Annotated in this window: 107 protein-coding genes, 1 tRNA gene and 4 pseudogenes (1 of these 112 only partly in view); 50 read left to right on the forward strand and 62 right to left on the reverse strand. The window is 63.2% G+C overall.

Annotated features, from left to right (window positions below; genetic code table 11):
• Positions 1-389: 389 nt before the first annotated feature.
• The 3 genes and pseudogenes from AC1DQ3_RS19120 to ltrA form a co-directional block, all read right to left on the reverse strand.
• Positions 390-1,166, reverse strand: coding sequence for an enoyl-CoA hydratase (locus AC1DQ3_RS19120; RefSeq protein WP_477121728.1), 777 nt, complete (start codon positions 1,164-1,166; stop codon positions 390-392).
• A 914-nt stretch (positions 1,167-2,080) separates the two neighbouring features.
• Positions 2,081-3,657, reverse strand: a pseudogene (locus AC1DQ3_RS19125) (IS3 family transposase).
• 102 nt (positions 3,658-3,759) lie between these two features.
• Positions 3,760-5,067, reverse strand: a complete 1,308-nt coding sequence (gene ltrA / locus AC1DQ3_RS19130; protein WP_477121729.1) for a group II intron reverse transcriptase/maturase — start codon at positions 5,065-5,067, stop codon at positions 3,760-3,762.
• 545 nt (positions 5,068-5,612) lie between these two features.
• On the opposite strand from ltrA, the gene AC1DQ3_RS19135 reads away from it, so the two are divergent.
• The 3 genes and pseudogenes from AC1DQ3_RS19135 to tnpC all read left to right on the forward strand — a co-directional run.
• Entirely contained in the window at positions 5,613-6,650 is a 1,038-nt protein-coding gene (locus AC1DQ3_RS19135; RefSeq protein WP_477121730.1) for a tyrosine-type recombinase/integrase, read from the forward strand.
• A gap of 297 nt (positions 6,651-6,947) precedes the next feature.
• A pseudogene (locus AC1DQ3_RS19140) lies at positions 6,948-7,499 on the forward strand (IS5 family transposase); the annotation flags it as partial.
• A 234-nt stretch (positions 7,500-7,733) separates the two neighbouring features.
• Positions 7,734-9,110, forward strand: a pseudogene (gene tnpC / locus AC1DQ3_RS19145) (IS66 family transposase); the annotation flags it as partial.
• Positions 9,111-9,254: 144 nt separating this feature from the next.
• Here tnpC and AC1DQ3_RS19150 read toward each other — a convergent pair.
• From AC1DQ3_RS19150 to AC1DQ3_RS19170, 5 genes are all read right to left on the reverse strand, one after another.
• Positions 9,255-10,418, reverse strand: coding sequence for a porin (locus AC1DQ3_RS19150; protein ID WP_477121731.1), 1,164 nt, complete (start codon positions 10,416-10,418; stop codon positions 9,255-9,257).
• 196 nt (positions 10,419-10,614) lie between these two features.
• Entirely contained in the window at positions 10,615-11,313 is a 699-nt protein-coding gene (locus tag AC1DQ3_RS19155) for a GntR family transcriptional regulator (protein WP_477121732.1), read from the reverse strand.
• A 13-nt stretch (positions 11,314-11,326) separates the two neighbouring features.
• Positions 11,327-11,938: a 3-isopropylmalate dehydratase small subunit gene (gene leuD / locus AC1DQ3_RS19160; protein WP_477121733.1), complete on the reverse strand. Its 612-nt coding sequence runs from the start codon at positions 11,936-11,938 to the stop codon at positions 11,327-11,329.
• A complete protein-coding gene (gene leuC, locus AC1DQ3_RS19165; RefSeq protein ID WP_477121734.1) occupies positions 11,938-13,362 on the reverse strand; it encodes a 3-isopropylmalate dehydratase large subunit in 1,425 nt (474 codons plus the stop codon). The genes leuD and leuC overlap by 1 nt, the downstream gene beginning before the upstream one ends.
• Positions 13,335-14,186: an isocitrate lyase/PEP mutase family protein gene (locus tag AC1DQ3_RS19170; protein WP_477121735.1), complete on the reverse strand. Its 852-nt coding sequence runs from the start codon at positions 14,184-14,186 to the stop codon at positions 13,335-13,337. The genes leuC and AC1DQ3_RS19170 overlap by 28 nt, the downstream gene beginning before the upstream one ends.
• 162 nt (positions 14,187-14,348) lie before the next feature.
• Here AC1DQ3_RS19170 and AC1DQ3_RS19175 point away from each other — a divergent pair, with 162 nt between their 5' ends.
• The 6 genes from AC1DQ3_RS19175 to AC1DQ3_RS19200 all read left to right on the forward strand — a co-directional run bounded on the left by AC1DQ3_RS19175 (position 14,349) and on the right by AC1DQ3_RS19200 (position 19,730).
• Positions 14,349-15,050: a hypothetical protein gene (locus AC1DQ3_RS19175; protein WP_477121736.1), complete on the forward strand. Its 702-nt coding sequence runs from the start codon at positions 14,349-14,351 to the stop codon at positions 15,048-15,050.
• 83 nt (positions 15,051-15,133) lie between these two features.
• Entirely contained in the window at positions 15,134-16,123 is a 990-nt protein-coding gene (locus AC1DQ3_RS19180; protein WP_477121737.1) for a Bug family tripartite tricarboxylate transporter substrate binding protein, read from the forward strand.
• Between the two features lie 25 nt (positions 16,124-16,148).
• A complete protein-coding gene (locus tag AC1DQ3_RS19185) occupies positions 16,149-17,105 on the forward strand; it encodes a PDR/VanB family oxidoreductase (RefSeq protein ID WP_477121738.1) in 957 nt (318 codons plus the stop codon).
• 74 nt (positions 17,106-17,179) lie between these two features.
• Positions 17,180-18,211, forward strand: a complete 1,032-nt coding sequence (locus tag AC1DQ3_RS19190) for a Bug family tripartite tricarboxylate transporter substrate binding protein (RefSeq protein WP_477121739.1) — start codon at positions 17,180-17,182, stop codon at positions 18,209-18,211.
• A gap of 332 nt (positions 18,212-18,543) precedes the next feature.
• Positions 18,544-19,497 carry a D-2-hydroxyacid dehydrogenase gene (locus AC1DQ3_RS19195; protein WP_477121829.1) on the forward strand — a complete coding sequence of 318 codons (954 nt, stop codon included), beginning with the start codon at positions 18,544-18,546 and terminating at the stop codon, positions 19,495-19,497.
• A gap of 32 nt (positions 19,498-19,529) precedes the next feature.
• Positions 19,530-19,730: a pyruvate kinase gene (locus AC1DQ3_RS19200; protein ID WP_477121740.1), complete on the forward strand. Its 201-nt coding sequence runs from the start codon at positions 19,530-19,532 to the stop codon at positions 19,728-19,730.
• Between the two features lie 273 nt (positions 19,731-20,003).
• Here AC1DQ3_RS19200 and AC1DQ3_RS19205 read toward each other — a convergent pair whose 3' ends face one another.
• Positions 20,004-20,600: a hypothetical protein gene (locus AC1DQ3_RS19205; protein ID WP_477121741.1), complete on the reverse strand. Its 597-nt coding sequence runs from the start codon at positions 20,598-20,600 to the stop codon at positions 20,004-20,006.
• 727 nt (positions 20,601-21,327) lie between these two features.
• Positions 21,328-21,858, reverse strand: coding sequence for a hypothetical protein (locus AC1DQ3_RS19210; RefSeq protein ID WP_477121742.1), 531 nt, complete (start codon positions 21,856-21,858; stop codon positions 21,328-21,330).
• Between the two features lie 344 nt (positions 21,859-22,202).
• Between AC1DQ3_RS19210 and AC1DQ3_RS19215 the strand changes: the two genes are divergently transcribed.
• Entirely contained in the window at positions 22,203-23,351 is a 1,149-nt protein-coding gene (locus AC1DQ3_RS19215; RefSeq protein ID WP_477121743.1) for a PIN domain-containing protein, read from the forward strand.
• 264 nt (positions 23,352-23,615) lie between these two features.
• Positions 23,616-25,805, forward strand: a complete 2,190-nt coding sequence (locus AC1DQ3_RS19220; RefSeq protein ID WP_477121744.1) for a KAP family P-loop NTPase fold protein — start codon at positions 23,616-23,618, stop codon at positions 25,803-25,805.
• A gap of 282 nt (positions 25,806-26,087) precedes the next feature.
• Here the strand turns inward: AC1DQ3_RS19220 and AC1DQ3_RS19225 are convergent, their stop codons facing one another.
• The 3 genes from AC1DQ3_RS19225 to AC1DQ3_RS19235 all read right to left on the reverse strand — a co-directional run bounded on the left by AC1DQ3_RS19225 (position 26,088) and on the right by AC1DQ3_RS19235 (position 29,502).
• The gene (locus AC1DQ3_RS19225) at positions 26,088-27,692 is read right to left on the reverse strand and encodes a hypothetical protein (RefSeq protein ID WP_477121745.1); all 1,605 of its coding nucleotides are present in this window, start codon (positions 27,690-27,692) and stop codon (positions 26,088-26,090) included.
• Between the two features lie 170 nt (positions 27,693-27,862).
• Positions 27,863-28,342 carry a hypothetical protein gene (locus tag AC1DQ3_RS19230; RefSeq protein WP_477121746.1) on the reverse strand — a complete coding sequence of 160 codons (480 nt, stop codon included), beginning with the start codon at positions 28,340-28,342 and terminating at the stop codon, positions 27,863-27,865.
• Complete coding sequence (locus AC1DQ3_RS19235) at positions 28,339-29,502, reverse strand: dsDNA nuclease domain-containing protein (protein WP_477121747.1); 1,164 nt, start codon at positions 29,500-29,502, stop codon at positions 28,339-28,341. The genes AC1DQ3_RS19230 and AC1DQ3_RS19235 overlap by 4 nt, the downstream gene beginning before the upstream one ends.
• Before the next feature lie 178 nt (positions 29,503-29,680).
• Between AC1DQ3_RS19235 and AC1DQ3_RS19240 the strand changes: the two genes are divergently transcribed.
• The 4 genes from AC1DQ3_RS19240 to paaK all read left to right on the forward strand — a co-directional run bounded on the left by AC1DQ3_RS19240 (position 29,681) and on the right by paaK (position 33,100).
• Positions 29,681-29,872, forward strand: a complete 192-nt coding sequence (locus AC1DQ3_RS19240) for a hypothetical protein (RefSeq protein ID WP_477121748.1) — start codon at positions 29,681-29,683, stop codon at positions 29,870-29,872.
• Positions 29,873-30,448: 576 nt separating this feature from the next.
• Positions 30,449-31,252 carry a 2-(1,2-epoxy-1,2-dihydrophenyl)acetyl-CoA isomerase PaaG gene (paaG, locus tag AC1DQ3_RS19245; protein ID WP_477121830.1) on the forward strand — a complete coding sequence of 268 codons (804 nt, stop codon included), beginning with the start codon at positions 30,449-30,451 and terminating at the stop codon, positions 31,250-31,252.
• 30 nt (positions 31,253-31,282) lie between these two features.
• Positions 31,283-31,726, forward strand: a complete 444-nt coding sequence (paaI, locus tag AC1DQ3_RS19250) for a hydroxyphenylacetyl-CoA thioesterase PaaI (RefSeq protein WP_477121749.1) — start codon at positions 31,283-31,285, stop codon at positions 31,724-31,726.
• 72 nt (positions 31,727-31,798) lie between these two features.
• On the forward strand, positions 31,799-33,100 hold the full coding sequence (paaK, locus tag AC1DQ3_RS19255) for a phenylacetate--CoA ligase PaaK (RefSeq protein WP_477121750.1): 1,302 nt from the start codon (positions 31,799-31,801) through the stop codon (positions 33,098-33,100).
• A gap of 37 nt (positions 33,101-33,137) precedes the next feature.
• On the opposite strand, the gene mltA is transcribed toward paaK, so the two are convergent.
• Positions 33,138-34,307 carry a murein transglycosylase A gene (mltA, locus tag AC1DQ3_RS19260; RefSeq protein WP_477121751.1) on the reverse strand — a complete coding sequence of 390 codons (1,170 nt, stop codon included), beginning with the start codon at positions 34,305-34,307 and terminating at the stop codon, positions 33,138-33,140.
• 127 nt (positions 34,308-34,434) lie between these two features.
• Between mltA and AC1DQ3_RS19265 the strand changes: the two genes are divergently transcribed.
• Complete coding sequence (locus tag AC1DQ3_RS19265; protein WP_477121752.1) at positions 34,435-34,638, forward strand: hypothetical protein; 204 nt, start codon at positions 34,435-34,437, stop codon at positions 34,636-34,638.
• Between the two features lie 22 nt (positions 34,639-34,660).
• Here AC1DQ3_RS19265 and apaG read toward each other — a convergent pair whose 3' ends face one another.
• Positions 34,661-35,035, reverse strand: coding sequence for a Co2+/Mg2+ efflux protein ApaG (apaG, locus tag AC1DQ3_RS19270; RefSeq protein WP_477121753.1), 375 nt, complete (start codon positions 35,033-35,035; stop codon positions 34,661-34,663).
• A 144-nt stretch (positions 35,036-35,179) separates the two neighbouring features.
• Here apaG and rpe point away from each other — a divergent pair, with 144 nt between their 5' ends.
• The 8 genes from rpe (at position 35,180) to AC1DQ3_RS19310 (ending at position 42,614) form a co-directional block, all read left to right on the forward strand.
• Positions 35,180-35,881: a ribulose-phosphate 3-epimerase gene (rpe, locus tag AC1DQ3_RS19275; RefSeq protein WP_477121754.1), complete on the forward strand. Its 702-nt coding sequence runs from the start codon at positions 35,180-35,182 to the stop codon at positions 35,879-35,881.
• Entirely contained in the window at positions 35,878-36,642 is a 765-nt protein-coding gene (gph, locus tag AC1DQ3_RS19280; protein ID WP_477121755.1) for a phosphoglycolate phosphatase, read from the forward strand. The genes rpe and gph overlap by 4 nt, the downstream gene beginning before the upstream one ends.
• Before the next feature lie 405 nt (positions 36,643-37,047).
• Positions 37,048-38,565, forward strand: coding sequence for an anthranilate synthase component I (trpE, locus tag AC1DQ3_RS19285; protein WP_477121756.1), 1,518 nt, complete (start codon positions 37,048-37,050; stop codon positions 38,563-38,565).
• 23 nt (positions 38,566-38,588) lie between these two features.
• Positions 38,589-39,158, forward strand: coding sequence for an aminodeoxychorismate/anthranilate synthase component II (locus AC1DQ3_RS19290; protein ID WP_477121757.1), 570 nt, complete (start codon positions 38,589-38,591; stop codon positions 39,156-39,158).
• A 56-nt stretch (positions 39,159-39,214) separates the two neighbouring features.
• Positions 39,215-40,252: an anthranilate phosphoribosyltransferase gene (trpD, locus tag AC1DQ3_RS19295; RefSeq protein WP_477121831.1), complete on the forward strand. Its 1,038-nt coding sequence runs from the start codon at positions 39,215-39,217 to the stop codon at positions 40,250-40,252.
• Between the two features lie 47 nt (positions 40,253-40,299).
• Positions 40,300-41,103, forward strand: a complete 804-nt coding sequence (gene trpC, locus AC1DQ3_RS19300) for an indole-3-glycerol phosphate synthase TrpC (protein WP_477121758.1) — start codon at positions 40,300-40,302, stop codon at positions 41,101-41,103.
• 20 nt (positions 41,104-41,123) lie between these two features.
• On the forward strand, positions 41,124-41,765 hold the full coding sequence (locus AC1DQ3_RS19305; protein ID WP_477121759.1) for a CYTH domain-containing protein: 642 nt from the start codon (positions 41,124-41,126) through the stop codon (positions 41,763-41,765).
• Between the two features lie 51 nt (positions 41,766-41,816).
• Positions 41,817-42,614, forward strand: coding sequence for a uracil-DNA glycosylase (locus AC1DQ3_RS19310; protein WP_477121760.1), 798 nt, complete (start codon positions 41,817-41,819; stop codon positions 42,612-42,614).
• Between the two features lie 28 nt (positions 42,615-42,642).
• Here AC1DQ3_RS19310 and AC1DQ3_RS19315 read toward each other — a convergent pair whose 3' ends face one another.
• Positions 42,643-42,915 (reverse strand): acylphosphatase, encoded by a 273-nt coding sequence (locus AC1DQ3_RS19315; RefSeq protein WP_477121761.1) that lies wholly within the window; start codon positions 42,913-42,915, stop codon positions 42,643-42,645.
• A 321-nt stretch (positions 42,916-43,236) separates the two neighbouring features.
• On the opposite strand from AC1DQ3_RS19315, the gene AC1DQ3_RS19320 reads away from it, so the two are divergent.
• A complete protein-coding gene (locus tag AC1DQ3_RS19320) occupies positions 43,237-44,991 on the forward strand; it encodes an ABC transporter permease (protein ID WP_477121762.1) in 1,755 nt (584 codons plus the stop codon).
• Positions 44,992-45,101: 110 nt separating this feature from the next.
• A complete protein-coding gene (locus tag AC1DQ3_RS19325; protein ID WP_477121763.1) occupies positions 45,102-46,448 on the forward strand; it encodes an ABC transporter ATP-binding protein in 1,347 nt (448 codons plus the stop codon).
• 9 nt (positions 46,449-46,457) lie between these two features.
• Here the strand turns inward: AC1DQ3_RS19325 and AC1DQ3_RS19330 are convergent, their stop codons facing one another.
• From AC1DQ3_RS19330 to AC1DQ3_RS19350, 5 genes are all read right to left on the reverse strand, one after another.
• Entirely contained in the window at positions 46,458-48,854 is a 2,397-nt protein-coding gene (locus tag AC1DQ3_RS19330; protein ID WP_477121764.1) for an FUSC family protein, read from the reverse strand.
• A gap of 25 nt (positions 48,855-48,879) precedes the next feature.
• Positions 48,880-50,685: a M61 family metallopeptidase gene (locus AC1DQ3_RS19335; RefSeq protein ID WP_477121765.1), complete on the reverse strand. Its 1,806-nt coding sequence runs from the start codon at positions 50,683-50,685 to the stop codon at positions 48,880-48,882.
• Between the two features lie 64 nt (positions 50,686-50,749).
• Positions 50,750-51,739 carry an acrylyl-CoA reductase (NADPH) gene (acuI, locus tag AC1DQ3_RS19340; protein WP_477121766.1) on the reverse strand — a complete coding sequence of 330 codons (990 nt, stop codon included), beginning with the start codon at positions 51,737-51,739 and terminating at the stop codon, positions 50,750-50,752.
• An 82-nt stretch (positions 51,740-51,821) separates the two neighbouring features.
• Complete coding sequence (locus AC1DQ3_RS19345) at positions 51,822-52,571, reverse strand: DsbC family protein (protein ID WP_477121767.1); 750 nt, start codon at positions 52,569-52,571, stop codon at positions 51,822-51,824.
• A 40-nt stretch (positions 52,572-52,611) separates the two neighbouring features.
• Positions 52,612-53,868 (reverse strand): UbiH/UbiF family hydroxylase, encoded by a 1,257-nt coding sequence (locus AC1DQ3_RS19350; protein ID WP_477121768.1) that lies wholly within the window; start codon positions 53,866-53,868, stop codon positions 52,612-52,614.
• A gap of 290 nt (positions 53,869-54,158) precedes the next feature.
• Between AC1DQ3_RS19350 and ychF the strand changes: the two genes are divergently transcribed.
• The 3 genes from ychF to AC1DQ3_RS19365 all read left to right on the forward strand — a co-directional run bounded on the left by ychF (position 54,159) and on the right by AC1DQ3_RS19365 (position 55,935).
• Positions 54,159-55,250, forward strand: a complete 1,092-nt coding sequence (ychF, locus tag AC1DQ3_RS19355; RefSeq protein WP_477121769.1) for a redox-regulated ATPase YchF — start codon at positions 54,159-54,161, stop codon at positions 55,248-55,250.
• Positions 55,251-55,417: 167 nt separating this feature from the next.
• Positions 55,418-55,678, forward strand: a complete 261-nt coding sequence (locus AC1DQ3_RS19360) for a type II toxin-antitoxin system Phd/YefM family antitoxin (protein WP_477121770.1) — start codon at positions 55,418-55,420, stop codon at positions 55,676-55,678.
• Complete coding sequence (locus tag AC1DQ3_RS19365; RefSeq protein ID WP_477121771.1) at positions 55,675-55,935, forward strand: Txe/YoeB family addiction module toxin; 261 nt, start codon at positions 55,675-55,677, stop codon at positions 55,933-55,935. The genes AC1DQ3_RS19360 and AC1DQ3_RS19365 overlap by 4 nt, the downstream gene beginning before the upstream one ends.
• Before the next feature lie 291 nt (positions 55,936-56,226).
• On the opposite strand, the gene AC1DQ3_RS19370 is transcribed toward AC1DQ3_RS19365, so the two are convergent.
• The 6 genes from AC1DQ3_RS19370 to AC1DQ3_RS19395 form a co-directional block, all read right to left on the reverse strand.
• Positions 56,227-56,883, reverse strand: coding sequence for a DUF799 domain-containing protein (locus tag AC1DQ3_RS19370; protein WP_477121772.1), 657 nt, complete (start codon positions 56,881-56,883; stop codon positions 56,227-56,229).
• Positions 56,880-57,242, reverse strand: a complete 363-nt coding sequence (locus AC1DQ3_RS19375; protein ID WP_477121832.1) for a DUF4810 domain-containing protein — start codon at positions 57,240-57,242, stop codon at positions 56,880-56,882. The genes AC1DQ3_RS19370 and AC1DQ3_RS19375 overlap by 4 nt, the downstream gene beginning before the upstream one ends.
• 41 nt (positions 57,243-57,283) lie before the next feature.
• Positions 57,284-57,925: a CsgG/HfaB family protein gene (locus AC1DQ3_RS19380; RefSeq protein WP_477121833.1), complete on the reverse strand. Its 642-nt coding sequence runs from the start codon at positions 57,923-57,925 to the stop codon at positions 57,284-57,286.
• 398 nt (positions 57,926-58,323) lie between these two features.
• Positions 58,324-58,824 (reverse strand): GDYXXLXY domain-containing protein, encoded by a 501-nt coding sequence (locus tag AC1DQ3_RS19385; RefSeq protein WP_477121773.1) that lies wholly within the window; start codon positions 58,822-58,824, stop codon positions 58,324-58,326.
• Complete coding sequence (locus AC1DQ3_RS19390; protein ID WP_477121774.1) at positions 58,821-59,942, reverse strand: DUF4401 domain-containing protein; 1,122 nt, start codon at positions 59,940-59,942, stop codon at positions 58,821-58,823. Before AC1DQ3_RS19390 ends, AC1DQ3_RS19385 begins: the two co-directional genes overlap by 4 nt.
• A complete protein-coding gene (locus AC1DQ3_RS19395) occupies positions 59,939-60,982 on the reverse strand; it encodes a DUF2157 domain-containing protein (RefSeq protein ID WP_477121775.1) in 1,044 nt (347 codons plus the stop codon). The genes AC1DQ3_RS19390 and AC1DQ3_RS19395 overlap by 4 nt, the downstream gene beginning before the upstream one ends.
• A 193-nt stretch (positions 60,983-61,175) precedes the next feature.
• On the opposite strand from AC1DQ3_RS19395, the gene AC1DQ3_RS19400 reads away from it, so the two are divergent.
• On the forward strand, positions 61,176-61,943 hold the full coding sequence (locus AC1DQ3_RS19400) for a 5'-methylthioadenosine/adenosylhomocysteine nucleosidase (RefSeq protein WP_477121776.1): 768 nt from the start codon (positions 61,176-61,178) through the stop codon (positions 61,941-61,943).
• A 110-nt stretch (positions 61,944-62,053) separates the two neighbouring features.
• Here the strand turns inward: AC1DQ3_RS19400 and AC1DQ3_RS19405 are convergent, their stop codons facing one another.
• A complete protein-coding gene (locus AC1DQ3_RS19405; protein WP_477121777.1) occupies positions 62,054-62,290 on the reverse strand; it encodes a hypothetical protein in 237 nt (78 codons plus the stop codon).
• Positions 62,291-62,553: 263 nt separating this feature from the next.
• Here AC1DQ3_RS19405 and hemA point away from each other — a divergent pair, with 263 nt between their 5' ends.
• From hemA to AC1DQ3_RS19435, 6 genes are all read left to right on the forward strand, one after another.
• A complete protein-coding gene (gene hemA, locus AC1DQ3_RS19410) occupies positions 62,554-63,858 on the forward strand; it encodes a glutamyl-tRNA reductase (protein ID WP_477121778.1) in 1,305 nt (434 codons plus the stop codon).
• Between the two features lie 142 nt (positions 63,859-64,000).
• Positions 64,001-65,083: a peptide chain release factor 1 gene (gene prfA / locus AC1DQ3_RS19415; protein ID WP_477121779.1), complete on the forward strand. Its 1,083-nt coding sequence runs from the start codon at positions 64,001-64,003 to the stop codon at positions 65,081-65,083.
• 234 nt (positions 65,084-65,317) lie between these two features.
• Positions 65,318-65,638 (forward strand): hypothetical protein, encoded by a 321-nt coding sequence (locus AC1DQ3_RS19420; RefSeq protein WP_477121780.1) that lies wholly within the window; start codon positions 65,318-65,320, stop codon positions 65,636-65,638.
• Between the two features lie 160 nt (positions 65,639-65,798).
• Positions 65,799-66,713 carry a peptide chain release factor N(5)-glutamine methyltransferase gene (prmC, locus tag AC1DQ3_RS19425; protein WP_477121781.1) on the forward strand — a complete coding sequence of 305 codons (915 nt, stop codon included), beginning with the start codon at positions 65,799-65,801 and terminating at the stop codon, positions 66,711-66,713.
• 119 nt (positions 66,714-66,832) lie between these two features.
• On the forward strand, positions 66,833-67,144 hold the full coding sequence (grxD, locus tag AC1DQ3_RS19430; protein WP_477121782.1) for a Grx4 family monothiol glutaredoxin: 312 nt from the start codon (positions 66,833-66,835) through the stop codon (positions 67,142-67,144).
• 7 nt (positions 67,145-67,151) lie between these two features.
• On the forward strand, positions 67,152-67,751 hold the full coding sequence (locus AC1DQ3_RS19435) for a UbiX family flavin prenyltransferase (protein ID WP_477121783.1): 600 nt from the start codon (positions 67,152-67,154) through the stop codon (positions 67,749-67,751).
• A gap of 15 nt (positions 67,752-67,766) precedes the next feature.
• Here the strand turns inward: AC1DQ3_RS19435 and AC1DQ3_RS19440 are convergent, their stop codons facing one another.
• The 3 genes from AC1DQ3_RS19440 to AC1DQ3_RS19450 form a co-directional block, all read right to left on the reverse strand.
• Complete coding sequence (locus AC1DQ3_RS19440; RefSeq protein WP_477121784.1) at positions 67,767-67,991, reverse strand: hypothetical protein; 225 nt, start codon at positions 67,989-67,991, stop codon at positions 67,767-67,769.
• Between the two features lie 143 nt (positions 67,992-68,134).
• On the reverse strand, positions 68,135-69,655 hold the full coding sequence (gene amaB / locus AC1DQ3_RS19445) for an L-piperidine-6-carboxylate dehydrogenase (protein WP_477121785.1): 1,521 nt from the start codon (positions 69,653-69,655) through the stop codon (positions 68,135-68,137).
• Positions 69,652-70,893, reverse strand: a complete 1,242-nt coding sequence (locus AC1DQ3_RS19450) for a saccharopine dehydrogenase family protein (protein ID WP_477121786.1) — start codon at positions 70,891-70,893, stop codon at positions 69,652-69,654. The genes amaB and AC1DQ3_RS19450 overlap by 4 nt, the downstream gene beginning before the upstream one ends.
• Positions 70,894-71,096: 203 nt before the next feature.
• On the opposite strand from AC1DQ3_RS19450, the gene AC1DQ3_RS19455 reads away from it, so the two are divergent.
• Positions 71,097-71,558: an Lrp/AsnC family transcriptional regulator gene (locus AC1DQ3_RS19455; RefSeq protein ID WP_477121787.1), complete on the forward strand. Its 462-nt coding sequence runs from the start codon at positions 71,097-71,099 to the stop codon at positions 71,556-71,558.
• Between the two features lie 70 nt (positions 71,559-71,628).
• On the forward strand, positions 71,629-72,438 hold the full coding sequence (dapB, locus tag AC1DQ3_RS19460) for a 4-hydroxy-tetrahydrodipicolinate reductase (protein WP_477121788.1): 810 nt from the start codon (positions 71,629-71,631) through the stop codon (positions 72,436-72,438).
• A gap of 113 nt (positions 72,439-72,551) precedes the next feature.
• On the opposite strand, the gene AC1DQ3_RS19465 is transcribed toward dapB, so the two are convergent.
• The 5 genes from AC1DQ3_RS19465 to AC1DQ3_RS19485 all read right to left on the reverse strand — a co-directional run bounded on the left by AC1DQ3_RS19465 (position 72,552) and on the right by AC1DQ3_RS19485 (position 77,669).
• Complete coding sequence (locus AC1DQ3_RS19465; protein WP_477121789.1) at positions 72,552-73,220, reverse strand: hypothetical protein; 669 nt, start codon at positions 73,218-73,220, stop codon at positions 72,552-72,554.
• A gap of 131 nt (positions 73,221-73,351) precedes the next feature.
• Positions 73,352-74,839, reverse strand: coding sequence for a chloride channel protein (locus AC1DQ3_RS19470; protein ID WP_477121790.1), 1,488 nt, complete (start codon positions 74,837-74,839; stop codon positions 73,352-73,354).
• A 135-nt stretch (positions 74,840-74,974) separates the two neighbouring features.
• Positions 74,975-75,955, reverse strand: a complete 981-nt coding sequence (locus AC1DQ3_RS19475; RefSeq protein ID WP_477121791.1) for a Bug family tripartite tricarboxylate transporter substrate binding protein — start codon at positions 75,953-75,955, stop codon at positions 74,975-74,977.
• A 71-nt stretch (positions 75,956-76,026) separates the two neighbouring features.
• The gene (locus AC1DQ3_RS19480) at positions 76,027-77,532 is read right to left on the reverse strand and encodes an acyl-CoA synthetase (protein ID WP_477121792.1); all 1,506 of its coding nucleotides are present in this window, start codon (positions 77,530-77,532) and stop codon (positions 76,027-76,029) included.
• Complete coding sequence (locus AC1DQ3_RS19485) at positions 77,532-77,669, reverse strand: hypothetical protein (protein ID WP_477121793.1); 138 nt, start codon at positions 77,667-77,669, stop codon at positions 77,532-77,534. The genes AC1DQ3_RS19480 and AC1DQ3_RS19485 overlap by 1 nt, the downstream gene beginning before the upstream one ends.
• 171 nt (positions 77,670-77,840) lie before the next feature.
• Between AC1DQ3_RS19485 and AC1DQ3_RS19490 the strand changes: the two genes are divergently transcribed.
• Positions 77,841-78,767, forward strand: coding sequence for a LysR family transcriptional regulator (locus tag AC1DQ3_RS19490; protein WP_477121794.1), 927 nt, complete (start codon positions 77,841-77,843; stop codon positions 78,765-78,767).
• A 227-nt stretch (positions 78,768-78,994) separates the two neighbouring features.
• Positions 78,995-80,158 carry a metallophosphoesterase gene (locus AC1DQ3_RS19495; RefSeq protein ID WP_477121795.1) on the forward strand — a complete coding sequence of 388 codons (1,164 nt, stop codon included), beginning with the start codon at positions 78,995-78,997 and terminating at the stop codon, positions 80,156-80,158.
• A gap of 48 nt (positions 80,159-80,206) precedes the next feature.
• On the opposite strand, the gene ettA is transcribed toward AC1DQ3_RS19495, so the two are convergent.
• Positions 80,207-81,874 carry an energy-dependent translational throttle protein EttA gene (gene ettA, locus AC1DQ3_RS19500; RefSeq protein WP_477121796.1) on the reverse strand — a complete coding sequence of 556 codons (1,668 nt, stop codon included), beginning with the start codon at positions 81,872-81,874 and terminating at the stop codon, positions 80,207-80,209.
• A 411-nt stretch (positions 81,875-82,285) separates the two neighbouring features.
• On the opposite strand from ettA, the pseudogene AC1DQ3_RS19505 reads away from it, so the two are divergent.
• From AC1DQ3_RS19505 to AC1DQ3_RS19540, 8 genes and pseudogenes are all read left to right on the forward strand, one after another.
• Positions 82,286-82,423, forward strand: a pseudogene (locus AC1DQ3_RS19505) (dihydroxy-acid dehydratase); the annotation flags it as partial.
• Between the two features lie 85 nt (positions 82,424-82,508).
• On the forward strand, positions 82,509-83,681 hold the full coding sequence (locus AC1DQ3_RS19510) for an ABC transporter ATP-binding protein (RefSeq protein WP_477121797.1): 1,173 nt from the start codon (positions 82,509-82,511) through the stop codon (positions 83,679-83,681).
• Entirely contained in the window at positions 83,678-85,000 is a 1,323-nt protein-coding gene (locus tag AC1DQ3_RS19515; protein WP_477121798.1) for an ABC transporter substrate-binding protein, read from the forward strand. Before AC1DQ3_RS19510 ends, AC1DQ3_RS19515 begins: the two co-directional genes overlap by 4 nt.
• A 135-nt stretch (positions 85,001-85,135) precedes the next feature.
• Positions 85,136-86,083, forward strand: a complete 948-nt coding sequence (locus AC1DQ3_RS19520) for a carbohydrate ABC transporter permease (RefSeq protein ID WP_477121834.1) — start codon at positions 85,136-85,138, stop codon at positions 86,081-86,083.
• The gene (locus AC1DQ3_RS19525) at positions 86,080-86,961 is read left to right on the forward strand and encodes a carbohydrate ABC transporter permease (protein WP_477121799.1); all 882 of its coding nucleotides are present in this window, start codon (positions 86,080-86,082) and stop codon (positions 86,959-86,961) included. Before AC1DQ3_RS19520 ends, AC1DQ3_RS19525 begins: the two co-directional genes overlap by 4 nt.
• Before the next feature lie 117 nt (positions 86,962-87,078).
• Complete coding sequence (locus tag AC1DQ3_RS19530) at positions 87,079-87,303, forward strand: hypothetical protein (RefSeq protein WP_441628911.1); 225 nt, start codon at positions 87,079-87,081, stop codon at positions 87,301-87,303.
• A gap of 59 nt (positions 87,304-87,362) precedes the next feature.
• Positions 87,363-87,857, forward strand: coding sequence for a M48 metallopeptidase family protein (locus AC1DQ3_RS19535; RefSeq protein ID WP_477121835.1), 495 nt, complete (start codon positions 87,363-87,365; stop codon positions 87,855-87,857).
• Positions 87,858-88,112: 255 nt separating this feature from the next.
• The gene (locus AC1DQ3_RS19540) at positions 88,113-89,942 is read left to right on the forward strand and encodes a DEAD/DEAH box helicase (protein ID WP_477121800.1); all 1,830 of its coding nucleotides are present in this window, start codon (positions 88,113-88,115) and stop codon (positions 89,940-89,942) included.
• Between the two features lie 15 nt (positions 89,943-89,957).
• Here the strand turns inward: AC1DQ3_RS19540 and AC1DQ3_RS19545 are convergent, their stop codons facing one another.
• The 7 genes from AC1DQ3_RS19545 to petA all read right to left on the reverse strand — a co-directional run bounded on the left by AC1DQ3_RS19545 (position 89,958) and on the right by petA (position 96,017).
• Positions 89,958-91,544 (reverse strand): tetratricopeptide repeat protein, encoded by a 1,587-nt coding sequence (locus AC1DQ3_RS19545; RefSeq protein WP_477121801.1) that lies wholly within the window; start codon positions 91,542-91,544, stop codon positions 89,958-89,960.
• 99 nt (positions 91,545-91,643) lie between these two features.
• Positions 91,644-91,719: transfer RNA gene (locus tag AC1DQ3_RS19550), tRNA-Thr, on the reverse strand.
• Between the two features lie 60 nt (positions 91,720-91,779).
• A complete protein-coding gene (locus AC1DQ3_RS19555; RefSeq protein WP_477121802.1) occupies positions 91,780-92,277 on the reverse strand; it encodes a ClpXP protease specificity-enhancing factor in 498 nt (165 codons plus the stop codon).
• Positions 92,278-92,334: 57 nt separating this feature from the next.
• Positions 92,335-92,946: a glutathione S-transferase N-terminal domain-containing protein gene (locus AC1DQ3_RS19560; protein ID WP_035870642.1), complete on the reverse strand. Its 612-nt coding sequence runs from the start codon at positions 92,944-92,946 to the stop codon at positions 92,335-92,337.
• Positions 92,947-93,203: 257 nt separating this feature from the next.
• The gene (locus tag AC1DQ3_RS19565) at positions 93,204-93,947 is read right to left on the reverse strand and encodes a cytochrome c1 (protein ID WP_477121803.1); all 744 of its coding nucleotides are present in this window, start codon (positions 93,945-93,947) and stop codon (positions 93,204-93,206) included.
• 46 nt (positions 93,948-93,993) lie between these two features.
• Positions 93,994-95,397, reverse strand: a complete 1,404-nt coding sequence (locus tag AC1DQ3_RS19570; RefSeq protein ID WP_477121804.1) for a cytochrome b — start codon at positions 95,395-95,397, stop codon at positions 93,994-93,996.
• Positions 95,398-95,399: 2 nt separating this feature from the next.
• Entirely contained in the window at positions 95,400-96,017 is a 618-nt protein-coding gene (petA, locus tag AC1DQ3_RS19575; RefSeq protein WP_477121805.1) for a ubiquinol-cytochrome c reductase iron-sulfur subunit, read from the reverse strand.
• Between the two features lie 210 nt (positions 96,018-96,227).
• On the opposite strand from petA, the gene mscL reads away from it, so the two are divergent.
• Positions 96,228-96,662 carry a large conductance mechanosensitive channel protein MscL gene (gene mscL / locus AC1DQ3_RS19580; protein WP_477121836.1) on the forward strand — a complete coding sequence of 145 codons (435 nt, stop codon included), beginning with the start codon at positions 96,228-96,230 and terminating at the stop codon, positions 96,660-96,662.
• Positions 96,663-96,693: 31 nt separating this feature from the next.
• Here mscL and AC1DQ3_RS19585 read toward each other — a convergent pair whose 3' ends face one another.
• Entirely contained in the window at positions 96,694-97,440 is a 747-nt protein-coding gene (locus tag AC1DQ3_RS19585; RefSeq protein WP_477121806.1) for a Nif3-like dinuclear metal center hexameric protein, read from the reverse strand.
• Positions 97,441-97,459: 19 nt separating this feature from the next.
• Here AC1DQ3_RS19585 and AC1DQ3_RS19590 point away from each other — a divergent pair, with 19 nt between their 5' ends.
• Positions 97,460-98,653, forward strand: coding sequence for a Do family serine endopeptidase (locus AC1DQ3_RS19590; RefSeq protein ID WP_477121807.1), 1,194 nt, complete (start codon positions 97,460-97,462; stop codon positions 98,651-98,653).
• A 504-nt stretch (positions 98,654-99,157) separates the two neighbouring features.
• Here the strand turns inward: AC1DQ3_RS19590 and AC1DQ3_RS19595 are convergent.
• From AC1DQ3_RS19595 to murA, 17 genes are all read right to left on the reverse strand, one after another.
• Positions 99,158-100,252 (reverse strand): porin, encoded by a 1,095-nt coding sequence (locus tag AC1DQ3_RS19595; RefSeq protein ID WP_477121808.1) that lies wholly within the window; start codon positions 100,250-100,252, stop codon positions 99,158-99,160.
• A 247-nt stretch (positions 100,253-100,499) separates the two neighbouring features.
• Complete coding sequence (gene tatC / locus AC1DQ3_RS19600; protein WP_477121809.1) at positions 100,500-101,297, reverse strand: twin-arginine translocase subunit TatC; 798 nt, start codon at positions 101,295-101,297, stop codon at positions 100,500-100,502.
• Between the two features lie 130 nt (positions 101,298-101,427).
• Complete coding sequence (gene tatB, locus AC1DQ3_RS19605; RefSeq protein ID WP_477121810.1) at positions 101,428-101,937, reverse strand: Sec-independent protein translocase protein TatB; 510 nt, start codon at positions 101,935-101,937, stop codon at positions 101,428-101,430.
• A gap of 175 nt (positions 101,938-102,112) precedes the next feature.
• Positions 102,113-102,355, reverse strand: a complete 243-nt coding sequence (gene tatA, locus AC1DQ3_RS19610) for a Sec-independent protein translocase subunit TatA (RefSeq protein ID WP_477121811.1) — start codon at positions 102,353-102,355, stop codon at positions 102,113-102,115.
• A 150-nt stretch (positions 102,356-102,505) separates the two neighbouring features.
• A complete protein-coding gene (locus AC1DQ3_RS19615) occupies positions 102,506-102,862 on the reverse strand; it encodes a histidine triad nucleotide-binding protein (RefSeq protein ID WP_477121812.1) in 357 nt (118 codons plus the stop codon).
• 146 nt (positions 102,863-103,008) lie between these two features.
• Entirely contained in the window at positions 103,009-103,365 is a 357-nt protein-coding gene (locus tag AC1DQ3_RS19620) for a DUF4870 family protein (RefSeq protein WP_477121813.1), read from the reverse strand.
• 58 nt (positions 103,366-103,423) lie between these two features.
• Complete coding sequence (locus tag AC1DQ3_RS19625) at positions 103,424-103,804, reverse strand: phosphoribosyl-ATP diphosphatase (RefSeq protein WP_477121814.1); 381 nt, start codon at positions 103,802-103,804, stop codon at positions 103,424-103,426.
• On the reverse strand, positions 103,801-104,208 hold the full coding sequence (hisI, locus tag AC1DQ3_RS19630) for a phosphoribosyl-AMP cyclohydrolase (RefSeq protein ID WP_477121815.1): 408 nt from the start codon (positions 104,206-104,208) through the stop codon (positions 103,801-103,803). The genes AC1DQ3_RS19625 and hisI overlap by 4 nt, the downstream gene beginning before the upstream one ends.
• 15 nt (positions 104,209-104,223) lie before the next feature.
• Positions 104,224-104,994, reverse strand: a complete 771-nt coding sequence (hisF, locus tag AC1DQ3_RS19635) for an imidazole glycerol phosphate synthase subunit HisF (RefSeq protein WP_477121816.1) — start codon at positions 104,992-104,994, stop codon at positions 104,224-104,226.
• 76 nt (positions 104,995-105,070) lie between these two features.
• Entirely contained in the window at positions 105,071-105,817 is a 747-nt protein-coding gene (gene hisA, locus AC1DQ3_RS19640) for a 1-(5-phosphoribosyl)-5-[(5-phosphoribosylamino)methylideneamino]imidazole-4-carboxamide isomerase (protein ID WP_477121817.1), read from the reverse strand.
• Positions 105,818-105,906: 89 nt separating this feature from the next.
• A complete protein-coding gene (gene hisH, locus AC1DQ3_RS19645) occupies positions 105,907-106,560 on the reverse strand; it encodes an imidazole glycerol phosphate synthase subunit HisH (protein ID WP_477121818.1) in 654 nt (217 codons plus the stop codon).
• The gene (locus AC1DQ3_RS19650) at positions 106,557-107,180 is read right to left on the reverse strand and encodes a MarC family protein (protein ID WP_477121819.1); all 624 of its coding nucleotides are present in this window, start codon (positions 107,178-107,180) and stop codon (positions 106,557-106,559) included. The genes hisH and AC1DQ3_RS19650 overlap by 4 nt, the downstream gene beginning before the upstream one ends.
• A gap of 136 nt (positions 107,181-107,316) precedes the next feature.
• The gene (gene hisB, locus AC1DQ3_RS19655) at positions 107,317-107,910 is read right to left on the reverse strand and encodes an imidazoleglycerol-phosphate dehydratase HisB (protein ID WP_006159655.1); all 594 of its coding nucleotides are present in this window, start codon (positions 107,908-107,910) and stop codon (positions 107,317-107,319) included.
• 4 nt (positions 107,911-107,914) lie between these two features.
• A complete protein-coding gene (hisC, locus tag AC1DQ3_RS19660; protein WP_477121820.1) occupies positions 107,915-109,015 on the reverse strand; it encodes a histidinol-phosphate transaminase in 1,101 nt (366 codons plus the stop codon).
• An 87-nt stretch (positions 109,016-109,102) separates the two neighbouring features.
• On the reverse strand, positions 109,103-110,440 hold the full coding sequence (gene hisD / locus AC1DQ3_RS19665) for a histidinol dehydrogenase (RefSeq protein ID WP_477121821.1): 1,338 nt from the start codon (positions 110,438-110,440) through the stop codon (positions 109,103-109,105).
• A 32-nt stretch (positions 110,441-110,472) separates the two neighbouring features.
• The gene (gene hisG / locus AC1DQ3_RS19670) at positions 110,473-111,135 is read right to left on the reverse strand and encodes an ATP phosphoribosyltransferase (protein WP_477121822.1); all 663 of its coding nucleotides are present in this window, start codon (positions 111,133-111,135) and stop codon (positions 110,473-110,475) included.
• Between the two features lie 28 nt (positions 111,136-111,163).
• A protein-coding gene (gene murA / locus AC1DQ3_RS19675) for a UDP-N-acetylglucosamine 1-carboxyvinyltransferase (protein WP_477121823.1) crosses the window boundary here: on the reverse strand, positions 111,164-112,395 show its 3' portion. 19 nt of this gene lie beyond the right edge of the window; 1,232 of the gene's 1,251 nt are visible here — the last part of the coding sequence; its start codon lies beyond the right edge, outside the window — the gene reads right to left on this strand; it ends in the stop codon at positions 111,164-111,166.

Consider the following 112,395-nt stretch of genomic DNA (forward strand, 5'->3'; position numbering starts at 1 on the left):
TGTTTGTTTGTTAAAGAACGGCACCCGGTTCGCTTTGCTTACCGCGTCGCTGCGTTGTCCGCAGCAGAGAAACGAGATTATGAAGAGCAATCCGCGTTTCGTCAACAGGTTTTTTGACTTCCGTTCGCCGCGCCTGCGGCGCCGCCAACCACCCTGCCAACCCCCGCAACCCTTGTCCCGTCTGCGTTGCCGCCCGGTGTTCGTGTTGCGAGGGGGCGAACTATAAGGGAGCCATTCCACCTTGGCAATCGTTTTGTCACACGAGTATGCAAGGCCCTTTGGAAGGCGGTCGACCAAGCTATTGATCCATAAAGAAAATATGCCCTTCCCCGCCACCTTTGGATAGAGAATACCCGATGAAGTTACTCGGGTATTTCCCTATCAAGTTTTCAGCGATGCTGGAAATTGGCCGCTCGCTTCTCCACAAATGCCGCCATCCCCTCCTTCTGGTCTTCCGTCGCGAAGGTCGAGTGGAACAGGCGCCGCTCCAGATGCACGCCTTCGGAAAGGCTGGTCTCGTAAGCGGCGTTGATCGACTCCTTGATCATCATGACCACGGGCAGCGAGAAGCCGGCGATGGTCTCGGCGGCGGCCATGGCATCGTCGAGCAGCTTGTCGGCGGCCACCACGCGCGACACCAGCCCGGCGCGCTCGGCTTCGGCCGCATCCATCATGCGGGAAGTCAGGCAGAGGTCCATGGCCTTGGCCTTGGAGACCGCGCGCGGCAGGCGCTGGGTGCCGCCAGCGCCGGGCATGGTGCCCAGCTTGACCTCGGGCTGGCCGAAGCGGGCGGTATCGGCAGCAATGATGATGTCGCACATCATGGCCAGCTCACAGCCGCCGCCGAGCGCGTATCCGGCCACCGCCGCGATCACCGGCTTGCGGATGCGGCGGATCGCTTCCCAGTTCCGGGTGATGTAATCTCCCTTGTACACGTCCATATAGGAGTACTTGGCCATCATGCCGATGTCGGCGCCCGCGGCAAAGGCGCGATCGCTGCCGGTAATCACGATGCTGCCGATGCCCTCGTCGGCGTCAAAGGCGAGCAGCGCGGCGCCCAACTCATCCATCAGCGCGTCGTTGAGCGCGTTCAGCGCCTTGGGGCGATTCAGCGTCACCAGGCCGACGCGGCCACGCGTCTCCACCAGAATGTTCTCGTACGGCATGTGTTCTCCTCTTGGATGTAGATCGATTCGTTACCCAGCGAGACGATACTCGTGTCGCGTGCCACTGAAATCAAGAGTGTGAATCTATAAAAATCAATGACTTACGCTGACCCTGGCCATCTGCCTCGCGGGCTATTCTGCCACCTAATTCGAGAGTTGACGCAATTCGTGCCACATAACTTCAGGGGCACCTTAAGACACTTGCGATCCACCTTGCAATCGATGCCTGCGCACATTGACCGACGGCCGGAGCATCTTATAAGGTTAGATCTAGTAAGACGTTGGATTGGGCGATCCTGTCACGACGAATGATTCATGGGAAGGAAGTTTGTCTTGCACGGCATTGAGTTTCACGAAGGCTTGCACCTCTGGTCCAACCCAAGGCCGCGAGATACATGGGCGGCGATACACATCATCATGGCTCTCCCAACACAGTTTGACATCGTGGAACTGTCCGAGAAATACCCCCGCCGCGAACCGCACAAGCTCAATAAGGCACTTTTTCGACGGCGAGGAGTCTCTTGCCACCGACACGAGGGAACTGAGGGTATTTCGCGCAAAATCGAGGAAGTGGAGCCGAAAGGAACCACCGTTGACTGCAGTCGTTGGAATCACTCCTCCCGCCAGCACCGTTGGAATCCAATAACGAGATACAGGCTAACGCCCCACCATCGCCTATGGCGCTCCAGCAGAAACTAAGACTCCTTTCGACTTGGCTGCCAGCTGGTCTTCCCCAACTTCAGCCACGGGAACGAAACCTACCTTTACCTGGAGGACGTCCCCTATGAGTTTGAGAACATACTTGCGCGCTGGCTGTTGTTGCATCCAGAACTCACCGAGCACGACTCTCCGACGTGCGTCCTGATTGAACACCCGGAAATTTTCAAGCTAGTTGTCGCCTCCGCGAATAAGTTTCAGGCAGCTTTGCGCTCCTGGTTGTGATGCGGTTGGATGCCCCCATGGTGATCGGCCCGATCCGGGTTAAGATGCACGGCATGGATGCGCTTCCAGTTGCGCGTTGGGCCTTTCCAGCGCAGCGGATGACGCCGCCGTGCCGTCTCGTAGAGCATCGCGCGGCGATCCAGAATGTCCTGGTCTAGGTTGGCATGGCGCTGGGCCGGCGTTACGAACCGGATCGCGCTGTGGCGATGTTCGTGGTTATACCAGCGCACCAGTTCTGTGACCCAGGTGCGGGCCGCGAACAGGGTATCGAACGCCTCCAGCGGATAAGCAGGTCGGTACTTCAGGGTTTTGAACAACGATTCAGAAAAAGGGTTGTCGTTGCTCACGCCCGGGCGGCTCAATGACGGCATCACGCCCAGGGCCTGCAAGGTAGCTAGCATCGTGGCCCCCTTCATCGGGCCGCCGTTGTCGGAGTGCAGAACCACCTGGCCGGGCTGTATTGCCTCACGCGCGCAGAGATCCTTGATGACCTCGCTGGCCTGGGCGCTGCTCTCCTCGGCATAGRCCTGCCAGCCGACGATCTTGCGGCTGAACACATCCATAAAGAGATACAGATAAAAGTACTGCCCACGGATCGTTGTTGGCAGGTACGTGATGTCCCAGCTATACAACTGGTTCGGCGCGTCGGCACAGACGGCGCGTGGCTTGCTGCGTGCGTTGACCGGTCGCTCGCTGCGCCGGTGAGCGAGTTGCCTCTCTTCCCGCAGTACTCGGTGGAAAGTCGATTCCGAGGCGATATAGCGTTGCTGGTCAGCCAGTCGAGGCACGATCTGGCTCGGTGGCAAATGACCGAATTCGGCAGAGTTTGCGACCGCCAGCAGCTCGGCGCGTTCAGCGGCGGAAAGCTTGTGAGAGGGCTCATGGTGCCGTAACGAGCGCCCGTCCACCGCGTCAGGCTCGCCGCTCTGCCAGCGCTGCACGGTACGCGAGCTCAACCCAAGCATGTCACACGCGGATGTCTGGCGAGCCCCGGCCAGGGTCGCCTCGCTGATCAGGCCGATCAATGTTTTGCGCTCTTCAAGGGTCGTCATTCGGCCTCGCCCTCGAACAACGCACGATACTTTTTTTGCAGCACCAGCAGAGCCGCGGCTTCAGCCAGCGCCTTCTCCTTGCGGTTCAATTCGCGCTGCAGTTGCACATTGGCCTGCTTCAGGTCCCGGACTTCCTGGACGTTCTCGCGCCGGCTACCGGTCCCGCCGACGGCGCAAAAGTCCACCCGCCACTGTGCGAGATGATGAGCAAAGAGGCCCCGCTCTCGACACCACGCGTTCAGTGCTTCGTCGACCAGCCCGTGGCTCTCCTGCAAGGCCAGCAGCCTTTCTTCCAGCGACCAGTCATCTGGACGTTTAGCATGTTCAGAGCCCGAACTCCGACTCGCAGCGGCGCTATCTCTCATCCACCTCCTTAATGTCAGTACGTTCACATTTAATTCATCTGCCACGGATCCAACGGTACGGCTCCCGCGCTGCAGGACCTTGGACAGCGCCTGCTCCTTGAACTCGACAGAATACGTTTGTTTCGCCTTCAATCTACACCTCTGATTCTTGAAATTAAGAAAATTCAGAGGGTCGAGTGGCCCGAGGGAACTGCCCCCTCAGGCTCTCACAGATCCGTACGTGAATCTCTCGATTCATACGGCTCCTCTTGTCCGCCGTTCTTCGAAACAGAAATCCCAGTGCGCGAATAGCTGAGGAAGACTTTCCCGACAACGCTTGAGCCACGCCCAGGATTGCCGTTTGTGTCCTCTCAACCGCTTGTACTTGTTTCGCGCCCACCTTCCAAGCCGTAAGTCTATTCTGATCAAGAACCGCTTTAGCGGCTCCGGATAGAAGGCACCGTAGTAATTCACCCATCCCCGTACCATCGGGTTTATGCGCTGCGCCAGTTCGGGCAGCGTCAATGAGGTACTTCGATTGAGACTCAAGCTTCTGATGGCCTGAGACATTCGCGTTAGCACCTTTTGACTTACCGCAGGTCCGAATCCGGTGAACAAGTCTCCCGCTCGGTCTTGTACCGTCCGAGCGTGAAAGCTGAATCCAAGGAAGTCGAACTTAGTATGGGTATGTTCCTCCCGACGTCGTCCATCTTTACAGTAAACCAAGCGTGTCTTTTCCGGGTGTAGCAAAAGTCCACAAGCGGTAAGCCGTTCCCTCAAGACCGACAGGAACTTCTCCGCCTGCTGCTTCGTCCTGCAATGACAGACGACATCGTCGGCATACCGTTCAAACGGCACCTCCGGATGCTCAGTCTGGACCCATCGATCAAACGCATAGTGAAGAAAGAGGTTCGCCAACAATCGACTGATCACCCCGCCTTGCGGAGTGCCTCTATCCCGAGCAACCAGTTCCCCGGTTTGCTTCTGCACCGGGCTCTCTAGCCAGCGTCTAATGTAGAGTCGTGCCCATGGCTCCGTGACATGCTTTTCTACCGCACGTCTGAGGAGCTCGTGGTCGATGGTGTCAAAGAAGGATTTCAAATCAATATCGACTACCCAGTCGTAGCGCCAACAGTTCCTTCTCGCTTGCGCCACAGCTTGCTTCGCCGATTTGTTAGGACGATAACCGAACGACGATGAATGAAATATCGCGTCGATTCCCGGCTCAACCATTAACTTGACCGCCATCTGAGCCACTCGGTCCGTGATCGTCGGTATCCCGAGAGGGCGGAACCCATCCCCCTTCGGAACCAGCACCTCTTTGACCGGCTGAGGAAAATAACTCCCCGAACTCATTCGATTCCACAGGGCGTATAGATTTCTCGCCAAGCGATTTCGGAATACTTCAATACTTTCCCTGTCCACGCCCGGCCCTCCTTGATTGGCGGCCACGCGCTTCCAAGCTTCCCAAATCAACCGCTTGGGTATTTCGAACGACTTGACATCAACCCCGGAATCCTCCCGCATCGCGGTTGTTCTGTGATCTCCGCCAGACAAGGTCACGCCTTCGCTCCAGAGGTCATTACAACCCTTTCAACGCTACTACGCATGACTCCGCCCCTGTGCCTCGCATTGGTACTCTGACTCTCACGGGTTCTCCGCTTGAGCTTCTCCCTTAGCATCGAGACGACAGGTTCCCAAGTTCCGTATCCATGCCTGCAGGAAGGTCGCGCCATCTCTATGCCGGATGCCGTCAGACCCACCTCCAGGCTGCCGTCTGACTGATCCCGAGGTGTTGTCGAGCCCTCGGTTTTGACATCGTTGCAATTATCGACACTTCTTCGATGGTTCACTTGCGTTCGCCTCCTTCTAGCCTACCTGACGAGATTCATCCCGCCTTTTCCCTAGACGCTCACCACAACCGCTCTTAACGGAAGCAGCTCTGGGTGGTTTGGTATCACCGCCTGATCGGCGAAACCGAGGGGCCTACCCTCATCACGGATACAGCATGTACGACGACAAACTGTCGCTTTCCTTCTTGGCACACCGACAACTAGTCTGACACCGGGGGCATTCCCTTTCATACGTTGAAGGACGACGATATCGCAATGTATCAGCGCTTTCGTTCACGACATCGATCGCGATGCTCCGAGACGCAACGCCGTGAACGGCACGGCTTGGAGTTGTTGATCCGCTTCCTGCGCGATCAGGGAGTGTGTCCTGCTGGGAAAGCGCGCGCAATTGCCGCTGACCACGTTGCCGAGGAGTTCGCGCAGTCCTTGAGGCGTGATCAGGGATTAGCCGTTGTGACCGTTGAAACCTATGCAAGGCTGACACGCAAATTCCTGGTGTGGCGGTTCGCTCAAGGAGAGATCTGCCTGCATGACGTTCGCGCGACCGACGCCAGCGCTTTCGTTCAGAGCGAGGCAAAGCGCATGGGACCTGCTGCGCTGAAGAATGTCGTCAAGGCATTGAGGTCCTTCTTTCGCTACGCCCAGTTTCGGGGAGAGGTCACCGTGGCACTTGCCGCAAGCGTGCCAGCGGTGGCCAGTTGGGCGAGCACGCCCCCAATCCCCAGAGCCATCTCTCCCGAACACGCACAGCCCGCGATCGATAGTTGCGACCGCCGGACCGGGGTGGGCCGACGCGATCGCGCCGTGCTTCTGCTTCTGGCGCGACTGGGGCTACGAGCCTGCGAGGTCGTCAGGCTGACGCTAGATGACGTCGACTGGGACCGGGGTCAATTGCGCGTGTGTGGCAAGGGCGGCCGGGAGAGTTTCCTGCCATTGACCGCCGACGTAGGCGAGGCAATCGCCGCGTATCTGAGGCGTGGGCGTCCAAGGAGTCCAGACCGGCATCTCTTCCTTCGATCCGTAGCGCCGATACGCGGGCTGATGGAGGGCTCAGACGGAATCGGCACGATCGTGCGCCACGCGCTCAACCGTGCCCGGGTCGCTGCGCCGCACCGCGGCTCTCACCAATTCCGGCATGCTCTCGCTGTTCGCATGTTACAACTCGGCGCGTCGCTGCCCGAGATCGGACGGGTGCTTCGTCATCGTAGCCCGCAGTCCACCAGCCTTTACGCGAAGGTGGACCTCTGTACTCTCCGTACGTTAGCCATGCCGTGGCCGGGAGGTGTGCGATGAACACGCTTCGCGATGCACTCCAGGAGTACCTTGAACTGCGCCGCAGCCTGGGCTTCAAGATGCACGATGCTGGCTTGCAGTTGCCCCGATTCGTCAGCTTCATGGAGACTCGGCAAGCCGAGCACATCAGCACTGGCCTCGCTCTCGAGTGGGCGCAACATCCGTCGGTTCAACCCGCAGAATGGGCCAGACGCCTTTGTTTCGTGCGCGGCTTTGCTCGCCACCGCAGTGCAACCGACAGCCGCACGGAGATTCCGCCAGTCGGCATGTTGCCCCATCGGTCTACTCGAGCCAGACCTCATCATCGAGGCGCCACCGTCGACCAAGAACAAGCAGAAGGGCCGCGACCCGGAGATGCACCAGACCAAGAAAGGTAATGCGTGGCACTTTGGCATGAAGGCCCATCTCGGCGTGGATGCGGCTTCGGGGCTGATACACAGCATGGTGGGCACCGCGGCGAACGAGTCGGATGTGTCGCAGGCGCATGCCTTGCTGCACGGCCACGAAGAGCACGTGTTTGGCGATGCGGGCTACACGGGCGTGGAGAAGCGCGACGAGATGCAAGGCAAGTCCGTTAAGTGGCAAGTGGCCGTCAAGCGCGGCAAGATCAAGGCGATGCGTGACGGCGCCATCAAGGACTTGCTGATCGGCGTCGAGCGAGCCAAGGCCCGGATTCGGGCGCGGGTCGAGCATCCATTCCACGCCATAAAAAATCTGTTTGGTCATCGCAAGGTTCGCTACAAGGGTCTGGTCAAGAACACAGCGCAGTTGTTCAGCCTGTTTGGTCTGGCGAATCTGGTGCTGGCTAAAAAGCAGTTGTTGGCGCTGCGGGGGAGCAGTCCGTCCTGAGCGCGCAAAGCGCGCCAGGAAAGGCGCGAAACGAGAGAAAACCGGCTTGAATCGGCCGATCTCTCTCACATTGCGAAAACCCCGGTCATTGGCTTGTGCAACATCAAGCGAAAACCTCATTGATCAGCACTTCCCTAAGGAGAATAGATGCCCATCAATGGTTAGATGGGCATCTGTGCTCGCTATGGCGACCTCTATCGGACGTACGTTCCGCAACGAACCGCGACGACGCTGCTGGACCGGCAGATCGAGCAACTCGAACTCAAACTCGAGGAACTGCAGACCGACGAGGGCGCGGCGGCGCTACGTGCGCCACGCGTGCGCAGCGCCGGTGCCAACGGTGGGCGCAATCCGCTACCCGCGCACCTCGAGCGCGAAGACGTGGTGCACACCCCAGCCGAGACCACGTGCTGCGCATGTGGCAGCCCCTTCACGGTACTTGGCGAAGACGTGTCGGAGCAACTGGAGCTGGTGCCCGCACGGCTGCGTGTCATCCGGCACCGGCGCGTGAAGCTCGCCTGTACCGGCTGTGATCGCATCGTACAAGCTCCCGCACCGAGCCGGCCTATCGACCGTGGCATCCCCGGCCCGGGACTGCTGGCCAATGTCCTGGTCTCGAAGTTCTGTGACCACCAGCCCCTGTATCGCCAGTGCGCCCGCTGGGAACGCGAAGGCATCGAGTTGCCTGAATCCACGCTGGGTGACTGGGTCGGTGGCTGCTCGGCGTTGCTCACCCCACTGGTGGAAGCCGTGCGGGACCATGTAATGGGTGGCATCAAAGTGCATGGCGACGATACGCCGATCCCGGTGCTGGCGCCAGGTAACGGCAAGACGAAGATCGCGCGGCTGTGGACCTATGTGCGGGACAACCGTCCCGCCGCCGATACCGCACCGCCGGCAGTGTGGTTCGCCTACTCGCCGGACCGCAAGGGAGAGCACCCTCAGCGCCATCTGCAGTCTTTTACTGGCACGCTGCAGGCCGATGCGTACGCTGGCTTCAATGCTGTCTACGAGTCCGGGCGGGTGCAGGAAGCCGCCTGCTGGGCTCACGCCAGACGCAAGTTCCACGAGCTACATGTGGTACGCCCTAACGCCGTCACCGACCAGGCGTTGGCACGAATCGGCGAGCTCTATGACATCGAGCGGGAGATCCGCGGGCAACCGCCAGACCTGCGTCGGAAGATCCGGCAGCGGGAAGCGGCGCCGCGACTGACGGCGTTCAAGACCTGGCTGGAAGAGACGGCGGCCAAGCTCTCGCGCAAATCCGATACCACGGCCGCCATCCTTTATGCGCTCAAGCGCTGGCAGGCGTTCACGCGCTACGCCGAGGATGGGCGTCTGGAGATCGACAACAATAGCGCCGAACGCGCGCTGCGCGCCGTCGCTTTGGGCCGCAAGAATTTTTTATTTGCTGGTGCCGACAGCGGTGGCAAACGGGCTGCCGCGATGTACACGCTCATCGGCACTTGCCGGCTCAATGGCGTCAACCCGGAAGCGTACCTGCGTTATGTGTTGGGCCGCATCGCCGATCACCCCATCAATCGGATCGCCGAACTCCTGCCCTGGGCCGTTGCTGCCGAACTGCCGTCCCTCGACGCGCCCGCTCCCTAGCTCCCTGCTACGCCAACAGTGATTCATCCAGCACCGTCAACGACGGTGCTGACCGGGCCGTTACGCAGTTCACGCGATTCACCAATATCTCGCTCGTCTCGGGTGAATGTAAGACAAAAATTTTTTACTATCCTTGAAAGAATTTCAGAATTTATGCCGGATACCGGTGGCAACGCCAATCATATTGTTTTGACCGTTGCCAAGTGTGTAGCTGTTACCCAATGAAAGGCTGTTGGCATATGCGGTTGCCAACGACTCCATCATTAGGCCCGCATTTTTAGCATATGCAGTACTTAGATATAGATCCGTTCGCTTGGAAAATGAGTAGTTCGCGACGAATGCAATTTGCCAGGGATTCGCGACGTGAGTGTCGCCGAACAAGCTCTTCACGTTGTCGTAGTTGTATTCAAGAGTTAGCCCAATAGACGGGGTGAGTCGATAGTTCGCGCCTACCCAGTAGAAGTCATCGCGCTGAATCAATTGTCCCGCTGTATTTTTGCTCTGGGCCCAGCGATAGCCCCCCATGATCTTAACCGGACCGAAAGCGTAACTCGAACCCACTGCCGCTTTCTTTAGTGTCCCGCTACTAGTACCGATAGTTGGATTCCACTGATCGTAGGCAACGCTGACGCCAAGATCCGCCGCTTGGTATGTCACACCCGCGCCATATGCAGTGTCACGCCGGAACTGGCCTGGTACTTCGCCATTCCCACCAATTGGCGTGGCCACACCCACAGTCTGAGGCAAGGCTACCCCAGTACCAAAGGACCAGTGTGCGACCGCCGATACTGCGCCAAACTGGCCGGAGTACTTGACGGTGTTGTCCTGCCGAAAATTTGGGCCGGTCATCAAGACCCCTGGCTCGTACTGTGCGGCGTATGCCACTGGCACAAAGTTTGCCATCGCATCAAACATTGAATTGTATTGACGACCCATACTAAACTGCCCCATCCCCTCCTTCTGCAAGCCGACAAATGCCTGCCTCCCGAACATGCGGCCGCTTTGCTGAAGCGTTCCGTTGTCGAGTGCAAAACCGTTTTCCAGTACAAATACCGCATTCAGTCCGCTACCAAGGCTTTCCGTTCCACGGATACCCCAACGGGATCCGGAATACCCACCGGAGTTCAATCGGATGACATCATTGGAAGGGCCACGGTTGAACTGGTTAGCGGCAGTAGGAACAACGCCAACATGATTGGCATACTCCACGTTGATATCTACCACGCCATACAGCGTTACGCTCGACTGCGCGATCGCGGCGCTGGAGCAAACGAGGGATGTGGCGACAACCATATAATTTAGCTTCATTTGTCTCCTCCTTATATTTTCGGAAATTTCATTTCCGTAGTTCTTCGCAGTACGTGTGTTCGCTCTGTTGTCCGAGCGTCTGGTCATATAGTCGTGATACGACGGCTCACGTCAAGAAATTCGAGAAAACAATCCACCTCTCCGTACCCGACTAAGGTACAGTTCCGTAGGTAAAGCAGCGTCGCTACTGTCCCGGTTAAGCCTGCTTATCTATGGGTATCGGGGCGTCCTCAACCATCGCCTTGAGCAGCCGTTCGCTCGCATTGGCCAGGTGTTTTTGCATGGCCTGTCGCGCAGAGAACTCGTCTCCAGACAGAACCGCGTGAACAATTGAGCGATGTTCACGGGATGAAGCAAGTCGGTACTCTTCGTTGTTCAGACTGCTTGACATACGGCGTGGAAACGCCTGAAGGCGCATTCGATCGATCAAGTCCGACAACTGTGGATTGTCAGCGAAGGAGACGAGCATCGTATGAACCGTTTCGTTTTCAACCAGAAAGTCCTCGGCAGATTTCTGCTCTCCGAGGCGTCCTTCGCGGCTAAAAGCTTCTAGCCTGCTCCGATGGTCTCCGATATCGATATTTCGCGCCGCTAGTCCGGCCGCCAGCCCCTCAAGCGCTTCGCGAATCGCCATGATGTTTGCGAGATCCCGGCGCCCCATTCGTCGAACAACGGCACCCTTATTGGGTATCAGGTCGACCAGGCCTTCTGCAGAAAGACGAGCGAAAGCTTCCCGAACGGGGCCACGGCTTACTCCGTATTCTTTCCTGAGGTCTGCTTCCACAAGGCGTTGGCCTGGCAACAGCAATCCCTGTTCGATCGAATGACGAAGCTGTGCCACAAGCAGCGCTGTCCTCGACGAGGATTCAGCTTCCCTGGTTGGTTGCTCTTCCATATCCAGATCATTCCTATTTTTGTGACAGCCAGGCCCATGGGCGACACAAACGGTCTTCGGCTTGCCAAGCGGCTATCGACGTTCGTTCCAGCAGTGTTAGTTCAATGGTGTCTCGGCCTTGTAAGAGACAATCCCGACGCCATGGATCAACCTCAAATGGCACCACAGTGTCGCCGGAACGCACTTGCTGCAAGAAAAGGTTAACTTCGAATTGCGCGCCGTCACTCGCTAGCTTCATGAGATAATCCGTTGAGGCGGCGGGCAGCTTTATAGCCAGAACTCCATTCTGGAAACAATTGTCGTAGAAGATTTCTCCGAAGCTTGAGGCGACCACACAGCGAATCCCCGCACCGACTAATGCCCATACGGCTGCTTCACGCGAAGATCCGCAACCAAAATTCGGACCAGTTACCAGGATCGACGCCGTACGCCATGGCGGTCTGTTCAGCACGAAGTCGGGGTTCTCGGTGCCATCTTCGCGATAACGCAATGCCTCGAACGCAAAGTGCCCTAACTCTGATCGCTCCAATTGCGTCAATCGCTCAATGCGAATGATGACATCGGTGTCGACATTCGTGAAAGGCAGCGACGCAGCCAATCCGTTCACGATTGTGAATGACTGCATTAGAGGTACCTCCGCACGTCCACCACGGCGCCTGCCACTGCCGCAGCCGCAGCAGTCTGCGGGCTGGCGAGATGCGTGCGGGCTCGTGGTCCCTGGCGGCCAACAAAGTTGCGGTTGGAAGTCGAAATGCATCGCGCCAACGGTGGCACGCGTTCGCCGTTGGAGGCGGCACACATACTGCATCCTGCATCTCGCCATTCAAATCCAGCGGCACGAAAGATCAGGTCCAAGCCCTCTGCTTCCGCTTGGCGCTGGACCTCTTCAGAGCCGGGAACGACCCACGCCTGCACGTGTTCGGCAACACTTCGTCCCTTGATGATCTCAGCTGCACTACGAAGATCAGAAAGTCGCGAGTTGTTGCACGAGCCAATGAATACCCAGTCCACTTTTTCTCCTAACAGTAGTTGACCGGGCCGAAGCCCCATGTACTCGAATGCCGCAAGCATTGCGGCATGCTGCGCGCCATCTTCAACATCCTCGGGCCGCGGCAATGGCGCATCGATTTGAATCGCCTGCTCGGGACTCGTTCCCCAGGTTATCGTGGGAGAGATGTGGCTGGCATCGAGACAGACCTCCCGATCGAAATCGGCATCCGGATCGCTGAACAAGGCACTCCAAGCTTCGATTGCTTGCCCCCATAACGTGCCGGTCGGAGCAAAGGGACGATGCTTCAGATATTCAAAAGTATTCTGGTCAGGTGCAATGACGCCGAATCGAGCACCCAGTTCGACAGCCATGTTGCAGATGGTCAGACGCCCTTCCACAGACATGTCGCGAATGGTGGAGCCCGAGAACTCGACAGCGTATCCAACGCCGGCGGCCGTACCAAGCGTCTGGATAACGTACAAAATCACGTCCTTCGGCGCAACGCCTTTAGCCAGCCTGCCCTCGATGCGTACTCGCATGTTGCGGGGCCGCTTCAACCGCAACGTCTGGGTGGCTAACACATGAGCCACCTCGGACGTACCAATTCCGATTGCCAGGGCGCCAAGCGCCCCATTGGTGCACGTATGACTATCCCCGCATGCCACCGTGAGACCAGGAAGGACCCATCCAGTTTCCGGCCCAACCACGTGAACGATGCCTTGCGCTCCCGACCCGATATCGAGGAGTTGGATACCATTCTCACGTGCGCCCTGACGAAGCTGGTCGTACAACGGCGCGCCTATCTCCGAGGTACGTCCGCCCCGGCCAGGTTGGGAAGATACAGCATGGTCCGGCGTCGCGACGGCGAGTTCAGGATTCGATGGAAGCAAACCACGCGTCCGAACCGAGCGAAATGCGTCTGGCCCAGACAGGTCATGGATAAGACTTCGGTCGACATGCAGTAGAGACCAGCCGTCTCCGTAATCCCGGATGACGTGCGCATCCCATAGCTTTTCGAATAGGGTCTTGCTCACAACTTCTGCCTTAGTGCGTCCCACTCGTCAGCTCCAAAACGGCGAAACATTTCGCCGATTTTCATGCCGGTGTATGGCGTTGCAGGATAACGCCCTGCCTTGAGTTCGCTTAGTGCGCTATCGCAAGCCTCAATGCTCGCAATGATGAGCAGCCCCGGCACCAAGGCCAAGCGATAGCCCATTTCTTCAGCCTGTTCCACCGTAGGGACAGGACCGCGTCCACCAGGCGCGATATTGATTGCGCATGGCCCCTGAACCCTCTTCGGAATCGACTCGACTTCCTCGAAGGACTCTGGGGCTTCCACAAAGGCCATGTCGGCGCCCTCATCCAGCGCCGCATTTGCCCGGGCGATTGCTTCGTCGACCCCCAGAACTGAGCGAGCGTCGGTACGAGCAATTATCAGGAAATCTTCACTTGCCCTAGCACCAACTGCCGCTCGAATACTTGCCAACCATTCGGCGCGCGGCACTACCTGCTTACCATCCATGTGACCACAACGCTTGGGGGAAACCTGATCTTCCAGGTGCAGCCCCGCGACCCCGCGCCGCTCAAACTCGCGCACCGTTCGAATGACATTCAGTTCATTGCCGTATCCGGTGTCTGCATCGGCGATCACCGGTACATTGACAGTGCGAGCGAGCACACCTGCGTTTTCGGCCATCTCTGTCTGCGTAAGCAGTCCAAGGTCTGGGAATCCGTAGGCAATAGATGTACCACCGCCGGTCATGTAGACCGCAGGAAAGCCGGCCTGCTCTATCAGCTTGGCGGTCATTCCATTAAATGCGCCGGGAGCGACGACGATGCGCGGGCCGGCGAGTAGGGATCGAAGTTCGTGTGTAGGTGCCATGCGCTGTATTGTAGGACAATAAGTTTATCTTCTACAAGTTTCTCTCCATAAAATAGCTAACAAGACGCTTTTTATAGGGGCTTACACCTAGTTGCGCCGCGACAATCATTTTTTTGTCCTACAATTTTATAACCTACGCACCGTTTCAAGGAGGAGACAAGAATGTTCGCAATAGCGCGGCGCGATGCACGAGTGATGAACGAGACATACGAGGACTTCACATTCACTGTCCTAAATTTCATTGGTGCAGCTAAGGATGCCGGGGACGGCGGCCCACAGGCCTACCTCGCAACCGTCCCCCCAGGCAAGTCTGTGCAATCACACTTCCATCCGGTGAATCAGTTCCAAGTGTTCTTCGGCAGTGATGGCACTTACTTCGAGCGCCACTCAATTTCTGGGGTACACGTACAGTACGCTGACGCCTATACACCTTACGGCGCCTTCGGTGCTGGTGACACGCAGTTGAGTTTCTTCACACTGCGCGCGAAGAGCACTTCGGAACATCACACGATGCCCGGAGCCAGGGAGAAGATGCTGCGCCCTCGTGGAAGGTCGCTGCAGTCACCAGTACGCGAGACGGAATCTCCGAACCCCGTAACGATCACCGAAATTTTCGAACCACAGGCAGACGGCCTTGCGGTGTACCAACTGCGGATAGCGGCAGGCGTAGACGGAGTTGCGCCTTCACCCCAGAACTCCGGCGGCCAGTACGTCGTCGTTGTAAAGGGCGCTATGGCATGTCACGCCGGACACTTTCCATATCAGTCGTGCCTGTTCCTCGAGCCCGACGACGGTCCTCTTCACATGTCAGCGACAAGCGAAGAATGTGAGGTACTGATCCTTCAGTTCCCTCGCAGCGCCTAGCAAATAACTCGCTACTTCTCCTGAACCGCGAGCATTGACCGGTTAGGCCCGGCATGCTCCACACTTGACCAAGAGATCGTGTCATGTCCGTTGATCTGTTTTGTCGAATTCAAGCTACGGCAGGAGCGGCACTCATAACCGCCGCCATCGCCTCCGTTGCTAATGCACAAGCTTTTCCTTCGCACGCTGTACGTGTCATCGTGCCAGTCAGCGCAGGAACGACGGGTGATGTGCTCACACGCGCCGTGACAACCAAACTCTCCGAGAAATGGGGACAACCGGTTGTCGTTGATAACAGACCCGGTGCCAATACGGCAATAGGAGCCGAAGCCGTAGCGAAAGCCCCGGCCGATGGATACACCCTGCTGTTTACGACAGAAGCCACATTGGTCGCGAACCCCTCGCTGTACTCAAAATTGCCATATGACCCGGCGCGAGACTTTGAGCCCGTGACCATGCTGTTTTCCGTGCCCTATGCACTTGCAGTGAATAAGACTGTGCATGCAGCGACGTTGCGTGAGTTCATCGAGCTCGCCAAATCAAGATCAGGCGACTTGACTTACGCCTCCCCCGGAAACGGGTCGGCAGCTCATATCAACTTTGAGCTTCTGAACCGAGCCGCCGGTATCGACGTCAGGCATATCCCCTACAAGGGAGCCGGGCCTGCCATCACTGACTTGATCGGCGGCCAAGTGGGAGCAATGCTTCTACCCACCGGTGTCGCTTCCCAGTACGTCAAGGATGGAAAGCTCCGCGTTCTGGCGGTCGACAGGCAAAGTGATTCAACCCTGCTTCAATCGACTCCAAACTACCGCGATGCCGGGCTACCACAGTTTGCCCCGTTGACTGCCTGGGGAGCCCTCGTCGCGCCGACGGGAACGCCGAAAAGCATTGTCGCCAAGATCAACGCCGATGTCGCCAGTGCCTTGGGCATGCCAGAGGTCCGTAGTGTCTATGCCGCCCAGGGCGCAACACCAATCGGTAACAGCTCAACCGACTTCTCGCAGATGCTCAAGACGGATGCCGTCAAATGGGCGAAGGGAATCAAGGACTCTGGGGCGAAGCTGGATTGATCTCACAAACTATCGCAACAACGTGATGACTGAACTAACTGTAAAAGTCCTGCGCAAAAAGCAGGAAGCTGTAGACATTGCAAGCTTTGAACTGGGCCGTGCGGATGGGGGCCACTTGCCGCCATTCAGCGCCGGCTCACACGTCGATGTGCATACCCCCGGTGGCTTCATACGGCAGTACTCCCTGTGTAGCGACGCTGACGAGAAGAATCGGTATCGCATTGCCGTGCTGCGAGATCCGGCAACACGCGGTGGCTCGGTGGCCATGCACGACAAGGTAGCGGAAGGCGATCTCTTGACTATCAGCGAACCGCGCAATCATTTTCCACTCGTACATGCCCAGCGCACCATTCTGTTCGCCGGAGGCATTGGTGTCACCCCCCTACTTTGTATGGCGCAGCGGCTAGCGACCATTGGAGCAGACTTCGTCATGCACTACTGCGCGCGTTCTATTGAGCGCGCGGCTTTTCGTGACGAGATTGCGGCTTCACAGTTCGCTCACAACGTGCATTTCCACTTTGACGACGGCGACAACGCACAAAAGCTGGAATTGGCCGCGGCAATTGGAACGGAGCTTACAGGCACTCACATCTATGTATGCGGTCCCACGGGCTTCATTGATTTTGTATTGGAGGGCGCAAAATCGGTCGGACTTCCCGGCGAGCAGATCCACTCCGAGTACTTCGGTGCGGCTACGCAAGACGCAAGTGATGACAGCCCATTCCAGGTGAAGATCGCTACCAGCGGGAGAGTCCTGACGGTTGAGGCGGGTCAGACAGTCGTAAGGGCACTTGAAGCCGCAGGCATTGACGTACCTACGTCTTGCGAGCAGGGCGTATGCGGCGCCTGTTTGACACGTGTCTTGGAAGGCGAATGCGAGCATCGTGACTTATACCTGACCGCGGAAGAGAAGAGCAGGCATGACCAGTTTACTCCGTGCTGCTCGCGCGCCAAGAGCGCGATGCTAGTGCTAGATATCTAAGGCATGACCTAACGCGTGGCGGCGGACCGCAGCTCGCGCAGGAAGCGACTGCTCCGGATGCCCATGAAAACTCAATGAAATCCAGAACACCGTTCGGAACAGGGGAGAAGGAGACTTATATGTACATGAAGTTAGCAAGCCGACTAGCACTGACACCGGTAATTGCTCTAATCGCCCTCGGTACTACTGCCTTTGCGGCAGACGCTCCGAAGCCAGTTTGGAAGCCTGATCATCCCGTAACAATCATCGTGCCATATACGCCGGGCGGAGGTGCAGACATGACAGCCCGGGCCGTGAGCAAACAGCTCGGCGCGCTCTGGGGGAAACCGGTTGTTGTGGAGAATTTCCCGGGTGCTGACGGGCTGATCGGAACTCGAAAGGTTATGGAGGCAAAACCCGATGGCCACACCCTTCTCATGCAGATTCCCGCACTCGTCGTCACGAAGCATCTCCCGGGCCTAAAGGGGAGCGACCCCATCACGCGCCTCGACCCGGTCAGCGCGGTAGTGCAGTCTCACGTGTTAGTCACCGCGAATCCCGCGGTGCCGGCCAAGTCAATGAAGGAGCTTGTTGCCTACTGCAAGACTGCCCCCGAACCGTGCTCTATCGGTGCGGGCGAGACACTGGCGCGAGTCTGGGCTAAGCAACTGAGGTCGGAGGGTGGTCTGCCTAATCTGATCGTTGTGAACTACAGGGGCTCGAGCGCGGTCGTAGCCGATCTGCTTGCAAGCCACGTGACGATGTCCTTCACAGGAATTACGGCGTCGTTGCCGCACTACAAGGCTGGCAAGCTCAAGATCCTCGCGACGCAGGCACCCAAACGGGCTGCGGCCCTTCCCGAGGTCCCAACAGCCGCCGAGTCCGGTTTTCCACAGTTTCAAGGGGTAACCTGGTTCGGGTTGTTCGCGCCAAAGGGTACGCCTCTCCCAATTCGTGAAGCATGGGTCTCGGCGCTTCGGGAAGTGGTCAAAGATCCCGAGGTGGTCAAAGCAATTACCCTCGCAGGATCAGAGCCACTGGTGAACTCGACTCAGGAGTTCGAAGCACAGGTCCGGCGCGACGCCGAATACTGGGATACGCTCGTCAAGAAGTATCCCCTTGACTAACGCGTTCGCCTCGTCCCGCCCTAAAGCCAGGAAGCCAACCACCTGAAACGCCAGCGTCGGTCGTAGAACCCCGGTGCCAAGCGAGCCGTTGTCGAAGGGCCGACAACCAGGCGCACCAGGTTTTGATGATGAGTTCGCCCAGGATAAGCTGAAGGCGCGGGAGCAGACTAGGCGCGGGTCACGCCCCAACATGTTCCAGCATGTTGAAGACCGAAATGAAAATTGGTCCAAACTCGGGCGGCAATGCTGCCCGATATCCGTACCATCACTTTGCCGAGTCGCAATACGGCCCGCGCAACATTCACCTCTGCTCGTATCCCGGCCCTATTCCCATGAAGATTGTATTCCTGGACCGTTCGACCATCTCCCCGCAGACGACGCTCAAGACGCTGCCCTTCTCGCATGAGCTTATCCTCCACGATGAGACGGCAGATAAACAAGTGACGGAGCGCATCGCTGACGCTGATGTCGTCATTACCAACAAGGTGAAGCTCACAGGCCAGCAGCTAGAGAAAGCGACGAAGCTAAAGCTTGTCGCCGTCGCGGCGACCGGAACGGATATCGTCGACCTCAAGGCGTGCACGGCGCGTGGCATTGTCGTCTCCAACATCCGCAACTACGCCGTCCACACGGTTCCTGAACATACCTTCGCGTTGATTTTCGCGCTGCGCCGCAGCCTGACCGCATATCACGATGCGGTGCGGAAAGGTCGCTGGCAGGAGGCTGGGACGTTCTGCTTCTTCGATTACCCCATCAAAGACCTGCATGGTTCGGTACTAGGCATCATCGGTGATGGTGTGCTGGGCCAGTCCGTTGCTGCGCTGGCTCGTGCGCTGGGCATGCAGCCTCTCTTCTCCGCCTACAAGGGACGCAATGACATGGGTCCTTTGTACACGCCGTTTGAAGAAGTTCTCCGTCGCAGCGACGTTATCACACTGCACTGCCCGCTGACGCCTCAGACGCGCAACCTTATCGACTCCGCGGAGTTCGACATGATGGAAAAGCGTCCCCTGCTCATCAATACGGCACGCGGGGGCCTTGTGAGCGAATCCGCGCTTGTACATGCGTTGAAGGCAGGAAAGGTGTCCGGGGCGGGCTTCGACGTCGCCACTCAGGAGCCCCCGGGCGAAGACCATCCGTTCAATCAGTTGAAGGATGAGCCGAACTTCATCCTGACGCCCCACGTTGCCTGGGCCAGCGATGAGGCGGTGCAAGGTCTGACCGACCAGTTGTTCGGCAACATTGCTGCGTTCGTGGAAGGTAGCCCGCGCAACATAATAATTTGACGAGACCTTGAAGCCCGAAAATGGCGAACACCATGAGGCGCTACCGTAGAGCAAAGATTGTCGAAACGTTGGGGACCGCGACGTCAGCCCAAGACTCCATTCGCTCGCTGTTCGCAGTTGGATCCGATGTATTTCGATTTAACTTCAGCCACGGGGCTCATGATAGCCGTCAGCGGCTACCGAAATCGGCGCTTGTCGATGGGGCAGCCGTTCCCGAAGGAGTTCCGGTATGAGCCGCACCGGATTTCGTGTTCTGGTTGCCCCCGATTCATTCAAGGGTAGCTTGGGCGCGTCAGCTGTGGCGGAACGAATTCGTGCCGGGACTCTGAGGGATGTTTGGTTTGCCGAGCCATCGCCACCGTCGTTGCTCGCGTTCTGAAATATCTGTCGCATGCCGCTGGAAAAAACAGCACTGGGTCGACACTTCGAATCGCAGCGTCTCACCGGCGCTGCACCTGGCCGCGTAGCGGCCCAGGAATCCTCGTCCCTTCAGAGCGAGGAGGAAGTCAAGCCTTGGTAAGGGCGGCCCGGCGCTTCGCGATGCACTGGTCTCGATACTGGCGAGCGAATTGGGCGGCACCGGTCGTGTATTCAACGCCCGCAGCAGCCTGTTCAAGGCAATGCGCAAGTTCGAGCGCCTCCTCACCGCAATCGAGGCCTATCCATCGAGCATACTTGAGCTTGGCGTCGAGGCCCTCGTTCCAGAACTGCGTGCAAATCCACTCCAAGGCGTCCTCAGCAGTCGTTGGGCGCGCCAGCGGCGGCAGGGCCATCAGCATTTCTGCGTTTGCCTCATCGAATGCGCTTCGCTTCAAATACTTCTTGACTTCACGCAACACATTTTGCCCATTCCTGTCGCGTCGCAAAGCAACGGAAGTCCAGGAGGGATATTGTTTCGAAACGGCACTAATCACGGGCTGCAATTGGAAGTCGCGCCAAAATCGCGGAAGCGGCTTGTACGCGTGCTCCAATGCGAATTGGAGCACGCCGGACTCAACGTCGGTATCCTTCAGCCCGCAGTCCACCATATAAGCGACGACGTTGTCGCCGACTTCCTCATAGACGTCTACGGTGATTTGTTGGTTTGATTTTTTAGTATTCATGCTCTGTAACCGGATTGGGCTGCGAGCCATGCCGATCGGCGGCTCGCACAGGCTTGTGTTGCCTGCATAAGAGTGTAGGTTTGGCGAGGAGGCATGATTTGAGCAAAAGGGCTCCGCGCCCTGCTCTGGCGTGTGCGAGAGCGGAATACTTCGAACCAATAGGAGTCGTTCTCGCAGTGGAGCGGCACCAACTTTTTTTGTATTGGGACGATCCGGGTACGCTGATAGCTTCCGCGGCCCGTACGCTCACGACCACGCCGTCCTTGGCTGCCCTTCGTTCACCGGGTTGCGCTATCCCTCACCGGCCTGAAGGCCGGCGCATCCCGCGCAACCTGGTGAAGACCGTTGGCACCCAAACTGGATCATCCATCGACAGCCGATGATCTCCGGCGCGATGCTGGGCCGGCCATCCTTGATATCGGCCTCCTACATCTGCGCATCAAAGTAGGTTTGGATGGGGTCCTCAAATCAATGCTTTAGTTGGTCGTCGCGCTGACGACCGCTCGAGCTATTTCAGCAGCCTGTTAAGGTGTTATGAGGTTGACAAACCACGCACGCATGCGAGAGTTTCCCTTAGCGCGGACTCGCCGGGCCACGGCCGCAGTAACGTGCTCGAAGCTGACCATGTTGACCGACGCAACAACCGGGCTCGCAGGCCTGTTTATAGACACCCCTGTTTTGCAGACAAGGTCTGCCGTTCGGTGGGATGCCATGGACTTGAGGAAATCTAGGCTCTGAAAGGTTCCTGCATGGCAATTAGATACCCTGCTTCTCGCTGCACGTCCGCCCATTTCTCGCGAAGCAGGCACACGCATTCCTCGACGACTTCGTAGATCAGTGCGCAACTATCGATGTCGGTAATACCCATGAATGCGAGGTCCGAGTCGGAGGCGTCTCCACTCCAAATCCGCGCGAACAGGATGTCCACCGTCGCGCCAGCATCGTCTGTTTCACCGCTCAAAATGGCCTCGGCCAACAAACCGGCCATGCCCACGAGCACCTTCCAATTCGCAGGCAGCTCATGAGCAAAGAAGCCCTGCCCTATCGCAATCTTATGCATATTCTCGGGACAGGTCCGAGGACGGAACTGCCCGAGCCAAGTAACCTCCTCTATATTGCCGCTCTGGTTTTTCCAGATGACCGCGTCTCCGGCGCCGCCGAAATGCTCCCAGAGCACCTTGTKACCCGCTTCGTGGTAAGCGGCGTTGCGGAGTTCCTTTGCAGCTATTTGTTCCTCGGCGAATTCAGCCAGCTTCATTGCGTGCCGTCGATGTTTGGACCATAAGATATAGATTGATGAGAGCACCATGACTCCCGGTCAACGGAGGACATTATCTTTGCCAGAGGCGTCCCCGGCGCATTCTTCGCAGAACGATCTGCGTGCAGTAACGATTGGGCGGCCGCGACACCAGGCGCGAAGGTCCTCCCTGTATCGGCGAGAATCGGTGCGTGCTGTTTAATATTGACCGCGGGGCATTTGAGGCGAAAATTTAGGCAGGATAGGTCGCCACGCGGAGCGCGGAGTTTAGCCTCCCCGTCAATCACCTGGATGTGACGTATAGTGTCGAATTCCCGAGAGCGCCCACCGAACGTTGGAACCCCATGGACAAGAGTCAGCTTGAAGAAGCGTTTCAGAACGGAACAATCCGTGCAGTCACCATCGATACCAACATATTCCACCGGCAGCAGCAAAACCTCGAGTCCGAAGCCATGAGCCTGATCCCTCAGCTTGGCGTCGCCAATCTGCGGTTTATTATCTCAGACGTGGTGCTTCGGGAAATTCATAAGTATCTGGACAAGAAGTACACCGACGCTACACAAGAAGACGGCAAAGCCTTGAATCGGATTGCCGGTCTTGTCTCACCCCATCTATCTGAAGCGTTGACGAAAGAAGTTGCAGCCCGGCCTAGGGACGCGCGGGCGGATGTCGGTTCTTTTGTTGAAAGGACAGGTGCTATCGTTATCAAGCCGACCGGCGAAGATACCCTCCAGTCCATGCTGGACAAATACTTCAAGGGTGAACCGCCGTTTGGAGAAAAGAAAAAGACAGAGTTCCCCGATGCGATAGCGCTGCTTAGCATTGAACAATGGGCAAAGGCAGAGAACGCGAAGGTGCTCTGCATCTCGAACGACGGAGACTGGAAGAGCTATTGTGATACTAGCGATCAGCTCATTTGCGTTGATGACCTTGAACTCGTGCTCTCTGCCGCTTCCGCTTGCATTACGGACGAATCGGTCTCGAGGCTAGTAGAAAGCGCTGTTCAGAAGCTTATCGCTTCAGGGGGCTTGGGTGACAAGATTCGAGACGTCTTTCAAGACCAGATCGAGCGCCGAAGTCCTATTATTGAAGCCGATTCACATCTGTCTTTCGAAGAAGAAGATGTTGAAGTCGCTATCGACGGCGACTCGCTTCAAGTGCACTCTACCGACCTTCTTTCGGTCAAAGACGAGACAGCAGTTGTCCGACTAAGGGTCGAAGCCTCGGTAGATTGCAGCGCCACGTTTCAGTTCAGCATCTATGACTCAATGGACAAGGACTACGTCGGACTAGGTGGTTCTCGCCACGAGGCATCGGAGCAAGTCGAAGCGGACATCTTCTTCCATTTCGATATTGAGGAACTTCGGTCGGGCAAGAGTCTTCAACTCAGCGAGGACGATATTGTGGAGGCGAGTGCAAAGGTGGACTCGTACATTGTGGATTTCGGCACTGTCCTACCCGACGACCATGATGACAATGACTGGCGTGAATAGCCACCCATAACGGCCGTCCGCTTCTTGCTCTAGAATGGTCGTCCAGGTTGAGGAGCGTTCAGCCGGTAGAGTAGTCGGAACGGACAATTGCGTCCTTTCGCACTTCGCAGATCAATCCGCAAGACCGCCCCGGGAAGCGGTTGCCCCCTGAATTGTCATCAGCTTAGCTATCAAGCGCGTGCAAGAATACTCGAGTTAGGCACGTATCCGTGCCATCTTCTGTTCATTTGAATGGTAAGAGCCAAAATTGACCAATGAGTGAGCATGACAATGCCAACCTACAGTCCAGACCGTCCCGCCGAACTTGACGCACTCGGACGCACGCAATTTGCGAGACACCTCGCTAAGGCACTCCTCTCAGTTAGCGCAAGTGACGGCTTAGTCGTGGGAATCGAAGGCGGATGGGGAACTGGAAAAAGCACAATAATCGGCTTCGTGAAGACAGAATTGGCCGCGTGCAGCGACGCAGCTACGAAAGCGATTGTCGTTGACTTCAACCCTTGGATGGTCAGCAACACTGGAGCGCTCATCGACGCGCTGGTAACGCAGATCGCCGCCGCGATCAACCTGGATTCAGGCTCCCCAGCGAAAGCAATCAAGGCCGGAGAGAGGCTCCTCGGGTACATCGGACTTATCAGGCATTTCAAGTACCTCAAGTATGTGCCGGGAACCGCGTTTGCGGGGAATATCGCAGAGGACATTGCGGAGATCGCCGATACGGCCGCCGACGCCACGAAGGAAGCGGGCGACGCGCTCAGCGACGTCAAGAAATTGCTTCCGACACTGGATCTCGCAAAAAAGAAGGCGGAGGTCGCCGAAGCCTTGCGCGATCTAAATCGCCCAATAGTGGTAATTGTAGACGACGTCGATCGGCTTCCTGCGGACGAGATCCGTACGCTGGTCCAGGCAATCAAAGCAGTCGCCGACTTTCCGAGGACGACCTACCTTATAGCTTATGATCGTGATGTTGTGGCAGCGGCTCTTGGGAACGGTAATGCCGCTCCAGGCCAGTCGTATCTCGAGAAAATTGTCCAGGTGGCGTACCCGATCCCACCGCTGTTTGAATACCAACTACGGAGTTTCGTAGACAAGCAGCTACAGGCCCTGTTCTTGACTCTTAACATCGAGCTCCGAGACTTCGAAGCATCCGGCTACCCGAAGGCGGTAGGCCTCCTTACGCGACTCGCTCGGCATCCGAGGGATGTCGTCCGGCTTATGAATCGGCTTATGCTAAGCCTTCCGGCTACCAGAAACGAGGTGAACGTCACGGACGTTCTTGTGTTTGAGGCCATCTCACAGCGCTTTCCGCAGATCCGCGAAAGCGTGCACTGCCACCCAACTGACTTCACAGGACATGCGTTCCGCGGCGACTCTGGCTTCGAAGATGAGGACTTTGATTGGGCTCGGTGGGCTCAGCTTGAGGCCGACCGGGAAAGCGATGAACCCGCGTGGGCGAAGTATCTTCCTAAACAGGAGCCCGACCTGACAGTAGCCGCCAAGGCTTGCGAGTTCCTATTTCCTGATGATTTCCGAAAACACGATCGCGTACCCGAGGACGAACTACACATAGCTGATCCCGATCGGCTGGCGCGCTATTTCCGCATGATGTCCCTTGAAAGCGTTCCGGAAGCGAGCGACATTCACAAGAAACTGCAGCAGCCAAAGCTTCTTGCCGAGGCGATTGCGAACATCGAGCTCCCCGAGCTGACTTTCTTGCTCGAGTGGATTCACAATTACCTTCCCTCGTGCGCTGCACCGGATGCGATGGGGTGTTCGGTAGTCCTTGTCGAGCGCGCCACGCTCGCCCAGTCTGCTTTGGGACTGACAAGAGATCTAGCGGAACTCTTTGCCAAGGTCCTAGCGCGGCTCGTGAGGAGGGGGGGTCCAACAACCCAGAACGATATCTTTAAACTGATCATTGCCAAAGCTCCACTATCCATATCGGGGAGCGTGCTGCTCGAAGCAGCCGCCGAGCAAGGAAAATGGATCGTGCGGCCGGATCTGGTCAAGGCCGCGGAGGCCCAACTAGTCGGCGACGGCAGAGTAGTCGACGAGGCGCTCGCATCTTGGTCGGATAGGGTCAGGACTTCCATCTCCTTAGGCACGCTCGCCAAAGAGCCGAGGATGCACGCGATACTCTACCGCTTCGCTCAGTTGAATTTCGCGTTTGAGGAGGTGTACGCCGCAGTGAACAAGATTTGCTCCACCGACGAAGGGTTGCGGAGGTTCCTTTCGCGCCATGTAAAAAACAGCCCGTTCGACGCGCCGGACGAGTATGGTCTCGTGGAAGACGCACAAGCGCTTGCCGACCGAATCAACTCTTCGGCTATAAGGGGTGAGTATTTGTGGCTAACGTCTCACATTACGTCGCCTGAGTTATCGAACGCAATCGGAGCCCAGTCCCTTCGACTAAAAGGATTGAGACGCGCTGGTGATTCACCATCGTCCAAGTAGAAATCATTCGCCTACCTTTTCCGGCGGATGCAGTCGCGGAAGCCAGGATTGAAAACTGCGCATGATCGAATGTCTCATCCTGGCCCGACATCTGCCGTCGCCTAGTCGTAGGCGAACGGCAGAGAATCGGGTCGACTCAGTCATCCAGGGTTAGGAGCAGGATGACTCAAACTGGCTGTGGATTCAACCGGTCAACGTTGGCCCTTCGACGACTACTAAGCAGACAATTGCTGCCAGTCAGACATTGGACTTACAGTCCGGCCAGTCTGACTACTGGCATGCTTAGTTACCGAGGAAATCGGCACTTGTTCCCAGATACATCGGGTGGTCCTGTCCCTTGTACATCGGCAGCCAGCGCATATCTTGCTGTCCGGTCGGATGGTCGTACTCCGTGGACGAAAGGATGAGCTGGGCATCCTTCGCCGCGCAAAGGTTCTCAAGGTGGGTCAGGTACTTGGCGAGATCCTCGGTATGGAGTTCCTGCTGTTTCGGGGTATCCAGAATGAGGAACCTGAATGGTCGGGAAGGCTCGGAGATGTACGCCTCAAATAGCGCGGCGTGGATAGCCAACACTAGGCGGATCTTCGTGCTACCCGAAAAGAGGTCCAGCGACTCGCCGTTGAACTTGAACCGTAGTTCCAAGTCAACTTCGACGTTCCTGGACACGTTCTTCGTGTCCAGGATGTCCATCCACTTGACGGCTAACTCGCGGAGATGGAGACGCAGTTTGTTGAATTCAATGTCGGCGCGCCCGCTGTTGGAGAGGCTGTCGATGCGGTCCTGAATGCGCAATCGCTCCGTTTCGAACTTGAACAGCTTGGAGCGCTCTTCATTGAGCGCTCCAATTCGTCCGACCTCGGACTGAACCTCCACCAGCTGTTTCGTCAGCGCTTGCACTGCGGTCACCAACTGATCGACGCCGGTCGTTGCCGGCGAGTCCAGTTTATCAACCAGCACCTGGCGCTCCGCGCGCAGGTCCTTCAGTACCTCTTCGAGTTGCTCAATTCGCATTTCCGCCCGCACCGCATTTCGGTCAAGGTCTTTGATTTGGTCGCGAAGGTATAGGAGATTTTTGCCATACGACTCAGTGCTGCCGATGAAGAGGCCGCAGTTTGGGGCACCACAAATCTCACCAAACGAGGAGAACACTCGACGGGCCTCCTCATTGAGACCGAGCGTCTTAACCTCGCCTTCAATCTCGGTTCGAATAGCGTCAATTCCCGAAGCGCGACTTTGAAGGTCAGAAAGTTCGATTTGCTTTGACCGTATCTGCTGCTCTTTTTGCCGAAGAATTTCGGTTAGGGTGGAACTCGCGGTGCCCCTTGCATCGACGGAGTCGCGCAGGGCGCCAATTTGAGCGGTTAGGTCCGTTGCACGGCGCTCAAGCACTTCTTGATTGGCAGGGCTATCGTCGACACCCCGAGATTGGTATTCAAATACGCGCTGCGCAGCAACGATCTTTCGGGTCTGTGCCTCCAGCGCCGCCTTTTCTTCAATGAGATTTCTTTTGACGTCGAATGAATGCTTGGGATTCAGGCCAAACACGAAGCGGACCATCTCGACGAACTGGTCCACAATAAACGGGTTGGCCGATTTGTAGGCTGCGGTATAGCCATCACCCTGATTCAGGTAGAAAACAGGCAGGACGGTTGATATATAGGGTTGTACAGCCTCCCCTTTGTTCGATACGAGTCGAGGAGGCTCCAGACCAAGGGCTTCAAAGAGCGCCAGCGAGAACGAGCCCTCGTCGAAGTGCTCGGATTCCTCGCCCCGATAAGTCAAGGTCGCGTAAAAGTCGCGATTGTTGGTTCCAAGAATGCGGTGAATGACGAACGGCTCACCTCCATTCTCAGCCTCCAGTGTTACTGCCGCGCACTTGCTGAACATTTCATCGCGAAACCGTGGCGGGAATCCAAGGCTAGCAGCTAGCGATTGAATGACCGGTGTCTTGCCGCTGCCGTTCCTTGCGAAGATGAGCGTAGTCCGCCGCCCAAATTCGAGTAGCGGGCTTTCCCAGCCGTTCCGTCCGAGCGGCTCAACTTTGAGTGACCTCAACCTCAATTGACTTCCCCCCTGACTCGAGCCTCATCTCTTATGTACTGGTAGCTGAGTTCAATAGTTTCCATGGACATGGCCAACGGGCTCTCGCCAGCAATGGCGCTTTGGTAGACTTTCTTGCCAAGCTCAGTAGCAGAAATACGCCGCGTGCGTTTGTCGACGATGATCTGTCTGGTAGCTTCCAGGAATGTCAGCGCTTTAATGGTCCGGATGCGCAAATTCCCGGACCAGCCGATGTCTTGCGATGACCCCTTAAAGCCGGGCACAGTACGTTCCAGGCACTCGCCGACCAGTTGGCCAATTTCCGGCAGCAGGGGTTTTGCTGCTCCCTTAGTTATTGCCAGAATAGTCATCGCCAAAAGAGGCAACTGAAACAATGCCTCGTTGTTTAACGAATGCGCAGGAACCGACAGCTCGGCCGGAAGGTCCAGTCGGAGATTGAGCCTTGTCGCTTCATCAAAGAATTCGGCGGTATTCATCGCGTGGCCCTTCGAACAATTGACGCACAAAAACCACCGAGCAAAAGGTCAACGCTTAGCGGCGGAAACTTCCCGGCTAAATCTGATTTTAGCATTTCATCGATCGTTGCTCGAAGGTCCCCAAGTATGCTGCCGCTCAAAATCCACGCCTTACATCTGGCGTCGATGTCGCTGAGCAGCAGTTCAAGGTCGAATTCAGCGAACGTGTGACGGGCTGTGCGAAGCCAGACATCCCAAGAAACCTTTGCACGAGATGCAATTTCAATCATGCTATCTGGCGCACCAGCGTCCTTCAGTTGGCGTTGCAATATGGAGGCTGCCTTGATTGCTCCGGGGTCGCCTCCGCTAAGCAAGTTCCTGTAAACCGCAGTGGAGATGCTCAGCACCTCCAGTAGGTCATCAAGTCCAACGCCCGTAACGAGGTCGATTTTGTCTTTGGTGAGGCCGCTGATTGGTGCACAGGATTTCGACTCAACCAGCGAGACGAGACTGTTTGCTATCTCGTCGATCTCGTGCTTATGCAGGTCAATCTCACTATGCTTCCAAATTGCGTTTCGCGCCGCGTCAGCAAACGGTTCGAGCGTTTCACCCAGATGGGAAACCTGCACGAGAGACAGCTTCGACGTTGCGGCCTTTAACTTGTCTTCGGACAGAGGTACGCCAGGCGAGAAAATTTCGCCGAACTTTTTGATGAATTGCGTGATGTACGCACGATTCGACGCTCCGACCTTAAGGTGGTCTTGAACCTCGAAAACGTCATCTTGAAAGTGGACATTGCTAAGAACGGTCACCTCTCGGCACTGCTCCCCAAACTCAATCGTATGCACGAAAAGCTTGCCTGCGATGCTGTCGCGGATCGCCGTCAGCTTTTCCTCGGTGTCGAGTTTTCCTTTCTTCTTCAGCGAGAAAATCTCGTCAACCTTCCACTGTTGATTGGCTCGGCCTTTAGTCTTGACCTGGAAGAAGTGATATTCGATGCAACCGCCGACGTTGTGCCGCACGACAAAATCATCGTGATAATCGCAATAAACGCGCTCCACATCCTTACCGCTAAGGATCTCCAGAGCTGCAAACGCCGCAGCTTGAAATTGCATTCGAAAACGGTTGGTGGTCTCACGGCCGACGGTCTCCCGCGGCGTTTTGTCATGGATTATGTTCAAGGCTTCTTCTCTGGTCTGCCTGCCTGCCGTGGGGGCTACTTTTAACAGATTTGCGTATGTAGCACCATCCCATTCTCCGTGCCGTCGGGACGGAAGGGGGGGCAGGCGTGAGACGACCATGTTCCCTCGCCCCCGCTGGGGGCGAAGAGCCTTCAAGGGGATAACGGGATGAGTTCTCATGACTGTACAAATATACAGTCATTGGACTTTTGTTGCAGTCGAAATTCTGAACAACCTTGTTGCGCGTCAGTGGACCAGTGATGGGCAGCCGCATGGCCGCCGCATGCTGCGGTCGGCGACTGCCGCTCAACTTCCGCAACCCGCCTATGAAGCGGACGTCCAAGTGGCGATCCTGGCGGTCTGCTTCTAGCCGGTTGCCGCCGTCCGATCCGGCGGCCGTTCTGGCCGGTAGCGGCCGGCGACGGCAACGACCGTGGCCGACCCATTCGGCCATTCGACCTCGTCTCCTCAGGTAGCTAACCGATTCATCACCGACCACAACGCGCACTTCAGTAAGGTAGTACCGCTCCCGTAGGGCACGAGCATCAACGTCGATACCCATGATGCGAAGTGTCGGTCGGCCAGCCACATCTTCTACATTGCTTCGGTTGTAACCTCGGGTACCGTCCGCTCCTCGCCACAGCAAACACTCGATTCTTGGGCGAACAATTCCCCTCCACAGGGAGCCGAGACTCCGCTAGATCGTATCCCGAGTAAACCCTGATCGAAAGGGTCTTAATTGGCACAATGCTCTGAAGACGGTGGCAATCCTCTGAGCTAACGTGGCACGCGACAACTCGCGCATGGAAATTAGTGCTACCATTTGCCGACCGACTGGTCGGTTTATTTAAGAGGCGCCACGTATCCTCCCTATATAAGGATGCGGCCACGACGGCGCACCGCCAGACCTGGCTCACCGACATGGCAGGAGAAGAAGATGCCAGAAATGCCCCCACAAGTCAGCCTGACTTCCGGCCCGATACTGCTCGCCTGGCACGGCCAGGTAGCAGTCATCACGCTCAATCGCCCTGACAAACTCAATAGTTTCACCCGCGAGATGCACGCCGCGCTGCAGCAGGCGCTTGACCACGTCGAGGCCGGCGGCGCCAGGTCCGTGCTGCTGACGGGCGCGGGGCGCGGTTTCTGCGCGGGGCAGGATCTGGCCGACCTGGATTTCACGCCCGGTGCGATGACGGACCTGGGCGAACTGATCGACGTGTGGTTCAACCGCCTGATCCGGCGCCTGCAGAAGCTGCCGCTGCCTGTGATCGCCGCCATCAACGGCACGGCGGCCGGCGCGGGCGCCAACCTGGCCCTGGCCTGCGACATGGTGCTGGCGGCGCGTTCGGCCAGCTTTATCCAGGCCTTCGTCAAGATCGGACTGGTTCCGGATTCCGGCGGCACCTGGCTGCTGCCCAAACGCGTCGGCATGGCGCGCGCCATGGGCCTGGCCATGACGGGCGACAAGCTCAGCGCGGAAGACGCCGAAAAATGGGGGCTGATCTGGGAAGCCATGGACGATCCCCTGCTACCTGAGCAGGCGCTGGCAATGGCCACCCACCTGGCGGCCCAGCCAACGCGCGCGCTGGCGGCCATCAAGCAAGCGATGCATGCCGGCGCGAGCCAGGGACTGGACGCCCAGCTGGACCTGGAACGCGACCTGCAGCGCGAACTGGGCGCGTCGCATGACTATGCCGAGGGCGTGAACGCCTTCCTGGAAAAGCGCGCGCCGCGCTTCACCGGCCGTTAAGGCCGGCCCCACCCCCGACAGGAGACCAGCTTGACCCACAATCCCCAGGCCCTCGCCGAAGCGGCCGCCGCCAGCATGTACGAAGCCGATACCTGCAGCCGCTGGCTGGGCATTACCCTCGAGGCAGTACGTCCGGGCTACGCGCGCCTGTCCATGCCGGTACGGCAGGAATTCCTCAACGGCCACGGCATCTGCCACGGCGGCCTGATGTTCACACTGGCCGATTCCACTTTCGCCTTCGCCTGCAACAGCCACAATATCAATACGGTGGCGGCGGGCTGCAGCATTGAATTCCTCAAACCCGTGCACGGCGGCGACTTGCTGACTGCTGAAGCCACCGAACAGGTCCTGTCGGGCAGGCATGGCATCTACGATATCCGGGTAAGCAACCGCGCCGGCGAGGTAGTGGCGATGTTCCGCGGCAAGTCCGCCCAGATCAAGGGGCATGTGGTGGCTCCGCCGGAACCGGCGTGAATCCCGCATCGGCCGGGTTCCGGATTCGACATGGACGCATAACGATATAAGCCCCTACGCGCAGGAGACACTATGACGCGCCTCACAGATCTGCCGCTCGAGCCGATCGAGACCGCCAGCCGCGACGAATTGCAGGCCTTGCAGCTGGAACGCCTGAAATGGTCGCTCAACCACGCCTACCGGAACTCGCCGGTCTACCGTGCCAAGTTCGACGCCGCCGGCGTGCATCCAGACCTGCTCCGGACGCTGGCCGACCTCGCCCGCTTTCCCTTCACCACCAAGCAGGACCTGCGCGACAACTATCCGTTCGGCATGTTCGCCGTGCCGCAGGACCGGGTGGCGCGCATCCATGCCTCGTCGGGCACGACCGGCAAACCCACGGTGGTGGGCTATACACTGAAGGACATCGACACCTGGGCCACGGTAATGGCGCGCTCGATCCGCGCGGCTGGGGCGCGGCGCGGCGACAAGGTGCATATCAGCTATGGCTACGGGCTGTTCACCGGCGGCCTTGGCGCGCACTACGGGGTGGAAAAGGCGGGGCTCACCGCGATTCCCTTCGGTGGCGGCCAGACCGAGAAGCAGGTACAGCTGATCCAGGATTTCAAGCCGGAAGTGATCATGGTCACGCCCAGCTATATGCTGGCCATTGCGGATGAGCTGGAGCGCCAGGGCATCGATCCGGCGTCCACTTCGCTCAAGGTCGGCATCTTCGGCGCCGAGCCCTGGACGCCCGAGATGCGCCTGGCCATCGAGAAGCGCATGGGCATCTCGGCGGTGGATATCTATGGACTGTCGGAAGTCATGGGGCCGGGGGTGGCCAACGAGTGCGCCGAGACCAAGGACGGTCCGACCATCTGGGAAGACCATTTCTATCCGGAAGTGATCGATCCCGTCACCGGCGAAGTCCTGCCCGACGGCGAGTTCGGCGAGCTGGTCTTCACCTCGCTGTCCAAGGAAGCGCTGCCGATCGTGCGCTACCGGACCCGCGACCTCACCCGCCTGCTTCCCGGCAGCGCCCGTCCGGCCTTCCGCCGCATGGAAAAGATCACCGGCCGCTCGGACGACATGATGATCATCCGCGGCGTCAACGTGTTCCCTTCGCAAATCGAGGAGCTGATCCTCAAACACGCGAAGCTGGCGCCGCACTATCAGTGCGTGCTGACCAAGGACGGCCATCTCGACGTGCTGACCGTGCGCGTGGAATGCGCGCGTGGCGTCGATCCGGCTGGCATGCAGCAGGCCAGCGAGCAGCTGACCTACGACATCAAGGCGTATATCGGCGTCACCGTCGGCATCGAGATCCTGCCCTCCGGCGGCGTGGAACGTTCGGTGGGCAAGGCGCGGCGCATCGTCGACCAGCGGCCGCGCTAAAGAAAGCTGGCCGGCCACGATGGCCGGCCTGAGGAGCTTAGCTGCGCGGCATCAGCACCCACATCCGCCCGCCCTGCTTCATGCGGCCGGCGGTCTCCCCGGCAGCATCACCCGCTCCCCAGAAGAAGTCGGCGCGCACGCCGCCCTTGATGGCGGACCCCGTGTCCTGCGCGAACATCAGGCGCTGGATCGGCTCGGTGGAAAGCGGCCGCGTGGTGGAAAGGAAGACCGGCACGCCCAGCGGAATGGTCGCGGGATCGACCGCGATGGAACGCTCCGCGGTCAACGGCACGCCCAGCGCGCCGACCGGGCCGTCATTGTTGGACGGCAGCTCACGGAAAAAGACAAAGCGCGGATTCACGTTGAGCATCTCCTCGACGCGGCCCGGATTGGCCCGCGCCCAGGCCTTGATGCCCTGCATGGTGGCCTGCGCCGGCGTGATCTCGCCACGGTCGAGCAGCCACTTGCCGAAGGAGCGGAACGGCTGGTCGTTGGTGCCGCCGAATCCCACCCGCACGATGCTGCCGTCCTGCAAGCGGATCCGGCCTGAGCCCTGGATCTGCAGGAAAGCGGCTTCCACCGGATCGTCCACCCAGACCAGCTCATGCCCGCGCAGCGCCGGGTTCTGCAGCAGTTCGCCGCGCGCCGGCAGCGGCCGGTTGCCCCATTGGGGCGGCTTGCGATACAGCGGAATCTGGTACTGGCCCTGGCGCGTGCGCGCGCCGTGCAGGATCGGCTCGTAGTAGCCGGTGATCAGCCCGCTGTCGGTGCCATCGCCATTGACCACGCGAAAGGGCTGGAAGTTGGATTCGAAATAGGCGCGCATGGCATCCATGTCGCCGGCATCGACCATCAGGCCGAGCGCGCAGACGCGGTTCCATTCGGCGCGCTTCTTCAAGGCCTGGCAGCTGGCCTGCAGCGCCGGCCAGGCGGCGCGCATATCGTCCTGGCCCCAGCCGCCGATCTCGCCCCAGCTGGCTGCCTGCAGCACGCCCTTCTGGCTCGAAACGGTCGGCGGCGTCACGGGACGCGTGCCGGGGCCCTCGATGCGGGGCGGCGGGCCGCTCATGCAGCCGGCCAGCAGCGTGGCCGCGGCGGCCAGCCCCAGCCAGCCGGGCCGGCGCCCGCCGGTGGCCGTGCGAGCTTGCGCGGGCAAGGGCCGGGAGGAAGAAAAGGGAAAGCGGAAAAACGAATGCAGGTATGCCATCTTGATTGGATGAAAACTCAGCTTGTCGCGGATGTCGCCGGATGTCGCCGGGAGGAGCGCGGCCAGCCGCGGCGGCCAATGGCCTACAATGCCCACCGTTGTCGCCCTGTCGCCCTGTCGCCCTGTCATGAGCAAGTTTTTCGAAGCCCATCCCATGCTGCTGTTCGCCCTCGAGGCCGGACTGGCGCTCTTCCTGCTGATCTTTATCGTGGTCTGGACCATGGGCACGGCCAAGAAAAACCCGCGCCCCAGCCGCGCGCCGGACGATCATCCTTCCCGCGCCGGTCAGGACAGCGCCCAGCAGGATCAGGACCGCGCGCCGGGCCAATAGGTTCCGCGCCGCCGGCGCTCTCTCAGTGCAGCATGCGCGGCAGGACCAGCGCAAACTCCGGAATCGGCACCTCGAAGCGATGGCCGTCCTCGGCCACGCAGAAATACTCTCCCTTCATCGAGCCCACCGGCGTCGAGATCGTGGCCCAGCTCGTGTATTCGAAATGCTCGCCCGGCTTGAGCAGCGGCTGGTGCCCCACCACGCCAAGGCCAGCCACTTCCTGGGTGCCGCTGTCGCTATCGGTAATGACCCAGTGGCGCGAGATCAGCTGCGCCGCCACCTCGCCGGTATTGTGGATCGTGATGGTGTAGGCGAAGGCATGGCGCCCGCGCTCGGAGTCTGACTGGTCGGGCAGGTACTGGGTACGTACGGCCACGGAAAACGCGTATTCGCTCATTGTCGGCACATCGCAGGCGGGATCAGGGTAGCCGCATTGTGCGGCAAGGCTCCGGGGGCGGCAAGCAAAGCCGCCGCGAGTCGCCTCGCGCGGGGAGGGTAAAATACCGGCTTCCCCTTGAAGCACCCTCCTCCGAGCCCCGCCATGAGCACGCCCACCTACCGCATCGCCCCGTCCATCCTGTCCGCCGACTTTGCCCGCCTGGGCGAGGAAGTGCGGCGCGTGACCGCGGACGGTGCCGACTGGATCCATTTCGACGTGATGGACAACCATTACGTGCCGAACCTGACCGTGGGCCCGCTGGTGTGCGAGGCGATCCGCCCGCACGTGACCGCCCCGATCGACGTGCACCTGATGGTGCGCCCGGTGGACCGCATCATCCCTGACTTCGCCAAGGCCGGCGCCAATATCATTACCTTCCACCCGGAGGCCAGCGATCACATCGACCGCTCGCTGGCGCTGATCCGCGAACACGGCTGCCAGGCCGGCCTGGTGTTCAACCCGGCCACGCCGCTGCACCACCTGGACCACGTGATGGACCGCATCGACGTGATCCTGTTGATGTCGGTCAACCCCGGCTTCGGCGGCCAGTCCTTCATTCCCGAGACGCTCAACAAGCTGCGTGCCGCCCGCGCGCGCATCGATGCCTACGCCGAGCGCACCGGACGGCGCATCCTGCTGGAAGTGGACGGCGGCGTGAAGGTGGACAACATCGCGGAGATCGCCGCGGCCGGCGCCGACACCTTCGTCGCCGGATCGGCGGTATTCAGCAAGCCGGACGCGGACGGCGGCTACAAGGGCGTGCTGTCGGCCATGCGCGCCGAACTGGCCAAGGCCGGCCAATGAGCGTGGCGCCGTTGGTACGCACCGACTGGCGCGGCATCCGCGCCGTCATCGTCGACCTCGACGGCACCATGGTGGACACCGCGGGAGATTTCCATGCCGCGGTCAACGCCATGCTGAAGGCGCTGGTCCATCTGCATCCGCAGCTCGGCAGCGCCGCGCCGATGGACAAGGAGCAGATCGTCGGCTTCGTCGGCAAGGGTTCGGAAAACCTGATCCGGCGCGTGCTCGACGCGCGCTTCTCGCCGGCCCGCGCCAACGGGATGTTCGCCGATGCACTGGCCCTGTACGACCGGGAATACCTGCGCATCAACGGCCAGTTCTCGCAGATCTATGCCGGTGTGACCGAGGGGCTGGCGGCGCTGAAGACGGCCGGTCTCCGACTGGCCTGCGTGACCAATAAGCCGCACAACTTCACCGAGCCGCTGCTCGCCAGGACCGGTCTTGGCCGCTTCTTCGAGCTGGTCTACGGCGGCGACGCCTTTGCCCTGCGCAAGCCGGATCCCCTGCCGCTGCTCAAGGTGGCCGAGGCATTCCGGCTGGAACCGGCCGAAATCGCCGCCATCGGCGACTCGGAGAACGATGCCCAGGCAGCCCGCGCGGCCGGCATGGGCGTGCTGCTTGTGCCCTACGGCTACAACCACGGCAATCCTGTACAAGGCGTCGACGCCGATGGTATAGTCGATTCCATTGCCTGCGCCGCCGAGCTGTTTGCAGCACACCGGGCAGGCATCGCAGAACATCCAAACCCATCCAAACCATAAATCGCTGAACACGATTTCATGTTCCTGAACCGCAAACGCATCTCTTCTGGCAGTGATCGGCAGGCCTGGCCCTGGCGTCGCTGGCGCGCCTCCCAACAGGCGTAAAGTGCGTTCGCGAGTCTCCTGACCGCCCCCTTCCCGGCATCCCCGCGATGCATTGTTACCAGGATGGGGCCGGCCAGACCGGCAGGTTGCCGGACCTTCACCGATTTTCCAGCCGCCCGACATCCCAGCCCTTGCGCCGGTGTCACCCGAACGCGCTGCACGCCCACCCCGGCCGTGCGTGGACACTCGTCCGCGCCATGGTCTCTCCGGGGCGGGTCTGACGACCTTCCAGCCCCAAGTTGCCGACATCGCGGCGTGCGCCATACTGATACGCAGGCGCCGCAGCACAAGAGGATCGACATGACCGAACTGGAATTCAAATCGCTGGCCGAGCAGGGCTATAACCGCATTCCGCTGATCGCCGAGGCTTTCGCCGACCTGGAAACGCCGCTGTCGCTGTATCTCAAGCTGGCGCAGTCGCAAACGCGCGGGCTCAACACCTTCCTGCTGGAATCCGTGGTGGGCGGCGAGCGTTTCGGACGCTACTCGTTTATCGGCCTGCACGCCCGCACCCTGCTGCGCGCCCACGGCATGCGCACCGAGGTGGTCACCGACGGCCGCGTGGTGGAAACCCATGAAGGCAACCCGCTCGACTTCATCGCCGAGTTCGAGCAGCGCTTCAAGGTGGCGCTGCGCCCCGGCCTGCCGCGCTTCTGCGGCGGCCTGGCCGGCTATTTCGGCTACGATGCCGTGCGTTATATCGAGAAGAAGCTCGCCGGCACGCAGAAGCCGGACGATCTGAATCTGCCCGACATCCAGCTGCTGCTGTGCGAAGAGCTGGCGGTGATCGACAACCTGTCCGGCAAGCTCTACCTGATCGTCTACGCCGACCCGACCACGCCCGAGGCCTATGCCCGCGCCCGCCAGCGCCTGCGCGAGCTGCGCATGAAGCTGCGCCAGCCGGTGGACGTGCCGGTCACCAGCCCCTCGGTGCAGACCGACGTCTACCGCGAATTCGACAAGGCTGACTACCTCACTGCCGTGCACAAGGCCAAGGAATACATCATGGCCGGCGACATGATGCAGGTGCAGATCGGCCAGCGCCTGGTCAAGCCGTACCGCGACTCGCCACTGTCGCTGTACCGTGCGCTGCGCTCGCTGAATCCGTCGCCCTATATGTATTTCTACAACTTCGGCGATTTCCAGATCGTGGGCGCCTCGCCCGAGATCCTGGTGCGGCAGGAAAGCCGCCGGGTGGGCAGCAACGGCGACCAGCGCGAGGAGCACATCGTCACCATCCGCCCGCTGGCGGGCACCCGTCCGCGCGGCAACACGCCGGAGAAGGACGCGCAGCTTGCCACCGAGCTGCTCAACGACCCGAAGGAAATCGCCGAGCACGTGATGCTGATCGACCTGGCGCGCAACGATATCGGCCGCATCGCCGAGACCGGCTCGGTCAAGGTCACCGACCAGATGGTGATCGAGAAATACTCGCACGTGCAGCACATCGTCAGCTCCGTGGAAGGCACGCTCAAGCCCGGCATGAGCAACCTGGACGTGCTGCGCGCCACCTTCCCCGCCGGCACGCTGTCGGGCGCGCCCAAGGTGCACGCGATGGAGATCATCGATGAACTGGAGCCGCGCAAGCGCGGCATCTACGGCGGCGCGGTGGGCTACCTGTCCTTCGGCGGCGAGATGGATCTCGCCATTGCCATCCGCACCGGCATCGTCAAGGACGGCAATCTTTATGTGCAGGCCGCCGCCGGCATCGTTGCCGACTCGGACCCCGAAGCCGAATGGAGGGAAACCGAAGCCAAGGCGCGCGCCGTGATCCGCGCCGCCGAGCAGGTCCAGGACGGACTGGATTCGGATATCTAAAGGTAAGGGAACAGGGGACCGCCATGCTGCTGATGATCGACAACTACGATTCGTTTACCTACAACCTCGTCCAATACTTTGGCGAACTCGGCGCCGACGTGCGCACTTACCGCAACGACGAAATCACGCTGGAAGAAATCGAGGCGCTCAAGCCCGACCATATCTGCGTGTCGCCCGGCCCGTGCAGCCCGAAGGAAGCCGGTATCTCCGTGGCGACGCTGCAGCACTTTGCCGGCCGCATCCCGATGCTGGGCGTGTGCCTGGGCCACCAGGCCATCGGCGAGGCTTTCGGTGGCAAGGTGATCCGTGCCAAGCAGGTCATGCACGGCAAGGTCAGCCGCATCGAGACCACGCAGGAAGGCGTCTTCGCCGGCCTGCCCAGGCACTTCGACGTGACGCGCTATCATTCGCTGGCGATCGAGCGCGAGACCTTGCCGGATTGCCTTGAAGTGACGGCCTGGACACCCGATGGTGAAATCATGGGCGTGCGCCACAAGACGCTCGCCATTGAAGGGGTGCAGTTCCACCCCGAATCCATCCTGTCCGAGCATGGCCATGCGCTGCTGGCCAACTTCATCAAGGCGCCCCGATGAGACTGCTCGATACACCCAACGCGCCCGTTCCCTCAAACGACAAGACCGAGACCGCCATGTCCATCACCCCGCAGGAAGCCCTCACCCGCTGCATCGAACACCGCGAGATCTTCCATGACGAGATGCTGCACCTGATGCGGCAGATCATGCAGGGGCAGATATCGCCGGTGATGGCCGCCGCCATCCTGACCGGGCTGCGCGTCAAGAAGGAAACCATCGGCGAGATCTCCGCGGCGGCGCAAGTCATGCGCGAGTTCGCCAACAAGGTGCCCCTGGGTTCCGTCAAGGACCGCGAGAATTTCGTCGACATCGTCGGCACCGGCGGCGACGGCTCGCATACCTTCAATATCTCCACGGCCTCGATGTTCGTGGCCTCTGCCGCCGGCGCACGCATTGCCAAGCACGGCAACCGCGGCGTCAGTTCCAAGTCCGGCAGCGCCGACGTGCTCGAAGCGCTGGGCGTCAATATCATGCTGACGCCGGAACAGGTCGGCGCGTGCATCGAGCAGACCGGCATCGGCTTCATGTTCGCGCCCACCCATCACCCGGCCATGAAGAACGTGGCGCCGATCCGCAAGGAAATGGGCGTGCGCACCATCTTCAATATCCTGGGCCCGCTGACCAACCCGGCCGATGCGCCCAATATCCTGATGGGCGTGTTCCACCCCGACCTGGTCGGTATCCAGGTGCGCGTGATGCAGCGCCTGGGCGCCAAGCATGCGCTGGTGGTCTACGGCAAGGACGGCATGGACGAAGTGTCGCTGGGCGCTGCCACGCTGGTGGGCGAGCTGAAGGACGGCGAGGTCCGCGAATACGAGATCCACCCCGAGGACTTCGGCCTGCAGATGATCTCCAATCGTGGCCTGAAGGTGGCCGATGCGACAGAATCCAAGGAGATGCTGCTCGAAGCGCTGACCGACGTGCCCGGCACGCCGCGCGAGATTGTCACGCTCAACGCCGGCACCGCGCTGTATGCCGCCAACGTGGCCAGTTCGGTCGAGGACGGCATCCGGCGCGCCCGCGAAGCCATCGCCAGCGGCGCGGCACGCGAGAAGCTCGACCAGTTCGTGCGCGCCACCCAGCAGTTCAAGTAAGCCGCCCCAGTCCGTCGAGCAAATCAGCCGAGCGAGAGAACTACCGCATGTCCGATATCCTGCAGAAGATCCTGGCCGTCAAGGCCGACGAAGTGAACGCCGCGCGCAAGAAGCGCGACCTGCCCAGCCTGCGCGCCGAGGCCGAGAGCTTGCGCACCGAACCCGGCCTGGCGCCGCGCGGTTTCGAACGCGCGCTGCGCGAGAAGATCGCCGCCGGCAACGCCGGGGTGATTGCCGAGGTGAAGAAAGCCTCGCCCTCCAAGGGCGTGCTGCGCGCGAACTTCGTGCCCGAAGCCATCGCCGAGAGCTATGCCAGCCACGGCGCGGCCTGCCTGTCGGTGCTGACCGACGTGAATTTCTTCCAGGGCCACGCCGATTTCCTCAAGCGTGCCCGCGGCGCCTGCCCGTTGCCCGCTCTGCGCAAGGACTTCATGATCGACCTCTACCAGGTCTATGAAGCGCGCAGCTGGGGCGCCGACGCCATCCTGCTGATCGTGTCCGCGCTCGACCACGGCCTGATGGCCGAGCTGGAAGCCTGCGCGCACGAACTCGGCATGGACGTGCTGGTGGAGGTGCACGGCGGCGACGAACTGGACGCCGCGCTGCGCCTGAAGACGCCGCTGCTGGGCGTGAACAACCGCAACCTGCGCACCTTCGAGGTCACGCTCGATAACACGCTGGACCTGCTGCCGAGGATCCCGGAGGACCGCCTGGTGGTGACCGAATCCGGCATCCTTGGCCCGGACGACGTGCAGCGCATGCGCGACGCCAATGTGCACGCCTTCCTGGTGGGCGAAGCCTTCATGCGCGCGCCCGACCCCGGTGTCGAGCTGGCACGCCTGTTCGCCTGAACGGGAAACACGGACACGAAATGGCCCAGGAAATCGAACTGAAGCTGGCGGTGCCGGACGGTGCCATGCCGGCGCTTGCGGCCTGGCTGGACGCGCAAGGGCAAGCCCGTGGCGAGCACACGTTGCTCAACGTCTACCTCGACACCCCCGCGCGCGACCTGGCGGCCGCCCGTGCCGCCCTGCGGCTGCGCCGCCGCGGCGAGCAATGGCTGCAGACGCTGAAGACCGCTGGCAAGAGCCAGGCCGGGCTGGCCGCCCGCCAAGAATGGGAAACCCAGGTGGCGGCCGAAGCCATCGAACTCGATGCCTTCCCGCCCGAGGCCCGCGCCTTGCTGGCGCCGCTGGCTGCGACGCTGGCCCCGGTATTCCGTACCGACTTCGCGCGGCGTACCTGGCTGGTTGAGCAGGACGGGGTTCGCATCGAGGCGGCACTCGATGTCGGCACGATTTCAGCGCCGGCAAGCGCTGCGCAAGAGGCGATCCGGGAACTGGAGCTGGAGTGGCTCCCGGGCGAAGACGGGCAAGCACACTCTCAGCAACAAGCCGAGGCCGCGCTACGCGCACTGGCGCGGCGCCTGCAGCATGTCGCGCCCCTTGCGCCGTCCGACCAGAGCAAGGCCGCGCGCGGCTACCGGCTTGCCGCCGGAGCCAGCCGCGCCTGATGTAGCGCTCGCGCCTCCTCACTCCCAACAAGAACCAGGTATCCCTCCAGCATGAGCAAGCACACCAGCGCACAGGCCGACCTGTTCGCAGCCCCGGCCGTTGCCGAAGCCGCCACCGCGCCCGCCCCGGCCGCCGCCAGCCTGGCTGCGCAAGCCGCGGCACTGCCTGCGGCCTGGCGCGAATTGCTGGCCCCCTGCATGAACACGGCCGGCTGGCAGGCGCTGGCCGCCTTTGTCGACGGCGAACGTGCCAGCGGCAAGCCGGTCTTTCCGCACGAGGTATTCCATGCCTTGCACCTGACTCCGCCGGAGACCGTCAAGGTGGTGATCCTCGGCCAGGATCCTTACCACGGCACCGGCGTGGTCAACGGCAACGAGATCCCGCAGGCGCATGGCCTGGCCTTCTCGGTGCCGGATGGCGTGCGCGTGCCACCCAGCCTGCGCAATATCTTCAAGGAAATCGCCGCGGAATATGGCGATAGCGGCACGGCAGCTCCCGCCTCCGGCAACCTGGAAGGCTGGGCGCGCCAGGGCGTGCTGCTGCTCAACACCGTGCTCACGGTGGAACAGGGCCAAGCCGCCAGCCACGCCAGGCGCGGCTGGGAAGCGGTGACCGATTGCCTGATCCAGGCGTTGTCGGCCGCACGTCCCAAACTCGTCTTCCTGCTGTGGGGAAGCCACGCCCAGGCCAAGAAGCCCTTGCTGGCCGGCTCGCACTGCGTGCTGGAAGCGCCACACCCGTCGCCGCTTTCGGCGCACCGGGGCTTCCTGGGCTGCGGGCATTTCCGGATGGCCAATGACTGGCTGCAACGGCACGGCACCGCGCCGGTGGACTGGCGCGCCACCTGACCCTCACACCCTGTTCGGTCTATTCGGTCTATTCGGTCGGCAGGCAGTCGAAATCGTCGAACTCGCCCTCGCCGCGTAGCGCCACCAGGGCGCTGACTTGCGCGGCGGGTGGCCCGCGCCGCATCCAGGTGCAAAGGGCCTCCAGCCGCTCGGGCGGCCCGTAGGCCATCACTTCGACCGAGCCGTCCCGCCGGTTGCGGACCCAGCCGTTGACGCCAAGCGCGCCGGCCTGCCCGGCGCAGGCCGCGCGGTAACCCACGCCCTGCACCCGCCCCTTGACCACGATGTGCCATGTTTCCATCTGGGTTCCCCTTGCCACGCCGGCCACGCCCCGCGCGCACGCTGAAACGGCTGTGACACGCATCACATGTAAACTAGACTGCCTTTCCAAGCGTTACCAGTAAGGGCAGTCCGACGCAGGTAACGCCGACAGCACAGCCGCACGCACGACGAACCTGCTACGCTGCGCCAGGCGCCCGCTGCCCCTGAAATCCGGCTCGCCGCCAACACCAGTGCAGCGCGAGCGCAGGTGCCGGCCGGCGCCACCGATCCGATTCATGCAGGTCCCGGGACCAGCCGGTTCCGCCCTGGCAAGCTCAGCCAACAATCCACTGCCAAGATAATGCAGCAAGCCGAACACAACCAGGCCAGCTCGGTCACTCTCCGGGGCTACGCCAGCCAGTTGCTGACCGCGCCGCCGAACCGCTTCGACCTGGCGCTGCTGCCCATCATCCTGGCGGTGATCGTGCTGGTAGCCTTTGCCGCCCGGCAGATGAGCGTGCCCTACCAGCCCGGCGAGCCGATGGTGGTGCACCTGGATATCGCCTACCTGCCCTATTACCTGATGCGCACCAGCATCCGCATGCTGGTGGCGCTGCTGGCATCGCTGTTGTTCACGTTCGCCTTCGCGGCGCTGGCTTCCAAGAACCGCACCGCCGAAAAAATAATGGTACCGGCGCTCGACATCCTGCAGTCGATCCCGGTGCTGGGCTTCCTGTCGATCACCGTGACCGGTTTCATCGCGCTGTTTCCGGGCAGCCTGGTCGGGGTCGAGTGCGCCGCCATCTTCGCCATCTTCACCTCGCAGGCCTGGAATATGGCGTTCAGCCTGTACCAGTCGATCCGCACGGTCCCGAGCGACCTGCAGGAAGCAGCGGCCATGTTCCGGCTCTCGGCCTGGCAGAAATTCTGGCGCCTCGAAGTGCCGTTCGCCATGCCGGGCCTGCTGTGGAACATGATGATGTCGATGTCCGGCGGCTGGTTCTTCGTGGTCGCATCCGAGGCCATCTCGGTATCGGGCAACGACATCCGGCTGCCGGGCATCGGTTCCTACATTGCGCTGGCGATCCAGCAGCAGAACCTGGCGGCGATCGGCTGGGCCATCCTGGCCATGCTGATCGGCATCGTGCTCTATGACCAGTTGCTGTTCCGGCCGCTGATCGCCTGGGCCGACCGCTTCCGCTTCGAGATCATGGCGCAGGAAACCGAGCCGGAATCGTGGCTGCTCAACCTGCTGCGCCGCTCGGAATGGGTTCGCAGGTTGCTGGGCCGCACGGCGGCGCTGGCCGAACGCACGCTGGCCTGGCGCTCGGGCCGCAAGACGGTAGCACCGAAGGTCAACGATAGCCGGCGCGCCTTGTGGTTCGAGCGCTTGGGCAACCTCGTCATCATCCTGATCGCGGTGGCAGCCCTGTATCGCGTGATGCATTTCGTGCGCACCGAGGTGGGCTGGGCGGAGGTTGGCCATGTGCTGTGGCTGGGTTCGCTGACGATGGTGCGGGTGATCGTGCTGATCGCGCTGGCGGCGGTGATCTGGGTGCCGATCGGCATCCGCATCGGCCTGAATCCCAAGGTGGCGCGCATCGTCCAACCGGTGGCCCAGTTCCTGGCCGCCTTCCCTGCCAACCTGATGTTCCCGCTGGTGGTGATGCTGATCGTGCGCCTGGGGCTGAATCCCGAGATCTGGCTGAGCCCGCTGATGATCTTCGGCACGCAGTGGTACATCCTGTTCAACGTGATTGCCGGCGCCTCCGGCATCCCCACCGAACTCAAGCTGGCGGCGCGCAACTTTGGCCTGCGCGGCTGGCTGTTGTGGAAGCGCTTCCTGATCCCGGCCGTGTTCCCCAGCCTGCTGACCGGCCTGGTGACGGCAGCCGGCGGCTCATGGAATGCGAGTATCGTGTCCGAATACGTCACCTGGGGCGACCGCACGCTGGTCGCCACCGGCCTGGGCAGCTATATCGCGGAGATGACCGCCAAGGGCGACTTCCCCCGCATTGCACTGGGCATCGGCGTGATGGCGGTGTTCGTGGTGGGCTTCAACCGCCTGTTGTGGAACCGCCTGTACCTCCTCGCACAGGAACGCACGCGTCTCTGAGCCGCCCGTTCGCACAATCGCACAATCGCACAATCGCACAATCGCGTATTCGCTATTCGCCTATTCGCTTATTTGCTTATTCGAAGCCTGGACCTGAACGGAATTTCATCATGGCAAGCAGCACCGCAGACGCAGTCGAACCCGTCATCGAACTGCGCGGCGTCTCGAAGATCTTCCGCACCGCGGACCGCACCGACCGCGCGGTGCTCGAAGGCGTGGACCTGACACTCAAGCGTGGCGAGATCGTCGCCATGCTGGGCAAGTCCGGCTCAGGCAAGTCCACCCTGCTGCGCATCATGGCCGGGCTGGTGGGCGCCGACCGTGGCGAGGTGCGCTTTCGCGGCCAGGCGCTGCGCGGCACCGCCGAAGGCATCGCCATGGTGTTCCAGTCGTTCGCGCTGTTTCCGTGGCTGACGGTGCAGCAAAACGTGGAACTGGGGCTCGAAGCCCAAGGCGTGCACAAGGAGGAGCGTGGCCGCCGGGCCGAGGCGGCGATCGACATGATCGGCCTGTCGGGCTTCAACAGCGCGCTGCCGCGCGAACTCTCCGGCGGCATGCGCCAGCGCGTAGGCATTGCCCGCGCGCTGGTGACCGAGCCCGACCTGCTGCTGATGGACGAAGCCTTCTCCGCGCTCGACGTGCTGACCGGCGAGACCCTGCGCGACGAAATGCTCGACCTGTGGGAGGATGGCCGCACCAATATCAAATGCATCCTGATCGTCTCGCACAATATCGAAGAGGCGGTCATGATGGCCGACCGCATCGTGATCCTGTCGAGCGACCCGGGCCGCATCCGCGCCGAGGTGAAGATCCCGTTCCCGCGCCCGCGCAACCGCGACTCGTCGCAAGTGCGCGGGCTGATCGACGAGGTCTACACGCTGATGACGTCGCCCGCGGCGCTCGAGCCCCGCGTGCCCGCACTTGCGGCCGCGCAGGACATTGGCTACCGCCTGCCGGATGCCGACATCAGCCAGATGGAGGCCATTCTCGACCTGCTTTGCGAAGCGCCCTTCTTCGGCCGCGCCGACCTGCCGCACCTGGCCGAGGATGCCGGGCTCACCGACGATGACCTGCTGCCCGCCTGCGAAGCGCTGCACCTGCTGCAGCTGGCGACCATCGAGCGCGGCGACATCAGCGCCACCGACCTCGGCCGCGCCTACTACGAAACGGAGCCGCCCGAACGCAAGGTGCTGTTCGGCAAGCAACTGCTGCAACACGTGGCACTCGCCGCGAATATCCGGCGCGAACTCGAACAATCCGAAGACGGCGAGATCCGCGAAGTACACGTGCTGCGGGAACTCCAGGACTTCCTCAAGCCGGAGGAAGCCGAGCGGGTGCTGACCATCGCCATCGAATGGGGACGCTATGGCGAGGTGTATGAATACAGCTATAACAGCGGCATGCTGACGCTGCCGCGCGAAGAGCAACCTGCGCCGGGCGCTGAAGCCCAGTCCTGATCGCGAGGCCTAGCGCTCACGCATGGCGCGGCCGATCGCGCCGGTACGCAGCGCGATCTTTGCGGTGTCCTCGCGCAACGCGCGCAGGCGGCGCTCCAGCATGGCATTGGCGGTGCGCCCGGTCGAGCTGGCCGTGCTGCTGACGCCGCCGGCTTCGCTGGTGGCGCGGCTCAGTTCGCCCGATGCAGCGGCCTGCACCAGCACATCGGCGCGGCGCCGGTCGGCCGAATCGGCCAGGCGGGCGCGGCGCTCACTGGCCTCTTCCCCCGCGGGTGGCGCATTGGCGAAGGCGGTGCCCATCGCGGCAGCGGCGCTGTCGTGGCGGCCGCTCTCGCAGGCCATTCCCGCCGCCTGTGGTTCCTTCACCGGCGGCCTGGCCTTCGCCGATCGGATAAATCCCGCGCCGCGCCCGCCCGCGCGGTCGTCCTCGCCCAGCCGTTCGCTGGCCAGCTGCAGGCTGTGAATGGCGGCATCGGTCGCCTGGCGGATGGCGGCCTCGGCGGCCGGCAAATCCAGTTCGCCGTAGTGCTGGCGCGCCTGGACGCGTGCCGCGGCCACATGCGCCGCCACCAGGTAGTTCTGCACGATAAAGCGGCTCAGGTTGTCCACCGCGCGATGCCGGCTCTTGGGCTCGTCGAGCATGCGCTGGAACGACCCGATCAGCGCGGACAGGCTGTCCATGAACTGCTTGCGCTGCACCCGGTAGGCAAAATCGTCCTTGGCCACGCGCAGCAGCAGGTCACGCGTGGCGGCGATATAGCGGCGGTTGGCCTGCAGCACGTTCTCCACCAGCGCGGGTAGTGCGCGGTACTCCCAGCTGGGCAGCACGAAGCTGAACACCGAGGCGATCAGCCCGCCGATCACGGTATCGATCAGCCGTTCGCCGGCTACCGTCGGGCTGCCCGGCATCAGCAGGTTGATCTGGATCAGCACCTGCACGCAGGCGGCGACAGCGGTATAGCGGTACTTGATGGTGACGAACGCCGTGCTCGCCACCAGCGCCAGGAACAGCACGCCGAGCAGGATCAGCGGCTGGTGCACGACCTTGAGCACGCCCACCGCGATCACGCAGCCGATCAGCGTGCCGATCAGGCGATCGTTGTAGCGCTGCTTGGTCATGCTGAAATTGGGCTTCAGGATGACGATGATGGTCAGCAGGATCCAGTAGCTGTGCGAGACATACGGCAGGTGATCGGCGATCCACAGCCCCGCGCCCACCGCCATGGTGATGCGCAGCGCAAAGCGGAAGGCCGGCGACTTCCAGTTCAGGTTGTCGCGCAGTACCTTGAGCTCGTAGCGCTGGCGCGTCAGGAAAGGCGTCATGTCGGCCCAGGGCAGCACCTTGTTGGGCTCCACCGGCGTGCGCGAGGCCTCGTGCAGCTGTTCCACCAGCACGATGGCGCCCTTGATCATGTCGAGCGTCTCCGCCACTGCCGTCATCGCTGCAGGGTTGATGTGGTGATGGCGCAGCTGCGCGATCTCGTGCTCGACGGCGCGCAACGCCTGGCGGTAGTCCACAGTGGCGTAGGAGGGCCGGCCACGCGTGATGTCGTAGGCGATCCCCTCCACATCCTTGCACATCAGCTGCACCAGCCGGCCCAGGTGGTCGAGCACCGGCGTGCCGGCAAAGGTCTGGCGCAGCAACGGGTAATCGGTATTGGTGGAGAGGATGTACTCGTACAGGTCCAGCATGCGCAAGTGGACCTGTACCAGCAGCCCGTCGTGGGTCGTGGTGTTGCCCCGCAGCACCAGGTCGCGCGCAGCCTGCTGGCGTTCGGCCACCACGATCTGCTGGCGCACCAGTTGGTTGAACAACGCGTCGTAGTCATTGCCGGCGTCGTAGAAGCCCGCCTTGATCTCGAGGTAGCCGGCCATCTCGTACAGCGATTCGGCCAGCACCTGCTGCTTGGTGCGCCGCTGCGTGGCCCAGCTCACCGCCATCGCGTAGGCCATGTAGGCCACCGCGCCGATGCCGAACGACAAGGTATGCTCGATCGCCCGCCGCACCACGAAATCCTCGTTGATGGTGAGCGTCATGACGAACAAGGCCGCGAACTGCAATGGCAGGGTCTTGTTGCCATATACCGTCATCATGCCGGCCATGAAGGTCACCAGCACCAGCACCAGCGGCATCACGCGCGGGAACGGCGTGGCCATCGCTACCAGCAAGGTCACCGCAGTGCACAGCAGCACGCTGGCCAGCATCTCGTTGAACTTGTGGCTGAACGGACTGGGCAGGTCCATCAGGCTGGTGCACAGCGCACCCATCGACACCACCATGGCGGTGGGCAGGTCCACGAACTGCATGGCGATCAGCGCGGCGCCGACCACCCCGGTCGCGGAGCGCAGCCCGCGATAGACGTAGTGCGAATAGACGAAGGTGCGGGCGTCGTGCGCGTATTCCATGTGGGGGCGTGGGGTCTTGACCGGCCTAGAGACCCAGCCAGCGCGCGCGCATGGCCTGGCGGCCGCCTTCGGCCGTCACGGTGTACTGCACCGCCGGCTCGCGCGCGAAGGTCAGCGGCAACACGTGCAGCTCATCGCGGCGGAATACGTGGCATTCTGCGCTGTCACCGCTGCGGTAGCGCGCCAAGAGCTTGTCGAGCTGTCCGGGCGCCACGCGCAGGCCATCCACCGCGGCCAGCAGGTCGCCCGCCGAGATCCCGGCCGCCTGCGCGGCACCGCCGTCGAGCACCTGGCTCACGCGCACCCAGCCGTCTTCGTTCTTGGTCTTGATGCCGAGCGCGGCGTTGCGCTCCGGCTTTGTCTGCACAGCCTTGATGCCGAAGGGCTTGAACACCGCCGCCAGCTGCAGCTCGCCGGTGCCTTCGGTCAGCGAGCGCAGCAGCGCGCCCAGGCGCAGGCCGCTGACCTCGTCGAACAAGGCATGCACCTCGGCCTCGGTCACGCCGCGTTGCTGCGCGCCCGGCGCGTAGAAGCCGCTGCCGTAGCGCTGCCACAGCGCGCGCATGATGTCGTCGAGCGAGCGGCGGTTGCGGGTCCTGGCGCGAATGGTGAGGTCCAGCGCCAGCGCCACCAGCGAGCCCTTGGTGTAATAGCTGACGATGGCGTTGGGCGCATTTTCGTCCTGGCGGTAGTACTTGGTCCAGGCATCGAACGAACTCTCCGCCACGCTCTGCCTGGTGCGGCCGTTGCCGCGCAGCACGCCGTTCCAGGTCTTGGCCAGCAGCTCCACGTATTGTTTCTCGGTGATGCGGCCGCTGCGCACCAGCATCAGGTCATCGTAGTAGCTGGTGAACCCCTCGAATAGCCACAGCAGCGGCGTATAGCTTTCCTCGCGCAGCCGGTACGGCACGAAGGCCGCGGGCTTGATGCGCTTGACATTCCAGGTATGGAAATACTCATGGCTGCACAGCCCGAGGAAGGTGCGGTAGCCCTCGGTGGCCTCCTCCTTGCCAAGCGCCGGCAGGTCCGCGCGCCCGCACATCAGCGCCGTGCTGGCGCGATGTTCCAGCCCGCCATAGCCGTCGGTCGTGACCATGGTCATGAACACGTAACGGCGGTTGCTGTCGAGGAACGGTGCCTTTTCCGTCTTGGGCTCGAACAGCCGGATCTGCGCCTCGCAGATCTGCTTCAGGTCGCGGCATACGCGATCGAGATCGAGCTGCGGCACGCGGCCGGTGAACACCACGTCGTGCTGCGCGCCGCAGGCGCGGAAGCTGCCCATGGCGAAGTTGCCCATCTCGACCGGGTGGTCGACCAATTCGTCGTAGTCTGCAACCTGGTAGCGGCCGAAACCATATCGCTTGGCGCCGCCACGGCCGGGCGCTTCGCGCATGGCGGTGGCGACGCGCCAGCCGGCATAGGCCTCGCCGGCGGGAGCATGGATGTCCACGATGCAGGGGCGGTCTTCCAGCCCTGTGGCGCAAAGAAACACCGAGCTGCCGTTGAAGAAGCCGTGGGTGGCGTCGAGATGCGCGGCGCGCACCGACAGGTCCCAGGCATAGACCTCGTAGCTGAGCGTCAGCGGCCCGTCCACCGGCGCCGCCTGCCAGCTCTGCTTGTCCAGCTTGGCGAGCGCCACCGGCTTGCCGCCGGCGTCCGCGCGGATGCGCACGATGTTGCGTGCGAAGTCGCGGATCATGTAGCTGCCGGGAATCCACGCCGGGAGGTGGAACTGCTGGCCGGCGGGATTGGGGGCGTCGACCGTGACTGTGACGGCAAACAGGTGCGCTTCGGGTTGAAGCGGGGCGATGGCGTAATGGATCGGCTTCATGAGCGTGATTGTAGCGCCATGCCCGTGCATGACCGCCCCCGAGCGCCCAGGCCCCCGCGCCGGCTCAGGCGTTGACGTTCACCACCACGCGGCCGCGCATGCCGCCTTCCACGATCTTGCGTCCGGCATCGATCGCCTCGGACAAGCCGATCTCGCGCGTGATGGCGTGCAGGCGATCCGGCTCCAGGTCCTGCGCCAGGCGTTGCCAGGCCTCCTCGCGCCGCGCCATCGGCGCCATCACGCTGTCGATTCCGTAGAGCGTGATGCCACGCAGGATAAAGGGCGCCACCGAGCCCGGGAAGTCCAGGCCCTGCGCCAGCCCGCAGGCCGTCACCGCGCCGCCGTAGCGCACCTGCGCACAGGCGTTGACCAGCGTGTGCGAGCCCACCGAGTCCACCACGGCGGCCCAGCGCTCCTTCTGCATCGGCTTGTTCGGCTTGCCGAGTTCGGTGCGGTCGATCACGTCCGCCGCGCCCAGTGCCTTGAGGAAGTCAGCCTCGGCCGTCTTGCCGGTGGATGCCACCACGCGATAGCCCAGCTTGGAGAGGATCGCGATGGCGACCGAGCCCACGCCGCCGGAGGCGCCCGTCACGAGCACCTCGCCATCGCCAGGCTTCACGCCGGCGCGCTCCAGCGCCAGCACCGACAGCATGGCGGTATAGCCGGCGGTGCCGATGGCCATGGCCTGCCGCGTAGTAAAGGCTGCCGGCAAGGCCACCAGCCAGTCGCCCTTGAGGCGGGCGCGCTGCGCCAGGCAGCCCCAGTGCGTCTCGCCCACGCCGTAGCCGTTGAGCACAACCTTGTCGCCAGCCTTCCAGCGCGGATGCGTGGATTCCAGCACGATGCCGGCCCCGTCGATGCCCGCCACCATCGGCCACTTGCGCACCACCGGCGAGCGGCCCGTGATGGCCAGCCCGTCCTTGAAATTGATGGTGGAGTAGTCGACGGCAACCAGCACATCGCCGTCGGCGGGCAGGCTGGATTCATCGAGCGGGGTGACGGCGGCCTGGGTGGCGCCGTCGGCCTGGTTCAGCAGCAAAGCCTGGAACGTCATGGTGTCTCCTTCGGATCCTGGAAAAAAGACGACCGGACGGCTCCGGCACCGCAGCGCCGGGAAGGCCACCGGCGCGATGTGCTTACTTCTTGAGGCTGGCCAGCTTGCGCTCGAGCGTGGCGGCGTCGGCGGCGCCGGGAATGCGCGTGCCGTCCATGAAGAACACCGCCGGGGTGCCGGTGACATTCAGGCTCTGGCCGAGCGCCAGGTTGTCGTCCACGGGAGTCTTGCAGCTGCCGTTGCCGGTCAGCGCCACGTGGCTCAGCATCCAGTCGCGCCAGACCTTGCTGCGGTCCGTCGCGCACCAGACCTGCTTGGCCTTCACGGCGGAATCCGGCGACAGCACCGGATAGAGGAAGGTGTAGACGGTGATGTTGTCCATCTGCTGGAAGGTCTGCTCGATACGCTTGCAGTAAGCGCAGTTGGGATCGGAGAACACCGCGACCTGGCGGCTGCCGTCGCCCTTGCTCCACTTGATGGCGCGCGCCAGCGGCAGGTCCGACCACTTGATGCGGTTGAGATCGGCCAGCCGCTCCTCGGTCAGGTTGGTGCCGGTCTTGCTGTCGACCATCTCGCCGTTGATGATGTAGCGGCCGGTTGTGTCCGTGTAGACCACCTGGCCGCCGATATTGACCTCGAACAGGCCGGGCACCGGAGTCTTGGCCACGCTCTTCACTTCGGCGCGCCCGCCGAGCATCTTCTGCATCGATTCCTTGATGCGGTCGGTGCCGGGATCGCCGGCAGCCATGGCGTGGAGCGCGAAGCCGGCAGCCGCCAAGCCACCCGCGATGGTGGCTGACAGGGCGGGACGGCGGCGCAGGAATTGCAACATGATGACTCCAGTGAATCGATGGTTCGGCACGCGTGCGGGCTCAGCCCAGCGCGCGGCCGATAAGAAAACGTTTAAGCAACGGCTGCCCGCCCACCGCCCGCATGCCGGTATTGCGCACCGTGTGCGCGATGCCGCCAGGCAGGGAAAACAGCCGGTGCAGGCCATCGGTGGCGGCGGTCAGGGAGAGCAGGTCGGTGGCGCGCGCCCGCTCGTAGCGGCGCAGCAGGCGCAGGTCGCCTTCGCCACGGAAAGACTCTTTGTCAGCCATCACGCGGCCAAGTTCCGCCACATCGCGCAAGCCCAGGTTCATGCCCTGGCCAGCCAGCGGGTGCACCACGTGCGCCGCGTCGCCAACCAGCACCACGTGCGGCTGGACGAACTGCTCGGCGCGCTGCAGCACCAGGGGGAAGCCCTGCGCCGGCGTCACGCAGCGCAGCGCGCCGAACTGGCGCCCCACCGCTTCGCTGGCCACCTGCATCACAGTATTGGCCAGCGCCTCGGGCGACAGCGCCAACAGCTCGTTCGCATGGCCCTCATCGGCCGACCACACCATGGAAACGCGGCGGCCGGGCAAGGGCAGCAGCGCCAGGATCTCGCCATTGGCGGGCTCCTCGTCAGCCATCAGCTTGGGCGGCGTTCCCAGGAACCACTGCCAGGCCGTGTCCTGGTGCGGGAGCTCGCACTCGAAATTGGCCACCACGCCAAGCTGGCGGTAGCGGCGCTTGGAAACCGGGATATGGCACTGGTCGCGCAACCAGGAACGCGCGCCATCCGCGCCCACCACCAGGGCACCGCGCACCTTGTCGCCGCCAGCCAGGGTCAGCGTGGCACCCTCATGGTCGCGCGCGAAGTCGGTCGCGGTATCGTCGTACCAATGCACCTGGTGCTGGAAGCGCAAGGCCGTATCGAGCACGCGCTCGACATGGCGGGATTCGATGATCCACGCCAGTTGCGGCACGGTCGCGGCATAAGCGGAAAAATGCAGGTCCCCGGCGGCCGGGGCGTCGGCCTGTGCTGCGCTCGCATCGCCGAACACACGCATATCGGACACCATTTGCATCCGCGCGGGATCCAGCGCCTCCCACACGCGCAACTGCTCCAGCAGGACCTGCGAGCTCGCCGAGAAGGCGTAGATGCGGTTGTCCCACTGGCCCGGCTCCGGCGCGGCGCCCTGCGGCCGCGGCGCGACCAGCGCCACCTGCATGCCCTGCTGGGCCAGCAGCAACGCACAGGCCTTGCCGACGATGCCGCCGCCGACCACGGCAACCTGGAAACGGGATGGAGATGGACGAGTCATGCGTGGATTATAGCCACCCCGGCACCTTGGCTTTGGGGCGGCCACGCGCGGCGAACCAGGAAATACGCGGACCAGAGGACGTAGCCGGCGGGTTCAGCGCAACGTCTGGCGAGGTTACAATAGCGATCTTTCCGATGGCAGTTCCAGCACAAAACCGGTGAGCGAAGTCCCGCTTTGGCTGTCTTGCCTCATGCTGCACCTTCCCCCTCTGCGTCTCCGCAGCTGCGCCGACCGCGCGCGCCAGACGCACCCAGGGCGAACCGCAACCCATTGATTTTTAAAGGTTTACCATGAGCCTCAAATGCGGCATCGTCGGCCTGCCCAACGTCGGCAAGTCCACGCTGTTCAACGCCCTGACCAAGGCCGGCATCGCCGCCGAGAACTACCCGTTCTGCACCATCGAGCCCAATGTCGGCGTGGTGGAAGTGCCGGATTCGAGGCTTGCCAAGCTGGCTGAGATCGTCAAGCCCGAGCGCGTGCTGCCGGCCGTGGTCGAGTTCGTCGACATCGCCGGCCTGGTGGCGGGCGCCTCCAAGGGTGAGGGCCTGGGCAACCAGTTCCTGGCCAATATCCGCGAAACCGACGCCATCACCCACGTGGTGCGCTGCTTCGAGGATGAGAACGTGATCCACGTGGCCGGCAAGGTCGATCCGCTGTCGGATATCGAGGTGATCAATACCGAACTGGCACTGGCCGACCTCGCCACCGTGGAAAAGGCCCACGCCCGCTACATCAAGCCCGCGCGCGCCGGCGACAAGGAAGCGCTGCGCCTGGTGGCCGTGCTGGACAAGGCCCAGGCCGTGCTGAACGAGGCCAAGGCCGTGCGCACGCTCGACCTGACGGACGAAGAATGGGCCGCCATCAAGCCGTTGTGCCTGATCACGGCCAAGCCCACCATGTACGTGGCCAATGTGCGCGAGGACGGCTTCGAGAATAATCCGCACCTGGACGCCGTGCGCGCCCACGCCGCCAAGACCAGGTCGCCGGTAGTCGCCGTGTGCGCCGCCATCGAAGCCGAGATCGCCGACCTCGACGATGCGGACAAGGCTGAGTTCCTGACCGACCTCGGCATGGAAGAACCCGGCCTGGACCGCGTGATCCGCGCCGGCTTCACCCTGCTGGGGCTGCAGACCTACTTCACCGCCGGCGTGAAGGAAGTGCGCGCGTGGACGATCCATGTAGGCGACACCGCGCCGCAGGCTGCCGGCGTGATCCACACTGACTTCGAACGCGGCTTCATCCGCGCCCAGACTATCGCCTATGAGGACTTCGTTACCTACAAGGGTGAGCAAGGCGCGAAGGAAGCCGGCAAGATGCGCGCGGAAGGGAAGGAGTATGTGGTGAAGGATGGGGACGTCATGAACTTCTTGTTCAACGTCTAAGCAGCCTGAATCACTGTCCGCCGGTTGCATTCGGCGGGCGGCAAAAGCCCCGCAAGGCATGTGTGCCTGCGGGGTTTTTGTTTGCCAGCTTTGCTCGGGCTCCGCGCTAGAACAATTTGCAGTCGCCAGCTATACTTGTACTTGTACCTGTACAAGTTGGAGTGACTATGCGCACCGTACATTTCTCGGATGCCCGTAACAATCTCAAGGCGGTCATTGACCAGACCCTCGACGACGCGGACGCGATACTGATCACCCGCCGCGATGCGCCCAATGCCGTCATCATGTCGCAGGAGCATTACGACAGCCTGATGGAAACGCTGCACTTGCTGCGGTCGCCAGCCAACGCGGCGCGCCTGACCCGATCCATCGAACAGCTGCAGCGCGGCCGCGCGGTTGAGCGTCCACTGGCTAAGGAGGACGAGTGACCCGGCGCGTGCTGTTCACGCCCGATGCTTGGGAGGACTACCTCTATTGGCAAGGACAAGACCGCAAAACGCTCAAGCGCGTCAATCAACTCATCAAAGACGCCCAGCGCACGCCATTCGAAGGAATTGGGAAGCCCGAGCCACTGGTGGGCAACCTGGCCGGCTTCTGGTCGCGGCGCATCGACGACACCAATCGGCTCATCTATGACGTGACGCAGGGCCAGATCAACATCGTGGCCTGCCGATACCATTACTGACTGGAACGCACATCCGGCCGGAGGGCGACGCGTGAGGCTTGTGGTCAGGATAAGTCTCCGATAACGGCAGACAGAGCAGGAGGTTCTCGCGCGTAGAACCTGGCCGAGATGATGATGGTGCTGCCCGGTAGCGCGAGGTAATACCTTTGCACCGAGTGCAAGTGTCAGAGCGCGTGCATTCGCCGGAGGGGCTCAAGCAACCAACAAAAAGCCCCGCAAGGCCGTCAACCTGCGGGGCTTCCCACGTACTGGCGGCAGCTCACGCCAACCGCCCACATTCAACCGCAACCCTCAATCCGTCTCGTACCTGGGATTCCGCGGCCCGTACAGAATGCTGCCCGGTTGCCCGGCCGACAGCAGCCGTGTGCTCGTCACGCCCGCCACTGTGTGGCCGGCGTCGGTGACGCTGTTCAACACCTGCTTGACCGCCGCCGTGACCAGCGCGCCGATCAGGCCGCCGCCGCTATTGCCTTGGTCGTTGGAGGCCGATGCGCTGCCGCTCCACAGCGTGGCGCCGGTCTTCAGGTCGACCAGCCTGGCGCGGGCGGTGACGATCGTGGCACTGCTGATGACCATGTACGAAGTGCCGTACTTCGATACGGTGATGTAGAGCGCGGCGTCGGCGCCGAAGATCTCGCGCAGCTTGGCCGGCGCGACCTGGTGGATGTCGCCGGCGGTGGTCAGGCCATTCTGCTTGAAGGTTTCGTCCACGAGCGTGACGGGCAGCACGTAGTAGCCGGATTCGGCCAGCGGATAGGTAACCTGCGACAGCATGCTGTAGGTCGCCTTCACATCGGGCGATTCGTTCAGGGGCGGCAGCACCACGATCGAGCGCGGGCGGCTGGCCTTGAAGGCGCTGTAGTCGACATTCTGCCGGGGCGCAGCGCAACCGGCTGCCAGCACGGCGACCGCCGCGGCGGCGAAAAGGCGCTTGAATAGTGGCTTCATTTCTTTTCCTCTCCCCGCTTGACGTTCTTCATCAGAAAATCGACGTAAGCTGCCGACTCGGGAAACAAGGTCTTCTCGGTCCGGAATTCCTGCACCATCTGGTCGTCCTTGCCGATGTCGGCATACAGCAGGCCCAGGTGGGCGTGGTAACCCGGGGGCGGCGTGGCGCCTGCGGCCGTGATCTTCTGCATGTCGCGCTCGAGCGCTTCGATCTGCGCCTGCTTCGGCTCACCCTTGAAGTACTGATAGACCTGCGGCTGGTAGCTTTCCCACTGATACAGGGTCTTGGGCGCCGTGCAGCCGGCCAGCAGAATGATTCCCATCAAGGCCAGCGCCGCAGGGCGCCATGGCCGATACATTTTTTGCTTTTTCACTTCTTCTCCTCTTCAACACACCCGCCTTATGGATTGCCCGGCTTCCACGCGCCGCCTTCGATGCCTGTGACCAGATTGGTGACGGCCTCGCGCATGGCCAGGTCGAGCACCTTGCCGTTGAGCGTGGAGTCGTAGCTCGAGGTGCCGCCAAAGCCGATCACTTCGCGCGAGGACAACGCGTACTCTCCGGCGCCCTGGGCGGAGAAGACGACTTCGGACGTGGCGATGTTGACCACGTTGAGCGCGACCTTGGCGTAGGCGACCTGCGACTTGCCGCGGCCGAGAATGCCGAACAGTTGCTGGTCGCCGACTTCCTTGCGCCCGAACTCGGTCACGTCGCCGGTGATCACGTAGTCGGCACCCTTCAGGCGCTGTGCCTGGCTCTTGATGGCCGCTTCGCGCTTGATCTCTTCCATGTTGTCGCGATCCAGCACGTTGAAGCGGCTGGTCTGCTGCAGATGCGTGATCAGCACGGTCTTGGCCTGGCCACCCAGCCGGTCGACGCCATCGGAAAACACGCCTCGCATATAGCTCGAACGGTTATCGAACTTGCCAACGGCGATCGGGGTCCGCACGCCGGCATAGGGCCGGCTGGCGCTCTCCACTTTCTGCACGGGCAGGGCGGTCGAAGTCTCCGTGGCGCACCCGCCGAGCATGGCGAGCAACATCGTTGCCCCGATCAGAGGGATTGCGGTCGCTTTCTTCACTAAGATTTCTCCTATTAATTACGGGGATTACGGGTCATGAAACAGATGATTTTCGCGCCCTCGGAAGCGGCCGGGAAAATCCGGATATGGAATTTGCTAACGACCGCCGGGGACACATCCAACACCCCACTTTGGTTGGATGTACAACGCTGCGGCACGGCGCAATCGAGTCCGGACTTGCCAGGCCAGCACAGGTTCGTCCCGTAGTGTACGGGAGATCACTGGAATATTTATAAAGCAAATTGAACAAATGTAATTGGAATTAAACAGGCGAAAAACGGCGTTTCATTACGCCCTATTCCAATTGCCGGCACTCACGCCTGGGCAGCGGAATGCCGACGGCAACCACGCCGCTCCACTCACAACGGCCCCAGATCCGCCCCCCGCAACCCTACCAGCAGCGCCTGCCCATCCGCCCCCACGCGAAATTCCCCGTACCGCGCTTTCTCGAACCGCGCCCCCTGCCCTTCCTGGAAGAAATACGCGTCGGTCGACACCTGCGCCTGCACGCCGCCCCAACGCGTCGGCACGGTCTGGAAACGCAGCAGTTGCTCGCCGGCGGCCAGCGCTTCGCCCGAGTGCAGGCGCACCAGGCTGGCTTCGCCGCGCGCATCGCGGCGGATCACGGCCACTTGCTCTCGCGCGGGCTCGACGCCTTGCTGCCGCCGCGCCTCGCGGATAGCGTCGGCGATGGCGAAGTTGAGGGCCATGTAGTCGCCCTGCATCAGCGAGCGCGGATCCACTGGCGCCAGCCGCAGGTAGAGCGTGTCGCCGTGTGCCAGCAGCCTTTCCTTGCCGGCGATGGCAAACGCCGCCAGCCCGAGCGTGAGTACCCAAGCCATCAGGATCCAGCGTTTCATGCTTGGCTCCTTGTGCCTTCGCGATGCAGCGCCATGCGCAACAGGAGCACGGCCAGGCCGGCGCCGGCCAGCGTGGCGGACTTGATCAGCAGCGTCCAGTGCAGCGCGCTGTAGTACCAGATAAAGCCGATGCCGAGCGTGGCCACGGCCAGGCCCAGCCATGGCAGCGAGCCGCGGCGCAGCGCCAGGCCCAGCGCCAGCGCGGCGGCAACCACCGCGGGCGCGCCGGCCAGCAATGCGCTGAACAGCACCACGCCGAGCACCGCCGCCACACGCACCGCCGGACGTAGCCGCAGGCGTCCCGCCTCGGCAAGCGCATAGGCGGCGAACACCGCGCCGCACAGGGCGCCGGCCAGCCAGTAGTTGCCGGTGTGGCGTCCGGTGTCGGCATCGAACAGCCATGCGTATGGCTGTCCCATGCCGGTCACCAGCAGCGCCGCGCCCAGCGCGAACAGCAGCGTGGCGTCCGCGGCCGGCTCGAGCCAGCCGTGCAGGCCGGCGGCGCAGAGCCGCCCTTCCGCAAGCACGAAGCCGGTCAGCAGCGTCAGCGCAAGCGGCGCCAGCCAGCCCAGCGAGAAGCTCATCGCCTGCCAGACGTGGCTCAGGCCTGGCGTCATGGCCAGGTGCAGCGCCAGTGCCACGCCAGTCCACGCACCCAGCGCCGCCAGGAAACGATGCAGGCGGTTGCCGACCAGCACATAGAGCGCGGCCTCGAACAGTGCCAGCGCGCCCCAGAACGGGGTGGTTTCAAGCAGCCGGCTGCCTCCGTAGGCCTGGCTCGCGCCATACACGAGCAGGCCCTGGCCGCTCAGGCTGACAGCCAGCGCGAATTGTTCGAGCGCCGTTGCGCCTGCGCGCCGCCGGTACAGCGCGGCAGCCAGGGCTATCATCGCGGCGCCGCACAGCACCATCGCCATCGCGTTGTGGCGCGCGGCCACAAAGACCGAGCCGAGCAGGAAGGCGAGGAAGAACACCGCACCCAGCCAGCCGGCCAGGCCCATCAGCAGCCGCACTGCCCACGGCGTGCGGGCTTGGGCTTGCGCGGGCTGCCCCTGCGCCAGTCCGCGCGCGGCCAGGTCCTGCCACAACGCCTGCACTGCGTGACGATCGCTGATCATGCCGGCTCTCCCTTTGCCGCGCCGCCCGCATCGGCCGGACCATGTTGCCGGTAAGCGCGTAACAGCCACGCTGCCGCCACGGCGGACAGGCCGATGGTCAACAGCCCCAGGATCAGGAAGCCGCCGAATCCCGCGCGGTTGACATCCAGCAGCAGCCGCGCCACCGCGGCCACCAGCAGCACGATGGCGGCGAAACTGGCCATGCTGAGCGCCACTACATCGAAGGCCCGCAGCCGGAACCAGGCGAGCAGCCCGCCCAGTGTCAGCAAGGCCACGCCGAACATGGCGGCGTCGAAGCGGTTGTGCAGGATGCTGGCGAGGCCCAGCCAGCCGGCATAGCCGCACGCCAGCGCGGCAAGAATGCGCGCGCCGGCCAGTCCGCGAAAGCCCTGGGCCGGCGCCGTTGCGCACAGCGCGAACCACAGCGCCAGCTGCAACAGCGTGGCCGCCAGCAGCAATAGCGGGGTGGTGCGCGCACCAGCCGCTCCGAACAGCAGGTCGAACATGCCGCCCACGCCGAGGCGGACACTGAAATACCGCAGCAACGCCACATTGGCCAGCACGATCATCAGCCACCAGTGCGGTGCCGCGCGTGCCGCCAGCGCCCACGGGATCGCCAGCAGCGCCCACAAGGCGAACAGTTGCCAGGCATCGGCGCCGGTCTGGTACACCTGCCCGATCACGGCCAGCAGCACCCCGGCAACCACCTGGGCGCCGCACAGCGCGGCGCGTCCACCCATGTCGGCAGGCGGCCGCAGCCAGGCGAATCCGGCCAGCAGGGTCAGCGCGGCAGCCAGCAGGCCGAATTTGGCGAACTTGTGCAGGTCCTGCCAGTTGAAGGCGAAGAATACGATCACGCCGGCGCACAGCAAGGCAGCACCCAGTGCGAGCAAGGCACGGTCGAGCCAGGTCCGCCAGCCTGCCGCGTCCGGCTCGGTGCCTGGCCAGACGGCGGCCACGCCATCGGCACCGAGCACGCCTTGCTCGCGCCAGTCGGCCAGCGCCTGCCGCACGGCCCGCCGGGCCTGGAAGGGTTGCATCGAGGATGGCTGCATGGGTGCCCTATGTGATGGATGCGCCAGTCCACTGTAGCAAAGATGCGTGCACCCGCGGCACTTTCCTTGCGTGCGCGGCCACGCGCGGCAGCCGCCCGCGCGCCAGCGCTTTGCGGCTGCGGGCCGGCCCGGTATGCTGTGCGTTTTTCCCATCCAGCCACGCCCAGCGCGCCCCGCCATGACCCTTGGTATCCTCGCCGCCATTCACGATGAAGTCGACGGCCTGATCGCCGCCATGCGCCACGACGATGCCCGCGCCACCGTGCAGCGCATCGGCATGCGCGACTACCATGTCGGGCATCTCTACGGTCAGCGCTGCGTGCTGGTGCTGGCGCGCATGGGCAAGGTGGCCGCTGCGGCCACCACGGTGACCCTGGTGCGCGAGTTCGGCGTGGACGAGATCGTCTTCACCGGACTGGCCGGCGGCATCGGTGCCGATACGCGGGTCGGGGATGTGGTGGTGGCGGACCGCACGCTGCAGCACGACCTGGACGCGCGCCCGTTCTTCGGACGGCATGAAGTGCCGCTGCTCGAGCGCGCCGAATTCCCCACCGATCCCTCGCTGACCGCCGCGCTGCGCGAAGCCGTGGCGGGCTATCTGCGCGAAGACCTGCCGGCCTCGGTGCCGGCGGACGTGCTCGCGCGCTTCGGCGTGAGCGCGCCTGCCTTGCACCTGGGCATGATCGCCAGCGGCGATCAGTTCATTGGCTCGCCCACCGCGGCGGCCGAATTGCGCGAGCGCCTGCCCGGGGTGCTGGCGGTGGAAATGGAAGGCGCCGCGGTGGGACAGGTCTGCCACGAATATGGCGTGCGGTACGCAGTGATGCGGACGTTATCGGATCGGGCCGACGACAGCGCGCATGTGGATTTCGCGGCGTTCCTGACCGAGGTGGCCAGTCATTATTCGAGCGGGGTTTTGAAGAGATTTCTGGAAGGGCGCGGGTAAGCGGGAGTAAGCGGGAGTAAGCGGGAATATTCCCGGATCAGGGATTTTGGCGCTTCGATAATTTGCGGCCCGGAAACTGGCGCCCGTAGTCCGCGGCCGGTAGTCCGCGATTACCGCGCCCTGGCCATTCCCCAAACGCCCACCAGCACGCCCGCCCCCAGCGTTGCGGCAAACCACCCCGCCATCTGCCCATCCGCAAACCAGTGCAGGCCACGGCCGCCATAGAACGCGGCCAGTGCGCCCAGCGCCCCGAATACCATCGCCGCCATCAGGCTGACCCGGCCCGCGGGATGCAGCGACCGCGCTGCCAGCCCGACCAGCACCCCCACCACCAGCGTACCCAACATCACTTTCTCCTGAATTCCCTGAACATGCGCGCCGCCTTGCGGCCTCGCCGCAGGCCGAGTGCGACTATAACAAGATGGTAGAGGGGGGTTGCACCTATCCGTAACCGGGCAAGATCCGCGCCGGGCGGTATAATGTAGCCCGGTTCGGCGGCGCTTTGCGCCGGAATCCGCGCTTGAATTCGAGCCCGGATTGCACCTGACTCCCGCGTTGCGGCCTGCAAGGCCGCTGCCCGGAGCCCGGCCAAAGAGACATGCACCCCACCATGCAACTGCTCGCGATCGGTATCAATCACACCACGGCGCCCGTCTCGCTGCGCGAACGGGTGGCGTTTCCGCTTGAGCAGATCAAACCCGCGCTGGGCGCCTTGCGCACTCACCTGGCGGGCAGGAACGGTACCGAAGCCGCCATCCTCTCCACTTGCAACCGCACYGAGATCTACTGCGCGACCGATGTGCTGGTGTCGGGGTCGGAGGGCTTCGAGCACACCCTGCGCTGGCTGGCGCAGCACCACAATGTGCCGGCCGGAGAACTCGCGCCGCACCTCTATTCCCTGCCGCAGTCGGAAGCCGTGCGCCATGCCTTCCGCGTGGCCAGCGGGCTGGATTCGATGGTGCTGGGCGAAACCCAGATCCTGGGCCAGTTGAAGGATGCGGTGCGTACCGCCGGTGAAGCCGGCGCGCTTGGCACCTACCTGAACCAGTTGTTCCAGCGCACGTTCGCGGTAGCCAAGGAAGTCCGGGGCCAGACTGAGATCGGTGCGCATTCGGTGTCGATGGCCGCCGCCGCGGTACGCCTGGCCCAACGGATTTTTGAAAGCGTCTCGACCCAGCGCGTGCTGTTTATCGGCGCCGGAGAGATGATCGCGCTGTGCGCGACGCACTTCGCGGCGCAAACGCCGCGCCAGATCGTGGTGGCCAACCGCACCGTCGAGCGTGGCGAAAAGCTCGCAGAGCAGCTTGCCGGCCAGGGCCTGACCACCGAAGCGATCCGCCTGTCGGACCTGGGCGCGCGCCTGCACGAGTTCGACATCGTGGTGTCGTGCACCGCCAGTTCGCTGCCCATCATCGGCCTGGGCGCCGTGGAGCGCGCGGTCAAGCTGCGCCGCCACCGCCCCATCATGATGGTGGACCTGGCCGTGCCGCGCGACGTCGAGCCCGAAGTCGCGCGCCTGGATGACGTCTTCCTGTACACCGTGGACGACCTCGGCGCCATCGTGCGCGAGGGCAGCGCCATGCGCCAGGCTGCCGTGGCGCAGGCCGAGGCCATCATCGAAAGCCGCGTGCAGAACTTCATGCACTGGCTGGAAACCCGCAGCGTGGTGCCGGTCATCCGCGACCTGCAGGCGCAGGGCGAGGCCATGCGACAGGCCGAACTGGAGCGCGCGCGCCGCATGCTGGCGCGCGGCGACGACCCGGAGGCGGTGCTCGAAGCACTGTCCGGCGCGCTGACCCGCAAATTCCTGCACGGCCCCACCCACGCGCTGAACCACACCCAGGGCGACGACCGCGAAACCCTGCTGCGCCTGGTCCCGGGCCTGTTCCGCCACAGCAGCCACTCCGAGCGCTAGCCGCGCTCACCTCGGCCGCGTGCGTTCCGCGCGGGGCCAGCTTTGCGTTGCCCGGCCCGTTGCGCCGCCCAGCACGCAATCCCCGCGCTGCAACCGCATTGCAACATTACGCACCCACCACTTCATCGCGCCCCGGAAATTCATGAAAGCCAGCATGCTCACCAAGCTCGACCAACTGGCCGAGCGGCTCGACGAAGTCAACGCGCTGCTCGCGCGCGAGGACGCCACCGCCAAGATCGACCAGTACCGCAAGCTCACCCGCGAGCACGCCGAACTGTCGCCGGTGGCCGAGCAATATGCGCAGTACTGCCAGGCCCAGGAAGACCTGGGCACCGCGCAGGCGCTGCTTGACGATCCCGAGATGAAGGAGTTCGCCGCCGACGAGATCACCGCGGCCCGCGGACGGCTGGAGACGCTGGAAGGCAGCCTGCAGAAATTGCTGCTGCCCAAGGACCCCAACGACGACCGCAACCTTCTGCTGGAAATCCGCGCAGGCGCGGGCGGCGAGGAAAGCGCGCTGTTCGCAGCCAACCTGCTGCGCATGTACACGCGCTACGCCGAGCGCCAGCGTTGGCAGGTGGAGGTCATGAGCGAATCTCCGTCGGACCTGGGCGGCTACAAGGAAGTGATTATCCGGATCGCCGGAGACGCGGCGTTTTCCAGGCTCAAGTTCGAATCCGGTGGCCATCGCGTGCAACGCGTGCCGGCAACAGAGGCGCAGGGGCGCATCCATACCTCGGCCTGCACGGTGGCGGTGATGCCCGAGGCCGATGAGGTGGGTGAGGTCGAAATCAATCCCTCGGACCTTCGCATCGATACCTTCCGCGCTTCGGGCGCCGGCGGCCAGCACATCAACAAGACCGATTCGGCGGTACGTCTCACCCACCTGCCCACCGGCATCGTGGTGGAATGCCAGGACGATCGCAGCCAGCACCGCAACAAGGACAAGGCCATGAAGGTCCTGGCCGCGCGCCTGATGGACCAGAAACTGCGCGCGGCCCAGGCGCAGGAAGCCAGCACCCGGCGCAACCTGATTGGCACCGGGGACAGAAGCGACCGTATCCGCACCTACAACTTCCCGCAGGGGCGGGTGACCGATCACCGCATCAACCTGACGCTCTACAAGATCGACATGATCATGGATGGCGACCTGGAGGAACTGTTGTCCGCGTTGGCCGCGGAACACCAGGCCGACCAATTGGCGGCACTTGGCGACGGGCATTAATAGCGAGTGAATGCTCTGCAATACCACGTTATTGCGAAGAAACAACCATCACGGGGATAATTAATCGAGTCACAAGGCATAAACCGCGAGATTTGAACGAAAGCCTTTGTATCTGTTGTAAATGCTTGCAACAGCACTAGCGTGTCATTTTTCGCTGTCTATAATCGTTTTCGACTGAGCCACCATCAAGAGGTCGGCGTGTCGCCACTCGAAACGGACAAAAGGACGAAAATCATGAAGAAATTGCTCGCGCTGTTGATGATCACTGCCGCCATGGCTGCCTGCGGCAAGAAGGAAGAAGCGCCTGCCACCTCTGGCGCCGCCATGGAGAACGCCGCAGAATCCGCCAAGGCCGCCGCCAGCGATGCCGCAGCCGCCGCCGGCCATGCCGCCGATGCCGCCAAGGCCGCCGCTAGCAGTGCCGCCTCCGATGTCTCGGCCGCAGCCGACAAGGCCAAGGAAGACGCCRGCAACGCCATGGCCAAGGCCAAGGACGCTGCCAAGGATGCCGTCAACGCAGGCGCCGATAAGGCCAAGGACACCGTCAACAAGTAATTCCGGCCAGCGATGCCAGAATGACGCGCGGCGTGCCGGGACTACGCAGGTAGCCCGAAATTCCCGCTGTCCGGGCAAGCGCGTTACACTGCAAACCCCGTCCGGATGCATGCCGACGGGGTTTTGCTTTTGGTTGTCCGCCTCGCCCTGCTTCCGCCCCATGTCCAGCACCACGCCCAACACGCCCTCCGCAGCCGCCCCCGCCAGCCCAGTCGCCATGCCCGAGGCGGCCACCGTGCGCGAAGCACTGGCGTTGGCGGCCGCGGCAGGATTGCCGGCGCTTGAAGCGCGGCTGCTGGTGAGCCGCGTCACCGGGCTGAGCCGCACGCAACTGATCACCCGCGATGACGAAACGCTGGCCCCGGCCCAGCGTGAAGGCATTGCCACCCTGCTGGGACGCCGCCTGGCCGGCGAGCCCGTGGCCTACTTGCTGGGAGAACGCGAATTCTTCGGACGCCGCTTCCGCGTCACTTCCGACGTACTCATTCCGCGGCCGGACACGGAAATAGCCGTCGAAACGGCGTTGAAGCTGCTGGCGCCGCTGGCGGCCCCAAGTGTGCTCGACATGGGCACCGGCTCGGGTGCGCTGGCCGTCACCCTCGCTTGCGAGCGGCCGGATGCCGAGGTCTGGGCCACCGACATATCGCCCGGCGCCCTTCGGGTTGCCGAAGATAACGCACGCGCGCTGGGCGCCGCCAATGTGCGCTTTCTCGTCGCCGACTGGTACGCCGGCCTGCCCGACGGCTTGCGCTTCGACCTGATTGTCAGCAATCCGCCCTATATCCCCGCCGGCGATCCGCACCTGGTGCAAGGCGACCTGCGCTTCGAGCCGATCGACGCGCTGACCGATCACGGCGATGGCTTGTCCGACCTGGCCGCCATCGTGTCCGGTGCTGCCGCGCGCCTGCATGCGGGCGGCTGGCTGCTAATGGAACATGGCTATGACCAGGGCCAGGCCGCCCGCGACCTGCTGGCCGCGGCCGGCATGACGGAAATCTTCACGGCGCGCGACCTTGCAGACCACGAGCGCTGCACCGGCGCCCGGCTGCAACCCGCGCCCGTGGCGGTCGCCTGAAGCAAGCCGCCGATTCCGGTAAAATCAACTGCTAGCAGGCGCGTGGATCATGCGCCCTTCGATTTCCCGATAGCGGCGCCCGGCCCGACCGGCATCGCATTCAACCGTAAAGAGACATCATGAGTGACGCGCAGCAAAAGATCGACCAGATCGTCAAGGGCAGCCCGGTGGTCCTGTTCATGAAGGGCACCGCCCAGTTCCCGATGTGCGGATTTTCAGGCCGCGCCATCCAGATCCTGAAGGCCTGTGGCGTCGACGCGCCGACCACGGTCAACGTGCTGGAAGACGAAGGCATCCGCCAGGGCATCAAGGAATACGCCAGCTGGCCGACCATTCCGCAGCTCTACGTGAACGGCGAATTCGTCGGCGGCTCGGACATCATGATGGAGATGTACCAGAACGGCGAACTGCAATCGCTGCTCAAGGACTGAGCGCGCGATGACCGCAGCGGGTGACGCCAAGCCGCGGCGCATCGTCGTCGCGATCACCGGCGCCACCGGCGCGGTCTATGGGGTCCGCCTGGTGCAGATACTGCATACTGCGCCCGGCATCGAGACCCACCTGCTGATTTCGCCGGCAGGCGTGATGAACCTGCAGCATGAACTCGATATCGGCAAGGCCGAGGTGGAAGCGTTTGCCCACGTCGTGCACAACGTGCGCGATATCGGCGCCACCATTGCCAGCGGTTCCTTCGCGGCCCACGCCATGGTGGTCGCGCCCTGCTCCATGCGCACGCTGGCGGCGGTAGCCCACGGCCTCTCGGACAATCTCATCACCCGCGCCGCCGACGTCACGCTCAAGGAGCGCCGCAAGCTGGTGCTGATGGTGCGCGAAACGCCGTTGAACCTTGCGCACCTGCGCAATATGACCGCCGTCACCGAGATGGGCGGCATCATCTTTCCCCCGGTCCCCGGCTTCTACCAGAAGCCGCAGACCGTGGCCGAACTGGTCGACCATACCGTCGGCCGCGTGCTCGACCTGATCGACGTACCTCAAACACTGGCACCAAGCTGGGCCGGACTCAACGGCCAGGCCTGAAGCCGCCGGCGGCGATCAATGCCAATAGCGATAACGGCGGCCATACCCGCCGTGATAGCCATAGTAACCATAACCACCGTAGTAACCCGGGCTGACCACCACCGCCGGCGCGGCATACACCGGCGCTGGCGCCACGGCCACCTCACCGCCATAGCCATAGCCGGGATAAGCCGGGTACACCGCGCAGCCGCCCAGCATGGCGGCGCCCGCTACCACGAAACCCATCATCCACGTTTTCATTTCATCGTCCTTATGGCTTTGTCTAGCCTTAAGAACGTTATACGGGGCAGGTTAGTAATACAGGGTCAACGCGCTGTAACCCTTGTTACGAATCGCAACGTTTGGGTGACGGTATAAATGCAGCGCGACCGCCCTGTCCGACATCAAACCTCAAACCTGATTCCCTGCGCCAACGGCAACGCATCGCCATAATTCACCGTATTGGTAGCCCTGCGCATATAACCCTTCCAGGCATCCGACCCGGATTCACGTCCCCCGCCAGTCGCCTTCTCCCCGCCAAACGCCCCGCCGATCTCCGCCCCGCTGGTCCCGATATTCACATTGGCAATCCCGCAATCGCTCCCCGCGTCCGACATGAAGCGTTCTGCCTCGCGCAGCGACTCGGTGAAGATGCAAGACGACAAGCCATGCTCGGACGCGTTATTCAGCGCGATGGCTTCCTCCAGCGTGGTATAGGGCATCACATAGAGAATCGGCGCGAAGGTCTCCGTGAGCATTGTCTCGTGCTGCCGATCGGTCAGCACCAGGGCTGGCCGCACATACTCCGCATTCGGGAAACGATCCGCCAGCACGCGCTCGCCGCCATGCACGGTGTTGCCGTGCTCGTGGCAACGCAGTAGCGCACGTGCCATGGCCGCACCGGCGGCGCCATCGATCAGCGGGCCGACCAGCGTCGACTCGGCGAGCGGATCGCCGACCTGCAGGCGGCCGAACACCTGGATCAACCGCGAAGTCACGGCTTCCAGCACGTCGACATGCACAAAGGCGCGGCGCAGCGAAGTGCAGCGTTGCCCCGCGGTGCCGGCGGCGGAAAAGGTCATGGCGCGGATGGCCAGTTCGAGATCGGCCGAAGGCGCGATGATCGCGGCATTATTGCCGCCGAGCTCCAGGATGGCGCGCTTGAAGCGCTCGGCGCAGGCCATGCCCACTTCGCGGCCCATGCGCGTGGAGCCGGTCGCGCTGATCAGCCGCACGGCGGCATGCTCGACCAGATGCTGGCCCAGCACCTGCCCGCCCGGCAGCACCGTGGCAATGCCAACATGCTGCGGCGCGGCGATCTCCAGCACGCCGTCGAGCAGGCCTTGCATGGCCAGCGCGCTCAGCGGGGCTTTCTCCGACGGTTTCCAGATCACGCCATTGCCGCACACCAGCGCCAGCGCCGCGTTCCAGGCCCATACCGCCACCGGAAAGTTGAAGGCCGAGATCACGCCGCACAGGCCATAGGGGTGCCAGGTCTCGCGCATCGCATGCTGGGGGCGCTCGGAAGCGATGGTCAGGCCGTGCAACTGGCGCGACAGCCCGACCGCGAAGTCGCAGATATCAATCATCTCCTGCACCTCGCCCAGCCCTTCCTGCAGGATCTTGCCGGCTTCGAGCGAGACCAGTTGCCCGAGTTGCTTCTTGTGTTCGCGCAGCACTTCGCCGAAGCGCCGCACGACTTCGCCGCGCACCGGCGCGGGCACCAGGGCCCAGCTTGCCTGCGTTGCGCGGGCACGCTCGATGCGCGCATTGGCCTCGGCCAGCGAGCACGCGGGCAGGTGCCCGAACGCCTCGCCGTCGATGGGCGAGCGCACCGGCAACGCGCCGGTGGGACCTTCGCCGTTGCGCCAGGGCGCCGTCAGGCCGATGGCCTGCCAGCAGGCCGCGAATTCCTTTGTTTTCATACGGTTGCCTCATTAAGCGGATGACGGGTGTAGTGCCGGCCGAAACGATTGGCCAGGAAAGCGTCCAGCGGCATCGCCTCCTGCGGCACGAAGCCGGCCTGCGGCAGCGCGCCGCTGGCGACCAGGTCCAGCGCGGTGCAAATGCCCGCTGCCGTGGTGAGCTGGATCGCGTTGACGTGGCCCGCCGCCGTGTCGGCGCCGCCGATGCGCACCGAGAACGAGGCCTGCGTCAGCGCGCCGCGCCCGCCCTTGCCGCCCGCCGCATAGCCGGTGGCGTTGGCAAACACGATCACCACATCCTGCTGCGTGGCGGGAATCGCGCTCTCGAAGATTTCCCGCATCCAGTCGCGGCGTTCGCGCAGGCGCAGGTCGTTGAGCAGCAGCTTCATCACCGCGCAGTGCCCCGGATAACGGATCGACTTGTAGTCCACGTCGCGCGCCCGGCCCGCCAGTGTCTCGGGCAAGGTGCCGAGCCCGCCTGACGTATTAAAGGCTTCGTACTCGATGCCGTCCAGCGCGAAACTCTCCAGCCCTTCCAGCGCCGGCACTTCCACGCGGCGGCCGTCGACGATGGCTTCGCACGGGTTGCAGTATTCGTTGATCAGCCCTTCGGTGCTCCAGGTCAGGTTGTATTTGAGCGCGTTGCTCGGGTAGCGCGGTAGCGCGCCAACCCGCATTTTCAGGTCAAGCAGTTCGCCGCCGCCACGCAGGAAGCGCTGGGCGAGGTCGTTGCCGACCACGCCGATAAAACCCGGGGCCAGCCCGCACTGCGGCATCAGCACGGAGCGCGCGCCGTCGGCGAGGCGGCGGATGGCGTGGGTGGCGGCGACATCTTCGGTCAGGTCGAAGTAGTGCACGCCGAGGCTGGCCGCGACCGTGGCCACGGCGACGGCGGCGTGGAATGGCAGCGCATTGAGCACGGCGTCGGCGCCGCCGAGCAGCGAGGCGCAATCCTGGGCCTGGTCCGGATCGCCGACGCGCACGGCGATGCCTTCGGGCAAGCCTTCGAGGTGGGTGAGCTCACGGTCGACCAGGGTGACGCGATAGTCGCCGCTGTCATGCAACATGACGGCGATGGTGCGGCCGATCTTGCCCGCGCCCAGCACGACCACGCGCAGCGGCGTCTGCCTGGCGACGCGGGTGGGCGTGGCAGGGACGGCGGGTTGCACGGCGAGCGCCGCGGCTTGGGTGGTTTGTCCAGTCTGGTCCAGATGGCCGGTTGGCATGGTGCAGGTCATGATGTCCCTCGTGGAAATCGTTGATCGGCGTGGATCGGCGTTCGTGTGTGACTGAAGTATGGTTGCGGGCATAGTCAGAATGAAGGGACAAGATTGACGAAAGGGCTTCATAATCGAACGATTCGACGAAACTATCGGTCGAATCGTCGAGGCCGCTTCATCTTGTGCCGCCACCCAGACCGCCAGCGAACTGCGCCAGGCCCATGACCGAACTCGACCAGACCGACCGCCACCTGCTCTCCCTGCTGCAGGCCAACGCCCGCGATAACGCCGCCAATCTCGCGCGCAAGCTCGGTATTGCCCGCACCACCGTGGTGGCCCGTATCGCGCGGCTCGAACGCGACGGCGTGATCGCCGGCTACGGCGTGCGGCTCGGCAAGGAGATGGAAGACAATGCCATCCTGGCGTTCTGCGGCATGTCGGTGATGCCCAAGACCGCGCCCGCCGTGGTGCGGGCGCTGCAGCGCTTTCCCGAGATCGAGGAACTCAACTCGGTCAGCGGACCGGTGGACTACATGGCGGTGATCCGCTGCGACACGCACGCCCGGCTGGACAAGCTGCTCGATGAAATCGGCGCGCTGGACGGCGTCAACCACACCACCACGTCGATCGTGCTGGCGCGCAAGATCGACCGGCGCCGGGCTGCGGGAGAGTCAGCAGCGTGAGCGTAAAAGGCTTATGCTGCACAGCACGGCAGGCAGCCCGATAAACCATCCAGATCAGGAGAGCAAGACGATGAGCAATCGCATTCGAGTCGCCGTGGGCGGCGTGACCGGCTGGGCCGGCGGCGAACTGGCGCGCGGCGTGGCGCACGCGGACGATATGACGCTGGTGGCCGGACTGTCGCGCGGCGCGGCGGGGCAAACCCTGGCCGAACTCACCGCGCACAAGGGCACGCCCGGCGTGGCCGTGGCCAGCATCGACGAACTCGCGGACGGCGCCTGCGACGTCTATGTGGAGTACACCAGGCCGGACGTCGCCAAGCGCAACATCCTGCAAGCGCTGGCAAAAGGCGCGCACGTGGTGGTGGGCACCTCGGGGCTATCCGACGAGGACTACGCCGAGATCGATACCGCCGCGCGCCAGGCCGGGCGCGGCGTGCTGGCTTGCGGCAACTTCGCCATCACCGTGGTGCTGCTGCAGAAGTTCGCGGAGATGGCGGCGCGCCACCTGGAACACTGGGAAATCATCGACTACGCCAAGGCCGGCAAGGTCGATGTGCCGTCCGGCACCGTGCGCGAGCTCGCTTACCGCCTGGGACAGGTCCGCGAAGCCGCGCAGCTGGTGCCGATCGACCAGGTCAAGGGACCCAGGGAAACCCGTGGCGCGACGATGTCCGGCAGCCAGGTGCATGCCGTGCGGTTACCCGGATACCAGTTGGGCGTGGAGGTGATTTTCGGTGCCGACGGCCAGCGCCTGCATATCAAGCACGAGGCCGGCGATGGCTCCAAGCCTTATGTGTCCGGCGCGCTGCTGGCGATCCGCAAGGTGCACACGGTGACCGGACTGGTGCGCGGGCTGGACAAGGTGATGGAGGGGCTTTGAGGGAGCGCTGAACACGAATCCGGTTCGGGCCTCTCTCCCACTTGCGCACTTGCGGGAGAGAGGCCGGGGGAGAGGGAGTCACCGTCGTCATTGCAAGCGGCTCTGGCGCATCCCTACCAGAGCCCTGCCTTCCCTTTCTTGGCCTCCGCCTTGCTCGCCGGCGCCGCCTGCGCGGCCGAGGCGGCACTGGGGTTGAGCTGTTGCGCCATGGCCTTGTCCTGGTCGGCCATCAGCACGCGGGCCTGGGGCAAAAGCATTTCGATGGTGCCGTTATTGGGATCTTCCGGAATCGCATAGAGCTCCACGGTCAGCGGCCTCTTCGTCCAGCCGGCATGCGTGCTCTTGACGGGCTGCCCGGTCTTGTCGTTCATGCTCACCTGCTCCGAGCGGAAGGGCTTGCCGTAGCGTGCGGTGAGGCTCTCCAACGCCGCCTTTTCCGAACGCATGCCATCGGTGGGCACAATCAGGCCGACCAGGGCGTTACGGTCGACAAAAGCCACCACGTGGGGGCCATCCATGAACGCGGGCCGCTTGTCGCGTGGCACGCCGACCTGGCGCATCACGCCGTCGCCGCGCACTTCAACGCACAGGGCAGTCACGTCGCGGCCGTCGGGGGTGCGCTTGTCGGCGCAATCTGGCAGCGCGGGCAGCGGGCTGCCGATCTCCAGGCTGTCCAGCATCGGCGCCAGCAGGTCGGCGGCGCCATCCTTGGGCGCAGCGCCGGCCCAAGGCGAAACCAGCAGCAGGCTGGCGAAGGCCAGCCCGGCGAGGGGGTATTTCATCCAGACTCCTGAGGAAAACTCCGGATTGGAGTGCCCCCTGCGCGCGTGGTTCCTGCCGCCAGCCACAAGGTGGCAAGGCAGGCACTTCGCCGGGGGGTTGATGCGACGTTAATGCGACGGACTAACCCATCCTATGTGGCATGAGTCACTTTTCGCGTGACGGTCAGCGCTTCGCGCCGGAAGGCATGCGCGACATGGTGATAGAAGGGGTGGGGGCAGAACTGGCGCGCCAGAAAGGAAGCGAGCAGCGAAGCCGCCAGCAGGAAGAGGGTGAGATCCTGCGAGCGCGTCATCTCCATCACGATCACGCTGGCCGTAATGGGTGCCTGGGTGGCGGCGGCCAGAAAGGCCGCCATCGACACCAGCGCCAGCACGCGCGGCTCGGTCATGCCGCCGAAGGCGTGGCCGACAAACTGCGCCACATTGGCGCCGATACCGGAGCCGATCGCCAGCGAGGGGGTAAAGATCCCGCCGGGAATGCCCGCGAAATACGACACCACGGTAGCCACCAGCTTGGCGATGCCGAACCACAGCGTGCTGTGCGGCTCGCCGTTGATCAGCCCGGCGGCCTGCCCGTAGCCGGTACCGAAGGTGGCGCCGCCGGTGGACCAGCCGATCACCGCGGCCACCAGGCCGCACAGGAATGCCACCAGCACCGGATGCTCCGCCGGCCAGCCGTGCAAGCGCGCCGGCAGCAGCGCCGGCACGCCGCCGATCAGCAGCTTGGCGAACATGCCGCCGAGCACGCCGTTGATCAGCGCGCACAGCAGCACCGGCCCCCAGGCATCATGCAGCGCAAGGATCGGCGTCTTGACGGTGAAATACGGATTGTTGCCCAGGACCGCCAGCGACAGGAAACCAGCAGTCAGCACGCCCGATAGCACCAGCCGGTCCCAGCGCACGGCAGTGCCGCGGCCGAGTTCCTCGATGGCAAACACCACGCCGGCCAGCGGCGTATTGAAGGCCGCTGCCAGGCCCCCGGCGGCGCCGGCGGCAATCAGGGCATTGGGGTGAAAGCCGATGCGGAACTGCAGGCGCTCGTGGCACCAGCGGCCCCAGGCCAGCATGGCGGCGGCGCCCACCTGCACGGAAGGACCCTCGCGTCCGATCGAGGCGCCGGCCAGCAGGCCGCCGGTGGTCAGCAGCACTTTCCACATCGACTGGCGGAACGACACCAGCACGTTCTGCGGCGGCCCCGAGGGCGGCAGCGTGACTGCTGCGATCACCTGCGGGATGCCGCTGCCGCGCGCCTGCGGTGCCAGCCGGATGGTGAGCCAGCGCAGCGCAGCCAGCCCGAACGGCAGCAGCACGAAGGCCAGCCATGGCGTGGCGGAGGTCAGCCTGTCGTTCCAGCGCAACGCCACTTCGGCAATCCACGCGAAGATCAGCGAGAACACCGCCACGCAGCCAGCGCCGCACATAAAGACGGCGTAGCGCAGGGTCGTCCGGGAGATGCGCCATATCTGGCGCGATTTACGGTCGGCGGCAAGACGGGCGCGGCGGCGCAGGGCATGCAGGCGATCGGATTCGACGCTGGCGTCGCGCAGGGGATTGTCGTCGGGATCGCGCTGGGGATCGCGCTGGGGATCGCGTTGGGAATTTGGCTCGGAATCGTTCATGGAGCGGCCGGCATGGGCAAAAAAACACCGTGACCCGCCCGCAGGTGGACACATCATGGCGTGGCAGAACTATACGCCCATCGCCGCTGCAGGTCTCTTGCCGGCGCGCCCTGCTCCCAAGCGCACCTTGCCGCGTCAGTCCAGCGAAATATGATTGGCCTGGATCACACCGGCCCACCTGGCACGGTCGGCCTCCACATAGCGCTGGACCTCGGCGCTGTCGCGCGGCCGCTGAATCACCAGCCCGAGCGCCGCGAAGACCTGGCGGAACTGCGGATCGCGGGTGGCCTTGGCTGCGGCCGCCTGCAGGCGCGCGATGGCTTCGGGTGGCGTCTGCGCCGGCACCGCCAGGCCGAACCAGGTGGCAGCCTGATAGTTGGGATGCCCGCTCTCCGCCACGGTGGGCACATCGGGCAGCACTTCCAGGCGTTCCGTGCTGGTCACCGCCAACGCCTTGAGCTTGCCAGCCTTGATATGCGGCAGCGAGGTGCTGACCACGTCGATCATCAACTGCACGTCGTTGCCCAGCAGCGCCGCCAGCGCCGGCGCGCTGCCGTTGTAGGGCACGTGGGTGAGGTTGATGCCAAGTTCGCTCTTGAGCATCTCGGTGGCCAGCTGCAGCGGGTTGCCGAGCCCGACCGACGCATAGTTCAGCTTGCCGGCGTTGGCCTTGGCATAGCCGGCGAACTCGCGCACGTTGGCGGCCGGCACCTGGGTGTTGGTGACCACCACCAGCGGGATTTCGGCGGCGATGGCGATGGCCTTGAAATCACGCTTGGCGTCGTAGCTGACCTTCTTGTAGAGCATCGGGTTGAGCACCATGCTGGCGTTGCTGGCCAGCAACACGGTGTAGCCGTCGGCGGTGGCACGCGCCACGCCGGTGGCGGCGATCATGGTGTTGGCGCCGGGGCGGTTTTCCACCACCACCGGCTGCTTGAGCTCACGGCCCATGCCATCGGCCAGCGCGCGGGCGAGCTGGTCGGCGGAGCCGCCCGGCGCGTAGGGCACGACCAGCTTGACCGGCCGCTCGGGGTAGGCGGCGGCCACGGCGAACTGCGCGCAGGCGAGTGCGCCCGCGCCGAGCAAGGCGCGCCATCCGGATATCCAGCGTTGCATATCGTCTCCTCTATTTGCTTGTTGGTTTGGTGCTACGGTGCCACGGACCTTGGACCTTGTCGCCAGGCGCATCACACGCGCCGCGTGCGCCCTTCCCAGTACTTGTCGCGCAGGCGGCGCTTGGCCAGCTTGCCGGTATCGTCGCGCGGCAGTTGCGCCTCCACCACGATGGTGCGCGGCACCTTGTAGCCTGACAGGTGCTGGCGCAGCCATTCGATGATCGCGCCCTCCTCCAGCCTGGCGCCCGACACCGGCTGCACCATGGCCAGCAGGCGTTCGCCATATTCGTCGTCGGGCACGCCGAAGACTACGCAGTCGGCCACGCCGGGATAGCGCACCAGTTCGTGCTCGATCTCGGCCGGGTAGATGTTCACGCCGCCGGAGATCACCATGTCGGAGGCGCGGTCACAGATAAAGAGGTAGCCGTCCCCGTCGAGGTAGCCCATGTCGCCCAGGCTTACCAGGCCGTCGCGGTCGATGGCGCGGCGGGCTTCTTCGTTGTTGCGGTAGGTGAAGTCGGGGTAGGCCGGCTGGCGCACGTAGACCAGGCCGATCTCGCCGGGCGCGCAGGGGACGCCCTGCTCGTCGAGGATCCGGACTTCGCCCTGGTCCACCGCGCGGCCGGCGGTGCCGGGCTTGGCCACGGCGTCGTCGGGCGTGGCCACGGTGATCATGCCGGCTTCGCTCGACGCATAGGTTTCGTGGATCACCGGGCCGAACCAGTCGAGCATGGCGCGCTTGACCTCGGGCGCGCACGGCGCGCCGGTCGAGGCGACGAAGCGCAGCGAGGAAATGTCATAGCGCGCGCGCACCTCGGGCGGCACCTTGAGCATGCGCACATACATGATGGGCACCAGGTAGAGCACGTCGATGCGGTGCTTCTCCACCAGCGCCAGCACCTGCTCCGGTTCGAAGCGCGCGCACAGCACCAGGCGCTCGCCGAGTTGCAGCGCGTTCTGGATGAACACGCCCGGCGCGCTGTGATACAGCGGCGCGGCCATCAGCGCGCGGCTGCCCTCCACGATACCCATGGTCTGCGCCACCACCGAGCGCATGCACCCGAGTTGCTCCTCAAGCGTGGCCAGCGGCAGCGGAGCGCGCAGTACGCCCTTGGGGCGGCCGGTGGTGCCGGAGGTGTAGGCCATATGGCCGCGCGGCGCCACGCGCGGGCCGTCGTAGGGCTGCTGGCCGGCGAGCCAGCTTTCGTAATCGTTGACACCGGCGGGGCTGTCCTTGCCCGGCACCGCCACTGCAATCACCTGCACGCCCTCCGGCACGGCGGCGCGCACGCCGTCCAGCAGGTCGGCGTGGACGATCAGTGCGCGGGCACCGCTGTCGGTCATCAGGAAGCGGATTTCTTCCACGGTGAAGTGCCAGTTGATCGGGCAGTAGTACATGCCGACGGTACGGCAGGCATGCACGATGTCGGCAAAGACCGGGTCGTTGCGCAGCAGCACCGCCACCACGTCGCCTTCCTCGAGGCCGAGTGCGCGCAGCCCGCCAGCCAGGCGCGTGCCGCGCTCGCTCAGCTCGGCGCCGGTGCGGTGGGTATCTTCGAACCAGAGGTCGGCGGCCATCAGTTGTCTCCAGCTTTGGTAGGCGTAAAGGTAAAGGTTGGGGCATTCACCGTGTGCGTGGCCATGATCAGACCCAGCCAGGTACCACCGCCGGTGCTCAGCACGTGCTGGCCAGCCAAAAGATCGTTCTTGAACATGGTGTCTCCTTCTTGTTGTCGTCGTCGCCAGGCGTCGTTGCACCCGTCTGGCCCCGCTCGTGGCGCTCCGGCAGGGAACGCTCACTGTAGCCTCGGCATCGGGCATCGACAATTCCCCTGGAGAGACTCACAATGTTGAGCGATACGCGACAATACTCCAGAGAATCCCGGATGGACCTGAACCTGATCCAGGCTTTCGTCGACATCGTCGAGGCCGGCAACCTGTCCGAGGCGGGACGGCGGCGCGGCGTCACGCGCTCGCAGGTCAGCCGCCAGTTGCGCGAACTGGAGCACCAGGCCGGCGCGCAGTTGCTGCGCCGTACCACGCGCCGGCTGGAGCTGACCGAGCCGGGGCACGCGCTGTACCAGCATGGCCTGCGCATCCTCCAGGAAGTGGCCTCGGCCCAGGCCGAGATCGATAGCCTGGGCACCACGCTACGCGGCCACGTGCGCGTGAGCGTGCCGACCGGGCTGGGTGACACCATCCTTGCGCCGCTGCTACTCGCATTCACCGGGCAGCATCCCGGTATCTCGCTGCGCGTGTTCTTTGCCAACCGCGTGGTGGACCTGATCGCCGCCGAGATCGACGTGGCGCTCAAGATCACCTCCCAGCCGTCGCTGGACTACGTGGCACGCGACATCTGCGCCATCGACTGGCAGCTTTGCGCGTCGCCCGCCTACCTGGCGCGCAGCGGGCCGCTGCAAAGCCCGGCCGACCTGGCGCGCTGCCAGTTCCTCTGCCCGCCCTACCCCGCGCGGCGCTTCGTCCTCACGCTCGACCGCGGCGATCAGCGCGAGCAGGTGGAGCTGATCCCGCACCTGCAGTGCGAGCATTTCCCCTTCCTGATACGCGCGGTGCGCGACGGCCAAGGCGTGGGACTGCTGCCGGTGTACGCCGGCTGGGAGGATGTGCGCGAGGGCCGGCTGGAACCGGTTTTGCCAGACTGGAAGCCCGAGGGACTGGGCAGCCGGCTCTACATCATCACCACGCCCAACCTGCATCCGTCGATGGCCACGCGCGCGCTGATCGACTTCCTGCGCGAGCGGATTCCGGCGCTGGATGTGTTCAGCGGCCAGGGCGGCGGCATGCCTGGCTAATCCGCCGCGGCCAAAACCGTAACTGACTCTTGAATGTGCCGGCCAGCAGCCTCAACTACCTACGTCATGCAAGGTGCGGCAAAAGCGATGCCGACCCGACCTGCACGCGCAAGCGTGACGGAATGCCTGCTTTTCATCTGCGGTTCTGCCTGCGTCATGGCGCCGGAATGAACTAAAACAAAACTGGACGCCGGGATGTTCCGGGCGTTCGCTCTCCTGGAGGTGGCATGCCCCCTCGCACCACCGTTTTCGTCGCGGCCATTGTGGTCGGGCTGCTGCACGGCTACATCGGCCTGCGCCTGCTGCCCGGGTTGCCGGTACCGTTCGTCGTCAAGGCGCTTGCCGTGGCGTGGCTGGCGCTGTCCTGGCCACTGATTCCCGCCGGCTTGCTGGCGCGGCGCCTGGACCAGCCGTGGTGCGACGCGCTCACCTGGGTAGGCATGCTGGCGATGGGTTTCTTCTCCTCGCTGCTGGTGCTGACGCTGGCGCGCGACGTTGTGCTGCTGGTGAGCGCCGTCGCGGGCTGGCAGCCGGCCTGGCTGCTACCCCGCACCGCGGCGGCGGTGCCGGTGCTCGCGCTGGTGGTCACCGCGCTAGGGCTGTTCAACGCGCGGCGCCTGGCGCAGGTGGTCGAGGTGGAAGTGCCGATCGTTGGACTGCCCGACTCGCTGCACGAATTCACCATCGTGCAGATCAGCGATATCCACGTTGGCCCGACCATCAAGCGCGCCTATCTGGAACGCATCGTCGCCCGCGTCAACGGGCTGAAGCCGGACGCCATCGCCATCACCGGCGACCTGGTCGACGGAACGGTACGCGAACTGGCGTCGCACACCGCCCCGCTGGGCGACCTGAAGGCACGCCATGGCACCTTCTTCGTCACCGGCAACCACGAGTACTACGCCGGCGCCGAACCGTGGATCGTCGAACTGCGCAGGCTGGGGCTGCGCGTGCTGATGAACGAGCATGTGGTGATCGGAGAGGACGAGGAAGCGCTGGTGCTGGCCGGGGTGACCGATTATTCCGCCCACCGCTTTGACGAAAGCCACCGCAGCGACCCGGCGCGCGCGCTGGACGGCGCGCCATCCGTCGTCGCCGCACGCGTGCTGCTGGCGCACCAGCCGCGCACCGCGCCCGCCGCTTCGACAGCCGGCTTCGACCTGCAGCTCTCCGGGCATACGCACGGTGGCCAGTTCTGGCCGTGGAATTTGTTCGTGCCGATGCAGCAGCCCTATACCGCCGGGCTGAACCGGCATGAGGCGATGTGGGTGTATGTGAGCAGGGGCACCGGCTATTGGGGGCCACCCAAGCGCATTGGGGCGCCGTCGGAGATTACCAGGCTGAAGCTGGTGCGCAAGCCGCCGCCGCCGCTCAACGCGGATGTGGCGTAACTCGCGGACACGCACAAAGCAAAGGGCCCCGCGCGAGCGGGGCCGTGCTTAACGCGCGATAGGCTTGTAGCGGATACGCTTGGGCTTGGCGCCCTCCTCACCGAGGCGGCGCTTCTTGTCGGCCTCGTATTCCTGGTAGTTGCCCGGGAAGAACTCCACGTGCGACTCGCCCTCGAAGGCCAGGATGTGGGTAGCGATCCGGTCCAGGAACCAGCGATCGTGCGAGATCACCATCACGCAACCCGCGAACTCCAGCAGCGCGTCTTCCAGCGCGCGCAGCGTTTCCACGTCGAGGTCGTTTGACGGTTCATCGAGCAGCAGCACATTGCCGCCGGCGATCAGCGTCTTGGCCAGGTGCAGGCGCCCGCGCTCGCCGCCCGAGAGCGTGCCCACGTGCTTCTGCTGGTCCGAGCCCTTGAAGTTGAAGCGGCCGATATAAGCACGCGACGGCGTTTCATAGCGGCCCACGGTCAGCACGTCGGCGCCGCCGGAGATCTCCTCGAACACGGTCTTGTCGCCGTCGAGCGCATCGCGGCTCTGGTCCACGTAGGCCATCTTCACGGTCGGCCCAATCTTGATCTCGCCGCTGTCCGGCTGCTCCTTGCCCGTGAGCATGCGGAAGAAGGTCGACTTGCCGGCGCCGTTCGGGCCGATAATGCCGACGATGGCGCCGGGCGGCACCTTGAAGCTGAGGTCGTCGATCAGCAGGCGGTCGCCGTAGGCCTTGCTCACGCCGTTGAACTCGATCACCTCGTTGCCCAGGCGCTCACCTGCGGGGATGAAGATTTCCTGGGTTTCGTTGCGCTTCTGGTATTCCTGGCTGTTCAGTTCGTCAAAGCGCGCCAGACGCGCCTTGGACTTGGCCTGGCGCCCCTTGGGGTTCTGCCGCACCCATTCCAGTTCCTTGTGCAGCGCCTTCTGTCGGGCCGACTCGCTCGACTCTTCCTGCTTCAGGCGGGCTTCCTTCTGGTCCAGCCAGGAACTGTAGTTGCCCTTCCAGGGAATGCCTTGGCCACGGTCCAGTTCCAGGATCCATTCGGCCGCGTTGTCGAGGAAGTAGCGATCGTGGGTCACTGCCACCACGGTGCCGGGAAAGCGCGTGAGGAACTGCTCCAGCCACTCCACCGATTCCGCATCCAGGTGGTTGGTCGGTTCATCGAGCAGCAGCATGTCGGGGCGCGACAGAAGCAGGCGGCACAGCGCCACGCGGCGCTTCTCGCCGCCGGACAGGTTGCCCACCTTGGCTTCCCACGGCGGCAGGCGCAGCGCGTCGGCCGCGATTTCCAGCTGCAGCTCGGCGTTGTTGCCGTCGCTGGCCGCGAGAATAGCCTCGTACTTGGCCTGGTCCGCCGCCAGCGCGTCGAAATCCGCATCCGGCTCGGCATAGGCCGCATAGATCTCTTCGAGCTTCTGGCGTGCCTCGAACACGCCGCCCAGCGCCGCCTCCACCGACTCGCGCACGGTCTGCTCGGGGTCGAGCTGCGGCTCCTGCGGCAGGTAACCGATGTTCAGGTTAGGCATGGGCGTGGCTTCGCCCTCGATTTCCTTGTCGATGCCCGCCATGATCTTGAGCACGGTCGATTTGCCCGAGCCGTTCAGGCCCAGCACGCCGATCTTGGCGCCCGGGAAGAAGGACAGCGAAATGTTCTTGAGAATGTGACGCTTGGGCGGGACGATCTTGCCCACGCGGTTCATGGTGAAAACGTACTGTGCCATGCGGATCCGGGTGAAATGGGGGGAATCGGGCAAGTGTAGCAAAGCCGGTCCTGCCGCGGCCCTTCAGGACGCTTTTCCCCCGCGCGGGTCGATCTCCAGGCGGGATGCGAACGCACTGCAACATCGGCGATGGCTTCGGCGACGGCACGTCGAAAGCGGTAGAGACCCTTAATCGGTAATACCGATTTACCTGCCGGAAAGACTGAACTAGACTCCGCTCACTCGGCATGTGCGCGGCAAGGCAGTGGCGGTCGCAGGCATCCGGATCTGCATCGCACAATCGAGCGGGCATCAGCATACGTGGCGCGAAACCCTGGACGTCGTTACGCGGCCCCCGCGGAACGCAGGAGACCCGAGTGAACGACGAAAGGCCGATACGCCGCCAAGTCCACAGATTCGCCCTGCACCCCTCTGCGCCGCATCCAGGCCTGGTTCGGCCGGCTCGGTCGCGATGGCTTCATCTACCGCTCGTGGCTGAAAAGCCGTGGCATCCCCCACGACCAGTTCGACGGCCGCCCGGTCATCGGCATCTGCAACACCTCGCACGAGCACAACCACTGAATCCCGCACGCTGACGCACCCAACGCAATGAACCGGGCATGACCCGGACACGGCAGACAGGGAGACACCTGGCATGGCATCGGTACAGATTCGCGGCGTCCAGAAGTACTTTGGCAGTACGCAGGTCATCCGCGGCGTGGACATCGACATCGCCGATGGCCAGTTCACCGTGCTGGTCGGCCCGTCCGGCTGCGGCAAATCCACGCTGCTGCGCATGATTGCCGGGCTGGAGGAAATCACCACCGGCGAGATCGCCATCGGCGGCCGGGTGGTCAATCGTCTGCCGCCCAAGGAGCGCGACATCGCCATGGTGTTCCAGAACTATGCGCTTTACCCGCATATGACGGTCTATGACAACATGGCCTTCTCGCTCAAGCTCGCCAAGGGCGACAAGGACGAGATCAGGAAGAAGGTGGACAAGGCCTCCGCCATTCTCGGCCTGGGCAGTCTGCTGGACCGTTACCCGCGCCAGCTCTCGGGCGGGCAGCGCCAGCGGGTGGCGATGGGCCGCGCCATCGTGCGGGATCCGCAGGTGTTCCTGTTCGACGAGCCGCTCTCCAACCTGGACGCCAAGCTGCGCGTGCAGATGCGCGCGGAGATCAAGGAGCTGCACCAGCGCCTGCGCACCACCTCGGTCTACGTCACGCATGACCAGATCGAAGCCATGACCATGGGCGACCAGATCGTGGTGATGCGCGACGGCCGCGTGGAGCAACGTGGCAAGCCGCTTGAACTGTACGATCATCCCGACAATCACTTCGTGGCCGGCTTCATCGGCTCGCCGGCGATGAACTTCATGCCCGGCGTGCTGCGCCGCCAGGGCGGCGCGACCGTGGTCGAGTTCCCCGATGGCACGTGCCTGCCCACCCCCGCGCGCTTCGACGCCAGCGCCGAAGTGGAAGGCCAGCGCGTGATCTATGGCGTGCGGCCCGAGCACCTGAGCCTGGGCGCGCCGGGCCAGGGCCTGCGCAACCGCGTGTCGGTGGTGGAGCCCACCGGCGCCAACACCGAGATCTATTCCCGCTTCTGCGAGACGGACTTCATCTCGATCTTCCGCGAGCGCCATGATTTCGCAGCGGGCGACATCCTGAACCTGGTGCCCGACCACCAGCACACCCACCTGTTCGATGCCGATTCGGGCCAGTCGCTGCTGCGGCATCGCACGTCGGGTGCGCAGGGCAATCCGGGACACAGGCATGACCAGCACGGGGCAGAACCCCTGACCACGGAGGAGACAAAACGATGAGCGCACCGACCAGCTTCACGAGACGCGATTTCCTGGTATCCACGGCTGCCGTCGCCGCCACCACGGCGCTGGGCAGCCATGCCTTCGCCGCCCCGGCACCGCTGCTATACAAGCCCGAAGCGGGCGCCAAGCTGCGCGTGCTGCGGTGGAAGCGTTTCGTGCAGGGGGACGAAGACCTGTGGAATGCGAACACGAAGAAGTTCACGGAGCTGACCGGCATCGAGGTGCGCGTCGACAACGAAGGCTGGGAAGACGTGCGGCCCAAGGCCGCAGTGGCGGCCAGCGTCGGCAGCGGGCCGGACATCATCCTCGGATGGTTCGACGATCCCCAGCAATACCCCGACAAGCTCGTCGACCTCACCGACCTCGCCAACTACCTTGGTGGCAGGTACGGCGGCTGGTACGACGTCTGCCGCAAGTACGGCACGCGCAACGGCAAGTGGATCGGCCTGCCGCTGGGCGTGGTCGGCAACGCGCTGGTCTATCGCGAGAGCCATGTCAAGGCCGCGGGCTTTGACACCATTCCCAAGGATCTCCCCGGCTTCCTCAAGTTGTGCCAGGGCCTGAAAGCCAGGAACACGCCCTGCGGCTTCGCGCTAGGCAAGGCAGTCGGCGACGGCAACAACTGGGCGCACTGGCTGCTGTGGTCGCATGGCGGCATGCTGGTCGATACCAAAGGCAAGGTCGTGGTCAACTCGCCCGAGACCTGGGCCGCGCTCGAGTATGCCAGGCAGCTCTATGCCACCTTCGTGCCCGGCACGCTGTCATGGCAGGACCCGTCGAACAACAAGGCCTTCCTGGACGGGCAGATCAGCCTGACCGCCAACGGCATCTCGATCTACTACGCGGCCAAGAATTCGAAGGAACCCAGGATGCTGGAAATGGCGCGCGACATCCAGCACGCGCATTTTCCAATCGGCACGTCCGGCAAGCCCACCGAACTGATGCAGATCACGCAGATGATGCTGTTCAGGTATTCCAAGTATCCGAACGCGGCCAAGGCCTACTTGCAGTTCATGATGGAGCCGGAGCAGTACAACCCGTGGATGGAAGCCGCCATCGGCTATGTCAGCCAGCCGCTCAAGAGCTACGAGGCCAACCCGATCTGGACGGCCGACCCCAAGCACACGGTCTACCGCGACGCCGCCGCGCTGATGCTCGACAACGGCCACGCCGGGCCGCTGGGCACGGCCTCGGCCGCGGCCATGGCCGACTACATCGTGGTCGACATGGTGGCCGAAGCGGCCAGCGGCGCCAAGACGCCCAAGGAGGCGGCGGCACGCGCGGCAGAGCGTGCGCAGCGGTATTACAAGGCCTAAGGCCACCGGAGTCTGCCGCCGATGGCTCTACAGATGGCTTGCTCCCCTCTCCCGCCAGGCGCAGGAAGGGGCGAAGCGGCAGCCAGGGCGTGAAACCAGACCCCTTGGGGGAAAGGAGGCCCGATGGGCCAAGGCATGGACAAGGCACCCGCCAGGCCGGAGCCGCCGCCGCCGGACACGCCGGCGCTCTCCCGCCTGTTGAACAACCGCCACGCGCTGGGGCTGCTGTTCATGCTGCCCACGGCGCTGTTGCTGCTGGTCTTCCTGACGTATCCGCTCGGGCTTGGCGTCTGGCTCGGCTTCACCAATACCAAGATCGGCGGCACTGGCGAATGGATCGGCCTGTCCAACTACAACTACCTGGCCGGGGACTCGCTGACGCAACTGGCGTTGTTCAACACCATCTTCTACACGCTGGTGGCCAGCGTGCTGAAGTTCGCGCTGGGACTGTGGCTGGCGCTGCTGCTCAACAAGAACCTGCCGTTCAAGTCCTTCTTCCGCGCCATCGTGCTGCTGCCGTGGATCGTGCCGACAGCGCTGTCGGCACTGGCCTTCTGGTGGATCTACGATGCGCAGTTTTCGATCATCAGCTGGAGCCTCGTCAAGCTCGGGCTGATCGACCGCTATATCGACTTCCTCGGCGACCCGTGGCTGGCCCGCTTGTCCACCATCGCCGCCAATGTCTGGCGCGGCATTCCCTTTGTCGCGATCTCGCTGCTGGCCGGCCTGCAGACCATCTCGCCCACGCTGTACGAGGCGGCCTCGATCGACGGCGTCACGCCGTGGCAGCAGTTCCGCTACGTCACGCTGCCGCTGCTCACGCCGATCATCGCCGTGGTGATGACCTTCTCGGTGCTGTTCACCTTCACCGATTTCCAGCTGATCTACGTGCTCACGCGCGGCGGCCCGCTCAACGCCACCCATCTGATGGCCACGCTGTCCTTCCAGCGCGCCATCCCCGGCGGCTCGCTGGGCGAAGGCGCGGCGATCGCCACCATGATGGTGCCCTTCCTGCTGGCAGCCATCCTGTTCTCCTACTTCGGCCTGCAGAGGCGCGCCTGGCAACAGGGAGGCGACAAATGAAAGCGAACGCGATGACCGCGCCCGAGCAGCAAGGCATGGATTACCTGCAGTCGATACCGCGGCGCTGGGTGACCATCTACATCCCGCTTGGCATCTTCGTCTTCGTGCTGTTGTTTCCCTTCTACTGGATGGCGATCACCGCCTTCAAGCCGGACGGCGAACTGCTGATGCGCAGCGCCAACCCGTTCGTGGTGATGGCGCCCACGCTGGCGCACTTCAGGAAGCTGCTGTTCGACACGCCCTATCCGGCCTGGCTGCTCAATACGGTGATCGTCTCGACGGTCTCGACCTTCGCCTCGCTGGCCGCCAGCGTGCTGGCCGCCTACGCGATCGAGCGGCTGCGCTTCCAGGGTGCCAAGCCGGTCGGGCTGGCCATCTTCCTGGCCTACCTGATCCCGCCCTCGATCCTGTTCATCCCGCTGGCGTCGATCGTGTTCCAGCTCGGCCTGTTCGATACGCGCTGGGCGCTGATCCTGACCTATCCCACCTTCCTGATCCCGTTCTGCACCTGGCTGCTGATGGGCTACTTCCGCTCCATTCCCTACGAGCTGGAGGAATGCGCGCTGATCGATGGCGCCACGCGCTGGGAGATCCTGGTCAAGATCATCCTGCCGCTGGCCGTGCCTGGCCTGATCTCGGCCGGCATCTTCGCCTTCACGCTGTCGTGGAACGAGTTTATCTACGCATTGACCTTCATCTCCTCGTCCGAGGTGAAGACGGTACCGGTGGGGATCGTCACCGAACTGGTCGAGGGCGACGTCTACCACTGGGGCGCGCTGATGGCCGGCGCACTGCTGGGATCGCTGCCGGTGGCGCTGGTCTATTCGTTCTTCGTCGAGTACTACGTATCGGGCATGACCGGAGCGGTCAAGGAATAGGCGGGCCGTGGCGCCAAGGCTGGGACGAGAACGCCTAGCAAGGGCAGGTTAAAATGCGCGTTGTCCTGCCGGGAACCACCGGCACCGCCGAATCACTCCGTATTCAAGCCCGATCCAATGAGCAAACCCGCCCGCACCCTCACCTTCAAGTGCAAAAAGTGCACCAAGCCCGTCACGCTGTTTCTGCAGAAGGTATCCGCCTGCTCGCACATCACGCCGTACCAGGGCTGGTGCAAATGCGGTGAGCTGGTTCGCCACGCCACCGGCGACAAAGATGCGGTTGAGTCCTTCGTCAGTTCCGTCGACGGCAACTGGGCGCACCATCACCATCACCACCATTGAGCCACCGTAGCCACCCCGCCCCCGGCAGCGAAACCTGGCGCCCCGGCGTCAAGGATCCACTGCGCTTCCTGAGCGCCTATCCCGATGGCGTGCTCGACCAGGTGCGCCTGCTGGTTGCCACCAATCGCCTGGGCGAGCACCTCGCCAGGAAATACCCTACGCGCCACACCGTGCAGACGGACCGCGCGCTGTACGACTACACCGCCGAGCTGAAGCAGGAATTCCTGCGCACCGCGCCGCCGATCCACAAGGTGGCTTTCGATGCCAAGATCGACGTGGTGCACCGCGCGCTCGGGCTGCACACCGCGATCTCGCGCGTGCAGGGGGGCAAGCTCAAGGCCAAGAAGGAAATCCGCGTGGCGTCGCTGTTCAAGGAGGCGCCGCCCGAGTTTCTTCGCATGATCGTGGTGCACGAACTCGCGCACCTGAAGGAAAGCGATCACAACAAGGCGTTCTACCGCCTGTGCGAATACATGGAGCCGGCCTATCACCAGCTTGAGTTCGACACGCGCCTGTTCCTGGCGTGGCGCGAACTGGAGCCAGCGCAGGGCTAGCCGCTGCGCTTCTCAGGCGCCCCCGCACGCATCGCCGCGCAATCGCGGGACACTCGGCACTCGCGGCATTCCTCGCGGTGGTATTGCCGCTCGCAAAAAATACCAAGACCGCTGAAGCGTACAAAAATCTATATTTTTGATTCTGTTGTATCTACAATCGGCCAAGGTCAATGCCTGCATCGCCCTGTAGCCGAATTGGGTCTGCGGCAGTACGTGGCAGGAGATGCAGCTTTCCAGAAATAGAACAAGAAGGCTATGGCAACACTGATTCCTGCGCTTGGGTCGGTCACGTCGCGCATGACGAGTGGAGAAAAACGCTTTGCGGAGCGGCTCGAAGCCAAACTCGAGGACGACTATCTCTGTTGGTACGACGTCGCCATCGGCGAGAAAACCCGCCACCCCGATTTCATCGTGTTTCACCCAAGCCGGGGACTGCTGGTGCTTGAGGTCAAGGACTGGAAGCTAAGTACCATCCAGGCCATCGACCAACGCTCCGCCGCCTTGATCACCGAGCGCGGCGTGGTGCATGAGATGAATCCGCTGGAGCAAGCCCGGCAGTTTATGTTCTATGTGCTCGACTTGCTGCAAAGAGATCCTCAGCTCGTCTGGCCCTCTGGCTCGCTCAAGGGCAAGCCGTTCTTTCCGTATGGTGCGGGGGTTGTGCTGGCCAACATCACGCGCAGCCAATTCGACCAGACCAACCTGGGCGAAGTCCTGCCTGCGCATCTGGTGGTCTGCAAGGATGAGATGCTGCCCGAGGCGGACCCGGAGGCATTCCAGAAGCGCCTCTGGGAAATGTTCCCCGTCAAGTTCACCTTCAAGCTGTCGCTGCCGCAGATAGACCGCATCCGCTGGCATCTATTCCCGCAGATACGCATGCCCGAGCAGCGCGCCCTGTTCCCGGAAGACGCACAGGACCCGCAAGATATTCCCGACATCCTCCGCGTGATGGACCTCCAGCAGGAACAGCTCGCCCGCAGCCTGGGCGAGGGACATCGCGTCATTCACGGTGTTGCCGGGTCCGGCAAGACGCTGATACTTGGCTATCGGGCGGAGTATCTCGCCAAAGCGGCCACGCGGCCTATCCTCGTACTCTGCTTCAACAAGACGCTGGCAGCCAAGCTATCCGCGACCATGGCGGAAAAGGGCATCGAAGACAAAGTGCATGTGCACAACTTCCATGCCTGGTGTTCGCGCCAGTTGCAGGCCTTCCATATCGAACGCCCCAAGGGCCGGCCTGACGATGAACTCTTCGAAGCCTTCGTGTCGCGCGTCATTCGTGGCGTCGAACGCAAGGCGATTCCCGGCGGACAGTATGACGCCGTGCTCATCGACGAAGGCCACGACTTCCGGCCGGAGTGGTTCAAGCTCGTCGTGCAGATGGTCAATCCGGAAAGCAATTCGCTGCTAGTGCTATACGACGACGCGCAATCCATCTATGGAGGCACGAAGAAGCTCAAGTTCAGCTTTGCCAGCGTCGGCGTACAGGCACAAGGCCGCACCACCATTCTCAAAGTGAACTACCGCAACACGCAGGAAATCCTTGCCGTGGCGAGTGCCTTTGCCGATGATCTGCTGCAGCCCAATGACAACGGGGAAGATGAAGCGCCCACGGTACAACCGATCGGCGCAGGCCGCCGCGGACAGAAACCGCTGCTGATCGAACTCCCGACCATCGAAGCCGAAGCGGACCGGATCGCACAACTCCTGCTGGAGGAGAATCGCACCGGTACGCCATGGGCGGATATGGCAATCATCTATCGGCATTGGGACACGGCGGGCCACGTCACCAGCGCGCTCAGCCGCAGGGGCATTCCGTTCGAATGTCCGCAGATTACCAAGCGCTTTACGCCGGGCGGAGACAGCGTCAAGGTGGTGACCATGCACAGCAGCAAGGGACTGGAGTTTCCGCTGGTGTGCATCCCCGGCACTGGCGCGCCGCACAAGAAGGAAGACAGCGTGGAGGACGAGGCGCGCCTGCTTTACGTCGCGATGACACGCGCCACCCGCCAGCTGGTGATGACCCACGGCGCGACCTCGCAATTCTCCGCACGGTTGCGCGCTGCGCTGGAGAATCTCGCTTAGGCGCAGGCACCGGCGTCAACCCCCATCGAATGCCGCGCAGAACGCCTGTGCGGCGGCACTAACGGCCATCATCACTGGCTGCCATTGGCCACGGGTCGTCTGCCGAAAGAGCCTGGCGTTCGAATACCAGGGGCTGTCCTCGCGATCCAATTGCCAGCGCCAGTCAGGCGTGAACGGCAACAAGATCCAAACCGGCTTGCCCAGTGCCCCGGCGAGGTGTGCGACCGCGGTGTCGACGCTGATCACCAGGTCGAGTTCTGCGATGAGCGCAGCCGTATCGGAGAACGAGCCGAGCTGCGCAGCCGGGTTGCGCAGTGCACCGAATTGCGCCATGGCATCGAGATCACCGTCCCTTAGCTCTTTTTGCAGCGAGATGAAGCTGGCATCGCCATCGAATACCGTGGCCCAGTCTTGCAGCCGGGTCGAGCGGTTGCGGTCATTGAGATGCCATGTGCTGCCGCTCCATACCACCCCGATCCGTGGCCGTCTTGCGGGTCCCCCGGACTCCGCCGGCTGCGCCAGCCAGGCCCGCCACTGCGCCCGCAGCGCCGGGTCGGCCTCCAGGTACGGTGTTTCCGCGGGAATGCTGGCGCTCATCGCTCGCAACGCGTGAGGCAGACTCAGCAAGGGGCAGTGATAGTCAAAGGCAGGGACCTCGTCGCTCTCCCCGATCACCTGGCTCGCCCCCGGCGTATCGGCCAGCAGTGCACGCAGGGCATCCTGCACACGCAGCACGATCTTGGCGCCAGTGCCTTCCAGCAGACGAAGGTAGCGCACGAATTGCAGCGTGTCGCCGAAGCCCTGTTCGTTGTGGATGAGGAGCGTCTTGCCCGCGAGCGGCGCCTCCCCAAGCCAGATGCGTTCGCCGAAGGCATGGCGCTGGACGCCGTCTCGCCAGCGCCATTCATACTCTCGCCAGCCGTGTTCGAACTGTCCGAGCAGCAGATTGATTTGGGCGCGGTTCGTCCTTGCCCCGACATTGTTGGGGTCCAGCTGCACCGCCTTCTTGTACATGCGCATGGCTTCGTCGAAGCAATGCAGGTCGCGCAGTGCAACCCCCAGGTTGACATAGGCATCCACGCAGTCCGGTTTCATCTCGATCACGCGCCGGTATTCCGCTATTTCAGCTTCATAGCGCCCTAGCAGGCCCAGCGCGCGGCCTATGTTGTAGCGGATCTCCCAGGCTCCGGGATTGAGGGCAGCGGCTTGCTTCAGCCTGTCGAGCGCACGCTCGTGCTCGCCGAGCGCCGACAGCGAGATGGCTGCCGCGTGCAGCAGCGCCAGTTGGCGCGGCGCGAGCGCTATGCCCTGCTCCAGCAACTCGACGGCGCGGCGGTGATTGCCGGCCGCCTGGTTGACAAGCCCGACGGTGTGGCAGCGTTCCGCGGTTGCCGGAAGGACGGCTAGCGCCCGGTCAAAGTACTCGGCGGCGAGGGCGGGATTCTGCTGCCTGGCGGCGATGTAGGCCAGCCCCTCCAGGGCGTCGCCGTGCGCGGGGTCGGTGTCAACGACTTCCAGCAGGATCTGGGCAGCGGCATCCAGCCGGCCTGCGGTGAAATGACGCTGCGCCGCGTCGAGTTGCGTGGCGATAGGCTGAGGCATGGCTCGGTGACTCCCTTTGTTGCCAGTTGATGAGGGGTTACACGGAAGCCAGAAAGCATAAAGGGTTACAGCGGAATCGCTGTAACCCTTCGATGTTATTGGTGCCGGCTGCAGGACTCGAACCCGCCACCTGATGATTACAAATCAACTGCTCTACCTGATGAGCTAAGCCGGCATGTTTGGTGCAGACCGCGATTCTACTGCATGCGGCGCAAAATGACGAGGCTACTTGCGCTTACTTCACCACCTTCAGCGAAGGCTTCTTGGCACCGATGCGGGAAACAGGCGGCGGTGTGGGTTCGTCGTCACCGTTGTGATTGTCGGTGACAGCCACGGTGACCGGGGCTTCGCTTTCCACCGAGGACAGCTTGGGCGGCGGATTGTTCTCGCGTTCGGTCGCGGCCTGGGTGTCGGGGATGCTGCGTTCCACGGGGAAGGCCATGCCCTGGCCGTTCTCGCGCGCGTAGATGGCGAGCACGTTTTCGATGGGCACCTCGATCTTGCGCGAGATGCCGCCAAAGCGGGCACTGAAGCTGATCCACTCGTTGCCCATGTCCAGGCCGCTGGTGGCGTCGAAGCTGACGTTGAGCACGATCTCGTTGTTCTTGACGAACTCGCGCGGCACGCTGGCGTTGGCGTCGACGAAGACGGCAATGTATGGCGTGAAGCCGTTGTCCGTGCACCATTCGTAGATGGCGCGGATCAGGTAGGGCTTGGTGGAGGTTTCAGGCATTGTGCTTCCAGTGGCGCAGTCCGGCGGCCCGAAGCGCTGGCTTCGGGCCGGGCCGGTTTAGCGGCGCATCACCTTTTCGGACGGGGTGAGCGCTTCGATGTAGGCCGGGCGGCTGAAAATGCGCTCGGCGTACTTGAGCAGCGGCGCGGCGTTCTTCGACAGTTCGATGCCGTAATGGTCCAGGCGCCACAGCAGCGGGGCGATGGCGACGTCGAGCATCGAGAACTCTTCGCCAAGCATGTACTTGTTCTTGACGAAGATCGGCGCGAGCTGGGTCAGGCGGTCGCGGATGGCGGCGCGGGCGCGCTCGTGGTTCTTCTCGGCGGCCTTGCCCTTTTCGTTCTCGAGGGCGTAGACGTGCGTGAAGAGTTCCTTTTCGAAGTTGAACAGGAACAGGCGGGCGCGGGCGCGCTGCACCGGATCGGCCGGCATCAGCTGCGGGTGCGGGAAGCGCTCGTCGATGTACTCGTTGATGATGTTCGACTCATACAGGATCAGGTCGCGCTCGACCAGGATGGGCACCTGGCCGTAGGGGTTCATCACCGAGATGTCTTCCGGCTTGTTGAACAGGTCGACGTCACGGATCTCGAAATCCATGCCCTTTTCGAACAGGACGAGGCGGCAACGTTGGGAGAACGGGCAGGTGGTGCCCGAGTACAACACCATCATGGTTGGATTCCTTTGATGCGGGGTCGATTGACTGGATCGGTATTCTGGCAGAACCGATATAGAGAAAGCAAATTAGGGATGCATAAGGCACATATAAAGGCGATTTTGATGCGCCGTAGCGCCCTAAAGCGCATATTTGTACCCGGGATTCTGTCAGCAGGAAAAGCAAAAGGGCTGGAGCGGCATTGCCTGGCGCAACGTCCACTCCAGCCCTCGCCCCCTCAAACCAGCGGGTTTTCCGGGGGATTTACCGCACCTTACTTGATGTCCTTCCAGTACGACGCGTTCAGGCGCCAGGCGAAGACGGTGAACACGCCGAGGAACATCAGCACCCAGACGCCCAGGCGCTTGCGCTGGTTCTGGGCGGGTTCGGCCATCCAGTCCAGGAAACCGACCAGGTCGGTCACCGCCTGGTCGTACTCGAGCGTGCTCATCTTGCCCGGGGTGACCTGCTCGAAGCCGGCGAACTTGTGGACCTTCTCGCCGTGTTCTTCCGCTTCGACGAACTTGGCGGTGCGCTGGCCTTGAAGTTCCCACAGCACGTGCGGCATGCCGACGCTCGGGAACACCAGGTTGTTCCAGCCCGTGGCGCGGTTGTCGTCACGGTAGAAGGTACGCAGGTAGGTGTACAGCCAGTCGTCGCCGCGCGCACGGGCAATCACCGACAGGTCCGGCGGCTGGACGCCGAAGAAGGCCTTGGCCTCCTTCGGCTGCATGGCGATGGTCATCATGTCGCCAACCTTGTCGCCGCTGAACAGCAGGTTTTGACGGATCTGGTCGTCGGTCAGGCCGATGTCCTTGAGGCGGTTGTACCGCATCATGGACGCGCCATGGCAGTTCAGGCAGTAGTTGACGAACAGCTTGGCGCCGCGCTGCAGCGAGGAGAGATCGCTGGTCTGCACGGGCGCCGGCTCGAGGGGGTAGCCCCCTTCGCTGGCCATGGCGGGCGCGGCGGCAAAGCAGGCGCCGGCCAGCGCGAGAATCGAAAGCAGCTTTTTCATCTTGTGTCCTTGTGCTCTTGTGCTCTTGTCGGGGGTTCGTCCGGGCTCAGTGCGGGTGGAACGTGACACGTTCCGGCACTGGCTTGAACTGGCCGACACGGCTCCACAGCGGCATGGTCAGGAAGAAGGCGAAGTACAGCAGGGTACCCAGCTGCGACACCTTTTCACCCACCGGCGACGGGGGCATGACGCCCAGGTAGCCGAGCACGATGAACACCACCACGAACACGATCAGGATGCTCTTGTGGAAGGACGGGCGATAGCGGATCGATTTCACCGGCGAGTGGTCCAGCCACGGCAGGAAGAACAGGATCACGACCGAGCCGCCCATCACCAGCACACCCCAGAATTTGGCGTCGATGAAGTAGAAGCCCACGGCCAGGATCACGGCGATGGCGAGCGCGCCCACCTTGATGCGGGCATCCTTGCTACGCAGGAACACCAGGCCGAGCAGCACCGCGAAGAACACCCACAGGATCGGCAGGAAGTTCGAGGTGGTGGCACGCAGCATCGAGTAGAACGGCGTGAAGTACCAGACCGGCGCGATGTGCGGCGGGGTCTTGAGCGGATCGGCCGGGAAGAAGTTGTTCGACTCCAGGAAGTAGCCGCCCACCTCGGGGAAGAAAAAGATCACCGCGGAGAAGATCATCAGGAAACCGCCCACACCCATCAGGTCGTGCACCGAGTAGTAGGGGTGGAAGGGGATGCCGTCCAGCGGGATGCCGTTCTCGTCCTTCTTGGCCTTGATCTCGACGCCGTCCGGATTGTTCGAGCCCACTTCGTGCAGCGCGATGATGTGCGCGATCACCAGGCCCAGCAGCACCAGCGGCACGGCGATGACGTGGAAGGAGAAGAAGCGGTTCAGCGTGGCGTCGCTCACGACGTAGTCGCCGCGGATGAACAACGACAGGTCCTGGCCGATCACGGGGATGGCGGAGAACAGGTTCACGATCACCTGCGCGCCCCAGTAAGACATCTGGCCCCAGGGCAGCAGGTAGCCCATGAAGGCCTCAGCCATCAGGCACAGGAAGATCAGGCAGCCGAAGATCCAGACCAGCTCACGCGGCTTGCGGTACGAGCCGTACAGCAGGCCGCGGAACATGTGCAGGTACACCACCACGAAGAAGGCCGAGGCGCCGGTGGAGTGCATGTAGCGCACCAGCCAGCCCCAGGGTACCTCGCGCATGATGTATTCCACGCTTGCGTAGGCCACGGGAATGCCGGCGGCGTTGAGCGTGCCGTCCGGCTTGTAGTTCATCACCAGGAAGATGCCGGTGACGATCTGGATCACCAGGACCAGCAGGGCCAGCGAGCCGAAGAAATACCAGAAGTTGAAGTTCTTCGGTGCGTAGTACTTGGAAAGGTGATCTTCCCAGAGCTGGGTTGCGGGGAAGCGCGCGTCGATCCAGCCAAGCAGGCCGGTCGTCTTTACTTGTTTTTCGGCCGCCATGGTCAAGCGTCTCCTTTTTCATCCTTGCCGATCACGATCTTGGTGTCGGACAGGAACTGGTATGGGGGTACGTCGAGGTTTTGCGGGGCCGGCTTGTTCTTGAACACGCGGCCAGCCAGGTCGAAAGTCGAGCCGTGGCAGGGGCAGAGGAAACCGGGGTCGGAGCCGAGTTGCGGGTTGGAACCGGAGCCGAAGGGGCCGGAGGGGGAACAGCCAAGGTGGGAACAGATGCCTACTACGACCAGCAGGTCTTTGTGTTCCGCGCGGGAACGGGTTTCGTTCTTGCAGTACTCGGGCGTCTTCATGGTGAAGGGCACGTCCGAGTTGGGGTCGGCGACTTCCGCATCGGTTTTCTTGAGCGACGCGAGCATTTCCTCGGTGCGCTTCAGAATCCAGACTGGTTTGCCACGCCATTCGACGGTCATCATCTCGCCGGCCTTCAAGGCGCTGATGTCGGCTTCGACCGGTGCTCCGGCGGCCTTGGCCTTTTCTGACGGCGCAAACGTACTGACGAACGGAACAGCTACCGCCACGCCTCCGATGCCGCCAGCGACAGACGTCGCAATCAACCAATTGCGGCGACCCTTATCCACGTTCTTCACGTTTTGCTGGTCACTCATTCCAAACCCCAGGGGATGTCAAATTAGATTTTGCGTCAACCGTAAATTGTACCTTAGGCATGTGCGCCATTGAAAGGCGCACTGTGGCTCACCTGCGTACGATTATCGGACAAAATCAGCGATATGGCCTGCACGCTTGCGTTATAGGCAGCGATGCGGCAGGCTTTCGCCGTTACCACCGTTCAACGCGGGCAACACTGGGAGAAAAGCATGGGAATGATGTCGGAGTTCAAGACCTTTGCAATACGCGGCAATGCGATCGACCTCGCCGTCGGTGTGATTATCGGCGCGGCTTTCGGCAAAATTGTCGATTCGGTGGTGAATGACCTGATCATGCCGGTCGTTGGACGGATTATCGGGAAACTGGATTTCTCCAATCTCTTCGTGGTGCTATCCGAGCCGCCGGCGGGCGTGCCGCATACGCTCGACGCATTGAAAAAAGCGGGCACACCGGTTTTTGCCTATGGCAATTTCCTGACCATCCTGGTCAATTTCGTGATCCTGGCCTTTATCATCTTCATGATGGTGCGCACGATCAACAGGGTGCGCGCTCGGGAACCCGAGCCTGAAGCGCCCGCCGCCACGCCGGAAGACGTGGTGCTGCTGCGCGAAATCCGTGACAGTCTGAAGGCGCGCCCGGCTTGAGCGAACACGCCGCGTCCCGCCCGGGCGCGTTTCAGACCGGGTTGGGAATATCGATAAAGGTGTGGCGCAGCCCGAATTGCTGCGCCAGGTGCTCGCCCAGCGACCGGATACCGTAGCGCTCGGTGGCGTGGTGGCCCGCCGCCAGGTAGGCGACCCCGCTCTCGCGCGCCAGGTGCGTGGTCTGCTCCGAGATCTCGCCGCTCAGGTAGGCGTCCACGCCCGCTGCCACGGCTGCGTCGAAATAGCCCTGCGCACCACCAGTGCACCAGCCCACCGTGCGAATCGGCTGCTCTGGATCGCCAATGGCAAGCGGCTCGCGCGCGAGCACGCCGCCCACGTGCGCTGCCAGCGCGGCGAGCGGCATGGGCTGGGGCAAGGTACCGGTCCAGCCGAGCTGGTCGTCGCCGAAGCGGCCGGTGGGCGTGAAGCCGAGCTGCAGGCCGAGCTGCGCGTTATTGCCGAAATCAGGATGGTTATCCAGCGGCAGGTGATAGGCGAGCAGGTTTACGTCGGCGCCCAGCAGACGCTTTAGCCGCGCATGTTTTTGCCCGATCACGCGGGCATCTTCGTTTTTCCAGAAATAGCCGTGGTGGACCAGGATGGCATCGGCGCCGGCTTCGATGGCGGCTTCGACCAGGGCCAGGCTGGCGGTCACGCCGGTCACGACATGTTCCACCTCCGGGCGGCCTTGCACTTGCCATCCGTTCGGGCAATAGTCCTTGTATCGAGCGACTTGAAGCAGGTCGTTCAAGTACAATTCAAGATCTTTTGTTTTCATTTCCTGCCCAAACTCCAATATGTTGCGCCGCTTTTGGCTGTTCTTTGCCCAGGCTGTCACCGTTGTGCTGGCGGTGTGGTTCGTCGTGGCCACGCTCAAACCCGAATGGCTGCAGCGCGGCCGGGTCGCCGTGCAATCCGGTTCGCCCATCGTCGCACTGAAGGAGGTCATCCCTAACGTGGCCGGCTCCTCGGCGCCGGGCTCGTATAGCGAAGCGGCGCAGCAGGCGATGCCGGCCGTGGTGAATATCTTCACCAGCAAGAACGGCAACAAGCATACGCCCAACCCGCAGGCAGAAGACCCCTGGTTCCGCTTCTTCTTCGGCGACCGCCTGCCGGAACGCCAGGAGCCGGTGTCCAGCCTCGGTTCGGGCGTCATCGTCAGCGCGGAAGGTTATATTCTAACCAACCACCATGTGGTGGACGGTGCCGATGAGATCGAGGTCGCGCTCACCGACGGGCGCAAGGCCAACGCCAAGGTAGTGGGCTCGGACCCGGAAACCGACCTGGCGGTACTGAAGATCACGCTCAAGGACCTGCCGGCGATCACGCTGGGGCGCATCGAGAACGTCAAGGTAGGTGATGTGGTGCTGGCCATCGGCAATCCCTTTGGCGTCGGCCAGACGGTCACCATGGGCATTGTCTCGGCGCTGGGCCGCAGCCACCTGGGCATCAACACCTTCGAGAACTTCATCCAGACCGACGCGGCAATCAACCCCGGCAATTCGGGCGGCGCCCTGGTGGATGCCCAGGGCAACCTGCTGGGCGTCAACACCGCCATCTATTCCCGTTCGGGCGGATCGCTGGGCATTGGCTTCGCCATTCCCGTTTCCACCGCCAAGCAGGTGATGGAGTCGATCATCTCGACCGGCTCGGTGACGCGCGGCTGGATCGGCGTGGAGCCGCAGGACATGACGCCCGAGATCGCCGAGTCGTTCGGCCTCGACGCCAAGGAAGGCGCGCTGATCGCGGCCGTGGTCCAGGGCGGCCCGGCCGACAAGGCGGGCGTGAAACCGGGCGACGTGCTGGTCTCGGTGGATGGACTGGGTATTACCGATACCACCGCCCTGCTCAATGCCATCGCCCAGCTCAAGCCGGGTGCGGCGGCAAAGATGAAGGTGGTGCGCCGTGGCAAGCCGACCGAACTGACGGTGACGATCGGCAAGCGGCCGCCACCGCCGCGCCGGGCCCTGCCGCTGGATGAGGAAGAGTAAGCCAGCCAGAATCCCCGGACAACACGTTGCTTCACCAGACCCCGCCCTTTGTGGCGGGGTTTTTTATTGCCGGAAAGGACAGGTATCAGCGCGTGCCACGCTGGGCCTGCCACGCGGACCCGGTGCTGCGCAGCAACCCGGATTGTKGGCCGGCCGAGACTGGCAGCGTGACTGGAGATCGGCGTACCCGGGACATGGCGCAGGCCACTGCCCGCAATCGGGCCTGACCGACCTGGCCGCGATGCTGGACCTGGTCGGCGGCGCATTCAGTGGCAGCGGAAAGCCGCGCCACCCATCGTCAGTTACTGAGTGCCAACCGGAATGCCACGCGGCGCACTTCTCGCGGCATCGCGGAACATGATTGCGCGGCATTGCACCGCGCGCGCCCCATTTGTCATGGCGCACCACTGCCAGCCAGCGGCATAAAACAAAACGCCGGCATCCTTACGGATGCCGGCGTTTTGAGTTCAAGCCAACCTAGAGCAGGCTTACGCCCGCGCTAAATTAGAACTTGTGGCGAACACCAACGATGCCGCCGAACTGGTTGCCACCAGTTTGGACGAACGGGCCAGCCGAGCCAATTTGGTCGTTGAAACCATTCACGCTCAGAGCCGACTTGTTGCCCTTGTTCAGGATGTACGTGGCCGAGGCGTACACGTCGGTACGCTTCGACAGCGCGTAGTCGGCGGTCGTCACGAACTGCCACGGATTAGCCTGAGCGGTACGCAGGTTCTGGTAGTACGCGGCGCCCGACAGCGACAGAGCCGGCGTCAGCTGATAGCCCACACCAGCCCAACCCAGGTTCGAGGCGGTGTTCTGCGCACCCGAAGCACCCGGCAGGGTCGCATTGTTGTAAGCGTGAGCGTAGCGGTAGCCAGCGTAAATCTTGGCCGGGCCGAAAGCGTAGGTACCAGCGATGGTAGCGCGACGGATCAGCTGATTGCCGGAGTTGAAGGTTGCCGTCGAGGTGTTCGACTGGTCATAAGCAGCACCAACCGAGAACGGGCCTGCAGCGTAGCTCGCCAGGAAGCCGTACTCACGGCCATTGGTGAAGTTACCTGCAACTTCTTGGTTGTTGTTGTTGAAGCTGTAGAAGGCCGAAGCGGTCAGGCCACCGAACGTGCCGGTGTACTTAACGGTATTGTCGGCGCGGGAAGCAAATTCCGGACCCGTAGCGGTGATCGAGTAGCGGGTCGAAATGGCCATCGGATCATAGATCAGGCCGAAGTCATAGAACGTGGTCTGCTGGCGGCCCAGGGTCAGCTGGCCGTACTGGCTTTGCAGACCAACATAGGCGTTACGACCGAACAGACGGTTGCTTTGAGCCGAGGTGCCGTTGTCGACGTTGAAGCCGCTTTCCAGGACGAAAATGCCCTTCAGACCGCCGCCCAGATCTTCCACGCCACGCAGGCCCCAACGCGAACCGGACTGGTTGCCCGACTGCAGGGCAAACAGGTTGTGGTTGCTGGTAGCAGTTGCGTTCTTGTTGGTGTATTCAATACCAGCGTCAACCACGCCGTACAGGGTCACGCTCGACTGGGCATACGCACCACCGGCGGCCAGGGCAGCTACAGCGGCTGCAAACAGTTTCATCTTCATATCGACACTTTCCTTGTCAACTGATTGGGAAATCTTGGCTTGCCCAAGTGCTTGGGCGACGCATTAACGTTCACGTCTGAAGCGTATTATGGGTCAGCCCCCCCAGCCGCCAGAAGGCTTTTTCGTCGTAAACCATGGTTAGGGACTGATTATGTTGTGATGTCGCAACAGCATGGACGGCAGCTTTCACCGTTTTGGTGCAAAAGTCACGTCCCCTGGCTTTGCTTTTTGCTAGCGATCACTACAGTTAGTCTGGCTGCGCTTCGCTGGCCGGAGCGTCCGCCGCGGCCGGCCGCGTGGTGAATCGGGCCATGATCAGCCCCAGTTCATATAGCGCGATCAGGGGCACCGCCAGCAGCAATTGGGACAGCACATCCGGCGGCGTCACCACGGCGGCAATCACGAACGCGCCCACGATCACGTAGGGGCGGATCTGCTTGAGCTTCGCCAGTTCGACCACGCCAAAGCGCACCAGCACGATCACCACCACCGGCACCTCGAAGGTGATGCCGAAGGCCAGGAACATGGTCATGGCGAAGCTGAGGTACTTGTCGATGTCGGTCGACATCTCCGCCCCCAGTGGCGCGTTGTAGTGCGCCATGAAATGGAACACCGTGGGGAATACGAGGAAATAGGCGAAAGCCACGCCGCAGATAAACAGGATGTAGCTGCTGCTGACCAGCGGGACGATCAGGCGCTTCTCATGCTGATACAGCCCCGGCGCGACGAATTGCCAGACCTGGTAAAGCACCCAGGGCAGCGCGATCAGGAAAGACACCAGCAGCGTGACCTTCATGGGCACGAAGAAGGAGCCGGTGACATCGGTGACGATCATCCTGCCGCCCTTGGGCAGCGACTCCATCAGGGGGCGGGCGAACAGGTTGTAGATGTTCGGCGCCCAGTAGACCAGGCTGACGAACACCAGGATCACGCCCGACGCGGCCTTGACGATGCGCGAGCGCAACTCGACCAGGTGAGAGATAAAGGTTTCCTGCGGCGCTTCGTCTTGCGGTTCTTGGGGATCTTGGGAACGGGAGTCGCTCATGGCGTGGGCCGCTCAGCCGGGCTGGCTGGCATTGAGAAATCAGTGGCAATACAACGGCACGGCGCGCAAGTCGGAACGCACGACAGCGATGGCCGGCCGGGTACCGGCGTGTGGACAGGCCCCATCATGCTCACTCGAAGAAAGAGCGGGCGGGACCTGTGGCGGGACGGTGGCGCTTGACGCGCGCGGCGCCGGATTGCGCCCACACGCGTACATTGTGCTGGCGCTTGTACCACACAGGCCGCGCGCCTTGCTTGACGCGCCAGCTCTTGCGGCCGTTATGAACCTTGTGCGCGGCGTCCCAGGACGGCACGTAGCCGCTGCCCTGGCCGGCCCCGTCGTGTACGCTGGAATCGGTACCGGTCAGCGCATCGTTCAGGGAGCTGGTGTGCTCGTGCACTTCCTTGTGGATGGTGCGTTCGACGTCGCGCGCGGCGTCCTCGAATTCCGTGCGCATCTTGCGCAGTTCGTCGAGTTCAACCTCGCGGCTGACCTCCGCCTTCACATCATTGATATAGCGCTGCGCGCGGCCGACCAGTGCGCCGACCGTGCGCGCCACCTTCGGCAGCCGCTCTGGACCGATCACCACCAGCGCCACCGCGCCGATCAGTGCAAGCTTTGAAATGCCGAGATCGATCATGCGAGGTTCGGAAGGAAGGAGCCGCCGCCATGGCGAACGGCCGGGCTGCCGCAACGGCCACCCGGACCCGCGCGCAAGCCGTCACGCGGACGGGCGTGGCGCGGCGGGCATGGCCGGCCTGGCATTGCTGCCGGGAAGAAAGACATCGGGCGTGCCGACAAGAGTTGGCGCGCGCTCACTGCTGGCGCGACTTTTCCTTGGCTTCCACGTCGATGGTGCCCGCGTCGCGCAGCTCCTTGGCGGGAGCAGCCGGAGCATCCGCAGCGTCGGCGTTGGCGTTGGCATCCTTCATGCCATCCTTGAAACCTTTCACGGCACCACCCAGGTCCTGGCCGATATTGCGCAGCTTCTTGGTGCCAAAGACCAGCATGACGATCACCAGCACGATGAGCCAGTGCCAAATGCTAAACGAACCCATTTTCTGCTCCTGATGAAGCCAAGGATAGCGCCTCGCCACCCCGGCTCGTTGTTCCGTCACTGAAGGCCATGCCGGGCGACGGTTGCCGGCACGGCATCTGACCGAAGGCCACAGGGCCTGCGATCCTGCATGGGTTGGCTGCCAGTTTCCTTATGGCAGCGGCACCTTCCACTGGGCACGCGGACCGCCAAGCACGTGCAGATGGAGGTGATACACCTCCTGTCCGCCATCCGGGCCCGTATTGATGACCGTCCGGAAACCATTGCCGCAACCTGCCGCGCGCGCCAACTCCGGCACCTTCAGCATCATTTTAGCAAGCACAGCGCTTTCGCTGGGTCCGCATTCGGCCAGCGAATCGACATGCGACTTGGGAATGAGCAGGAAGTGTACCGGGGCTTTCGGGTGGATATCATGGAAAGCCAGCATTTCGTCATCTTCGTACACCTTGCGCGAAGGAAGCTGGCCGGCCACGATCCTGCAGAAGGGGCAATTTTGCTGTGAATTCATGAAAATTTCATTGCGCGCAGCAAATCAGGCGCGTTATACGCGGCGTTGTCCTGGCTCGCGGGCAGTCGTGCTGGCCATCCACCTGCTTTTCAGGCATGTCCGGAGCGCCTCCGCCAGCCGGCTGGCTGTCAAAAACGCTGATCCGGCTACATTGGCTTGCTGTCGTTCAGGTAGAGCCAGCCCTTGACGATACGATACAACATCCATAAGGACAATACGCCCCATACGGCAAAGGCCAGCGGTATCAGGAACACCGTGGCAAACAGCAGTCCGCCGAGGATAGCCCATGCCACCGACCACCAGAAGGACCGGATCTGCCAGGCGAAGTGCGAGGCGTAGAGCGTGCCCTGGGCGTCGTCGCGCTTGACGTAGTCAACCACGATGGCGATCAGCGCGGTAACGCCACCGGTCAGCCAGAAGATGGCGTACAGCGCATAAAGAATGTGCATCAGCTTGCGCAGGCTGGCGAGCCGGTCATGGTCCGTGGTGATCACCTCTCCCATCTCGTGGTTGCTCCTCGTGGCCGCAGGTTGCCGCCGGACTGGCCGGCGAGTACGCGATTCAGCTGCCGTCGGTCTTGCGCCGGGCCTTTTCCTCGAGGCCGGACAGGCCCTCGCGGCGGGCCAACTCGCTGACCACATCGGCCGGCTTCATGCCGAAGCGGGACAGCAGCACCATGCTATGGAACCAGAGATCGGCCACCTCGTACACCACCTTGGAGACCGACTCCTGGCTCAGGCCGGCCGCGCGGGCATCCTTGGCGGCCATCACGGTCTCGGTGGCTTCCTCGCCGATCTTCTTCAGGATGGCGTCATCGCCCTTGTGGAACAGCCGCGCCACATAGGATTTGTCCGGATCGCCGCCGTTTTCGGGCTTGCGCGATTCCAGCACGGCGGCCAGGCGGGCCAGCATGTCCGCGCTGCTCAACTGTTCTTCGCTCATGGCTTGGCCGCGTAGATGGTGGACGGATCCTTGAGCACGGGCTCCACGGTCTGCCAGTCGCCGTTGTCGACGTCGCCGTCGAACTTCTGGAAGAAGCAGGAATGGCGTCCGGTATGGCAGGCAATGCCATCGTTCTGGGTGACCTTGAGCAAGACCACGTCTTCGTCGCAGTCGAGACGGATCTCGTGCACCTTCTGCACATGGCCGGATTCCTCACCCTTATGCCACAGGCGCTTGCGCGAGCGCGACCAGAACACGGCCTCGCCGATCTCCACGGTGCGCTGCAGCGCCTCGCGGTTCATGAACGCGAACATCAGCACATCGTTCGAGCCGACTTCCTGGACGATCACAGGCACCAGGCCGTTGTCGTCCCACTTAACCTTGTTGAGCCACTTCTTTGCCATGTCGGTTCGCCGTGTTCAGATCCGCACCGGAATGCCCTCGCGGGCCATGAATGCTTTTGCTTCGCCAACGGTGTGCTGGCCGTAATGGAAGATGCTGGCGGCCAGCACCGCGTCGGCGTGTCCCAGCTTGATACCGTCGGCCAGGTCCTGCAGGCCGCCCACGCCCCCCGAGGCAATCACCGGCACGGACACCGCGTCGCTGACGGCGCGGGTCAGTTCGAGATCGAAACCGCTCTTGGTGCCATCGCGGTCCATGCTGGTGAGCAGCAGTTCGCCGGCGCCGCGCGCAGCCATTTCGCGTGCCCACTCCACCGCATCCAGCCCGGTGGCCTTGCGCCCGCCATGGGTGAAAACCTCCCATCGCGCCGGCTCGCCGGGCGCGGAACTGCGCTTGGCGTCGATGGCGACGACAATGCACTGCGAGCCATAGCGCGCAGTGGCGTCCGACACCAGTTGCGGGTTGGCGATGGCCGAGGAATTGACGCTGATCTTGTCCGCGCCGGCATTGAGCAGGCGCCGCACGTCTTCCACGGCGCGCACGCCGCCGCCCACCGTCAGCGGAATAAAGACCTGCGAGGCGACCGCCTCGATGATGTGCAGGATCAGGTCGTGCCCGTCGCTGGTCGCGGTGATGTCGAGAAACGTGATTTCATCGGCACCCTGCTCGTCATAGCGGCGCGCGATCTCGACCGGGTCGCCGGCGTCGCGCAATTCGACGAAGTTGACACCCTTGACCACCCGCCCGTTGGTCACGTCGAGGCAGGGGATGATACGTTTGGCTAGCATGAGATTCCTTGCCCGCCGCGGCGCCGCGCATGCGCGGCGCCGGTGGCTGCAAATGTCGCGCGCAAGGCGCGTTGTCTTACTGCTCGGCGCCGAGCTTGTCGGCCAGCGCCTGGGCTTCGGCGAAATTAAGATCGCCCGAATAGATCGCGCGGCCGCAGATGACGCCTTCGACGCCATCTTTCTGCACGCCGCACAGGCGTTCGATATCCGTCAGATTGTGCAACCCGCCACTGGCGATCACCGGTATCGTCGCCGATTGCGCCAGCTTGACGGTGGCCTCGATGTTGATGCCTCCCAGCATGCCGTCACGGCCGATATCGGTGTAGATGATGGCTTCCACGCCGTAGTCCTCGTACTTGCGCGCGAGGTCGGCGACTTCGTGGCCCGTCAGCTTGCTCCAGCCATCGGTGGCGACCTTGCCCTCGCGGGCGTCCAGGCCCACGATGATATGACCGCCGAATGCCGTGCACGCATCCTTGAGGAAACCGGGATTCTTGACCGCGGCCGTGCCGATGATGACGTAGGACAAACCGCCGTCGAGCCAGCGCTCGATGGTGTTCAGGTCGCGGATGCCGCCGCCGAGCTGGATCGGGATCTCTTCGCCCACCTCGGCGATGATGGCCTTGATGGCAGCTTCGTTGCGGGGCTTGCCGACGAACGCACCATTGAGGTCGACCAGGTGCAGGCGCCGTGCGCCCTGCTCCACCCAGTGACGTGCCATGGCGGCGGGATCTTCGGAAAAGACGGTGGCCTGGTCCATGTCGCCTTGTTTAAGGCGTACACATTGACCGTCCTTCAGGTCGATGGCCGGAATGAGCAACATAAGTGTGACGAGCGTGTTTGAGTGAAAAAGAAAATTGAACTAGCCAGCGTAGCCGGTCAGCCCCGTCCCAAAAAAGCCACTATCGACGATCAGGGATTCCAGTGCACGAAGTTCCGGTACAGCTGCAAGCCCATGGCGGCGCTCTTTTCCGGGTGGAACTGCGTGGCAAAAATGTTATCGCGCGCAACCGCGCTCGTAAATATGACACCGTAGTCGGTTTCGCCGGCAATATGCGCCGGATCCTGCGCTTGCACAAAGTAGCTGTGCACGAAATAGAACCAGCTTTCGTCGGGAATGCCAGCCCAGAGCGGATGGGGCCGGGCTTGCCTGACGCGGTTCCAGCCCATCTGCGGCACCTTGTAGCGCGAACCGTCCGGCTGGATCATGCCTTCCAGCTCGAAGCGGATCACCTCGCCGGGCAAAAGCCCCAGGCACGGGGTGCTGCTACCGTCGGTCCTACTTTCCTTGCTGAAGTCGAACAGCATCTGTTCGCCAACACACACTCCCAGCATCGGCTTGCTGGCAGCGGCCTCGATAACGGCCTGTTGCAAACCCGACGCACCCAGCGCGCCCATGCAGTCGGGCATCGCCCCCTGGCCGGGCAGCACCACGCGGTCCGCTGCGCGGATCGCCTCGGGCTGGTCCACCACCTGCACGTCCGCCTCCGGCGCCGCGGCACGCAGGGCCTGCGCTACCGAGCGCAGGTTGCCCATGCCGTAATCCACAATTGCTATGGTAGTCATGATTTCAAAACAGGCAACAATGTCTTCAGCCCGTCCACAATGAATTCTACGGCCAGCGCAGATAGGATCAGTCCCATCAGGCGCGTGCCTATGTTGATGCCGGTGCGACCGATCACGCGGGCGATCGGGTCAGCGGCGCGGAACACCATATATACCACTGCGCCCAGCGCGATCCCGATCCCGACGAGAATCAGCAACTGCCACCAGTGCTGGGTCTTGCCGGCATAGACGATCACCGTGCTGATCGAGCCGGGCCCGGTCAGCAAGGGCAGCGCCAGCGGCACCACCGCGATGCTGGCTTTTGCTTCCGCCTCGTCCTCTTCCTCCGGCGTCGCCTTGGTGCGGCTGGTCTGGGCGTTCAGCATGTTCATCGCCATCATGATCATGATGAGGCCCCCGCCCACCTGTAGCGAGGCCACCGAGATATTGAAGAACTCGATGATCTGCTGGCCCAGCAAGGCGGAGATGCCTACCACCGTCGCCACCGAGATCGATGCGATCTTGATGGTATGCAGTTTTTCTTCTTCAGTCTGCTGGGTCGTCAGGCTGATGAAGAACGGAATCGCCCCGATCGGGTTGATCAGCGCCAGCAGCGAGATAAACGACTTGAGCGTATCCATCGGGTTGGGCAAATATCGCAAATGTCGCGAATGTCGCGCTAGTGCCGCGTAAGTACCGCATTGATCGAAGGTTCCCGGCGGCGCGCAACGCACTGGCACGTACTGGCACGTGAGAGAGGTGGCACGCCGGCGAATCTCAGCCGACGAGGGTGCCCTTGGTCGATGGAATCGTGTTACCCGCGCGCGGATCCATCTCCACCGCCATGCGCAGCGCGCGGCCGAAGGCCTTGAACACGGTTTCGCACTGATGGTGGGCATTGATGCCGCGCAGGTTGTCGATATGCAGCGTCACCGCGGCATGGTTGACGAAGCCGCGGAAGAACTCGATGGTCAGGTCGACGTCGAAGCTGCCCACCCGCGCGCGGGTGAACGGCACATGGAATTCGAGTCCGGGGCGGCCGGAGAAGTCGATCACCACGCGCGACAGGCATTCGTCCAGCGGCACATAGCTGTGGCCGTAGCGGGTGATGCCTTTCTTGTCGCCGATGGCCTTGGCCACCGCCTGGCCGAGCGCGATGCCGACGTCTTCCACCGTGTGATGGTCGTCGATATGGGTGTCGCCGCTGGCTTCGACCTCGAGATCGAACATGCCATGCCGGGCGATCTGGTCCAGCATGTGGTCGAGGAACGGCACGCCGGACGCCAGTTTCTGGCGGCCGGTGCCATCGAGATTCAGCGAAACGCGGATTTGCGTTTCCGATGTATTGCGGGTGACCTCTGCAACACGCATGGTGTTAATCCTGCAACGCCGCCTGGAAGGCAGCGAGAAATTGCGCGTTCTCTTCGGGAGTGCTGACCGTGACGCGCAGACAATTGGCCAGCAATGGGTGCATTTTACCCACGTTCTTGATCAATACCTTGCGTGCAAGCACGCCTTCGAACATACGGGCGGAATCCGCCACGCGCACCAGCAGGAAATTGGCCGCGCTGGGGTATACGGTCACGCCCGGCAAGGCAGCCAGGGCGCTGGCCACGGTGGCACGCTCGGCACGCAGTTGCGCGGCCTGCTGGTCGAGCACATCGACATGCTCGAGCACGAACAGCGCGGTGGCCTCGGTGAGCACATTGACGTTGTACGGCGGGCGCACCTTGTCGATCTGCGACAGCCATTCCGGCGCGCCGGCCAGGTAGCCCAGCCGGATGCCGGCCAGGCCCAGCTTGGAGACGGTGCGCATCACCAGCAGGTTGCCGAACCCGGCCAGGCGCGGCATCCAGGTGTCCTGGGCGAACGGCTGGTAGGCCTCGTCGACCACCACCAGGCTCTGGCAGACCTCGCCCTGGGCGGCGCGCACGATGGCTTCCATATCGGCGGCGTCGAACAGGTTGCCGGTGGGATTGTTCGGGTAGGCCAGGTAGACGATGGCCGGCTGGTGCTCGGCCATGGCCGCCAGCATGGCGGCGCGATCCAGCGTGAAATCCGCCTTGAGCGGTACGCCGACGAACTCCAGCCCGGCGAACTGGGCCGACATGGCGTACATGACGAAACCCGGCACCGGCGCCAGCACCTTGGCACCCGGCTTGGCCACGGCCAGCGCCAGCATGCTGATGATCTCGTCCGAGCCATTGCCCAGCAGCACATCCATGCCCGCGGGCACCGCCATCACCGTCTTCAGGCGCGCGCGCAGCGCTTCGCTGCTGGGTACCGGATAGCGGTTGAGCGCCACCTCGGCCAGCCGCGCGGCCAGCTGGTCGCGCAGCGCGTCGGGCAGGCGGTAGGGGTTTTCCATCGCGTCAAGCTTCACCAGACCGTGCGAATCCGGCACATGGTAGGCGCCCATGGCGCGTACGTCGTCACGGATGATGCGTTCGATCAGGGAAGGCGGCACTACGGACATTGGAGTTACCTCTTGGCTAGGTGGTCGTCGGTGGTAGTTGCTGGAATCTGGCCGGTCCGGGACAAACCCGGAACCGGCCGCTGTGCCTCAGCTACGCCTGAGGCGGTACTCGGCGCTGCGGGCGTGCGCCTGCAAGCCCTCGCCGTAGGCCAGTTCGGCGGCGATCTGCCCGAGCATCTGCGCGCCCTGCTCGCTCACTTCGATCAGGCTCGAACGCTTCTGGAAGTCATACACGCCCAGCGGCGACGAGAAACGCGCGGTGCGCGAAGTGGGCAGCACGTGATTCGGCCCGGCGCAGTAGTCGCCCAGCGACTCGCTGGTATAGCGGCCCAGGAAGATGGCGCCGGCGTGGCGGATCTTCTCGGCCCAGTGGCGCGGGTTCTCGGCGGAAATCTCCAGGTGCTCCGGCGCGATCAGGTTGGCGATCTCGCAGGCTTCGTCCATGTCGCGTACCCGGATCAGCGCGCCACGTCCGGACAGCGAGGCGCGGATCACATCCCTGCGCGGCATGGAGTCCAGCTGGCGGTGGATGCTTTCCTCGACCTGGGCCAGGTAGTTGGAGTCCGGGCACAGCAGGATCGATTGTGCGAGTTCGTCGTGCTCGGCTTGCGAGAACAGGTCCATCGCCACCCAGTCGGGGTCGGTGGTGCCGTCGCAGATCACCAGGATCTCCGACGGGCCGGCGATCATGTCGATGCCGACGGTGCCGAACACGCGACGCTTGGCCGCCGCCACATAGGCGTTGCCCGGACCGACGATCTTGTCGACCTGGGGCAGCGTGGCGGTGCCGTAGGCCAGCGCCCCCACCGCCTGCGCGCCACCGATGGTGAACACGCGGTCCACGCCGGCGATCTGCGCGGCGGCCAGCACCAGCTCGTTGCGCACGCCGCCCGGCGTGGGCACGACCATGATGATCTCCTTGACGCCAGCCACGCGCGCGGGAATCGCGTTCATCAGCACGGACGACGGATAGGCCGCCTTGCCGCCCGGCACGTAGATGCCGACGCGGTCCAGCGGGGTCACCTTCTGCCCCAGCACGGTGCCGTCGGACTCGGTGTACTCCCAGCTATGGCTGCCGCACTCGATCTTCTGCTTTTCATGGTAGGCGCGCACGCGCGCCGCCGCGGTTTCCAGCGCCGCGCGGCGTTTGGGCTCGAGTTCGTCGAGTGCGGCCTCCAGCTTGGCCGGCGACACTTCCAGCGCGGCCATGGAGCCAGCTTCGACGCGGTCGAAGCGCTGCGTATATTCCAGCACCGCGGCGTCGCCGCGGGCCTTCACATCGGCGAGGATCTGCGCGACGGCGCGATCGATCGCCTCGTCCTCTCCGGCATCGAAGGCCAGCACTTCGCGCAACTCGGCCGCGAAGCCCGGCTCGGTCGAGTCCAGCCGGCGGATTTCCAGGTTTTCCATAGAATTTTCGTTCATGACTCCATTCCCCAGGCCCTGCTCGCGCGGCGTCAGGCCAGCGCGGCGGAGGCCCGTTCAAACGCGTCGAGAATCGGCGCGAGCCGCTCACGCTTGAGTTTGAGGGCAGCCTGGTTGACCACCAGGCGCGACGATATCTGTACGATCTCTTCCACTTCGACCAGGTTGTTGGCGCGCAGCGTGCCGCCGGTGCTGACCAGGTCGACGATGGCGTCGGCCAGCCCCACCAGCGGCCCGAGTTCCATCGAGCCATACAGCTTGATCAGGTCCACGTGCACGCCCTTCTTGGCGAAGTGCTCGCGCGCGGTCTGCACATACTTGGTGGCCACCGCCAGCCGCGCGCCCTGGCGCACGGCGCTGGCGTAGTCGAAGCCGGCCGAAGTCGCCACCGACATGCGGCACTTGGCGATATTCAGGTCGATCGGCGCATACAGCCCGGCCATGCCGTGCTCCATCAGCACGTCCTTGCCGGCCACGCCGAAATCGGCCGCGCCGTATTGCACGTAGGTCGGCACGTCCGAGGCGCGCACGATGATGACGCGCACGTCCGGATCGGAGGTGGACAGGATCAGCTTGCGCGAGGTTTCCGGATCCTCGGTGACGTGGAGGCCGGCCGCTTCCAGCAGCGGCATGGTTTCGGTGAAGATCCGGCCTTTGGAGAGGGCCAGCGTCAACTGGGTCGGGGAGGGGCTCATCTGCGTCCTTGTGTCTTTTCTTGCGCGCTCAGGCGATGCGGCGGATCTTGGCGCCCACGGCCGACAGCTTGTCTTCCATGCGGTCGTAGCCACGGTCCAGGTGATAGATGCGGTCGATCACGGTCTCGCCCTCGGCGATCAGCCCGGCGATCACCAGGCTGGCGGAGGCGCGCAGATCGGTCGCCATCACCCTGGCGCCCGACAGCCTGGGCACGCCGGTAACCACCGCGGTATTGCCTTCGACCGCGATATCGGCGCCCAGCCGGTTGAGCTCCTGCACGTGCATGAAGCGGTTTTCGAAGATGGTTTCGGTAATGCGGGCCACACCGCCGGCGACGCTGTTCAGCGCCATGAACTGCGCCTGCATGTCGGTCGGAAAGGCCGGGTATTCGGAGGTGCGGAAGCTCACCGCCTGCGGGCGCTGGTCCATGCGCAGGCGGATCCAGTCCGTGCCGGCCTCGATGGCAGCACCGGCTTCGCGCAGCTTGTCGAGCACGGTGTCCAGGATGCCCGGCTGCACGCCGCGCAACACCACATCGCCCAGCGTGGCGGCGGCGGCGCACAGGAAGGTGCCGGCCTCGATGCGGTCGGCGATCACGGTATGGCTGGCGCCGTGCAGGCGCTCCACGCCCTGCACCACCAGGCGGTCGGTGCCGATGCCCTCGATGCGGGCACCCATCTTGACCAGCAAGCTGGCCAGGTCGGCCACCTCGGGCTCGCGCGCGGCGTTTTCCAGCACGGTCTCGCCGTCAGCCAGCGTGGCAGCCATCAGCAGGTTCTCGGTACCGGTCACGGTGATCATGTCGGTGACCACGCGCGCACCCTTCAGGCGCTTGGCGCGGGCGTGGATGTAGCCGTGCTCGATGCTGATCTCGGCGCCCATGGCCTGCAGGCCCTTGATGTGCTGGTCGACCGGACGCGCGCCAATGGCGCAGCCGCCGGGCAGCGACACGCGGGCCTCGCCGAAGCGCGCCACCAGCGGACCCAGCACCAGGATCGAGGCGCGCATGGTCTTGACCAGCTCGTAGGGCGCTTCGGGCGAGTTCACGTCGGCGCCGTTCAGCGTCACGCGCGCGCCGTCCTGCTCGGCCTTCAGGCCCATCTGGCGCAGCAGCTTGAGCGTGGTGCGCACGTCCTGCAGGTCGGGCACATTGTCCAGCGTCACGGGTTCGGCCGCCAACAGCCCCGCGCAAAGGATTGGCAGCGCGGCGTTCTTGGCGCCCGATACGCGGATCTCGCCTCGCAGCGGGCCATTGCCCT

It is taken from the genome of Cupriavidus sp. 01T418 (genome assembly GCF_056398885.1).

Bases quoted from the DNA above. Each gene is read 5' to 3' on its own strand.
- AC1DQ3_RS19120 (WP_477121728.1), bottom strand. From the start codon at position 1,166: ATGCCGTACGAGAACATTCTGGTGGAGACGCGTGGCCGCGTCGGCCTG.
- AC1DQ3_RS19135 (WP_477121730.1), top strand. From the start codon at position 5,613: ATGTATCAGCGCTTTCGTTCACGACATCGATCGCGATGCTCCGAGACG.
- AC1DQ3_RS19150 (WP_477121731.1), bottom strand. From the start codon at position 10,418: ATGAAGCTAAATTATATGGTTGTCGCCACATCCCTCGTTTGCTCCAGC.
- AC1DQ3_RS19155 (WP_477121732.1), bottom strand. From the start codon at position 11,313: ATGGAAGAGCAACCAACCAGGGAAGCTGAATCCTCGTCGAGGACAGCG.
- leuD (WP_477121733.1), bottom strand. From the start codon at position 11,938: ATGCAGTCATTCACAATCGTGAACGGATTGGCTGCGTCGCTGCCTTTC.
- AC1DQ3_RS19170 (WP_477121735.1), bottom strand. From the start codon at position 14,186: ATGGCACCTACACACGAACTTCGATCCCTACTCGCCGGCCCGCGCATC.
- AC1DQ3_RS19175 (WP_477121736.1), top strand. From the start codon at position 14,349: ATGTTCGCAATAGCGCGGCGCGATGCACGAGTGATGAACGAGACATAC.
- AC1DQ3_RS19180 (WP_477121737.1), top strand. From the start codon at position 15,134: ATGTCCGTTGATCTGTTTTGTCGAATTCAAGCTACGGCAGGAGCGGCA.
- AC1DQ3_RS19185 (WP_477121738.1), top strand. From the start codon at position 16,149: ATGACTGAACTAACTGTAAAAGTCCTGCGCAAAAAGCAGGAAGCTGTA.
- AC1DQ3_RS19190 (WP_477121739.1), top strand. From the start codon at position 17,180: ATGAAATCCAGAACACCGTTCGGAACAGGGGAGAAGGAGACTTATATG.
- AC1DQ3_RS19195 (WP_477121829.1), top strand. From the start codon at position 18,544: ATGAAGATTGTATTCCTGGACCGTTCGACCATCTCCCCGCAGACGACG.
- AC1DQ3_RS19200 (WP_477121740.1), top strand. From the start codon at position 19,530: ATGAGGCGCTACCGTAGAGCAAAGATTGTCGAAACGTTGGGGACCGCG.
- AC1DQ3_RS19205 (WP_477121741.1), bottom strand. From the start codon at position 20,600: ATGAATACTAAAAAATCAAACCAACAAATCACCGTAGACGTCTATGAG.
- AC1DQ3_RS19215 (WP_477121743.1), top strand. From the start codon at position 22,203: ATGGACAAGAGTCAGCTTGAAGAAGCGTTTCAGAACGGAACAATCCGT.
- AC1DQ3_RS19220 (WP_477121744.1), top strand. From the start codon at position 23,616: ATGACAATGCCAACCTACAGTCCAGACCGTCCCGCCGAACTTGACGCA.
- AC1DQ3_RS19225 (WP_477121745.1), bottom strand. From the start codon at position 27,692: ATGTTCAGCAAGTGCGCGGCAGTAACACTGGAGGCTGAGAATGGAGGT.
- AC1DQ3_RS19230 (WP_477121746.1), bottom strand. From the start codon at position 28,342: ATGAATACCGCCGAATTCTTTGATGAAGCGACAAGGCTCAATCTCCGA.
- AC1DQ3_RS19240 (WP_477121748.1), top strand. From the start codon at position 29,681: ATGACTGTACAAATATACAGTCATTGGACTTTTGTTGCAGTCGAAATT.
- paaG (WP_477121830.1), top strand. From the start codon at position 30,449: ATGCCCCCACAAGTCAGCCTGACTTCCGGCCCGATACTGCTCGCCTGG.
- paaK (WP_477121750.1), top strand. From the start codon at position 31,799: ATGACGCGCCTCACAGATCTGCCGCTCGAGCCGATCGAGACCGCCAGC.
- mltA (WP_477121751.1), bottom strand. From the start codon at position 34,307: ATGGCATACCTGCATTCGTTTTTCCGCTTTCCCTTTTCTTCCTCCCGG.
- AC1DQ3_RS19265 (WP_477121752.1), top strand. From the start codon at position 34,435: ATGAGCAAGTTTTTCGAAGCCCATCCCATGCTGCTGTTCGCCCTCGAG.
- apaG (WP_477121753.1), bottom strand. From the start codon at position 35,035: ATGAGCGAATACGCGTTTTCCGTGGCCGTACGTACCCAGTACCTGCCC.
- rpe (WP_477121754.1), top strand. From the start codon at position 35,180: ATGAGCACGCCCACCTACCGCATCGCCCCGTCCATCCTGTCCGCCGAC.
- gph (WP_477121755.1), top strand. From the start codon at position 35,878: ATGAGCGTGGCGCCGTTGGTACGCACCGACTGGCGCGGCATCCGCGCC.
- trpE (WP_477121756.1), top strand. From the start codon at position 37,048: ATGACCGAACTGGAATTCAAATCGCTGGCCGAGCAGGGCTATAACCGC.
- AC1DQ3_RS19290 (WP_477121757.1), top strand. From the start codon at position 38,589: ATGCTGCTGATGATCGACAACTACGATTCGTTTACCTACAACCTCGTC.
- trpD (WP_477121831.1), top strand. From the start codon at position 39,215: ATGTCCATCACCCCGCAGGAAGCCCTCACCCGCTGCATCGAACACCGC.
- trpC (WP_477121758.1), top strand. From the start codon at position 40,300: ATGTCCGATATCCTGCAGAAGATCCTGGCCGTCAAGGCCGACGAAGTG.
- AC1DQ3_RS19305 (WP_477121759.1), top strand. From the start codon at position 41,124: ATGGCCCAGGAAATCGAACTGAAGCTGGCGGTGCCGGACGGTGCCATG.
- AC1DQ3_RS19310 (WP_477121760.1), top strand. From the start codon at position 41,817: ATGAGCAAGCACACCAGCGCACAGGCCGACCTGTTCGCAGCCCCGGCC.
- AC1DQ3_RS19315 (WP_477121761.1), bottom strand. From the start codon at position 42,915: ATGGAAACATGGCACATCGTGGTCAAGGGGCGGGTGCAGGGCGTGGGT.
- AC1DQ3_RS19320 (WP_477121762.1), top strand. From the start codon at position 43,237: ATGCAGCAAGCCGAACACAACCAGGCCAGCTCGGTCACTCTCCGGGGC.
- AC1DQ3_RS19325 (WP_477121763.1), top strand. From the start codon at position 45,102: ATGGCAAGCAGCACCGCAGACGCAGTCGAACCCGTCATCGAACTGCGC.
- AC1DQ3_RS19330 (WP_477121764.1), bottom strand. From the start codon at position 48,854: ATGGAATACGCGCACGACGCCCGCACCTTCGTCTATTCGCACTACGTC.
- AC1DQ3_RS19335 (WP_477121765.1), bottom strand. From the start codon at position 50,685: ATGAAGCCGATCCATTACGCCATCGCCCCGCTTCAACCCGAAGCGCAC.
- acuI (WP_477121766.1), bottom strand. From the start codon at position 51,739: ATGACGTTCCAGGCTTTGCTGCTGAACCAGGCCGACGGCGCCACCCAG.
- AC1DQ3_RS19345 (WP_477121767.1), bottom strand. From the start codon at position 52,571: ATGTTGCAATTCCTGCGCCGCCGTCCCGCCCTGTCAGCCACCATCGCG.
- AC1DQ3_RS19350 (WP_477121768.1), bottom strand. From the start codon at position 53,868: ATGACTCGTCCATCTCCATCCCGTTTCCAGGTTGCCGTGGTCGGCGGC.
- ychF (WP_477121769.1), top strand. From the start codon at position 54,159: ATGAGCCTCAAATGCGGCATCGTCGGCCTGCCCAACGTCGGCAAGTCC.
- AC1DQ3_RS19360 (WP_477121770.1), top strand. From the start codon at position 55,418: ATGCGCACCGTACATTTCTCGGATGCCCGTAACAATCTCAAGGCGGTC.
- AC1DQ3_RS19370 (WP_477121772.1), bottom strand. From the start codon at position 56,883: ATGAAGCCACTATTCAAGCGCCTTTTCGCCGCCGCGGCGGTCGCCGTG.
- AC1DQ3_RS19375 (WP_477121832.1), bottom strand. From the start codon at position 57,242: ATGTATCGGCCATGGCGCCCTGCGGCGCTGGCCTTGATGGGAATCATT.
- AC1DQ3_RS19380 (WP_477121833.1), bottom strand. From the start codon at position 57,925: ATGTTGCTCGCCATGCTCGGCGGGTGCGCCACGGAGACTTCGACCGCC.
- AC1DQ3_RS19385 (WP_477121773.1), bottom strand. From the start codon at position 58,824: ATGAAACGCTGGATCCTGATGGCTTGGGTACTCACGCTCGGGCTGGCG.
- AC1DQ3_RS19390 (WP_477121774.1), bottom strand. From the start codon at position 59,942: ATGATCAGCGATCGTCACGCAGTGCAGGCGTTGTGGCAGGACCTGGCC.
- AC1DQ3_RS19395 (WP_477121775.1), bottom strand. From the start codon at position 60,982: ATGCAACCCTTCCAGGCCCGGCGGGCCGTGCGGCAGGCGCTGGCCGAC.
- AC1DQ3_RS19400 (WP_477121776.1), top strand. From the start codon at position 61,176: ATGACCCTTGGTATCCTCGCCGCCATTCACGATGAAGTCGACGGCCTG.
- AC1DQ3_RS19405 (WP_477121777.1), bottom strand. From the start codon at position 62,290: ATGTTGGGTACGCTGGTGGTGGGGGTGCTGGTCGGGCTGGCAGCGCGG.
- prfA (WP_477121779.1), top strand. From the start codon at position 64,001: ATGAAAGCCAGCATGCTCACCAAGCTCGACCAACTGGCCGAGCGGCTC.
- prmC (WP_477121781.1), top strand. From the start codon at position 65,799: ATGTCCAGCACCACGCCCAACACGCCCTCCGCAGCCGCCCCCGCCAGC.
- grxD (WP_477121782.1), top strand. From the start codon at position 66,833: ATGAGTGACGCGCAGCAAAAGATCGACCAGATCGTCAAGGGCAGCCCG.
- AC1DQ3_RS19435 (WP_477121783.1), top strand. From the start codon at position 67,152: ATGACCGCAGCGGGTGACGCCAAGCCGCGGCGCATCGTCGTCGCGATC.
- AC1DQ3_RS19440 (WP_477121784.1), bottom strand. From the start codon at position 67,991: ATGAAAACGTGGATGATGGGTTTCGTGGTAGCGGGCGCCGCCATGCTG.
- amaB (WP_477121785.1), bottom strand. From the start codon at position 69,655: ATGAAAACAAAGGAATTCGCGGCCTGCTGGCAGGCCATCGGCCTGACG.
- AC1DQ3_RS19450 (WP_477121786.1), bottom strand. From the start codon at position 70,893: ATGACCTGCACCATGCCAACCGGCCATCTGGACCAGACTGGACAAACC.
- AC1DQ3_RS19455 (WP_477121787.1), top strand. From the start codon at position 71,097: ATGACCGAACTCGACCAGACCGACCGCCACCTGCTCTCCCTGCTGCAG.
- dapB (WP_477121788.1), top strand. From the start codon at position 71,629: ATGAGCAATCGCATTCGAGTCGCCGTGGGCGGCGTGACCGGCTGGGCC.
- AC1DQ3_RS19465 (WP_477121789.1), bottom strand. From the start codon at position 73,220: ATGAAATACCCCCTCGCCGGGCTGGCCTTCGCCAGCCTGCTGCTGGTT.
- AC1DQ3_RS19470 (WP_477121790.1), bottom strand. From the start codon at position 74,839: ATGAACGATTCCGAGCCAAATTCCCAACGCGATCCCCAGCGCGATCCC.
- AC1DQ3_RS19475 (WP_477121791.1), bottom strand. From the start codon at position 75,955: ATGCAACGCTGGATATCCGGATGGCGCGCCTTGCTCGGCGCGGGCGCA.
- AC1DQ3_RS19480 (WP_477121792.1), bottom strand. From the start codon at position 77,532: ATGGCCGCCGACCTCTGGTTCGAAGATACCCACCGCACCGGCGCCGAG.
- AC1DQ3_RS19485 (WP_477121793.1), bottom strand. From the start codon at position 77,669: ATGTTCAAGAACGATCTTTTGGCTGGCCAGCACGTGCTGAGCACCGGC.
- AC1DQ3_RS19490 (WP_477121794.1), top strand. From the start codon at position 77,841: ATGGACCTGAACCTGATCCAGGCTTTCGTCGACATCGTCGAGGCCGGC.
- AC1DQ3_RS19495 (WP_477121795.1), top strand. From the start codon at position 78,995: ATGCCCCCTCGCACCACCGTTTTCGTCGCGGCCATTGTGGTCGGGCTG.
- ettA (WP_477121796.1), bottom strand. From the start codon at position 81,874: ATGGCACAGTACGTTTTCACCATGAACCGCGTGGGCAAGATCGTCCCG.
- AC1DQ3_RS19510 (WP_477121797.1), top strand. From the start codon at position 82,509: ATGGCATCGGTACAGATTCGCGGCGTCCAGAAGTACTTTGGCAGTACG.
- AC1DQ3_RS19515 (WP_477121798.1), top strand. From the start codon at position 83,678: ATGAGCGCACCGACCAGCTTCACGAGACGCGATTTCCTGGTATCCACG.
- AC1DQ3_RS19520 (WP_477121834.1), top strand. From the start codon at position 85,136: ATGGACAAGGCACCCGCCAGGCCGGAGCCGCCGCCGCCGGACACGCCG.
- AC1DQ3_RS19525 (WP_477121799.1), top strand. From the start codon at position 86,080: ATGAAAGCGAACGCGATGACCGCGCCCGAGCAGCAAGGCATGGATTAC.
- AC1DQ3_RS19530 (WP_441628911.1), top strand. From the start codon at position 87,079: ATGAGCAAACCCGCCCGCACCCTCACCTTCAAGTGCAAAAAGTGCACC.
- AC1DQ3_RS19540 (WP_477121800.1), top strand. From the start codon at position 88,113: ATGGCAACACTGATTCCTGCGCTTGGGTCGGTCACGTCGCGCATGACG.
- AC1DQ3_RS19545 (WP_477121801.1), bottom strand. From the start codon at position 91,544: ATGCCTCAGCCTATCGCCACGCAACTCGACGCGGCGCAGCGTCATTTC.
- AC1DQ3_RS19555 (WP_477121802.1), bottom strand. From the start codon at position 92,277: ATGCCTGAAACCTCCACCAAGCCCTACCTGATCCGCGCCATCTACGAA.
- AC1DQ3_RS19560 (WP_035870642.1), bottom strand. From the start codon at position 92,946: ATGATGGTGTTGTACTCGGGCACCACCTGCCCGTTCTCCCAACGTTGC.
- AC1DQ3_RS19565 (WP_477121803.1), bottom strand. From the start codon at position 93,947: ATGAAAAAGCTGCTTTCGATTCTCGCGCTGGCCGGCGCCTGCTTTGCC.
- AC1DQ3_RS19570 (WP_477121804.1), bottom strand. From the start codon at position 95,397: ATGGCGGCCGAAAAACAAGTAAAGACGACCGGCCTGCTTGGCTGGATC.
- petA (WP_477121805.1), bottom strand. From the start codon at position 96,017: ATGAGTGACCAGCAAAACGTGAAGAACGTGGATAAGGGTCGCCGCAAT.
- mscL (WP_477121836.1), top strand. From the start codon at position 96,228: ATGGGAATGATGTCGGAGTTCAAGACCTTTGCAATACGCGGCAATGCG.
- AC1DQ3_RS19585 (WP_477121806.1), bottom strand. From the start codon at position 97,440: ATGAAAACAAAAGATCTTGAATTGTACTTGAACGACCTGCTTCAAGTC.
- AC1DQ3_RS19590 (WP_477121807.1), top strand. From the start codon at position 97,460: ATGTTGCGCCGCTTTTGGCTGTTCTTTGCCCAGGCTGTCACCGTTGTG.
- AC1DQ3_RS19595 (WP_477121808.1), bottom strand. From the start codon at position 100,252: ATGAAGATGAAACTGTTTGCAGCCGCTGTAGCTGCCCTGGCCGCCGGT.
- tatC (WP_477121809.1), bottom strand. From the start codon at position 101,297: ATGAGCGACTCCCGTTCCCAAGATCCCCAAGAACCGCAAGACGAAGCG.
- tatB (WP_477121810.1), bottom strand. From the start codon at position 101,937: ATGATCGATCTCGGCATTTCAAAGCTTGCACTGATCGGCGCGGTGGCG.
- tatA (WP_477121811.1), bottom strand. From the start codon at position 102,355: ATGGGTTCGTTTAGCATTTGGCACTGGCTCATCGTGCTGGTGATCGTC.
- AC1DQ3_RS19615 (WP_477121812.1), bottom strand. From the start codon at position 102,862: ATGAATTCACAGCAAAATTGCCCCTTCTGCAGGATCGTGGCCGGCCAG.
- AC1DQ3_RS19620 (WP_477121813.1), bottom strand. From the start codon at position 103,365: ATGGGAGAGGTGATCACCACGGACCATGACCGGCTCGCCAGCCTGCGC.
- AC1DQ3_RS19625 (WP_477121814.1), bottom strand. From the start codon at position 103,804: ATGAGCGAAGAACAGTTGAGCAGCGCGGACATGCTGGCCCGCCTGGCC.
- hisI (WP_477121815.1), bottom strand. From the start codon at position 104,208: ATGGCAAAGAAGTGGCTCAACAAGGTTAAGTGGGACGACAACGGCCTG.
- hisF (WP_477121816.1), bottom strand. From the start codon at position 104,994: ATGCTAGCCAAACGTATCATCCCCTGCCTCGACGTGACCAACGGGCGG.
- hisA (WP_477121817.1), bottom strand. From the start codon at position 105,817: ATGTTGCTCATTCCGGCCATCGACCTGAAGGACGGTCAATGTGTACGC.
- hisH (WP_477121818.1), bottom strand. From the start codon at position 106,560: ATGACTACCATAGCAATTGTGGATTACGGCATGGGCAACCTGCGCTCG.
- AC1DQ3_RS19650 (WP_477121819.1), bottom strand. From the start codon at position 107,180: ATGGATACGCTCAAGTCGTTTATCTCGCTGCTGGCGCTGATCAACCCG.
- hisB (WP_006159655.1), bottom strand. From the start codon at position 107,910: ATGCGTGTTGCAGAGGTCACCCGCAATACATCGGAAACGCAAATCCGC.
- hisC (WP_477121820.1), bottom strand. From the start codon at position 109,015: ATGTCCGTAGTGCCGCCTTCCCTGATCGAACGCATCATCCGTGACGAC.
- hisD (WP_477121821.1), bottom strand. From the start codon at position 110,440: ATGAACGAAAATTCTATGGAAAACCTGGAAATCCGCCGGCTGGACTCG.
- hisG (WP_477121822.1), bottom strand. From the start codon at position 111,135: ATGAGCCCCTCCCCGACCCAGTTGACGCTGGCCCTCTCCAAAGGCCGG.